Raw genomic sequence first — 115,343 nt, 5'->3', positions numbered from 1 at the left:
ATGCCTGCCGTTATGGCCAAAGTAGGTCGCTTAGGTCGTATTCTGGGCCCGCGTAACCTGATGCCAAACCCGAAGTCTGGTACTGTTACACAGGATGTAGCGAAAGCTGTAAAAGAGGTAAAAGCCGGTAAGATCGACTTTAAAGTTGACAAATTCGGTATCATCCACACCAGCGTTGGCAAAGTATCTTTCTCTGCAGAGCAACTGGCCGCTAACGCAGCGGAAGTAATTCAGACCCTGACTCGTTTGAAGCCTGCTTCTGCAAAAGGAACTTACATCAGGAGCATCACGTTGTCCAGCACCATGAGCCCCGCTGTAACAGTAGACAAGAATTTAGCTATCTAAGAACATGACCAGGGAAGAAAAAGAGATAATCGTACGGGACCTGAGCGAGAAGTTAGCTAACACTAACTACTTCTACATCACTGATGCTTCTACGATGAGTGTTGCAGGCATCAACGCATTCAGGAGATTGGCATTCGATCGTGGCATCGAGTACAAAGTATACAAGAACACACTTATCAAGAAAGCATTAGATACGCTGGATGCTGATACATCAGCCCTTGATGGTGTGTTGAAAGGCGCTTCCGGCATCCTGTTTTCAACTGAGTCAGGAAATGCCCCGGCTAAACTGATCCAGGACTTCAGAAAGAAAGGCAATGCGCTTCCGCTTCTGAAAGGTGCCTTTATCGATGCAGGCATCTATGTAGGCGACGAGCAGCTTGACGCCTTAACGAAGGTGAAATCGAAAGCAGAGGTAATCGCTGATGTGATCGCAATGCTTCAGTCTCCAGCTAAGAACGTTATTTCTGCTCTCCAGAGCAGCGGTGGCAAACTGGCCGGTATTCTGAAGACCTTATCTGAAAAAGAATAATTTAAAAACGTAATCAATAAGTAACTTTTAATTTCAATAAAAATGGCAGATTTGAAAGCATTCGCTGAGCAGTTAGTAAACTTAACTGTTAAAGAGGTTAATGAACTAGCTACTATTCTTAAGGACGAGTATGGCATCGAGCCTGCTGCTGCTGCTCCAGTAATGGTTGCTGGTGGTGGTGGTGCTGAAGGAGGAGCTGCTGCAGAAGAACAAACTTCTTTTGACGTAATCCTTAAGTCAGCAGGTGCCTCTAAACTAGCGGTTGTTAAGCTGGTAAAAGAATTGACTGGTCTTGGTCTGAAAGAGGCTAAAGAATTAGTTGATAGCGCTCCTAAGCCTTTGAAAGAAGGTGTGGCGAAAGACGAAGCAGATTCTTTGAAGAAATCATTGGAAGAAGCTGGTGCTGAAGTAGAGGTTAAATAATCTCACTTACCAACATACCGAGAACAGGTAGACCTGGCAGATTCGTCAGGTCTTTTCCTGTTTGTATATGGATTCAAAATTAATTTGAATTCTTTTTTGCCCACAGTTGTTTTGGACTCTGTGTGCACATAACTGATTTTAAACGTAAAATTCCAAGGCTTTGGCTAAGAATAAGACGACAGAAAGAATCAATTTTGCCTCTATCAATCCTGTTATCGATTACCCTGACTTCCTAGATGTTCAGTTACAATCGTTTCAGGATTTTTTTCAGCTGGAAACCCCCGCTGAAAATAGGGCACAGGAAGGACTGTTCAAAGTATTTGCCGAGAACTTTCCAATCTCCGATTCACGCGAGAACTTCGTACTGGAGTTTATCGATTATCACATTGACCCTCCAAAATACTCTGTTGATGAAAGCATCGACAGGGGCTTAACCTATTCGGTACCCCTAAAGGCAAAACTGCGCCTGATCTGTAACGACGAAGACAACGAAGATTTCGAAACAATAGAGCAGGAGGTATTCTTAGGTAACATCCCATACATGACGGAAAAAGGTTCTTTCGTCATCAATGGTGCTGAACGCGTGATCGTGTCGCAGCTACACCGCTCGCCGGGTGTTTTCTTTGCGCAAAGCAAACACACGAATGGAACAAAGTTATATTCTGCCAGAATTATTCCATTTAAAGGTTCCTGGGTTGAATTCGCTACGGACGTGAACAACGTGATGTATGCTTACATCGACCGTAAGAAGAAGTTCCCTGTTACTACCTTGCTGCGTGCCATCGGGTATGGCACCGATAAAGATATCCTGGATCTGTTTGGTCTTTCGGAAGAGATACCGGCAACAAAGGCTAATTTGAAGAACGCTGTTGGCAGACGTCTGGCTGCACGTGTTTTAAGAACATGGACAGAAGACTTCGTGGATGAAGATACCGGTGAAGTTGTTTCTATTGACAGAAACGAAGTGATCCTGGAGCGTGACTCTGAAATTTCAGCCGACGATATTGACGTGATCACCAACTCCGGCGTGCAGTCTATTATCCTGCACCGCGAGAATGTGAACATTGCCGATTACGCGATTATCTATAACACGCTGCAGAAAGACAACTCCAACTCTGAGCAGGAAGCCGTAGAGCAGATCTACCGCCAATTGCGAAACACAGAGGCACCGGACGTTGAAACAGCCCGTGATATTATTCAGAAGCTATTCTTCTCTGACAAGCGGTATGACCTGGGTGAAGTAGGCCGTTACAGAATCAATAAGAAACTGGGACTGGATACCAACTGGGATGCAAAAGTACTGACCAACGAAGACATCGTGCTGATCGTGAAGTACCTGATCGGCCTGATCAACTCCAGAGCAGTAGTAGATGATATTGACCACTTGAGCAACCGCCGTGTAAGAACGGTAGGCGAGCAGTTGTATGCACAGTTTGGCGTTGGTCTGGCCCGTATGGCCCGTACCATCAAAGAACGTATGAACGTGCGTGACAACGAAGATTTCAAGCCGGTTGACCTGATCAACGCGCGTACCCTGTCTTCTGTGATCAACTCGTTCTTCGGAACAAACCAGCTGTCGCAGTTCATGGACCAGACCAACCCGTTGGCAGAAGTGACGCACAAGCGTCGTGTATCTGCCCTAGGACCAGGCGGTCTGTCAAGAGAGCGTGCCGGTTTCGAAGTACGTGACGTTCACTACACGCACTACGGTCGTCTTTGTACCATCGAAACACCGGAAGGACCGAACATTGGTCTGATCTCTTCGCTGTGCGTACACGCCCGCGTAAACCACATGGGCTTTATCGAAACACCTTACCGCAAAGTGGTGGAAGGTAAAGTAGAAACTGACGGCAGCGTAGAATACCTGACAGCAGAAGAAGAAGATACCCACCACATTGCCCAGGCCAACGCCCTGATTGATGAAGGTGGTAATTTCCTGAGCGAAAGAGTAAAAGGCCGCTTCGAAGGGGACTTCCCGGTAGAAGAGCCGAATACTTATACTTATATGGACGTGGCGCCGAACCAGATCGTATCGGTGGCAGCCTCCATGATTCCGTTCCTGGAGCATGATGATGCTAACCGTGCCCTGATGGGTTCGAACATGCAACGCCAGGCCGTACCATTACTGAAGCCGGAAGCGCCGATTGTGGGTACAGGTCTGGAAAGAAGAGCGGCTATTGACTCCAGAGCACTTGTTGTGGCTGAAGGTGACGGCGTAATTGACTTCGTTGACGCTAACAAGATTGTAGTGAAGTACGACCTGACAGAAGATGAGAAATTAGTCTCTTTTGATGCCGAGTATGTAACCTACAAACTGGTGAAGTTCAGAAGAACCAACCAGGACACCTGCATCAACCTAACGCCGATCGTGAAAACGGGCGAGCGCGTTTACAGGGGGCAGCCGCTTTGCGAAGGCTATGCCACTAACAACGGTGAGCTGGCTATCGGCAGAAACATGCAGGTAGCGTTCATGCCTTGGCAAGGGTATAACTTCGAGGATGCTATTGTTATCTCTGAAAAAGTAGTAAGAGATGACATCTTCACTTCTATCCACATTGAGGAATTCGAGCTGGAAGTTCGGGAGACCAAGCGTGGGGAAGAAGAACTGACGTCGGAGATTCCGAACGTGAGCGAGGAAGCTGTCCGCAACCTCGACGAGAACGGTATCATCCGCATCGGTGCTGAGGTGAAGGAAGGCGATATCCTGATCGGTAAGATCACACCGAAGGGCGAAACGGATCCGACGCCGGAAGAGAAGCTACTGCGTGCCATCTTCGGCGACAAGGCCGGCGATGTGAAGGATGCCTCGCTTAAGGCGCCGCCCTCACTGAATGGCGTGGTTATTGAGACCAAACTGTTCTCGCGTCCTAAAAAGGACAAGAACCTGCGTGCCAAATCCAAGAAAGAGGTTGAAGAACTGAAGGCTAAGTATGGCAAAGAGCTGACTGTCATTAAAAATGTGATGGTAGACAAGCTGGTTGGCCTGCTGGAAGGCAAAACTTCACAAGGCATCAAGCACAAGTTTGGGGATGAAATTCTGACGAAAGGCTCTAAGTTCTCTAAAAAGAACATCATCGAGGCCCTGTTCCCGGAAAAGAACCCTTACAAGGACGAGAGCAACTATGCCGTGCCGGAAGAGGTGAACATGTTCAAAGACCTGATCCTGGAGAACTGGACTGCTGACGAGAAAACCAACACAATGCTGTTGCAGCTGGTGAAGAACTATAACAAGCGACGCAACATCGTTTCGGCTCACTTTAAGCGCGAGCGGTTCACCCTGGAAGTAGGAGATGAGTTACCGGCAGGTATCGTGCAGCTGGCTAAAGTATACATCGCCAAAAAGCGTAAGCTGAAGGTGGGTGATAAGATGGCCGGTCGTCACGGTAACAAAGGTGTGGTAGCCCGTATTGTGCGCGAAGAGGACATGCCGTTCCTGGAAGATGGAACGCCAATGGACATCGTACTGAACCCGCTGGGTGTACCTTCAAGGATGAACATCGGTCAGATCTATGAAACGGTGCTTGGATGGGCTGGTCTGAAATTGGGTAGAACATATGCTACGCCAATCTTTGACGGTGCTACAGAAGAGCAGGTGCAGGCAGAACTGGCAGAGGCAGGCTTGCCAAGCTTCGGTCGTTCATACTTGTATGATGGCCTGAGCGGAGACCGCTTCGACCAACCGATCACGGTAGGTGTTATTTACATGCTGAAACTGGGTCACCTGGTAGATGATAAGATGCACGCGCGTTCTATCGGACCATACTCCCTGATCACGCAGCAGCCATTGGGTGGTAAAGCCCAGTTCGGTGGCCAGCGTTTCGGAGAGATGGAAGTATGGGCGCTGGAAGCCTTCGGTGCCTCCAACGTGCTGCAAGAGATACTGACAGTAAAATCAGATGACGTGATTGGCCGTGCGAAAGCATACGAGGCCATTGTGAAAGGTGATGTGTTGCCAAAACCAAATATCCCGGAATCATTCAACGTATTGATTCACGAGCTAAGAGGTCTGGCACTGGAAATTACACTGGAATAAAAGAAAAGCTAAGTGCGGCGGCTCCGGCCAAGTCACTTAGCTCTCTTCTTTAGGCTGGTTTTGCTGTAGAGCATATTCATTGTATCGACATTATTATAATAATATGGCATTTGCAAAAAATAAAAAATTAACTCAGGACTTTTCCAAAGTAACGATAAGCTTAGCTTCCCCAGAGTCGATTCTGGAGCGTTCCAACGGAGAGGTAACAAAGCCTGAGACAATCAACTATAGAACCTATAAGCCTGAAATGGGCGGATTATTCTGCGAAAGAATATTCGGCCCGGTAAAGGACTGGGAATGCCACTGCGGAAAGTATAAGAGAATCAGATACAAGGGCATTATCTGCGACCGTTGCGGTGTAGAGGTGACCGAGAAAAAAGTGCGTCGCGAGCGCATGGGCCATATCGAACTAGTAGTTCCGGTGGCGCATATCTGGTACTTCAAATCACTTCCGAACAAAATAGGGTATCTGCTGGGCTTGCCAACCAAGAAGCTCGACCAGATTATCTACTACGAACGATATGCCGTTATCCAGCCTGGTATTCTGGCAGAAGACGGGGTGAACACCCTGGACTTCCTGACAGAGGATGAGTACCTGGATATGATCGACAAATTACCGCGCGAAAACCAGGCACTGGACAATAACGACCCGAACAAGTTCATCGCAAAGATGGGCGCCGAGGCGTTGCAGATGCTGTTGGAGCGCATCAACCTGGACGATCTGTCTTACGAGCTTCGTCATGCCGCTGCGCACGAAACATCGCAGCAGCGTAAAGCGGAAGCATTGAAGCGTCTTCGTGTCGTTGAGGCTTTCCGTGATGCTGCTACGCGTATCGAAAACAGACCAGAGTGGATGGTAATCCGCATGGTGCCTGTTATTCCGCCGGAGCTTCGTCCGCTTGTTCCATTGGATGGTGGCCGTTTTGCTACTTCAGACTTGAACGACCTGTACCGCCGCGTGATCATCCGTAACAACCGTCTCAAGCGCCTGATCGAGATCAAAGCGCCGGAAGTTATACTTCGTAACGAGAAGCGTATGCTGCAGGAAGCGGTAGACTCGCTGTTCGACAACTCACGTAAAGTGAACGCTGTTCGTGCAGAAGGTAACCGTGCACTGAAGTCTCTTTCTGATATGCTGAAAGGTAAGCAGGGACGTTTCCGTCAGAACTTACTTGGTAAGCGTGTTGACTACTCCGGCCGTTCGGTAATTGTGGTTGGTCCTGAACTGAAGCTTCATGAGTGTGGTCTGCCTAAGAACATGGCAGCTGAGCTCTTCAAGCCGTTCATCATCCGCAAGCTGATCGAAAGAGGTATAGTTAAGACTGTAAAGTCTGCTAAGAAAATAGTAGATCGTAAGGATCCGGTAGTATGGGATATCCTAGAGAATGTGCTGAAAGGCCACCCGGTACTCCTTAACCGTGCTCCTACGCTCCACAGATTAGGTATCCAGGCTTTCCAGCCAAAACTGATCGAAGGTAAGGCGATCCAGCTGCACCCACTGGTGTGTACGGCATTCAACGCCGACTTTGACGGTGACCAGATGGCGGTGCACGTTCCACTCGGACCTGCTGCTGTACTGGAAGCCTCTATGCTGATGCTGGCTTCGCACAACATCCTGAACCCTGCTAACGGCGCGCCAATTGCGGTACCGTCGCAGGACATGGTACTTGGTTTATACTATGTATCAAAAGGAAAGCGTAGCACCGAAACACAAAAGATCGCTGGCGAAGGTATGAGCTTTTACTCTGCCGAAGAAGTGATCATTGCTATAAACGAAGGCCGCCTGTCTAAGCATGCTTACATTAAAGTAAGAGCTACCGTGAAGAACGAGCAGGGCGAACTGGAGGAGAAGCTGATCGAGACCGTAGCCGGCCGCGTGATCTTCAACCAGTTTGTACCGAAAGAGGTTGGTTATATCGATGAGCTGTTGACGAAGAAGAAACTACAGCAGATCATCTCCCGCGTATTCAAGGAAACAGGTATGGCCCGTACGGCCCACTTCCTGGATGATATCAAAACACTTGGTTTCCAGTCAGCCTACAAAGGTGGTCTGTCCATGGGTCTGGGTGATATCTCTATTCCGGCTGAAAAAGATATCCTGGTAGAGCAGGCGAAGAAAGACGTGGACGGTGTGTGGCAGAACTACTCGATGGGTCTGATCACAGATAACGAACGTTACAACCAGGTAATCGACATCTGGACACGTATCAACAACCAGATCACTGAAACGTTGATGCGTCGCCTGGAGAATGATGACCAAGGCTTCAACGCCATCTTTATGATGATGCACTCGGGCGCCCGTGGTTCCAGAGAGCAGATCCGTCAGTTGGGTGGTATGCGAGGTCTGATGGCCAAGCCGCAGAAGTCCCTGCAAGGTTCCGTAGGAGAGATCATCGAGAACCCAATCCTTTCTAACTTTAAGGAAGGTCTGGACGTGATCGAGTACTTTATCTCGACACATGGTGCCCGTAAAGGTCTTGCCGATACAGCCCTTAAAACAGCGGATGCGGGTTACCTGACCCGTCGTCTGGTAGACGTGTCGCAGGACGTGATCGTGAACGAAGAAGATTGCGGTACGCTGCGTGGCCTGGAAGTAAGCGCCCTGAAAGACAACGAGGATATCGTGGAGTCTCTCTCTGAGCGTATCCTGGGTCGTGTAACAGTGCATGATGTCTATGATCCGATCACAAATGAGCTGATCGTGGAGTCTGGTGCAGAAGTAACAGAAGAAGTAGCGCGTGCGATAGAGAACACCGCCATCGAAACGGTAGAAATCCGTTCCGTGCTGACGTGTGAGTCGAAGCGTGGTATCTGTGCCAAGTGCTATGGCCGTAACCTGGCAACAGGCTTTATGGTGCAGAAAGGTGAGGCTGTTGGTGTAATTGCTGCACAGTCCATTGGTGAGCCAGGTACACAGCTGACACTGCGTACGTTCCACGTAGGTGGTACTGCTTCTAACATTGCGGTAGATGCAACCATCTTTGCCAAGTTCAACGGCCAGATCGAGTTCGAAGATGTTCGTACGATCGAAACGGTGAACAATGAAGGGGAGCCGGTGAAAGTAGTAATGGGTCGTTCAGGAGAACTGAAAATAATTGATCCTGCTTCCGGCAAACTGCTCATCAGCAACCACGTGCCTTACGGCTCTTTCCTGACAGTGAACGAAGGACAAGCAGTAGAAAAAGGCCAGCCACTGTGTAGCTGGGATCCTTACAACGCGGTTATTCTGTCGGAGTTTGATGGCGAGATCACCTATGAGTCTATCATCGAAGGCATCACCTATCGTGAGGAATCAGATGAGCAGACAGGCTATCGTGAGAAAGTAATTATTGATACAAAGGATAAAACGCAGAACCCTGCTATAATCGTGAATCCGAAGAGTGGCGAGCCAAAAGGCTACAACATTCCGGTAGGAGCGCACTTAACTGTAGAAAACGGCGAGAAGATCAAAGCTGGTCAGATCCTGGTAAAGATCCCGCGTGCGATCGGTAAGACCCGCGACATTACGGGTGGTTTGCCACGTGTGACGGAACTCTTCGAAGCGCGTAACCCGTCTAACCCGGCCGTTGTGTCTGAGATCGACGGTGTGGTAACCTATGGTAGCGTGAAGCGTGGTAACCGGGAGATCTTCATTGAGTCGAAAGACGGCGTGAAGAAGAAGTACATGGTGCCGCTTTCCAAGCACATCCTGGTACAGGACAATGACTTTATCCGTGCCGGTATGCCGTTATCAGATGGAGCCATCACGCCAACCGATATCCTGAACATTCAGGGTCCGGGTGCTGTGCAGGAATACCTGGTAAATGAGATACAGGAAGTATACCGTTTGCAGGGTGTGAAGATCAACGACAAGCACATTGAAGTGGTTGTTCGCCAGATGATGCAGAAAGTAGTGGTTGTGGATCCGGGCGACACCAGCTTCCTGGAGCACCAGGTGGTAGACAAAATTACCTTCATGGAAGAAAATGATCGCATCATTGACATGAAAGTAGTGGAGGATGCCGGTGAATCAGCGAACCTGAAGCCGGGCCAGATCGTGACCGCCCGCAGACTGCGGGATGAGAACTCGAGCCTCAAGCGCCGTGACATGCGCCTGGTGACTGTGCGTGATGCACAGCCATCGGTATCTCGTCCAACGTTGCAGGGTATCACACAGGCGTCCCTGGGTACGCAAAGCTTTATCTCTGCTGCCTCGTTCCAGGAAACCACCAAGGTACTGAGCGAAGCGGCTATCAAAGGTAAGGCAGATGAACTGCTGGGCTTGAAAGAGAACGTGATTGTAGGACACCTGATCCCTGCCGGTACTGGTCTGAGAGAATACCAGAGCCTGATTGTAGGAAGCCAGGAAGAGTATGATTCGTTGGTTGAGTCAAAAAAGGCCACGACCAAAAGACAACAGGAATTGCAAAATAAATAAACCGGGCAATGGCAGAAGAATTGCAGAAGCAGAATCAAATAAACATTGAGCTGAGCGAGGAAATAGCAGAAGGCGAGTATGCCAACCTGGCCATGATCGCGCACTCCAGCAGCGAATTTGTAATTGATTTTATTCGGTTGATGCCAGGGCTGCCCAAAGCAAAAGTCAAGTCAAGAATTGTTATCACGCCAGAGCATGCCAAACGATTGTTGGCGGCTCTGGCCGATAACATTACAAAATTCGAGGCTAGTTTTGGCGAAATAAAGCACGCACAGGAAGCCCCTTCTTTCCCCATGAACTTTGGCGGAACAGTAGGCGAAGCCTAAGGTGCTAATAATTAATGAATTAAAATTTTGAAATTGCAAGGGCAATTTTATACCTTTGCATTCCAAAATTTAAAGTGGAAAAATCTTTAATTAACAGATTGTAAATGCCTACTATACAGCAATTAGTAAGAAAGGGTAGAGAGAAACTGACTTCAAAGTCAAAATCTCCTGCGCTAGATTCATGCCCACAGCGCCGTGGTGTATGTACGAGGGTATATACTACTACGCCTAAGAAGCCAAACTCTGCCATGCGTAAAGTTGCCAGAGTTAGACTTACAAATGGTAAAGAAGTAAACGCCTATATCCCTGGTGAAGGTCACAACCTTCAGGAGCACTCGATTGTGCTGATCAGAGGTGGTAGAGTGAAAGATTTACCAGGTGTACGTTACCATATCGTACGTGGTGCCCTTGATACCGCAGGTGTTAGCGGACGTCTTCAGTCACGTTCCAAGTATGGCGCGAAGCGACCGAAACCAGGCCAGCCAGCAGCAGCTGCAGGTAAAGGAAAAAAGAAATAATTAAGAGTTAATACAATGAGAAAAGCAAAGCCTAAAAGTAGAATACTCCTTCCTGATCCAAAATACAAAGAGACATTGGTAACACGTTTCGTTAACTACATGATGGAAGACGGAAAGAAAAGTGTTGCTTATGGTATCTTCTATGATGCTGTAGAATTAGTAGAGTCAAGAACAAAAGAAAACGGACTGGAAACCTGGAAGAAGGCATTGAATAACATCATGCCAAGCGTAGAGGTGAAAAGCCGTAGAGTAGGAGGAGCTACATTCCAAGTGCCGACTGAGGTTCGTCCGGACCGCAGAGTATCTCTGGGTATTAAGTGGATGATTTCTTATGCGCGTAAGCGTGGTGAGAAAACAATGAAAGATAGATTGGCAGGCGAAATTATCGCGGCTGCAAAAGGTGAAGGGGCTGCCGTTAAGAAAAAAGACGACACCCACAGAATGGCAGAAGCAAACAAAGCCTTCTCACACTTTAGATTCTAGTAATGGCAAGAGATTTAAGATTTACAAGAAATATAGGTATAGCGGCTCACATCGATGCGGGTAAAACCACAACGACAGAGCGTATCCTTTACTACACGGGCAAATCCCACAAGCTGGGCGAAGTTCATGATGGTGCAGCTACTACCGACTGGATGGAGCAAGAGCAGGAGAGAGGTATCACCATTACTTCTGCTGCCGTTACAGTAGACTGGAAATACAGAAATCAGGATTACCATATCAACATCATTGATACCCCAGGTCACGTTGACTTTACCGTAGAGGTAAACCGTTCCCTGCGTGTATTAGATGGCCTGGTGTTCTTGTTTAGTGCAGTTGATGGCGTTGAGCCACAGTCTGAGACTAACTGGAGACTAGCTGACAACTACAAAGTTGCCCGTATTGGTTTCGTTAATAAAATGGACCGTTCTGGCGCAGACTTCTTAGCGGTTTGTAAGCAAGTACGAGAGATGCTGGGTAGCAATGCCGTTGCCTTGCAGCTTCCGATTGGCGCAGAAGATAACTTTGAAGGTGTGGTTGACTTAGTAAACTTCAGAGGTATCAAATGGAATGAGCACGATAAAGGCATGACCTTTACCGAAGTTCCAATTCCAGATGATATGTTGGAGGAAGCAGAAGAGTACAGAGAGAAACTTCTGGAAGCTGTGGCAGATTATGACGAAAGATTGATGGAGAAATACTTCGACGATCCTAATTCTATCACAGAAGATGAGATATTAGCTGCTCTTCGTGCTGCAACCATTGACATGGCCATTGTACCGATGGTGTGTGGTTCTTCTTTCAAGAACAAGGGAGTTCAAACTATGTTGGACTATGTGATGGCGCTTATCCCTTCACCAATGGATAAGGAAAGCATCAAAGGTACCAACCCTGATACAGGCGAAGAAATAAGCCGTAAGCCGGACGTAAAAGATCCGTTTGCAGGTCTGGCGTTCAAAATTGCAACAGACCCTTACGTAGGACGTTTGTGCTTCGTACGCGCTTACTCAGGCATTCTGGAGTCCGGTTCGTATGTATACAACACGCGTTCGAACAACAAAGAGCGTATCTCCCGTATCTTCCAGATGCACGCCAACAAGCAGAACCAGATCGAAAGACTGGAAGCTGGCGACATTGGCGCGGTAGTAGGTTTCAAAGACATCAAAACAGGTGACACCCTTTGTGATCAAAACGCGAAAATTGTTTTGGAATCAATGGAGTTCCCTGAGCCAGTAATTGGCTATGCTATTGAGCCGAAGACGCAGGCAGACTCTGATAAAATGGGTATGGCAATTGCTAAACTCATCGAAGAAGATCCAACCCTGCAGGTGAACACAGATGAAGAAACCGGCCAGACGATCCTAAGAGGTATGGGCGAGCTTCACCTGGAGATCATCATCGACCGTATGAAGCGTGAATTCAAGGTTGAATTGAACCAGGGTGCACCACAGGTAGCTTACAAAGAAACGATTACTAAGACAGTTGAACACCGCGAAGTGTTCAAGAAGCAGTCAGGTGGTCGTGGTAAGTTTGCCGACATCGTGTTCAATATGGGACCACGTGAAGATGGCAAGCAAGGGCTGGAGTTCGTGAATGCGATTGTAGGTGGTATTATTCCAAAGGAATTTATCCCGGCTGTTCAGAAAGGTTTCGAAGAAGCCATGAAGAATGGTATCCTGGCAGGCTTCCCGCTCGACTCCATGAAAGTACGCCTGTTCCATGGCTCTTTCCACGACGTTGACTCTGATTCGCTTTCCTTCGAACTTGCTGCACGTCAGGGCTTCAAAGAAGCTGGTAAGCAGTGCGCACCAAAGCTTCTGGAGCCAATCATGTCTGTAGACGTTGTTACGCCGGATGAGTATACCGGACCGGTAACAGGTGACCTGAACAGAAGAAGAGGTATCATGAAAGGTATGGACACCAAAGGAACAGCAACCGTAGTAAAGGCCGATGTGCCACTTTCGGAACTGTTCGGTTACGTAACCGATCTTCGTACCATTACTTCTGGTAGAGCTACTGCTTCGTTAACCTTCTCTCATTATGAGCAGGTGCCTCAAAACCTGGCAGATGCGATCATTGCAAAAATTAAAGGAACTGCAGCTAAATAGTAGTATAAAATGAATCAGAAAATCAGAATAAAATTAAAGTCTTACGACCATAACCTGGTAGACAAGTCTTCTGAGAAGATTGTAAAAGCTGTAAAAGCTACCGGTGCCATCGTAAGTGGACCAATTCCGCTTCCAACTGAGAAAGATAAGTTTACTGTGTTGCGTTCGCCACACGTAAACAAAAAATCGCGTGAGCAGTTCCAGCTTTGCACTTACAAGAGATTGGTAGATATTTACTCTACCAGCTCTAAAACAGTAGACGCCCTGATGAAGCTTGAGCTTCCGAGCGGTGTGGATGTAGAGATCAAAGTTTGATAAGCATCCCGTTTAAGTATAAAAGGAGGACCCGAAACGGTTCTCCTTTTTTATTTAGTACTGCATTGATAATAAATATTTTAGAGAAAGGTTGCAATAAAAATTTAAATTTGATTAACTTTGCACTCCCTTAGCAAAACTGAGGAGAGATAAATTATTGTATCCATCTATTAATTAGAAAGTTGAATGCCTGGAATTATCGGTAAAAAAATCGGAATGACAAGCCTCTTCACAGCAGATGGTAAATACACACCCGTTACGCTTATCCAAGCCGGCCCATGTGTAGTTACTCAGGTGAAGACAGTCGAAACTGATGGCTATGCAGCTGTGCAGATTGGCTATGGCGAGAAAAAGCTTAAGAGAACGACTAAAGCGGAAGCGGGTCACTTTCAGAAAGCAAACACTTCTCCAAAGAAGAAAGTAGCGGAGTTTGATGTTGAAGGAGCTTCTTTCAACCTGGGCGACACAGTAGACGCTACTCTTTTTGAAGAGGGTGAGTTTATTGATGTTGTTGGTACATCAAAAGGTAAAGGTTTTCAGGGTGTAGTAAAGCGTCACAACTTTGCTGGTGTTGGTGGTCAGACCCACGGTCAGCATAACCGCGCAAGACACCCTGGTTCAATTGGTGCCTGCTCCTGGCCTTCCCGCGTGTTCAAAGGTATGCGCATGGCCGGCAGAATGGGTGGCAACAGAGTGAAGGTACAAAACCTGACTGTTCTACGCGTTGTGGCAGACAAAAACCTATTAGTTGTTAGTGGCTCTGTACCAGGTGCCAAGAATTCTTACGTGTTAATTGAGAAATAAAATGGAGCTTTCTGTATTCAATATCAAAGGTGAAGATACAGGTAGAAAGGTGACGCTTTCAGATGCGATCTTTGGTGTAGAGCCGAACGAGCATGCCATGTATCTTGACGTGAAGCAGTATCTGGCTAATCAGAGACAAGGTACGCACAAGTCAAAAGAAAGAAACGAAGTAGCCGGATCTACTAAAAAGATTAAAAAGCAGAAAGGTACAGGCGGCGCCCGTGCTGGCAGCTTAAAATCTCCTGTATTTGTTGGCGGTGGTCGTGTATTTGGTCCTAAGCCAAGAAACTACAGCTTCAAGCTGAACAAAAAACTGAAAGCAGTAGCCCGTTTATCTGCTCTTTCTTTGTTAGCGCGTGATAACAAAGTGGCTCTGCTGGAGTCGTTCTCTTTGGAAACGCCTAAGACAAAAGAGTTCAAAGGCATCCTGAACAACTTGCAGTCAACAGGCAAGACCCTGATGGTATTACCTGCAGTAGATAAGAACATCGTGCTTTCAGGAAGAAACCTTCCGAAGTTAAAAATCACGACTGCTTCTGATGTCAATACTTATGACCTGCTGAACACGCAGAAGCTTCTGCTGGTTGAGGAGTCAGTTAATGTTTTAGAAAACCTCTTAAGCGCTAAATAATGAACGTACTTAGAAAACCACTGGTAACAGAAAAGTATGCTGCCATGAACGAGGTTGGAAAGTATACTTTCGAGGTGGACAGAAAAGCCAACAAAGTAGAAATCAAGAAGGCAGTAGAAAAGTTGTATGGTGTTACAGTTCAGAAAGTAGCTACCATGCGCACAAACGGCAAAGTGAAGACCAAGTATACCAAGTCGGGTGCTGTGTCTGGCCGGACCACTCCAATTAAAAAAGCAATCGTAACCCTGAAAGAGGGCGATGTAATAGACTTTTATAGCGGCATATAATTAATTAAAATGGCTTTAAAAAAGTTAAGACCAATAACACCAGGTCAAAGATTTAGAGTAGCCCCTGCTTTTGATGAAATCACAGCAACTACTCCTGAGAAATCTTTGTTGGCACCCCTATCAAAATCTGGTGGACGTAACAATTCAGGAAAAATGACCATGCGCTATATCGGCGGTGGGCATAAGCAAAAGTACAGAATTGTTGACTTCAAGCGGAACAAGTATGGCGTTCCTGCTACGGTGAAGACAATTGAGTACGATCCGAACAGAACGGCACGTATTGCCCTTGTATTTTATGCCGATGGCGAAAAGAGCTACATCATTGCTCCGTCTGGCTTACAAGTAGGCACTGTGATCGTTTCTGGCCCTGGTATAGCACCAGAGGTAGGTAACTGCTTGCCTTTGTCTGACATTCCTCTAGGTACTATTGTTCACAACATTGAACTGCAGCCAGGAAACGGAGCCGTGCTTGCACGCAGCGCCGGATCTTATGCACAGCTTGTAGCCCGCGAAGGCCGCTATGCTACCATCAAGTTGCCTTCTGGCGAACTGCGCATGGTGCTGGTGAACTGCTATGCTACAGTAGGAACTGTTTCGAACGGAGACCACATGAACGTGAAGCTTGGAAAAGCAGGACGTAGCAGATGGTTAGGTAAGCGTCCAAGAGTACGTGGTGTTGCCATGAACCCTGTCGATCACCCTATGGGTGGTGGTGAAGGTAAGTCTTCTGGTGGTCACCCACGTTCACGCAAAGGCTTATTGTCGAAAGGTCTGAAGACCCGAAACAAGAACAAATATTCTGAACAGCTGATAGTTAATAGAGGAAAGAAAAAATAAATGGCTAGATCATTAAAAAAGGGCCCTTATATTGACTATAGGCTCGAGAAGAAAGTAGGTGCGATGAACGAGTCTAACAAAAAGACTGTTATCAAAACCTGGTCCCGCAGATCCATGATTTCTCCGGATTTTGTAGGACATACATTTGCAGTACACAACGGCAATAAATTTATTCCGGTGTATGTAACGGAGAACATGGTAGGTCATAAGTTAGGCGAATTTGCCCCTACCAGAAACTTCAGAGGTCATATTGCTAAAAAAGATAAAGGCAAGCGTTAAGATGGAAGCAGTAGCAAAACTAAAAAACGTGCCTACCTCTCCTCGTAAGATGAGATTGGTAGCGGGTTTGATACGTGGTAAGAGCGTATCAAGAGCCCTCGGCTTACTTAAGTTTGAGGCTAACTCCGGTGCTGAAAGATTAGAGAAGCTTCTTTTATCAGCTTTGGCAAACTGGCAGCAGGCGAATGAAGAAGGACGCATTGAAGATGCAAACCTTTATATCAAAGAGATCTTTGTAGACGAAGGTAAAATGCTGAAGCGTCTTCGTCCTGCGCCACAAGGCCGTGGATACCGCATCAGAAAGAGATCCAATCATGTTACGCTCGTAATCGATAGCATGACAGAAGATCAGCTTGAGCAGCAATCAAAGAAATCTAAAAAAGCCAATAAGTAAGAACATGGGACAGAAAGTTAATCCAATCGGGTTTAGACTCGGAATTGTAAAGGGTTGGGATTCTAACTGGTATGGCGGCAAAGATTTCGCTGAAAAGCTGATTGAAGACGAGAAAATCAGAAAATATATCCTGGCGCGTATCCCTAAGGGCGGCATTTCTAAAATCATTATTGAAAGAACGCTTAAGCGCATTACCATTACTATAAACACGGCCCGACCAGGTGTGGTTATCGGTAAAGGCGGAGCGGAAGTTGACAAGATCAAAGAAGAGCTTAAGAAGTTGACGAACAAAGATGTTCAGATCAACATCTTCGAGATCAAGCGTCCTGAGTTAGATGCAAAGCTGGTAGGTGAGTCTATTGCTCAGCAGTTGGCCGCGCGTATCTCTTTCCGTCGTGCCATGAAGCAGGCTATTGCTTCTGCCCTGCGTGTAGGTGCTGAAGGTATCAAAGTGCAGGTTTCAGGCCGCCTTGGTGGTGCTGAAATGGCAAGAACCGAGCACTACAAAGAAGGTAGAACACCGCTTCATACACTTCGTGCCGATATCGATTATGCTTTATCTGAAGCACAGACGGTATATGGCAAGTTAGGCATCAAAGTATGGATCTTTAAAGGCGAAGTATACGGCAAAAAAGATCTTACGCCTAACGCAGGTTTAGAGAGCAAAGGACCTGGTGCAACAGGTGGTGGTGGTAATGACAGACGTGGCGGAAACGACCGACGCAGTGGTGGCAACCGAAATAAGAAATCGGATGGCGCAGGTGGTGGTGGTCCGAAGCGTAATGCCAAGCCACGTCAATAATTGTTTGATAACATTATTAGATTTTAGAAAATGTTACAGCCGAAAAGGACAAAATATAGAAAAATGCAAAAAGGCCGCGTGAAAGGTCTGGCTCATAGAGGCAGCACCATTTCATTTGGTTCATTTGCAATAAAATCGCTTGAAGCTTCATGGATTACAAGCCGCCAGATTGAGGCCGCCCGTATTGCCATGACAAGAGCCATGAAACGTGAGGGTCAGGTTTGGATCCGTATCTTCCCTGACAAGCCTATTACCAAGAAGCCTGCTGAAGTGCGTATGGGTAAGGGTAAGGGTTCTCCGGAGTATTGGGTAGCCGTGGTGAAGCCAGGTACCATCATGTTCGAATCTGATGGCGTTACACTGGATGTGGCAAGAGAGTCGCTGCGCCTGGCCGCTCAGAAGCTTCCTATTAAAACAAAGTTTGTAGTACGTAGAGATTACGTTGAGAAATAATCATGAAAAATTCAGAAATTAAAGCTTTGTCTTCAGAAGAACTGGCAGAGAAGCTGAACACTGAGCGCACCAGCATGCAGAACCTGCGGTTTGCACATGCGATATCTCCCCTGGAGAACCCAATGAAAATCCGTGAGTCCAAGCGCCTGATTGCCCGTCTGAATACAGAAGTGCGTCGCCGTGAAATTGAAGCTAACTCTTAATACTTATTGATCATGGAAGAGAGAAATCTAAGAAAAGAAAGAAGTGGTAAGGTTGTTAGCAACAAGATGAACAAATCTATCACGGTGCTTGTGGAGAGCAAAATGAAACACCCGATGTATGGTAAGTTCGTGAGCAAATCCACAAAGTTTATGGCACACGACGAGAAGAATGAGTGCAACATAGGCGACTATGTACGTATTCAGGAAACTCGTCCGCTGAGCAAAAGTAAGAACTGGCGTTTAGTTGAAATTATAGAGAGGGCTAAATAAGATGATACAGCAGGAATCAAGACTAACTGTAGCAGATAACAGCGGCGCAAAGGAAGTACTTTGTATCCGTGTGTTAGGAGGTACGGGAAAGAAATACGCATCCATTGGTGACCGTATTGTAGTGACTGTAAAGTCAGCCCTTTCTTCCGGAAACGTTAAAAAAGGAACAGTTTCGAAGGCTGTTGTTGTTAGAACCAAAAAAGAAATCAGACGCAAAGACGGATCTTACATCCGTTTTGATGATAATGCGGCTGTGCTTCTGAACGCTAACAATGAGCCCCGCGGAACGCGCATTTTTGGTCCAGTTGCCCGTGAGCTTCGTGAGAAGCAATTCATGAAAATTGTATCGTTAGCGCCTGAAGTTCTATAATCCCTAATTCAGATCAAGATGAATAAGAAAAAACTTCATGTAAAAACTGGTGATACAGTCAAAGTAATTGCCGGTGATGAGCGCGGTAAGACAGGCCGCATAACCGCTGTTAATATTGAAAAGCAAAAAGTAACGATCGAAGGCTTAAACCTGGTTACCAAGCACAACAAACCAAGTGCAAAGAATCCACAAGGAGGTATTGCCAAGGTAGAAGCGCCAATCCACGCCAGCAACGTTGCTTTAGTTGATCCTAAGTCAGGTGAAACCGTAAAAGCAGCCCGCAGAACAAACAGCGAAGGTAAATCAGAGCGTTATTCTAAAAAGACAGGAGAGGTAATCTAAGATGGCTACTGCAAGATTTAAAGAAAAATATCAGCAGGAAGTGATTCCTGCTCTGAAAGAGAAGTTCCAGTACAAGAACGTCATGCAGGTGCCTAAAATCACCAAGATCTCTATCAACAAAGGGATAGGTGCTGCTGTGGCTGACAAGAAACTGGTAGATATCGGCGTAGAGGAACTGACAACTATTACAGGTCAGAAAGCTGTTGCTACGATCGCTAAGAAATCCGTTTCTAACTTTAAGCTGCGTGAAGGTATGCCAATCGGCGCCCGCGTAACGCTGCGAGGACAGAAGATGTATGAGTTCCTGGATCGTCTTTTGACTATCGCTCTGCCACGTGTACGTGACTTCAGAGGCGTGAACGACAAAGGATTTGATGGCCGTGGTAACTATACATTAGGTATCAAGGAGCAGATCATTTTCCCTGAAATCAGCATCGATAAAGTGAAAGCTATCACAGGTATGGACATTACCATCGTGACAACGGCTAACACCGACGAAGAAAGTTACGAGCTGTTAAAAGCATTTGGTATGCCTTTCACTAATAAGAAATAATAAAATGGCGAAAGAATCAGTAAAAGCAAGAGAGCTTAAAAGACAAAAGCTCGTAGCAAAATACGCTACTAAAAGAGCTGAACTAAAAGCCAAAGGAGATTACGAGGCACTGGATAAGTTGCCACGTAATGCCTCTCCAGTAAGACTGCACAACAGATGTCAACTATCCGGCAGACCACGTGGTTACATGCGCAAGTTCGGCATCTCCCGCGTAGTTTTCAGAGAACTGGCTGTAATGGGTAAAATTCCGGGCATAACTAAATCGAGCTGGTAATTTTTTCTTAACTAGATTAAGAAAGAAAAAAAGATATTCGTATCTTTGCCGCTCGCTTCGAGTAAGCCTTCATTATTTAAGTGATTCATAATGAACTCAGATCCAATAGCAGATTATTTAACTAGAGTGCGTAATGCTATCAAAGCAAACCACAGGATAGTTGAAATACCGTCTAGCAACATTAAAAAAGAGATTACAAAAGTTTTGTACGAGAAAGGGTATATTCAAAACTATAAGTTTGATGACTCTGCTGTACAAGGCACGATTAAAATTGCGCTGAAGTATAACCCAAGCACGAAGCAATCTGCTATTGTGAAGTTAGAGCGGGTAAGTAAGCCAGGGCTTCGCAAGTATGCCGGAACTGATAACCTGCCAAGAGTTATCAACGGACTGGGCGTAGCTATTTTGTCTACTTCTAAAGGAGTAATGACAGAGAAAGAAGCAAGGTCACTGAATGTAGGTGGCGAGGTTTTATGTTACGTTTATTAATAGGAGGATAGTCAATGTCACGAATAGGAAAATTGCCCATCACCCTTCCAGCATCCATTCAAGTAACTGTTGCCGATAACAATGTAGTGACTGTAAAAGGTCCTAAAGGCTCTTTATCAACTCCGGTTGATAAAGACATTGTTGTGAAGCAGGAGGATGGCCAACTGATCGTTGAGCGCCCGACTGAGCAGAAGCGCCACAAAGCCATGCACGGCCTGTATCGTTCACTTATCAATAACATGGTGATCGGTGTAACAGAAGGTTACAAAGAGCGCCTGGAGCTGGTAGGTGTAGGTTACAAAGCTACAGTTGCAGGTAAAGTGTTAGAGCTTGCTTTAGGTTACTCACACAACATCTTTATGGCTCTTCCGGACGAGGTAGTTGCTACGGCAGTAACTGAGAAAGGTAAAGCGCCAGTGATAACCCTGGAAAGCAACGACAAACAGCTTATTGGCCAGGTGGCAGCAAAAATTAGATCACTCCGCAAAGTTGAACCTTATAAAGGTAAGGGTATTCGATTTGTTGGTGAAGTTGTAAGAAGAAAAGCTGGTAAGACAGCGTCTAAATAATCATCATCATGTCTGCTAATAAGATAAATAGAAGAGTTAGAATAAAGAAAAGTATCCGGAATAAAATTTCCGGTACTTCTGAAAGGCCAAGATTATCTGTGTTTAGAAGCAATCGCTTTATTTACGCACAAATCATCGATGATACCACTGGTGTGACACTAGCGGCTGCCTCTTCAGCAAAGCTTGATGATGCGAAGGCAAATGTTGAGACTTCTGGCAAAGTAGGGAAAGAAATTGCTGAGCAAGCCATTGCAAAAGGTATTACGCAGGTAGTTTTCGATCGCTCAGGTTATCTGTACCACGGCAAAGTTAAATCATTGGCAGAAGGCGCTCGTGAGGCTGGCCTTAAATTCTAAAGATTATGTTGAAGAACAATATTCGTAGTGTAAAGGCTAGCGAGATCGAGCTAAAAGAAAGAGTAGTAGCTATCAATCGTGTAGCCAAAGTTGTAAAAGGTGGTAGAAGATTTTCCTTCGCTGCCATTGTAGTGGTAGGCGACGGAAACGGTGTAGTTGGTTACGGACTTGGCAAAGCCAACGAAGTAACGGATGCTATTGCAAAAGGGATAGATGATGCCAAGAAGAACCTGGTGAAAGTTCCTGTATATCATAATACAGTTCCTCACGCTATGGAAGGCAAATACTCTGGCGGTTTTGTACTGGTAAAACCAGCTGCTGCCGGTACAGGTGTAATTGCAGGCGGTGCGATGCGTGCCGTTCTGGAAAGTGCCGGTATCAAAGACGTACTTTGCAAGTCTAAAGGATCATCAAACCCCCACAACGTAGTGAAAGCGACATTTGATGCCCTGGCTAAAATGCGTGATCCGTTGGCAGTAGCCCAGCAGCGTGGTGTTAATCTTAACAAAGTATTTAACGGTTAATTGAGATGGCTCAGATTACAATAAGACAAATCAAAAGCATTATTGATAAACCAAAATCACAGAAGCTTACAATTCAAGCTTTAGGACTTGGTAAGATCAATAAGTCAGTAACTGTTGAAAATACTCCTCAGATTGCTGGCATGGTAAAAAAGGTTCAACATCTTATAGAAGTAAATAATATCTAACATGTATCTAAACTCATTAAAACCAGCGGAGGGTTCTATCAAGAACCGCAAGAGAATAGGTAGAGGTACTGGTTCAGGTAGAGGTGGTACTTCTACAAGAGGACATAAAGGTGCTAAATCACGCTCAGGCTATTCACAAAAGTCAGGTTTCGAAGGTGGCCAGATGCCATTGCAGAGACGTGTACCTAAGTATGGCTTTAAAAACATTAACAGAGTTGAGTATAAAGGTATTAATTTAGATACCTTAGAGTCGTTGGTAGCATCTACTAACGAGACCGTACTTAACTTTGATTTCTTTAAAGCACACGGTCTGGTGTCTAAAAACGACAAAGTGAAAATATTAGGTAGAGGCGAGTTGAACAAAGCGGTTGAAGTACATGCACACGCTTTCTCTGGTTCTGCTACTACATCAATAGAAAAAGCAGGCGGTAAAACAGTTGCTCTCTAAACAATTGCTCTCTAAGCGGTATGAAGAAGTTTATAACAACGATTAAGAACATTTTTGCTATAGAAGATTTACGTGTTCGGATTCTGAACACGCTTCTTTTTGTAGCTATCTTTAGATTAGGTTCTTATGTTGTTCTTCCAGGTGTGGATCCCAATCAACTCATAGCTAAAACAGGTGGACTGTTTGGCTTGTTAGATACATTCCTAGGTGGAGCATTCAGTCATGCGTCCATCTTTGCATTAGGGATCATGCCTTATATATCCGCTTCGATTGTACTGCAGCTGCTTACCATTGCTGTACCGTATTTTCAGAAGATGCAGAAGGAGGGTGAATCTGGTAGAAAGAAAATCAACCAAATCACCCGAGTTCTTACCATTATTATTACCCTGGCGCAGTCCATCGGATTTGTGGCCACGATCAATGCTGAGGCGATTACGATCAACACCACGTTGTTCACTGTAACCTCCATGATCGTTCTTACTTCGGGCACCATCTTCTGTATGTGGCTTGGCGAGAAGATCACCGATAAAGGCATCGGAAACGGTATTTCCATGCTGATCATGATCGGTATTGTATCCCGTTTTCCGGGTGCGTTGATCAAGGAGATGGCTTCCCGCCAGATGAATGGCGCTTTGCTGTTCCTCTTTGAACTTGTTGTGCTGTTCTTCGTGGTAATGTCGGTTGTAATGCTGACGCAGGCTGTACGCAGAATACCCGTACAGTATGCCAAGCAGGTGGGCGGAAGCTCGCTTTATAGCGGTCAGCGCCAGTTCATCCCGTTAAAAGTGAATGCAGCGGGTGTAATGCCAATCATTTTTGCGCAGTCGCTGATGTTCCTGCCATCTATGATCGCTTCGATCTGGGCAAAGGAAAACGACACGGCTAACTATATCGGTTCGACGTTTTCAGATTTCACGTCATGGCAGTATAACCTAACATTTGGTCTGATGATCCTGATCTTCACTTATTTCTATACTGCGATAAGTGTAAACCCGAACCAGATAGCAGATGATCTGAAAAGAAGCGGTGGTTTTGTACCGGGTGTAAAGCCAGGACGTGCTACTTCTGAGTACATTGATTCTATACTTACCCGCATTACTTTACCAGGTGCCATTTACCTGGCGCTTGTTGCCATCTTCCCATCCATAGCCCTATTGTTCGGTGTTACTCGCGAGTTCTCACAGTTCTTTGGTGGCACCTCGCTCATCATCATGGTAGGTGTTGTGCTGGATACATTGCAACAAGTAGAAAGCTATTTATTAATGAGACATTACGATGGAATGATGAAGACGGGCAAATTAAGAGGCCGTACTGAAAACATTGCCATAGTATCCTGATAAATGATTTATTACAAGACCGAAGAAGAAATTGAGTTAATTCGCCAGAGTGCTTTAATATTAGGTAAAGCACATGGCGAAATTGCTCTTCTTATAAAGGAAGGTGTCACAACTGCTGCCCTCGACAAAAGAGCAGAAGAGTTTATCCGCGATCATGGCGGCGAGCCTTCCTTCAAAGGTTACAATGGCTTCCCTTACAGTTTATGCATCTCCGTTAACGCAACTGTTGTGCATGGCATGCCAGGCAACTACACATTGAACAATGGAGACATAATTTCTGTTGATGGGGGAGTGCTTTACAAAGGCTTTCATAGCGACAGTGCTTATACCCATGCGGTAGGAGAGGTAAGTGAGGAAGTGCAGAAGCTGCTAACCGTTACAAAAGAATCCTTGCAGGAAGGCATTGCCAAAGCAGTGGCCGGAAACAGAATGGGAGATGTAAGCCACGCTATTCAGCATCATGCTGAAAAGAATGGCTTTAGTGTTGTGCGGGAACTGGTAGGCCACGGTGTTGGGCACCACCTGCACGAAGCACCGGAAGTGCCTAATTATGGGAAGCGGGGACAAGGCGTGAAGTTACAGGAAGGGCTGGTAATTGCTATTGAACCGATGATTAACCTGGGCACCAAAAACATTGTGCAGGAAGATGACGGCTGGACTATCCGGACACGTGATAAAAAGCCATCTGCGCATTTTGAACACACAGTGGTGGTGCGAAAGGACAAAACAGAGATTTTAACAACTTTTGAATATATAGAACAAGCTAAGCAACAATAAATGGCGAAACAGTCATCTATCGAACAAGACGGAATAATTATTGAAGCCCTTTCGAATGCCATGTTCCGTGTGGAGCTTGAAAATGGTCATCAGGTGGTAGCACACATTTCCGGGAAAATGCGGATGCATTATATTAAGATCCTGCCCGGAGACAGAGTGAAACTCGAAATGTCGCCCTATGATTTGACTAAAGGCAGAATTGTTTATCGGTATAAATAATAAATACAATGAAAGTTAAAGCATCAGTAAAGAAGAGAAGTGCTGATTGTAAAGTGATCCGCCGCAAGGGGAAGCTTTATGTAATCAACAAAAAAAACCCAAGGTATAAACAAAGACAAGGTTAATTTAGAAGTATGGCTAGAATAGCAGGAGTAGATATTCCGGATAACAAGCGAGGCGAAATCGCCTTAACTTACATCTATGGCATCGGACGTAATCTGTCTGTATCCATTTTGAACAAAGCCGGAGTGGATCTTGACAAAAAGGTGAAAGACTGGACAGAGGATGAAGCCAGTGAGATCAGAAATATTATAGCATCTGACTATAAGACAGAAGGTGTTCTTCGCTCTGAGGTACAGCTCCACATCAAGCGTTTGCTTGACATTGGTTGCTACCGTGGCTTAAGACATCGTAAAGGTTTACCAGTTCGCGGACAGCGCACGAAGAACAACTCGCGCACCAGAAAAGGTAAGCGTAAAACTGTTGCTAACAAGAAGAAGGCTACTAAATAATATTTGATCATGGCTCAGAAAAGAAAAGATAAGGCTAAAAAGCGTGTCGTAGTTGTTGAATCAACTGGTCAAGTACACATTAAAGCTTCTTTCAACAATATCATTATCTCAATAACCAACAATGCAGGTCAGGTAATTTCTTGGGCTTCTGCTGGTAAAATGGGTTTTAAAGGTTCTAAAAAGAACACTCCTTACGCTGCACAGATGGCAGCTTCAGATTGCGCTAAAGTAGCCCATGACCTGGGTATGCGTAAAGCTGAAGTTTTTGTTAAAGGCCCTGGCGCAGGTAGAGAGTCCGCTATCCGTACTGTGCAAAACTCTGGAATCGAAGTAACAACTATTAAAGATGTTACCCCGCTTCCTCACAACGGATGTCGTCCTCCTAAACGCAGAAGAGTTTAATTATTTTATTTGACAGCATAAATTATGGCAAGATATACTGGTCCTAAAAGCAAAATCTCCAGACGTTTTAACGAAGAGATTTTTGGTCCAAGCAAAGCATTAAAAAAGAAGAGCTACCCTCCCGGGATGCATGGTCGTGGCCGTCGTAAGAAGCAGTCCGAATATGCTATCCAGCTTGCGGAGAAGCAAAAAGCAAAGTTCATTTACGGTGTTTTAGAGAAGCAGTTTGCAAACCTGTTCGATAAAGCACATAGAAAAGGCGGTATTACAGGTGAAACGCTGTTGGCTCTGCTCGAGTCGCGGCTTGATAACACTGTTTACAGATTAGGTATTGCTCCAACAAGAAGAGCTGCCCGTCAGTTGGTGCTGCACAAACACATTTTGGTGAACGGTGAGTTGGTAAACATTCCATCTTATAGCCTGAAGCCAGGAGATGTGGTTGGTGTTCGGGAGAAATCAAAATCTCTTGAAGCTATTACTACCAGCCTTACCGTGCGTAATGCACGTCAGTTTGGTTGGTTAGAGTGGAACGCGGCTGAAATGGCCGGTCAGTTTATGGCTGCACCACAGCGCGATCAGATCCCTGAGAAGATCCAGGAGCAGCTCATCGTCGAGCTTTACTCTAAGTAAGCAGCTTAATCAATTTTTAACCTTTAACACTGCAAGTATGTCAATATTAGCATTTCAAATGCCAGAGAAGGTTGTCATGGAAAAAGCCGACGACTTTCATGGTCTATTTGAATTCAAGCCGCTTGAAAAAGGTTACGGCGTAACCATTGGTAATGCGCTGCGCAGAATCCTGCTGTCTTCTCTGGAAGGTTATGCAATTACGAGCGTTCGCATACCTGGTGTACTGCACGAGTTTTCGTCTGTTGAAGGCGTGGTAGAGGATATTTCTGATATTATCCTTAACCTGAAGATGGTTCGCTTTAAGAAGCTGGGCGAAGTGATCGATGACAGAATCACTGTAACGATTTCTGGTCAGGATACTTTTACAGCCGGCGATATCAATAAGTTTACTTCCAGCTTTGAAGTGCTTAACCCGGAACTGGTAATTTGCCACCTGGATAAGAACATGACCCTTGAAGTGGAACTTGTACTTCAGAAAGGACGTGGTTATGTGCCTGCTGACGAGAACAAGCCTGCTGATCAGGTGTTTGGTCTCATTGCGATCGATGCCATCTTCACACCTATCAAGAATGTGAAGTTCAGTGTTGAGAACACGCGTGTAGAGCAGAAAACTGACTATGAGAAGTTGGTTCTTGACATACAGACGGACGGATCTATTCATCCGGAAGATGCCTTGAAAGGCGCTGCCAATATCCTGATCCAGCACTTCATGTTGTTCTCTGATAATACCATGACCTTCGAAACGGCTAAGCCGGAAGAAGAAGAGGTAGTAGACGAAGAACTGCTGCACATGCGCAAAGTTCTGAAAACATCGCTGCAGGACATGGACCTGTCTGTTAGAGCGTACAACTGCCTGAAAGCTGCGGATATCAAAACCCTTGGCGACCTGGTGCAGCTGGATATCTCTGACATGATGAAGTTCAGAAACTTCGGTAAGAAGTCGTTAACAGAGCTGGAGAACTTGGTTCAGGAAAAAGGTTTGACCTTCGGTATGGACCTTTCCAAGTATAAATTAGAAGAAGATTAATTAATCTACGGCATAATTCCCGATCCCTTAACGGGTTGATCGACGGTATGCACGTGCACAATTCGTAACAATGAGACACGGTAAAAAAATAAATCACTTAGGAAGAACTGCTTCACACCGTAAGGCAATGTTGTCCAACCTGGCAGCATCCCTTATCCTGCACAAGCGGGTTTCTACTACAGTAGCAAAAGCTAAAGCCCTGCGCAAGTATGTAGAGCCTCTGCTTACAAAAGCCAAAAACGATACAACGCACTCAAGAAGAACGGTGTTTGCTTACCTGCAAAACAAAGAGTCTTTAAAAGAGCTGTTCGACGAGGTTGCTGCTAAGATCGCTAACAGACCGGGTGGTTATACCCGTATCCTGAAGACTGGTTACAGACTGGGTGACAACGCAGAAATGTGTGTACTTGAGTTAGTAGACTACAACGAGGATATGCTGACAACAACTGGTACAGCTGCTGCTGGTGCCAAGAAGTCACGCCGTCGTGGTGGTAAGAAAACTTCAGCTGAAACAGCTGCTCCAGCCGCTGCAGCTCCTGCTGCGCCAGCTCCGGAAGCACCTGCTGCTACTGAAACTTCTAAAGACGAGACAAACGATGCGCAATAAGCTCTTTTGTTAAATATTTTAAAGGGACATGACGTAAGTCGTGTCCCTTTTTTATTTTTGTTAAAATTACTGTTTATGAAAAAGCATACATCAACAGACGCGATCCTGTTATTAAACGACGGCACCGTATTTACGGGCAAAAGCCTGGGGCGAATTGGTACCACAGGAGGAGAGCTCTGTTTTAATACAGGTATGACCGGTTACCAGGAGATTTTTACCGATCCTTCTTATTACGGTCAGCTGGTGGTTACTACCTTTTCCCATATCGGCAACTATGGTGTACAGGCCGATGAAGTGGAATCAGACAGGATACAGATCAATGGCCTTGTTTGTAAGGAGTTTTCCCACCATTTTTCACGCCATACTGCCAAAGGCTCCCTGCAGGAATACTTCGATAAGGCAGGCATAGTAGGCATCTGTGAGATCGATACACGTGCCTTGGTGCGTCATATCCGTGATAAAGGGGCCATGAACGCCATAATTTCTTCTGAGATTACCGATATTGAGGAGCTGCGCCGTAAATTAGAGGAAGTTCCCTCAATGGAAGGCCTGGAGCTATCGTCGCATGTGAGTACACAGGCCGAATATGACATGCAGCCGGAAGAGGTGAAGTATAGGGTGGCCGTATTGGATTTGGGCGTAAAGCGCAACAGCCTCAACAACCTGGTGCAGCGCGGTTGTGCCGTAAAGGTATTCCCGTATCATACGCCTTTTGAAGAAATGGAGAAGTGGAACCCGGATGGCTATTTTATTTCGAACGGACCCGGTGATCCGGCGGCTACCACGGTTGCCATTAACAGCGTAAAGCAAATTCTGGAGAAAAGTAAGCCGATGTTCGGCATTTGTATGGGGCACCAGATGCTGGCCCAGGCCAATGGCATTGCCACTTACAAAATGCACAACGGCCACCGGGGGCTGAACCATCCGGTAAAGAACCTGATCACCGGCCGGAGCGAGATCACATCGCAGAACCATGGGTTTGTGGTGGATGCCCAACAACTGCAGCAGCACCCGCAGGTAGAGGTTACCCATATCAACCTGAACGATAATACCATCGAAGGTATCCGCATGAAAGGCAAACCGGCTTTCTCGGTGCAATACCATCCGGAGTCATCACCGGGGCCGCACGATTCCACGTACCTCTTTGATGACTTTGTGGCCCTGCTGGAACAAAACAAATAAAACTAATATAAACTAACTATGAGCTTAATAACTGATATTAAAGCCCGCCAGATCTTCGATTCAAGAGGAAATCCGACGATAGAAGTAGATGTTGTAACTGAAACAGGTGTCCTGGGCCGCGCTGCGGTACCGTCCGGTGCTTCCACGGGTGTGCACGAAGCCGTAGAGCTGCGTGACAACGACAAGAGCAAGTACATGGGCAAAGGTGTACTGCAAGCTGTCAAGAACGTGAATGATAAGATTGCCGAAGAGATAGTAGGCTTTCCGGTATATGAGCAAAACCTGATCGACAAGATCATGATCGAGCTCGATGGCACGGAGAATAAAAGCAACCTGGGCGCAAACGCCATACTTGGTGTGTCGCTGGCAGTAGCCCGCGCAGCCGCACAGGAACTGAACATGCCTATCTACCGCTATGTAGGTGGTGTGAGCGCCAATACCCTGCCGGTGCCGATGATGAACATCCTCAACGGCGGCAGCCATGCCGATAACTCCATCGACTTCCAGGAATTCATGATTATGCCGGTTGGCGCTGCTTCTTTCTCCGATGCATTGCGAATGGGCACGGAGGTTTTCCACCACCTGAAGAACGTGCTGAAGAAAAAAGGCCTTTCTACCAACGTGGGAGATGAAGGTGGTTTTGCTCCTAACATCGCTTCCAACGAAGAAGCCATTCAGGTAGTGCTGCAGGCCATCGAAACAGCCGGCTACAAACCAGGCGACGACTTTATGATCGCCATGGATGCGGCCAGCTCCGAGTTCTACGATGCGGCTACCGGCCATTATCATTTCAAGAAATCAACAGGCGATAAGCTGACGTCTTCTGAAATGGTGAGCTTCTGGGCTGACTGGGTGCGCAAGTATCCGATCATCTCTATTGAAGATGGTATGGCTGAAGACGACTGGGATGGCTGGAAGCAGCAGACCACAGCGATTGGTGATAAAGTACAGTTGGTAGGCGACGACCTGTTCGTAACGAATGTGAACCGTTTGCAGCGTGGTATAGATGAGAAAATCGCTAACGCGATCCTGATCAAAGTGAACCAGATTGGTACGCTTACTGAAACCATTAGCGCCATTAACCTGGGCCGCCGCCATGGGTATAAAAGCGTGATGAGCCACCGTTCCGGCGAGACAGAGGACAGCACGATTGCAGACCTGGCTGTTGCCTTGAACACCGGCCAGATCAAAACCGGTTCGGCTTCCCGTTCAGACCGCATGGCCAAGTATAACCAGTTGCTCCGCATCGAAGAGGAACTGGGCGAAGTGGCTTATTTCCCGGGCAAGAAGTTCTAAGAACTTCTGCTCAAAAATATTTATGGGTAAGGCTGTGGGTTATATGACTCACAGCCTTATTTTTGTATAAGTACCTTAATCCCTTTGCCATGCTGAAGCGCGTTCCTAAAATATTCCGCAATTTCTATCTGATCACGTCGGTGTTGTTTTTGGTGTGGATGCTCTTTTTTGACTCCAATGATTTTATCACGCAGTACCAGATGAGCAAAAAACTGGCAGACCTGGAAGAGGACAAGCAACATTACCTCGAAAAGATGGAGGAAGTGCAGAAGGACCGCAAAGAGCTGCTGGGTAACCCGGAACTGCTTGAGAAGTTTGCCCGCGAAAAATACCTGATGAAGCGCCCCAACGAGGACGTGTTTATTATTGTGCCCAAAGAGGAAGAATAAGACTATAGTTCCGAGTCACGAGTTCTGAGTTCCGAGCTTAAAGTATAAATCACTGGCGCAAGCGTCCGCTTGTTCCGGGATTTCAAAGGCTGCCACTTCTGTGCTTAAACCCCCTATTTTATACTTCAGGTATAAACATCGCTAACCTCAGCCGCCGCAAACCCATTCCCTCCCTAAATTATTTGTAAATTGCGCCATCGTGCTGCTGCTGTATAGCGGCGGCCTTACGTAAGTATTTATACTATGGCAAAAGTTGCAATAAACCTTTCTACTGGCGCTCTTCAGCAAGAAGAGGTCATTGTAGGTATAGATTTGGGCACTACCAACAGTTTGGTGGCCTATATTCATCCTGAAGACCGTACCCCCATTGCTATAAATGACCAGGGTCAGGGCACTATTGTGCCATCGGTAGTACATTTTACGCAAACTGGCGAAACCATTGTGGGCACAGCCGCCAAAGACTACCTCACCACCGATCCAGCCAATACCATTTATTCTGTAAAGCGCCTGCTGGGAAAATCGTACAACGACCTGGGCGGCCACCAGGACTACTTTGGCTACAAAGTAATTGACGACAACAGCGAAGGACTGGTGAAGGTGCGTGTGCAGGACAAATTCTATTCGCCCATCGAGCTCTCGGCCGAGATACTGAAGGAGCTGCGCGAGCGGGCAGAACACGCCCTCAAAACACCGGTGAACCGCGCCGTGATCACCGTGCCTGCTTATTTCAACGATTCGCAGCGGCAGGCTACCCGTGATGCCGGCAAGCTGGCCGGGCTGGAGGTGCTGCGCATTGTAAATGAACCCACGGCGGCAGCGCTGGCCTATGGTATTGGCCTGGACCCGGAAGAAGAAAAGACCGTAGCCGTGTATGACCTGGGCGGCGGCACCTTCGATATTTCCATCCTGAGCATTCACCAGGGCATTTTTGAAGTGCTATCTACTAATGGCGATACTTACCTGGGAGGCGATGATTTTGACCGCGCCATCATTAACCATTGGATACAAAATAACGAGCTGATCGCAGATACGGTGAACCAGGACAAGCACCTGTCGCAGGAGCTGCGCCTGAAAGCCGAAGAGGCCAAGAAAACCCTGAGCAGTCAGCAAGTATACGCCGGCACCATCGACGGCAAGATAGACTGCCACCTGGAGCGCCATACCTTTGAGACGCTGATTGCCCCCATCGTAGCCCGCACCATCGAGAGTTGCCGCATGGCCATGGCAGATGCCAAGCTGCAGCCCGAGCAGATTGCTGCGGTGATCATGGTGGGAGGTTCTACGCGGGTGCCGATGGTGTATGAGGCCGTATCGACGTTCTTTGGCAAGCAGGCTAACAACAGCCTGAACCCGGATGAGGTAGTAGCGCTGGGCGCCGCCATTCAGGCCGATATCCTGGCCGGTAACCGCAAAGATATCCTGCTGCTGGACGTAACACCCCTTACGCTGGGCATCGAAACCATGGGCGGCCTGATGGATTCCATCATACCCCGCAATTCCAAAGTGCCGACCAAGGCTGGCCGTCAGTATACCACCTCCATCGACGGGCAGGTGAACATGAAAATATCCGTTTACCAGGGCGAACGCGACCTTGTAAAAGAAAACCGCAAGCTGGCCGAGTTCGATCTGAAAGGAATTCCGGCCATGCCGGCAGGCTTCCCGAAGGTGGACGTGAACTTTATACTTAATGCCGACGGTATTCTGAAGGTAGAAGCCATTGAGTTGCGCTCCGGTACCCGGCAGGAAGTAGAGGTGAAACCCCAGTACGGCCTGACAGATGCCCAGGTAGAGCAAATGCTGCTGGATTCCATTACGCATGCCCGCGAAGATGTATCTACCCGGATGGTAATCGAGGCCCGCACCACAGCAGAGCAGATGATCTACCAGGTTGAGCGCTTTGTGGAGAAAAATCGCGAACACCTCACACCGGACGAGATTGCGCTTACCACCGCCAATGTGCAGCGTCTGAAAGAAGTGCTGGGCACCGGTGATAAAGACACCATTCTGAAGGCAGTAGACATTCTGGAAGAACAGACCAGCCCGTTTGCCGAGCGTATCATGCAGATCTCCATCAAGCAGGCCATGGCCGGCAAAAAGATTGAATAAGCAAGTATAAACACAAAACAAAAGCGCCGGCAGAAACTCTGCCGGCGCTTTTGTTTTAAAGGAAATCTAAAATTTAAGTCTGCTGGCGCAAGCGTCCGCTTGTGCCAAGGTTACAGCTTGCGGCAGGGTGACTGAGGTGAGCTATACTTATAGCTTGATCTCAAACTTTTTGCCCAGCGCCTCCAGGTCGCGTTCTACCGGCGCCAGCAGCGGAATACCTTCTTTCAGGCGTTTTTCAGTCATTTCCCGCTCCGGATCACCCGGTATGAGCACCGCTTTCTCGCCTTTCTTCACGTTGGCGTTCCGGAAGGTTTCGATCCATTTGTCCATGTGCTCCTTAAATTCATCGGCTGGCCGGAAAGCATCTACCCGCATGGCACCCAGGAAATGGCCAATGCCTTCGCCCACCGGGTTATCAGAAACGGGCAGGAAACTCACGAAGGGCGGCACCCACGGGCCATAGTTGGCACCCGAAAGCACAGCTGATAAAATATCCACAATAGCGCCCAGCGCATATCCTTTGTGGCTGCCGTGTACTTTGTCGCTCCCCAGGGGCAGCAGCGCGCCGCCGTCTTTCAGCTCATTGGCATTGGTCGAGCGCTCGCCGTTGGCCGTCTGAATCCAGCCGACGGGCGCCTTTTTATTTTTACGCTGCAAGATCTCCAGCTTGCCGTTGGCGGCAGAGGCAGTAGCAAAGTCGGCTACAAAAGGGGGCTGTTTCATGGTGGGCACGGCCACCGCGATCGGGTTGGTGCCCAGCATGCGGTCGATAGAGTGCGTAGGCGCCACCAGCGGCGAGGCGTTGGTCATGGCAATGCCGATCATATCTGAGGAGAGGGCTTCCATGGCGTGGTAGCCGGCAATACCGAAATGGTTCGAGTTCCTGACAGATACCCAACCGGTACCTACCTGGTTTGCTTTGTCGATGGCGATGTCCATGGCGCGTGGGGCCACCACCAACCCTAAACCACCGTCGCCATCTACGGTGGCGGTGCTTGGGGTTTCGTGCACAATGCGCAGCTTCGGGGCTACATTAATACGGCCGGCCTCCCACAGGCGCACGTAGCCGCTCAGGCGGGCCACGCCGTGCGAGTCTACGCCCCGCAGGTCAGCCTCCAGCAATACTTCGGCGGCCAGTTTGGCATCTTTTGGCGGGCAGCCCATCCGCAGAAAAACTTCCTGCGTGAAGTCAAAGAGTTGGGTATAAGAGTACATAAGTATCAGCGTGATTAGAAACGGCAAATTAGCAAATTCAGGAACCAATGCCTCGGCTTAACCGGAGTAATACCCGATGCCTTTCGGATCAGCCTACTACCCTGTAGCTTATAATATGGTAAATATTCTATATTTTTAGCAGCGGCATTGGTTTGTGGAACAGATTTTGTCATGAGCTGCCCAAGAGGTAATCCCTGTCTGTTATGAGAAAAGCTATACTTATCCTATGGTGTTTTGTGCTGATACAAGCGGCGCAGGCGCAAACCAAACTGGTTTTTGATGAAGCAACACCCACTTCCTTTTTAATGAAGAAAGGAAATGGCACCGGTAGCCAGGCCACTATAAACAGCATTGTCGGGTTGTTGGATACGGAAGGAGCACAGCCGCAGCAAGGCGGCAGGCCCAACCGCAGCCCCGAATTTGTGGTGCGCCTGGAGCAGCAGGCCCGCATCACCGACCTGGGCGACCAGTTGCAGCTAAAAGTGCTGCTGGGCAAGCCCGCCGTAAGTGGCGATGTAAACTACAAAGGCTTTGATCTGGGCGAGGTGTTGCTGCCTGAGAAGTATAACGCTACCGTAAAGCTGCTCAATAGCCGCAACCAGCTTGTCAGGACATTTACCCCAAGTATAAGCATTTCAGCTAACGGCGGTACGTTGCTGGAAACCACCATACCGGATACGGCAGTTGCCCAGGGTTATAAACTAAAGCTGGAAGCGCCCGACGTGGTGTATACCGCAACAACGCTAGCCCGGCTGCAGGAGCGCGTGGAGCTGGTGCGCGCGTATTATGCCGCCGATGCCGCGCTCAATGCCGCCCAACTCAGTATAACCCGTATCCTGCCGGATGATGTGGACCGCTTGCCGCAGCACGACCGCAACCTGCGCCAGGTGGAGGAAATGCTGGCCGGCCTGCGCAAAGCCGCCTTTCACGACAAGCTGAATCTCCGCCAGAACGACCCGCAACGCCTGAGCGCCCGCATGCAGCAGTTTGGCCAGCAGGTGCAGGAGCGCCGCCGGGCCATCGACCATACGATGGCGACGCTCGACGAGCAGTTTTATAACCGGGGCGTGGCCCTGCTGCACGCCGGAAACCAGAAAGGAGCCCAGGCATACTTTGTGAAAGCAACAGAAGCGAACCCCAAATTTGCTCCGGCCCATGCCCAACTGGCCCGGCTGGATTATGTGAACGGCTACATCCGCGAGGCTACTGCCCGCACCCGCGACATCCTGACCCATATGCGCGTTGATCCGGAAACAGAAGCCGCCACGCTGGGTTTGGCCAACGACATTTACAGCACCTACATCCGCCAGGGCAACGACCTGACCAGCCGGGGCAGCTACCGCGAAGCACTGGCTGCTTACGCCGATGCCCGTGATCTGTGCAGCACGGTTGGTGGGCTGCGCTGCAACCTGCCTGCCCTGCACGATGGAATTGGCCGCGCATCGTATGGCGTGTACCGCGGGATGGTAGAAGAGGGCAGGCAATTGCTGGCCCGGCATGAACTGGCCGGTGCCGGCAAAGCCGCCCAAAATGCCCTGGCTTTTCAGCGGGAGTATGATGAGGTATTGCACGAAGCGCCCGAAGCGGCACAGCTGCAGCACCAGGTAACGTTTCAGGTATACCTGCAGCACATCAACCAGGGCAAACGCTTGCTCAGCCAGAAGAACTATGAGGGGGCATTAAGCCAGTTTGATGCCGCGCTGGACCTGGAGCAACGCAATAATTTAAAGCCGGTGCAGGAGCTGGACCAACTGGTGCGGCAGGCCGCCAAACCTGTATTGCTGCGCCAGCTGGGCAACGGCTACGAGCAGGCCCTGAACAACCGCCTGAGCGAAGCTCGCGAAGTGGCCGCCACTGCTACGGCTATGCAAAGCCGCTATGCCCTGGAAAATGACCCGGACGTACAGAGCAAGTATAACCTGCTCCGCAGTCGCATTTTTACGCAGGAGTGTTTTAACGCGCAGGCTACCTACGACAAGCATTTCAAAAACGGAAGCACGCTGGCTAATCAAAAACAGTTTATTGCGGCCGACCAGGCCTTTAAAGCAGCGGTGGATGTGATCGCGGCCAATGCCAGCTGTGGTATAGCCACCTTTACAGCCCGGCAGGCCCGTGAAACAATTGCGCCAGCCGTGGCCTACCAGCAACTGCTCAGCGAAGCAGACCGCTATGTAGCCAGCAGCCGCTACACCGAAGCCATACAGACTTATAATGAGGCGGATCAATACTACGTAGCGCACAGCATCAACAACTTCGGGCTGGACCATATCTCCCTTTATAACTATGCGCGGACGAGTACCAAACAGCCGTTTACAGCCAGTGTGGTAAACTATTTAGCCGGCGTGGGGCAGGAAGAAGCAGCTGTGCAGCTACTCGCCATACTATTGGAGAACGGCTACCGCCGGGGCAAAACCAATAGGGTGCAAGAGCAACTGGGCCGGCAGCTGGCTGTAAAAGATGCCCGGCGCAGCCTGAACGATGCGGCCGATGTGCTGGCCGCCAGGTATACGGGCAACAAAAAAGATCTCAAAAAGCTGGGCAAAGCCTATGAAAAGGAAATGAAAACCCAGCGAAAAAACAGCTGAGAACCCATTACACAAGTATAAGGCACAAAATATCGTATTCCGGAACGGGAGCTACTTCTTACAGATAATACATAGAAAAGGCAGCGTAAAACCGCTGCCTTTTCTGGTTACAGGTAAAGGATTTTTGGCCTGCTGCGGTATACTTCTCCGGCAGCGACCGTTATACTTATAGGGTATCTTCAGCCAGCATTTGCTGCAACACCCCTTCCTTCAGGGCGTATGCCGACACGCGGATTTCCTGCAGATCATACTTCTCCAACACAAAATCTACCGCTATACTTGCCAGCACGATCATGTCCACGCGCATGGCCAGCATGCCGGGGATGGCAAGCCGCTCCTGGTGATTTTTGGTGAGCAGCTCGTGGTGGATCTGGTAATAATCCGCTATACTTAGGGTAGTGGCCAGCGGTATACTTTGCTGCCGCGAGGTGTCGCCTTTGCGCAGCGCATGGATGTCGCAAATGGTGTCGAACGTGCCGGAGGAGCCTACTAGTATGGTGGGTTTATACATTGCTACGGCTTCCGTCAGGGGTTGTAGTTTCCCGGCTAAATAGGCTTTTTCGGCGGCTATACTGGCGGCGGGTATCGGGTCGGCGGTAAAGAACTGGTCCATCAGGCGCTGGGCTCCGATCTCGAAGCTGCGTTTCCAGAAGATCTCCCGGTTGTTGCAAAGTATAAACTCCACGCTGCCGCCCCCAATATCCATCACCAGGGCCGTTTGCTCGTTTAGCACCCCGGCAAAGCGCACGCCATAGTAGATCAGCTCGGCTTCGCGAGCGCCGTCTATTACCTCCACGCGTATGTCGGTTTGCTTGTAGATATCCTTCACAAAATCTTCGCCGTTGGCAGCGTTGCGCACCATGCTGGTCGCCATGGCCCGTACAGTCTCAGCACCAAGTTCATCAATCACCTTCCGGAAATCGTTCAGCGTTTTCAGAGCGCGTTCGTAGGCCTCGGGGGCAATGTTGCCGTTGCTGATGCCGCCCTGCCCTAAACGTACCGGTACCTGGGTTTTATACAGGTCGCGCAGCTGCCCCTGCTCGTTTACCTCGGTAACCAGCAGGTGAAACGTATTGGTGCCCATGTCGATGAGTGCAAGGCGGTTGGTCATAAGGTGTCAGAATTTAAAATGTAAACGTATACTTTGAAAACATAATGTGGGTTAAACGGGGGCTACCGGCTAAGTCACCTGTTAATTAAACCTGCCTTTTCCATGTTTCGCAATTTGCAGCACCTGTTTTTTCTTGCGCTTTGGCTGTTGCCCTGGCATTTGTCAGGTTGTGTATAACCACACTACTTCCGTACTGCCGGGCAAGTGGATCGGCTTGCTAAAGGTAAGCCCAATTTTTTCTATTAGCCGAATGGAGCGGGCATTTTCGGAAACAGTTATAGCTGCTATTTTCGGAAGATGCAGGGTGTCTTTTGCATACACCATGGTGGCGCTGGCTATTTCAAAAGCGTAGCCTTTTCCGTTAAAATCAGGCAAAAAAGCAAAACCGATGTCGGGGCTGTCCAGGTAGTTCCGGTTTATGATCCCGCACATGCCAATGGCGCAGTTATCGGCCTTCTGTTCTACCAGGTATAACCCATACCCGTTCTCCCGATAGCTTTTAAGCGGGCCATTTTCAAGGTAGTGAGCAGCCTGTTCGTCGGTTTTTACATTCCTATCCCCTATAAACTGCAGCCAACCGGGGCTGTTCAACAGGGCGATGACAAATTCCTTGTCGCCGAGGTTAAATTCCCTGAGCCAGAGTCTTTCTGTTTCTAAAATGTGCTTCATGCTTCTGCGGTCTTTTTTTTAATGCTGCGGATGGGTAATAATGCAAAGTATAAATCAAAATGCCTGCATTGTTATTATTCCGCGGTCGTACCCGGAATAAATATACATTCATGTATATATTTATTGATGAATATTACTTATTTTAAGGCATAAATACCAAGTGTGTCAGCAGCTTTGCCTACGATCTATGAAAACAAGCAAGGTGCGCACTTACCTCACCCTAATCTCTTAACGTATGTGTAAACCTTTACAAACCGGCAGCTATTTCAGACAGCTGCTTCTATCGCTGCTTGTTGCTTTCTTAACTCCCTTACTCGCCGTGGCGCAAACCAATGCCGGGCTGGAAGCCGCCTGGAAACGCTTTTTTGCAAACGACCGGCAGCAGGCGCGCGAGCTTTTCAGCAAGGCAACCGCTGATGCCGCTACAAAAGCCGAAGCGCACCTGGGGCTTTCGTTACTGGCTACCATCGATAAAACGGAAACAGACGCATTTGCCGAGTATGCCCGTTTTGCGGCGGCCAGCCCCGACCATTATCCCTATGCATTTGCCCTTTGGAGTACGGAATCTGTAACAGCCGGGAGTGGTAAAAAATCGCCTGCCCAGCTTACTTACCTGCAAAGCCTGTCGAAAGATACCCGTGCCAATGGCACGCTGCGGGCAATGGCGCACAGCATAATCGGAAGCCATTACGAAGCTACAAATAATACGAAGCAGGCAGAAACCGCCTACAGCCAGATAGGTGCCCTTACCGACTGGCAGATTGTGGGCGAATTCGAAAACATCTCGGCCAGCGGATTTAACAAAGCGTATGGCCCTGTTAAGAATGGTGCAAGCGATGCCACGTTCACCAATAAGGCTGGGGCGCAGGTACAATGGTTTAACCTGCCGGCTTACCGGGCAGACCGCTGGATCGATTTTACCTACCACTTTTACGCACATAATTCCGTGCTCTATGCCCAGACCTACGTGAACAGCCCGGCAGAGCAGGAAGTACAGTTGCGCCTGGGTGTATCGGGCTCGTTAAAAGCCTGGATGAACGATAAGCTGGTGCTGGCTGAGCAGGAAGAACGCAACAATGACCTGGATACTTACCTGGCCACGGTAAAACTTAAAAAAGGCTACAACCGCCTATTAATACAGGTGGCGGAAAGTTATGCCGACAGGTCGGACTTTATGGCCCGCCTGACCGACGAAACCGGCCAGCCTATCAGCGGCCTTACCTTCTCGAAGGAGTTTCAGCCCTATACTGCCGAAACGACCTATGCCGCAAAGCCAGTGCCTGTGTTTGCCGAAACATACTTTGAAAACCTTGTAAAAAAGGAGCCGGGAAAAGCGCTCAACCATATTTTGCTCGGCCATACATACCTGCGCAGCCAGAAGAACTACGAGGCACGCAAAGCCTTTATGGCCGCTCAGAAGCTTGCGCCCGAGTCCAGCTATATCATGAGCCTGCTTATACAGGTATACCGCCAGGAGCAGAACAGAACGCAGCTTGCCACGGCATTAGAGTGGCTCAAAGACAAAGACCCCGAAAACCTGTACTCGCTGAACCTGTTGTTTAGCGATGAGATGGAAAAAGAGAACTATACCAACGCGGCGACTATCCTAAGCAAGATCGAGCAGACATCTGGCAAAGATGAGAACGTGTATATGAAAAAGCTGCAACTGGCAACCTCAGAAAAGAATGAGGTAGAGATTGTGAAGCTGGCTGACGAGGCATATAAAAAGTTTCCGGAAAACCCTGATTTCGTGAAACTGGAATACCTGATTGAGAAATCAGTGCGGAAGAACAGCAAAACTTCCCTCAACATCCTCCGGGACTTTCTGAAGGCAAACTACCACTACCCACATGCTGAGTTGCTGGCCGAAGACTACTTTCAGAAAGGAGCTGTAACCGACGGCCTTAAGATCTACCAGTCAGCCATAGCCAGAAGACCGGAGGCGGTAGGATACCAGTATAAGATGGGTACGATCTACTCCGGCTTGCAGGATTACAAAAAGGCCGAAGAAGCGTACCGCAAAACGCTCACCACCTCACCCTACATTGGCGATTACTGGGCAGCGCTTGCCAAAACACAAAATACGATCGGCAACAAAGCAGAGGCTGTCAGCTCATACAAAAAAGCCATTTCTTACGAGCCAACCGACTTCAGCAGTATAAAAGAGCTGCGTAAACTGGAGAACAAAAAAGATGTATTCGAGTACTTCCCGGCCGTAGATGTGTATGCGTTAACCAAAGCGGCGCCTGGTGCCGAGGCCTATCCCGAAGACAGAACACTGATCGTTTACGATGAAGTGCAGCGGGTGGTATACAAGAGCGGTGCTTCGGAAGAAAGACGGATATTTGTTATAAAAATGCTGGATGAACAGGGGGTGGACAACTGGAAAGAGTATAGCATTGGCTACAACAGCGACCAGCGCCTGGTAGTAGAGAAAGCGGAAGTGATCAAGAAGAACGGCACCAAAGTGCCGGCCGAGACGAATGGCAACCAGCTTGTTTTCACAAACCTTGAAACCGGTGATGCGATCCATTATACCTATAAACTGGAGAACTATAACAAAGGGCGGCTGGCCTCTCATTTCTGGGACAAATATTACTTTACGCATTTCCTGCCCTACCTCACAACCAAGTATAGCCTGCTGATCTCGCCGGAGGTGAAGTTCCAGTACAAAGTAAGCCAGCAGCCGCTCGAGCCGGTTGTTTCTAAGCCGGATGCAGACTTTAACCTGTATGTATGGGCAAAGGAAAAGCAGGCAGCGCTTAATTCTGAAGACAAAATGCCGGCCCTGGCCGATGTGGGGCAAACGCTTCACCTGACGTCAATCCCGGACTGGAACTATGTGAGCAACTGGTACTCTGACCTGGCTTCTGAGAAAGCGAAAGGAGACTTTGAGGTGAAGGAAGTAGTGGCGGACCTGTTTAAGAATAAAGCCAATCTGACGGAAGAGGCTAAGGTAAAGCTCATCTACGATTACATTATCGAGAACATCAAGTATAGCTCGGTTTCTTTCCGCCAGAGCGGGCTTATACCTCAGAAAGCGTCTACGGTGTTAAATACCCGCATTGGCGACTGCAAAGATGTGTCCACACTTTTTGTGGCCATGTGTAAAGAAGTAGGCATAGAGGCGAGTCTGGTGCTTGTAAACACCCGCGATAACGGCTTGTATGAAATGGACCTGCCTTCTATTGACTTTAACCATTGCATTGCAAAGGTAGAGATGCAGGGCAAGCCATACTACGTGGAGCTGACCTCTAACTACCTGCCTTTCGGTAGCTTGTACAGCGGTATGCTAAACTCCCGCACCCTGGAAATAACAGGAGAGAAAAACACGCAACCTTTATCGCTGGGCTATCTCAACCCGGCTGTCCGGAAGCCAAACAACGTGGTGCGTCAGACCAGGATCAATGTAAAAGACAGAAGCCTGGAGATAAGCGAAACCAACTATAACACGGCTTCGCTGGCCGCTTCCAACAAATCGCGGTATCGCAACATGAGCAGCAAAGAGCGCGAGAAGCAGATACTGGACGGGCTTAAAGCATACTATGCCAATGCCAGCATTTCGAAAGTGGCGTTTACCGGCCTGGAGGGAACCGCCGATACGGTCCGAAGCAGCATCGATTATACCCTGCAGGATGTTATTACGCAGGTAGGCGGCATGTCGCTGTTTGCGTTGCCCTGGAGCAGCAAAGCCACCGCCAGTGATTTTGTGGTGAATGCAGAACGGGTTTTCCCGATCGATCTTTCCAATGTAAAGTATGCTGATACGGACAAGGAGACCATTACAATCAACATACCGGCAAACAAAGCCCTGGTAGAAGTGCCCAAGACAGTAACCTACGCCTGCGCGTATGCCGAGTATACCTTGTCCTGCAAGCTGGTAAATAAGTCTTTGCAGTTTACCCGTGAGCTGAAGTATAAAGGCGACATCATACCGGCAGCCAAGGTGCAGGAGTTTAGCAACTTCTATAAGAAAGTGATCGAAGCAGATGCCCTCCAGATCGCTTTGAAATAAACCAAGCCGATACTAAAAAAGGGGAGCCGCAAGCTCCCTTTTTTTATTTTAAACGGCATAGCAACTGAGCAGCAAGAGCAACTTGTTGCCTTTTAACTCTTCGAGCGCTTGGTAAAAAGCAGCGGCTTGGTGTATCGTTGTGCTAAGTATAAGCCTGCGGGTGCAGCAAGCAGGAGCCCGGCGCCAGCACAAACTGCCCATTGGTTTTATAAGTAAGAGCCGGTTGAACTATATCCGGGTTAATTTTTTTAAGCAATTATCTTGTACCTTTAGGCCAATATTTTATAAAATAAATTTAAATATCTGCCTAGCCCTAAACGGAGTGGTTTGGCAGTAATGCCGTTTACAGTTCCCCAGATGATAGATAGTCAGGACGAGTTATTTAATGATTTAAAAGCGGTAAGGCAAATTCCGATTGTGCCTACCATGCTGGAGGTTATCTGCCAAACAACCGGAATGGGGTTTGCAGCTGTTGCCCGGGTAACACAAGACAGGTGGCTGGCCTGCAGAGTGCGCGATGAAGTGCAGTTTGGCCTGGCAGAAGGAGAGGAGCTGAAAGTTGAAACTACGCTTTGCAATGAGATAAGAGACCACCGCCAGCCTATCGTTATTGATCATGTAGCCAACGACCCCGCCTACAAGAATCATCACACGCCCCAGATCTATGGGCTTCAAAGCTATATTTCTGTGCCCATTATCCTCAAAGATGGCACCTTTTTCGGAACCCTTTGCGCCATCGATGCCAACCCTGCAAAAGTAAAGAATCCTAAAGTGATCGGCACCTTAACCATGTTTGCCGACCTGTTATCGTTTCATTTACAAAGCCTGGACTTACTGGATCGCAGCTACGAGGCTAACATTGCGTTGCACCATGAAAACCAGAAGCTGGCCAATGTTAACTTCGACCTCGATAGCTTTGTTTACACTGCTTCTCACGACCTGAAGTCGCCCATCGCGAATATCGAAGCGTTACTGGGGATTTTGTCGGATGCTGTTGCCAGAGAAGCGTTGGATAAAGACGAGATCAGACAGATCATAAAGCTGATGTCGGCTTCGCTCAAGCGCTTTGCAGTAACCATCAAAGACCTTACTGCAATTGTAGCGGTGGATAAGAACAGCCACGATGAAATAGTGGAAAAGATAAATGTCTTTGAGATAGTAGAACAGGTAAAGCAAGACCTGCAGAGCCAGATAACAGCGTCTGATGCCACCATTGAGGTGATTTGTGCAGATGAGCCGGTACTTGCGTTTTCAAGAAAGAATTTCAAAAGCATCATCTATAATCTGCTGAGTAACGCGCTCAAGTACCGTTCTCCGGACAGGGTGCCGGCTGTAGTTATAAAGCTGGAGAAGGTTGGCGGGGAAACACGTCTTTCCGTTTCAGATAACGGCCTGGGAATTACGGCAGGAAAAGAAGAGAAGGTTTTCACCATGTTCAAACGCTTTCACGACCATATCGAAGGAAGTGGCCTTGGCTTATACATCGTGAAAAGAATGATAGACAATGTGAAAGGCCGCATTGAAGTGAACAGTACCGTTAACCAAGGCACTACGTTTACCATGATCTTTGCCGATGCCGGGCAAACAGTTTCGGAGAGGGGCTAATGGAATTGGCTAAGAAAAGGCGGGTTTTTAAGGCCTTATTCATTGGCCACCAGTGCTAAAATGAAGTAAAAGGGCAGTATTAAAAACGGGAAAGTTCTTTTTACGATTTAAGGCACAGAGAACGGATTGTATCGGGCAAGGCCAGGATGTATAGTTCTAAAGTTTATACAAACACAGAAGTTGAACCTTGCACAAAGGTTTCTACGAAGGACATTATCCTGCCTTTTGCCTGGAAGCAGTTAGGGGCTGCTTTATTCATTTTTATTGAGTTCTTCTGCAAGCCCGATAAGAAGCCCTTCGGTTCCGCGAATGTAACATAGCCGATAAGCATCCTTATACTGCACCACTTCACCGACCAGCTGGGCACCGTGCTTGCTTAGCCTGGTTACCATTTCATCAATATCTTCAACAGTGAACATGACACGCAGGTAGCCAAGAGAGTTTACAGGGGCGCTGCGGTGATCTGAGATAGCAGGAGGAGTGAGAAATTGTGAAAGCTCAAGACGGCTATGACCATCAGGCGTAACCATCATCGCAATCTCTACGCATTGAGATCCCAGCCCGGTAACACGACCGGCCCATTCTCCTTCGACTGTGCCTCTCCCCTCAAGCTTCAAACCTATCTCGGTGAAAAAGGTGATGGCATTATCAAGGGATTCTACCACAATGCCGACATTGTCCATTCTTTTTAAGTTGTTATATGTCATAGCTTTAAATTCTATATATGATAATTTTATTATCTCTATTCAAAGCTTTCCTCAATAACCTTTACTCTCCTAGAGTCTCTGTCATCGAGTTGGCATAACGTTTCATACTTAAGGTGAGCGCAGCGTTGCTTGTATGCGGGTTGGCAGGCGTATTTCTTTCTAATAGGTGAGTAACGCTAAGTTATCACCTGTGAGGTTATGTACATTCGCTGTTATTTTCTCGATGTCCCAATTCCACCATTGTAGCTCCAAAAGCTTCTGAACCTGTTCATCGGTAAAGCGTTTTCGTATTTCTTTTGCCGGATTCCCACCTACAATAGTATAAGGCTCCACGTCTTTTGTGACAATCGAATGGGCCGCTATTATTGCCCCATCACCTATTTTCACTCCTGCCATGATAGTTGCCTTATGTCCAATCCAGACATCGTTACCAACTTCTGTGTCTCCCTTGCTTGGGTAAGACTTCCCTTGCATTGCATCTCTCCAGTCATTGCCAAAGATGGCAAAAGGATAAGAAGAGATAGCCCCGGTTAAATGGTTTGCCCCATTCATGATGAATGTAACACCTGAAGCAATCATGCAAAACTTGCCAATTACAAGCTTATCACCAATGAAATCAAAATGATACTTGACGTTTTTCTCAAAGTTGTAGACGTCTTCAAAATCATCATAATAGGTATAATCGCCGACAATTATGTTTGGCCTAGTTATGATATTCTTCAAAAAACAAAGCCTGTTATAATGCTCCAATGGAAAACGAGTATCCTTATCCGGGCCTGGCATCACTTCCTTATAAATTTATTTTTATGTCAACGGGCTCATGAAAACGGCGGCCAAGACTGCCGTTTTCACAATGTTGGTAGTAGTTTTAATTACGCTGTAAATTAAAATAGTCCCAGGCTGCTTTAGAAATATCAGCAATGATTCTTTCGTTCGTGTCTGAATCTTCCTTCGAGTTGGATACAAAAACGCTGATAAAGAAGTGTTCTCCATTGGGTAAAAAGACAATGCCAATATCATTGACGGCAGCTGTTATCCCGGTTGTTTTATTTTTTCCGGACGAACCGGTCTTATGAGCCACAACAGTGCCCTCTGGCAAACGCCCTTTTAATCTATTTTTACCTGTTTCGTTTTCTCTCATCTCTTTCCAAACAAAGTCATAGCTTTTGGAGGAAAGTAGTTTTTTCTTATTGAAATAAAAGGCTTCTAAAACGTTATTGGCAGCTTTTGGGGTTGTCCAGTTTTGGAATTGCAGGTCCCAGTTATTCTGCATCACTTCTTCATTTATTTTTATTGAAATATCTTTGAAGTTGTTTCTTGCAAAGTACTTTTCAACTGCCTGAGGTCCGCCAAGAAGCCTTAACAGCGCATCACACCCCACATTATCGCTGTTGGAAACAGTATAGCTTATAATTTCAGCGAGTGGCAGCGTGGCTCCATTCGGGTACTTTTCTCGGAGGGGGCTATGAAGGCCAGGCAACAAGTCTTTCTTCTCAATTTTGATTTTTTGGTCAAGCGACAACCTTCCTTTATCGACTTGGGATAAGACGGCTAAGGCGATATGAAATTTGAACACACTTTGCATGGGAAAGTGCCTTTCGCCATTTATTGATAAAGTGTCTTTACCATTACTGCCAATAATTGAAACACCAACAGTTGCATCCTTTTTCGAAATGATTTGGTGAATTTTCTCTCGCAAAGAATCTGACGTTTGGGCCGATGTCTGAGACACGAGAAATACTAGTAGCGCAGTTGCTAAGGCAAATACTCGAAGCATGTTTTGGGTATGTGAATGTTGTTAAATGTCTGCAAAAATTACCACCAACGTACTTGGCTAAACGTTTGTGGAGCTAACGTTTAGGTGTGGTTAGCGCTTAGCTTTTTAACTACTATATAAACGGAACTGTACTTCCACTATCCTCCCAAATCAGGCAGCTATACGGAACTGAATTACCGAATATACCATGTAGTGCTGTTTAGCAGCACCCTATTTTCCCACCGAAGTAAACCGGAAAAAAGTCCCTAGCGGTAATTTCCGCTCACCGCGATCGTGCAGGTATAGCTCACCCAGTTCTTCGTTCTGCACCATGTCGCCAAATGTGCCGCGCAGCAGGTTGTCGAGCACCATGGCCGAGAAGCCCATCGAATAAAGGTTGATCAAAAGGAAATAATCGGTGCCGTCCAGCATCTCGCGACACAGCTTGATCATCTCGTTCAGTTCGTCTTCCAGTTGCCATTTCTCACCGTTCGGGCCGCGGCCGTAGCTGGGCGGGTCCAGGATGATGCCATTATAGGTGTTGCCCCGTTTCACTTCGCGGCGCGCATACTTCATAGCATCTTCCACAATCCAGCGCACATTGTCCAGGTTACTGGCTTCCATGTTGTCGCGGGCCCAGAAGTTCACCTGCTTTATCGAGTCGAGGTGGGTTACGTCGGCGCCTGCAGCTTTGGCGGCCAGCGTGGCAGCACCGGTGTAGGCAAACATGTTCAGCACTTTGGGCTGCGGCGTTTTCAGCTGGCGGGTGGTATCGTAAATAAATTTCCAGTTGCTGTCCTGCTCCGGAAACAGGCCCACATGCTTAAACGAGGAAAGGCCCAGCCGGAAGCGCAGTTTCAGGTCGTTATACTTGTAATCGATGTACCATTGCTCGGGCATTCCTTTCTTCAGGTTCCACTGGCCTTTTTCCTGGCTGCCTTTGTCGCGGGTAAACGTAGCATTGGCCAGGCGCTGCCACTCCTGCTCGGGCAGGTGCTTGTCCCAAATGGCCTGCGGCTCCGGGCGCGCTATGTAATGAGGGCCAAAGCGTTCCAGCTTCTCAAAGTTTCCAGAATCCACCAATTCATAGTCTGCCCAGTTTTCTGTTGTAAGAAAGGAATACATATCTTTGTGTTTTATTTAAGGCGGCGTGCCATGCAAAGCAAAAGTACGACTTATCCGCCGAATCAGAAAAAGGCACGTTGCAGCCGTTTTAATTGTTACACCTACTATGGCCATAACCTTTTATAAATACCAGGGCACCGGCAACGACTTTGTGATGGTGGATAACCGCAAAGGCCAGTTTCCGGCTGATGACGAACAATTTGTAAAGTACCTCTGCGATCGCCGCACTGGCATTGGTGCCGACGGGCTTATACTTCTGCAGGACCACCCCGACTACGATTTTGAGATGGTCTACTATAATGCCGACGGGCGGGTGGGCTCTATGTGCGGCAACGGCGCGCGCTGTGCTGTCCGGTTCGCCCGGCATGTAGGAGTGATCGAGGATGTGGCCTGCTTTCTGGCGGCCGACGGCGAGCACCAGGCCAGCGTAGAGCGGGACCTGATCCAGCTGAAGATGAACGATGTGCAGCAGGTGGAGCGCATCGGCGAGGATTATTACCTGAATACCGGCTCCCCGCACTACGTGCGCTTTGTAGACGATGTGCAGGCACTGGATGTGTACAAAGAAGGACGCGCCATCCGCTACAACGACCGGTTTGCTGCAGTAGGCACCAACGTAAACTTTGTGCAGCAGATAGGCGAGAACGAGATATTTGTGCGCACCTATGAACGCGGCGTAGAAGATGAAACGCTTTCCTGCGGAACCGGCGTAACCGCTGCGGCGCTTGTGGCCAGCCTCAGGGGCATGCAGAGCCCGGTAAAGGTACAGGTGCTGGGCGGCGAGCTGCAAGTAGCCTTTGAGCAGGCGGCTAACGGCAGTTTTAAGTATATATACCTTAACGGTCCGGCCAAGCAGGTGTTTACCGGTGTGGTGCCCCTGGAGGTAAAAGTAGTATAACCCGCGTGTTTCTCAGCTCCCAAAAAACATACCTGCGCGCCCTGGAGCCCGATGACCTGGATTTCCTGTATGCCCTGGAAAATGATACGGCTGTCTGGCACATTGGCAATACGGTGGCGCCCTACGCCAAGTATGTACTGGCGCAATACCTTCAGAACGCAGGCCAGGATATTTATACGGCCCGGCAGCTGCGCTTCGTTATCTGCAGCAAAAGCCACCAGGCCGTCGGCGCTATCGATATTTTTGATTTTGAGCCGTTGCATCAACGGGCGGGCATCGGCATTGTGATAGACGGCCCGCATCGGGGCAACGGGCATGCCGCTGAAGCCCTGGACCTGCTGCTGCACTACTGCCGCCATACCTTGCAACTGCACCAGGTATACTGCACCGTTACGGCCGGCAACACGGCAAGTATAAAGCTCTTTCAAAAGTGCGGCTTTGCCGAGGTGGGTGTGCGCCGCGACTGGCTCAAAACACCCGAGGGCTGGGAAGATGCCCATGAGTTCCAGCGCTTGTTATAGCCGGCAGTTTGCTGAACTTCTGCGCTGTTTCTGTAGTTTTAATCTATTGGGTGCCTGCCACAATGCCACCGGCTGCCCTTTATGACATAGCTTTTTAAACCCTGGAAGTATAGATAGCAGATTAACTATATGTTTCCGGTAATTTTGGCAGGTACAAGTACGGCCTGTTTTTATGGTATTGTTTTAGTAAGAATATTCGAATCTCAGAAAAACAACTTATTTTTGACGGGATCGCAAACGAAGCCTTTCATTTTAGAACAACATACAGATGTTTGATTTTTTCGGTAAAACCGTTGCCAAAATATTCGGTACAAAATCCGACAGAGACATTAAGGAAGTATTGCCTTATGTTTCTAAAATAAACGAAGAATACGCCAAGCTCTCCGGCTTGACCGATGATCAGCTGCGCCAGAAAACGCAGGAGATCAAGCAGGTCATTGACGAGCGCTTAAAGCCGATCGACGACCGGATTGCCGGCCTGCACAAGCGTATTGCCGAGGAAACAGAGCTGAACATCGTGCAGAAGGAGAGCCTTTTTTCGGAAATTGATGAGCTGGAAAAGCAGCGCAACAAAGACCTGGAAGGCGTGCTGATGGAAGTGCTGCCCGTAGCGTTTGCCATTGTAAAAGAAACAGCCCGCCGCTGGAAAGAGAACGGTCAGATGGTGGTAACCGCCACGGAGCTGGACAGGTCTTTTGCAGCCAAAAAGCCTAACGTGCAGATTGACGGTGACAAGGCTGTCTGGCTGAACAAGTGGCTGGCTGCCGGTGCCGAGATTACCTGGGATATGTTGCACTACGATGTGCAGCTGATTGGCGGCATTGTGCTGCACCAGGGTAAAATTGCCGAGATGGCCACAGGTGAAGGTAAAACACTGGTTGCTACGCTCCCGGCTTTCCTTAATGCCCTGGCCAAGCGCGGCGTGCACGTGGTAACTGTGAACGATTACCTGGCCAAGCGTGACTCGGAGTGGGTAGGCCCGCTGTTCGAGTTCCATGGACTCACCATCGATTGTATCGACAAGCACCAGCCAAACTCCGAAGCCCGCCGCAATGCATACCGTGCCGATATCACCTACGGTACCAACAACGAGTTCGGCTTCGATTACCTGCGCGACAACATGAGCCGCGACCCGCAGGACCTCGTGCAGCGCAAGCACCACTATGCCATGGTCGATGAGGTGGACTCCGTTCTGATCGACGATGCCCGTACGCCGCTGATTATTTCAGGCCCAGTGCCGCGTGGCGATGAGCACGAGTTTTACCAGCTCAAGCCGCGAATTTCCATGCTGGTAGATGCCCAGCGCAAAGTAGTAAACAACTTTTTGACCGAGGCCAAGCGCCTGATCAAAGAAGGCGATACCAAAGAAGGGGGCGTGTCTTTGTTCCGGGCCTACCGTGGCCTGCCTAAGAGCAAGCCGCTGATCAAGTTCCTGAGCGAGCAGGGAAACCGTGCCATCCTGCAGAAAACAGAGAACTTTTACCTGCAGGACAACTCCCGCCAGATGCCGGAAGCCGATGAGCCGCTCTACTTCACCATCGACGAAAAGCACAACCAGATCGAGCTGACCGAAAAAGGCATTGACCTGATCACGGGTCAGGGCGAAGATCCGAACTTCTTCATCATGCCTGATATTGGCACCGAGATCGCCAATATTGAAAACAACAAGACGCTTTCGCACGAAGAGCAGGTGCACGCCAAAGAGCAGCTGATCTCTGATTTCCAGGAGAAGTCAAAGCGTATCCATACGATTAACCAGCTGCTGAAGGCGTATACGCTGTTCGAGAAGGACACCGAGTATATCGTAACGCCGGACCAGAAGGTAAAGATCGTGGACGAGCAGACGGGCCGCGTAATGGAAGGCCGCCGCTACTCCGACGGACTGCACCAGGCCATTGAGGCAAAAGAGAACGTGAAGGTAGAGGATGCTACGCAGACCTACGCCACCGTTACCCTGCAGAACTACTTCCGCATGTACCACAAGCTTTCGGGTATGACGGGTACGGCCGAAACAGAAGCCGGTGAGTTCTGGGAGATCTATAAACTGGACGTGGTGGTAATCCCGACCAACCGTTCTATCCAGCGAAACGACGAGCACGACAAGGTATTTAAAACCGTGCGCGAGAAGTATAACGCCGTAGTGGACGAGATTGTGGAGCTGACCGAGAAAGGCCGTCCGGTGCTGGTAGGTACCACGTCAGTAGAGATATCGGAACTGCTGAGCCGCATGCTTAAGCTGCGCAACATCAAGCACCAGGTCCTCAACGCCAAAATGCACCAGAAAGAGGCCGAGATCGTGGCCGAAGCCGGTAAGCCCAGCACCGTGACCATTGCCACCAACATGGCCGGCCGTGGTACCGATATCAAGCTGACGCCGGAATCCAAAGCGGCCGGTGGTCTGGCCATTGTGGGTACCGAGCGCCACGAATCCCGCCGCGTAGACCGCCAGCTGCGTGGCCGTGCCGGCCGCCAGGGCGACCCGGGCTCTTCGCAGTTCTTCGTATCCTTGGAAGATAACCTGATGCGCCTCTTCGGCTCTGACCGTATTGCCCGCCTCATGGACCGTATGGGCCTGGAGGAAGGCGAAGTGATCCAGCACTCGATGATCACCAACTCTATTGAGCGTGCGCAGAAGAAAGTGGAAGAAAACAACTTCGGGCAGCGCAAGCGCCTGCTGGAGTATGACGACGTGATGAACGCCCAGCGCGAGGTAGTATACAAGCGCCGCCGCAACGCCCTGTATGGCGAACGTCTGGAGCTTGATATCTGGAACATGATCTACGATATCAGCGAAGACGTGGTGGCCAGCTACAAGAACATCAACGATTACGAGAACTTCCAGCTGCACCTGATCCGCGTGTTCGGCTTTGAGCCAACCATTACTGACGAGGAGTTCCGCAATGGCCAGGCAAACCAGCTGTCCGAGCGCCTTTACAACGAGGCCCTGAATTTCTACCTGAACCGGAATAAGCAAACTGCTGCCCAGGCCTATCCGATTATTGCCGACATTCACCAGAACCGTGGGCCGATGATCGAGAACGTGGCCGTGCCGTTTACCGATGGCAAGCGCCAGCTGGCGGCTGTCGCCAACCTGACCAAAGCCTACGAAACGCATGGCATGGAGCTGCTCCGTTCAATGGAGAAGATGATCACGCTGGGCACCATCGACCAGGCCTGGACAGACCACCTGCGCCAGATGGACGACCTGAAGCAAAGTGTGCAGAACGCGGTATACGAGCAGAAAGACCCGCTGTTGATCTATAAGTTCGAATCGTTTGAGCTGTTTAAGCGCATGATCGGCAAAGTGAACGAAGAGACCATCAACTTCCTGTTCCATGCTTTTATTCCGATCCAGGCACCCGAGCAGGTACAGGTACCGCGTCCGCAGCCTGCGCCAAAAGCACCCGTGCTGAAAGAGCAGAAAGCCGCCGTGCATTCGTCGCTCGAAGACGAAAGCGGCCATACTTCAGCGCCTGCCGCCGAACCGGAGCGCATCCTGCCGGCACATTCGCAGAAAGTAGCCGGCCGCAACGACCGCGTGAGCGTACAGTACCTGGACGGCCGCGTAGTGAAGGACGTGAAGTATAAAACAGTGGAAGAGGACCTGCTCCACAACCGCTGCGTATTAATAGACGAGGAATAAAAACAGGGGCAGCCACTACCCGGATTACGGCGCAGTGGCTGCTTTCCATTTATCAAACAGAGAAGGATGTAAGAGAAAGAAAGCCTTTCCGCTTATGTCCTTTCTCTTTTTAGCAACGATGATGGCCGGAGACGAACTTGCCCTGCACATAGATCATACCCTGTTACGGGCCGATGCGACAGCCGACCAGATTGCGCAGCTTTGCGACGAAGCCCGCAGCTATGGCTTTGCGGCCGTTTGCGTGCCGCCCTGCTACGTGCAGTTGGTCAAAGAGCGGCTGGGCCCGGGCACACTGGTGAAAATTGCCACCGTGGTAGGGTTTCCGCTGGGCTATCAGCATGCCAAGGTAAAGCTCCTGGAAGCACACCAGGCTGTGGCCGATGGCGCTACTGAAGTAGACGTGGTGATGAATATCGCAGCGTTTAAATCCGGCAAATACGAGGAGGTGAGAACCGAACTGGCGGATCTGGCAGATTTCTGCCATCTGCAGAACGCAGAGCTGAAAGTGATTATCGAAACAGCCCTGCTGAACCAGGAGGAGATCGTGCAGGCCTGCGAACTCTGTGCGGCAGCAGGCGCCGATTATGTAAAGACCTCTACAGGCTTTGCCTCGAAAGGAGCCACAGTAGAAGATGTGAAGCTGATGCGCCGCGTGTTGCCCGCTCAGGTTAAAATAAAGGCTGCCGGTGGCATCAAAACATTTGCTGCTGCCGAGGCGTTAATCAATGCTGGTGCCGACAGAATAGGATGTTCGGCCAGCATTCAGATCGTTACCCATGAACAGAATAGCTAGTATTTTACTCCCGCTTGTTTTAGTATTCACCATGTCCTGCGCCTCTTCGGCAGGCAGGGCAGGCAGCGAAACAGGGACAGGCAAAGGCAACAGCACCGAAAAGGTAAAAGAAGACCTGAGCCAGTACCGCCCCAAATACCCGTTGCCTGCAGAAGGCGCCGCTGCAAAGCTGGCTCCCACGCACCAGGTAAACGACCAGGTAGCCGTGCTGATGGACACCGTAGCCGCCGTAAACAGGAATATCAAGTATGCCCAAGGCTATCGCATACTGGCTTATAATGGCTCTGAGCGCCAGGCCGTAATGAACCTGCGCAAAGCCATTATCGGGCGGGTGCCGGACGAAAAAGATTACCTGACCTACCAGCAGCCTAACTTTCGCCTCAAGTTCGGCGATTTTTTCAGCCGCGTAGAGGCCCAGCAGATACTCAACCAGATACAGGACCTGATTCCCAACGCCCAGATCGTGCCCGACCAGATCAACATCAACAAAAGGCACTAAGAGCTAAAAATAACAGTCTTGAAGAACGTTGCAGCCAGCCAGGTTCGCAACGTTTTTTATTTTTGCTACCTTTAGTCGGGTGTTGTTCCGAAACTGCGCAGCGGTTTATACTGAGCAGCAGGCCTGCATCGACACCAGCTTACCACACCCCTCTATCAGCCTTTTAGAAATGAGTAGTATAACTAAAATAAAACAGCTCGCCCATACTTACGCCACGGACACCGTACAGGTGCGCCGCCATCTGCATGCCAACCCCGAGCTCTCGTTTGAAGAGCACAACACAGCTGCCTATGTGGAGCAGGTATTAACGGGCTACGGCCTGCAGCCCCAACGCATGGCTGGCACAGGCGTGGTAGCCATGCTGGAGGGCCGGAACCCCGGAAAGAAAACCATTGCACTTCGGGCTGACCTGGATGCGCTGCCTATAGTTGAAGCGAATGAAGTAAACTATAGATCGAAAAACAAGGGGGTGATGCACGCCTGCGGGCATGATGTGCACACGGCGTCGCTGCTGGGCGCAGCGCGTATCCTGCAGGAATTGCGGAACGATTTTGAAGGAACTGTGAAGCTGGTGTTTCAACCCGGTGAGGAAAAGTTTCCGGGAGGCGCTTCGCTTATGATCCGGGAAGGGGTGCTGCAGAATCCGGCGCCGGCCGGCATTATCGGGCAGCATGTTTTTCCGCTGTTGCCGGCGGGCAAGGTCGGGTTCCGGTCGGGCATGTACATGGCCAGTGCCGATGAAATATATATTACCGTAAAAGGCAAAGGGGGCCATGCTGCCATGCCCGAAATGAACGTGGACCCGGTGCTCATCGCTTCGCACCTTATCGTTGCCTTGCAGCAGATCGTGAGCCGCCATGCCAGCCCCAAGGTGCCCACGGTATTGTCGTTTGGCAAAGTAGAGGCCAAGGGAGCTACCAACGTCATCCCCAATGAGGTAAAACTGGAAGGCACGTTCCGGACCATGAACGAAGTATGGCGCAAAGAAGCCCACCAGCGCATCCGTAAACTGGCCGAAGGCCTCTGCGAAAGTATGGGTGGCAGCTGCGATATCGATATAAAGAACGGGTATCCCTTCCTCCAAAACGATCCGGAGCTTACCGCCATTGCACGTGCCGCGGCCGTGGCTTACCTGGGCGAGGAGAACGTGACCGACCTGGATCTATGGATGGGCGCCGAAGATTTTGCATATTACTCGCAGCAGGTGCCGGCCTGCTTCTACCGGCTGGGCACCCGCAACGAGGCGCGCGGCATCGTTGCGGGCGTGCATACCCCCACCTTCGATATCGACGAAACAGCCCTGGAAACCAGCATTGGCCTGATGGCTTTTGTGGCACTGCAGGAACTGGAAGCATGCTAACAAGTATTAGCGGCCTTTGAGGGAAGACTGGAAGGAAGATGCTTTTATAGGGAGGCAGCAAGTATAGCCGCTAACCACTTACTAAACACATAACATTGGGCGTAGTATGGCTGCAAATCTGCCTTCTTTTGCTGTTCTGAAACAAACCTGCGCGCTGCTGCTGCTGGCGCTGTTGCCGCTGCTGGGCCGGGCACAAAGCAAGCGCACGGCGCCTGCCGCCCTTTGGCCCGAGCTGCAGCTGAGTTATGGCGTGGGCAGCAGCGGCCATTTTTTCCTCTGGAACCAGTACCGCATCAACACCGACGAAGCCTACAACGACCTGACCCGGAGAGGCCCCCTGAGCCACTTTGAGCGGATAGAGCTGACCCTGGGCTACGAACATACGTTCTCGGCGCACTGGCGGGGTGGCGCCCTGGTGCGGTATGCCGCAGAGAATTATCCTAAAACGGGTTTTTACACCTTGTTCCTGCGTCATAACGGCCAGATCGGCAATGTATACTTTAACAAGCAGGCCCTGTTTGCCTATGCCCACCGTGAGGCGCAGCAGGCCGTGGGGCAGTTTCTGCTGAAGGCAGAAGCCGGCAGGCGCTTTCCGGTGGGGCAGCAATTTTTAACACCTGTTGTAAGTTATGAAGTGATGTTGCTGCAGGAGTTTAACCAAGACAAAACAGCCCCACGCGACGAGCGCATCGTGGACCGCACCCGGTTGCAGCTGGGCCTTACGTATGAGCTGACAGAAAAGCTACGCCTCACGCCCTACGTGCTGCGGCAAACGGATTACTATTATGTGTTGATTCCGCCTGTGTATGACGAACTGGGGCAGCTGCAGAAAGACGGCTATACTTCCGCGCGCAACCGTATTACGCCGGTAGTGGGCCTGGAGCTGAAGTATAGTTTACACACAGCGCCAAACACCGCCAGTATTACCTACTAAACAACATAACACGGTAAGAACGTCAGGGTAGGAGCGTATATAGTATAAGTATAATGACATTTTTTCAGTAAAAACAGTCAGAAATGCGCTTGGTATAGTTTTTACGATAGCAAAGGTGTAATTGAATTTCAAACAAAAAGAAAGGAGATAACCATGGCACTAAGTAAATACAATGGCATGCAGGACACCATGCCAAACACATTCAGCGCAATGCTCGACAGGTTCTTTAACGAGTCTGTTAACTCCCGCAACTTCTCGGACTTTACGCCGCATGTAGATGCCTGCGAAACCGACAAGAGTTTTGAAATAGAACTGGCTTTGCCAGGCGTGAAACGAGACGATATCAACATTGATTTCCAGGAAGGAAAGCTCACCATTACCGGCGAGCGCAGGCTGGAAAAGAAAGAAGACGGAAGACGCTACCACATGCTCGAAACACAGTATGGCGCGTTTAGCAGAACCTTTTATCTGCCCGACAACGTGAATCCGGATAAGATCAAAGCCAGGCTGGAGGATGGTGTGCTGCAGGTGAGCGTGCCCAAAGATGAGCATAAGACCATGAAGCGGCAGATCAGCATTGCTGCGCCGGAGGAGAACAAAGAAAAGAACGTTACTAAAAAAGTATCCGCCGAGGCAGACGGAAAAGCCAAAGCTTAAAAAAATAAAAGGAAATCAGAAAGAGGCCGATACTTGGCCTCTTTTTTGTTATTTACAACCTAGTATGCTGACAATAATCGGTTTACACCATACTACCGTATACTTGATTAGCGTTAACTTATAGTATATAGGCAGTCCTTAATATTCATAAATCAGTTCACATAATTTCATGAAGACGAAACAATTTATTGCTGGCATCACACTGTCTGCTATACTGGGCGGCGGCGTGGCCGTTGGTAGCTATAAGCTGCTGGAAGATGAAGTGGTTACAACCCAGGTACCCGGAGAGCAGTACCCAACCGTGCGCTATACCAGCGACATGCGCAGCAGCAACACCATCGTGCCGGAAGGCCTTAATTTTGTAAAAGCAGCACAGGTATCAACCCCGGCCGTGGTGCACGTGATGACCGAATACTCGGCCCAGGCTACAGCAGATAGCGGTACGCCCATGGACCCATTCCTGCGCGAGTTCTTTGGCGACGGGTTTGGCGAACGGGTGCCCCGCGGGCCCCAGATGGCATCCGGTTCGGGTGTGATCATTGCCTCTAACGGCTATATTGTTACCAACAACCACGTGATCGACAAAGCCGACAAGATCAAGGTGGTGATGGACGATAAGCGCACCTACGAAGCCACGCTGGTAGGCGCAGACCCTACTACCGATATTGCGCTTATCAAAGTAAACGCCGACAAGCTGCCGGTGATCCGTTACGGAAACTCAGATGACCTGCAGGTAGGCGAATGGGTGCTGGCCGTGGGCAACCCGCTGAACCTGAACTCTACTGTAACAGCGGGTATAGTGAGTGCCAAAGCCCGTAATATCAACATCCTGCGAACCAGTGCCAACCGCGATATGAGCATTGAGTCTTTTATTCAGACGGATGCGGCCGTGAACCCTGGCAACAGTGGCGGTGCCCTGGTGAACCTGAACGGCGACCTGGTAGGCATTAACACCGCTATAGCTTCACAGACTGGTTCATTTGCCGGTTATTCATTTGCGGTGCCTTCTTCTATTGTCAGCAAGGTAGTAGACGACCTGCTGAAGTATGGCGAAGTGCAGCGGGCGTTGCTGGGCGCTACAATTCAGGAGGTGGATGCTACCCTGGCCAAGGATAAAGATCTGAAAACCCTGAACGGCGTGTACATTGCCGGTGTGGAAGAGAAGAGCGGCGCCAAAGAAGCAGGCCTGAAAACAGGCGATGTGGTGACCGGAATCAATGGCGTGGCAATTACGCACTCTTCGCAGTTGCTGGAGCAGGTAGCCCGCTACCGCCCTGGCGACAAGGTAAAAGTAACTTACCTGCGCGATGGCAAAGAGCGTACAGCCAACGTAACGCTCAAGAACCTGAACAACAGCACCGAACTGGTAAAGCGCAGCAATGCCAAAGCCATTGCGTTCGATGGGGCTACCTTTGATCCGGTGAGCAAGCAGGAAATGAACAAGCTGGGCATCGATGGCGGTGCCCGCATTGCCGGTGTAAAGAACAGCAAGTTCCGCGATACCGGTATGAAAGATGGCTTCATCATTACCCGCATTGATAAGTATGAGGTGAACCAGCCGGCCGATGTGCAGAAATACCTCGAAGGCTTTGATAACGGTGTGGTATACATCGAGGGCGTGTATCCTGATGGGCTGAAGGCCTATTACCCGATCGGAAAGTAATAACAAATCAACCCTTTACAAGTGAGAAAGCTTCTGCTAAGTAGCAGAAGCTTTTTTATTTTTTTAGCTTTGTAACAGACCCCTAACCGTAAACGATAGAATCATGAAGCAAACCATAGACCAGCTCCCGCTTACAAAAGAGATTGCCGACGTGCTGCAGCAACTTGGCATTAAGGATGTGAACCCTGCCTACAGCACCGGCCTTGCCTGGGGCGGGCAGGAGGGCCGCGCTACCCGCCAGATTTATTCTCCCGCGGACGGCAACCTGATTGCAACGGTAAGCATGGCTTCCGAAGAAGATTACGAGCACATGGTGGAAACCGCACAGCAGGCTTTTAAAGTATGGCGCACGGTGCCTGCGCCCAAGCGCGGCGAAATAGTACGGCAGATAGGCCAGAAACTCCGCGAGCACAAAGAGGCGCTGGGCAAGTTGGTAAGCTATGAAATGGGCAAGATCCTGCAGGAAGGCCTGGGCGAAGTGCAGGAAATGATCGATATTTGCGACTTTGCCGTTGGCCTGTCGCGGCAGCTGCACGGCTACACTATGCACTCCGAGCGCCCGCAGCACCGCATGTATGAGCAGTACCACCCGCTGGGCGTGGTAGGAGTTATTTCGGCCTTTAACTTTCCGGTGGCTGTCTGGAGCTGGAACACGATGCTGGGCGTGGTGTGCGGCGACGTGATTGTTTGGAAACCATCCGAAAAAACACCGCTTTCCGCTATTGCCTGCCAGCACATTATCCGCGATGTATTGGCAGACAACGAACTGCCCGAAGGCATCTTTAACCTGGTAGTGGGCGATGCCACGATCGGCAGCCTGATGAGCCACGACAGCCGCCTGCCGCTCGTGTCAGCGACCGGCTCTACGCGCATGGGCAAAAAAGTAGGCGAAGCCGTGGGTGCCCGCCTGGGCAAATCGCTGCTGGAGCTGGGTGGTAACAACGCCATCATTATGACGGAACATGCCGACATCGAAATGGCCCTGGGTGCTGTGGTGTTCGGTGCCGTAGGTACCTGCGGCCAGCGCTGCACCTCTACCCGCCGCCTTATTATCCACGAAAACATATACGAGCAGGTGAAAGAGCGCCTGGCCCGTATTTATCCTAAACTGCCCATCGGCCACCCCCTGGACAGCACCACGCTGGTAGGCCCGCTCATCGACAAGGATGCGGTGGCGTCATTCCTGAATGCGCTGGAACATGTGCAACAGGAGGGCGGCAAGCTGGTAGTAGGCGGCCAGGTGCTGGAAGGCGAGAGCTATGAAACCGGCACTTATGTAACGCCGGCCATTGTAGAGGCCGAAAACGCATTTGAGATGGTGCAGGAAGAAACATTTGCCCCCATCCTGTACCTGATCAAGTATAGCGGCGAGGTAGAAAATGCCATTGCACTGCAGAACGGCGTGCGCCAGGGCTTATCGTCTTCCATTTTCTCGACCAATCTGCTGGAAACGGAAGCATTCCTGAGCCACCTGGGCTCCGACTGTGGCATTGCCAACGTGAACATCGGTACGTCCGGTGCCGAGATCGGCGGTGCTTTTGGCGGAGAGAAAGAAACAGGCGGCGGTCGTGAGTCTGGCTCCGATGCCTGGCGCGTATACATGCGCCGCCAGACCAACACCCTCAACTACAGCCGCCAGATGCCGCTGGCCCAGGGTATCAAATTTGATATTATGGACTAAGCAGCCGCTTGCCCGGGCGCATGATAGGTGCTGCCCTGAAGTATAACAAAAACGCCGGCCCCGAACAGGGCTGGCGTTTTTTTTATACAGCTGTTTATACTTCCGGCATGGTTCGGACCAGTACTTTTTGCGGACTGTTCGTCCATACTTTGGCCCCCTGGCGGGCGGGTTGATCTGGTAAAAATGGCTATTAACGTCTGCTTTCGGGCTGAAAGTATAAATAAGCAACACTAAAAAATAATTTTTCGCAACTTCATGCAACCTCCCGCAAACCCTTTTGTCTTTAGCTTGAATTTGGATGAAAGGGGGATGAAATGATAGAAAAGAAAAAGCCATGAGCACACGGCAAGTATAAGCAAGCAAACGGAATCAAACCTTGGAGACACTCAGCTATCAGGATGTTAACCATCACGTAATTAACCGTTGTAAAAGCGGGGATAACCGTGCGCAGTATGAGCTGTATAAACTCTACTCCAAGGCCATGTTTAACGTGAGCATGCGTATTACCAACGACTATGCCGAAGCCGAAGACGTGCTGCAGGAGGCTTTTATCAGTGCTTTTAAAAACCTGCATTCCTACAAAGCCGAAGCCTCGTTCGGGAGCTGGCTCAAAAAGATCGTGGTAAATGCGGCCATCAATGCTGTGCGCAAACGGCGCGCAGAACTCGTGCCCATGGATGAGCGCACCGCAGGAGAAATTGCCGACGAGGTGTATGACGACGATACCGACTGGCAGGTGGAAAAGGTCCGGCGGGGCATCCAGAAATTGCCGGATGGCTACCGTGTGGTGCTGAGCTTATACTTGCTGGAGGGTTACGACCATGCCGAGATCGGGGAGATTTTGGGCATAAGCGAATCGACCTCCAAATCGCAGTATAGCCGCGCTAAAAAGAAACTGATAGAAATAATGCAGGAACCCATGCTGGTTGCCTAGCAAATTATAAGCAAGTATACCCATGAAGGATAAGTTAAAAGAGTTTGTGCAGGAGCACCGGGATGAATTCGACAGGTTCGAGCCCCGGGCAGAGCTGTGGCAGGAGATCTGCCCGGAGCTGCCGGCTGCAGGAAAAGAGGCCAAGGTTATCAACATCAAATTTGGTGAAAGAGCCAGCTTTAGTGCCGACTTCCTGTTCATGCGCATTGCGGCTGCCATCCTGCTGCTGTTTGCCTGCGGCCTTACCCTGTTTTTGACAAAGCACAATACGCCGCAAGCCACTCAGACCATTGCCTTTACCAGTCAGAACAAGCTGCAGAAGATTGCCCCGGAGATAGTAGAGGTAGAAGCATATTACGCCAGCCAGATACAGGAGAAAAAGAGTGAGCTGAGCGAATACGATCTCAAAGTGCTGGGCATGAGCAGCGATGCCGGCATCGACAAAGAACTGGCCCGCCTGGACAGCAGCTACACCCAGCTCAAAAAAGAGCTTTATACGACCCCCAATACCGACCGTGTGGTAGAGGCCATGATCCAGAACCTGCAGATCCGGATCGAGGTGCTGAACCGCCAGTTAGAAGTGCTTCAGAAGATTGAAGACAAGCAAAAACAACCCACCACTGAACCCGCTAAAGATGAAACCACTCATGCATAAACTTCTACAAGTAGTAGCGGTGCTGCTGGCCCTTGCTGCCCCGCAGCTGGCCCAGGCCCAGGAGGCCCCCAGTGTGCCTGCTGCCCACGAAGACCCTTACTGTAACCTGCTGGCCCTGGCCGGCGAGCTGCCGGAGCTGGCGCTGCTCACCTATACCACCCCCGGGCAGCCCGACACGAAAGCCTATGATGCTGAAAAGCACAAATCCGTAGATAAGAGTTACACCGTGACCAGTGCCGACCAGCTGATGATCGATAATAAGTTTGGCAACGTGCAGGTAAACACCTGGAACAAGAACGAAATGCAGGTAAAGGTAAACGTAACGGCCCGGGCCGGCACCGATGCCAAAGCGCAGGAAATCCTGGATAACATCAAGATCATTGAGCTGCGCGAGAACAACCTGGTTTCCTTTAAAACAGAAATGTCGCCGATGAAGATCACGGGCAATACCAAAAAGAGCTTTGAGATAAATTACACGGTTTACATGCCGGTTAACAACCCGCTAACGGTGAGCAATACCTATGGCGACGTGTACGTGGCTGACCTGAAAGGCAAGGCGGCGATCACCGTGAAGTATGGCGCCCTGAAAACCGACCGCCTGAGCAGCAGCGGCAATACCGTGAAGCTTGCGTATGGTTCGGGCAATTGTGCCTTTATTAACGGGTGCAACCTGCAGGTGTCTTATTCGGATTTTAACCTGGGGGCGGTAAACGACCTGCAGGGGAGCTCCAAGTTCAGCGATTTCAGGCTTGGCGACCTGGGGCAGGTATTAAACCTGGACGTAAAGTATGGTACGCTGAAAGTAACCAATGTGAGTCGCAATATCCGCAACATCTCGCTGGAAAGCGGCTTTAGCCCCATCGCCCTGAATTTTGAGGATAATACCTCGTTCAACTTTAATGTGAATGTGCAGTTTGCCGACTTCGAAGTAGATAAATCGCTGGTGAATATAACCTCGCTGCAAAAAGACTATACGTCTGCCGAATACAAAGGCAATTTTGGCGCATCGTCTGCGAAAGGAACGGTAACCGTTACCTCAAAGTATGGCGACGTGAAGTTCACCAAGTAAAAACTGTGTTTGTGATAATTGTTTGTTTGAGAAGAGCAGGGAGCCGGCAATAGCTGGCTCTTTTGTTTTAGCGGCGGCAAAGCGATAATCCCCGGATTGTTTATCTTTGAAGTATGGCAACAGAAAACGAACCTCTTCATTCGGCTAACGCCCCGGAGCCGGTTGGCTTGTATCCGCATGCGCGGCGGGTGGGCAATTTGCTTTTTCTGTCGGGCGTAGGGCCGCGGGAGCGTGGCACCAAAACCATTCCGGGCGTGGAACTCGACAGCCAGGGGCAAATCCTCTCTTATGACATCGCCGCGCAATGCCATTCCGTTTTCCGCAACGTACGCCATATTCTGGAAGATGCCGGCTCGGGTTGGCAGAACCTAGTGGACGTAACCGTGTTCCTGACAAACATGAAGGATGACTTTGCCACTTACAACCGCCTCTACGCCGAATATTTTAAAGACAACCAGCCCTGCCGCACCACGGTAGAAGTAAACAGGCTGCCCACGCCTATTGCCATCGAGCTGAAGTGCATTGCCACCATTGATGCGCCCGGGCAAGTATAAAAGCCCTTAAACCTATACTTTGTGAACGAAACAAGAGAGCTGCTTTACCAGCAACGCGCCGATGCCTTGGCAGCGCAGGAGAAAAGTGCCGGCACCCGCTCAAGCGTTGTGTCCTGGCTGCGCGTAGGGGTGTTTCTGACCGGCGCCTGGCTGGCGTATTATTTCTTTAACGCGGGTAGCTATACCTGGGGCACCGCCGCCATCGGTATTTTTTACCTGCTTTTCCTGGTGGTGATGCGCTGGCACAGCCGCCTGGATTTCGACTACCAGCAGCTGGTGCTGCTGCGCCAATATAACCTGCAGGAGCGCGAGCGGCTGGAGGGCCGCCTGCAGGCCTTTGATGGCGGCAGCGAGTTCAGCAACCCGGCGCATCCTTATACCTCCGACCTGGATATTTTTGGTACCAGCTCGCTTTTCCAGCTGGTAAACAGGGCCGTAACAAGTATAGGCAAACAGCGGCTAGCGCAGTGGCTGCAGCAGGCAGCCAGCCCCGCTGCCGTGTTGCAGCGGCAGGAGGCGGCGCAGGAGCTTACGCAGCAACTGGACTGGGTGCAGGCCTTTATGGTGCTGCCGCGCCATTACAAGCAGGCAGCAGCCCCGGCAACCGCCTTTACTGCCTGGATGCGAGAGCATCCTGATTTCTACCGGCAGCATCCGTTCATGAAAGTGCTCGTGTGGGGGTTGCCCGTGCTCACGCTGGCGGCTATAGCGGCGTGGTTTTATGGCGTGAGCGGCTACGTGCCATCCCTCTTCCTGCTGGCACAGTACTTAATAGGGTATAAATACCGCGCAGAGCGCGAGGTGTATTACGAGAAGAGCATGGAGATGTATGAAGCCGTGCGGGGCTACACGCGGCAGCTAACGCACCTGGAAAAGCATGCCCCCTTCCAGGCGGTGTTGCTACAGCAGTTGCAGGCCGGCCTCCTGACGGGCAAAGGCCCTGTTTCCGCTTCCGTCAGCAAGCTTTCCACTATTATCGATTATTTCTCCTGGCGCCTGAGCACGCTCATGAGCTTCTTTCTGAACTCAGTGCTGCTATGGGATTTTATCTGGATGCACCGCCTGGAGCAATGGAAGCACAAGCACCTGGCGCAACTCGACCAAGCCATTGAAGTGCTTGCCGAAGCCGAGGCCCTGGCAAGTATCGCCTGTTACCAGCACGCCCACCCGGCGTATGTTGTTCCGAAATTAAGCCAGCAACCGTTTGAGCTGCGGGCCGAGGCGCTGGCGCATCCACTTATCTTTTCGGTGTCGCCGGTTTCCAACAGCTTCGAAATGGCTGGGCGGGGGCAAACGATTGTGGTGACGGGCTCCAATATGTCGGGCAAGACGACGTTTCTGCGAACCATCGGCATTAACATGGTGCTGGCGCTGGCCGGTGCACCCGTGTATGCCCGCGAATTTATACTTGCCCCGGCACAGGTTTACACGGCCATGCGCACGGTGGATAACCTGGCCGAGAACACTTCTTCCTTCTATGCCGAACTGAAACGCCTGCGCGTTTTGCTGGAGCTCACCGAGCAGGGCACGCCGGTCTTTTACCTGCTGGATGAGATCCTGAAAGGAACTAACTCCCGCGACCGCCACCAAGGCGCCATGGCCCTGATCCGGCAGCTGCACAAGCGCAACGCCTCCGGCCTGATCTCTACCCACGACCTGGAACTGGGCGCAATGGAGCAGGAGCTGCCCGGCAGCGTGCACAACTACAGCTTTAACAGCACCATCACCGGCGACAGGATCGACTTTGATTATAAACTACAGCGCGGTATTTGCCGTAGCTTTAACGCCAGCAAGCTCATGCAGCTCATGGGCATCGATATGGAAGCAAGCAGTTAGCGGATTATACTTCGGCCTTTATACTTTACCAATTATACTTTCTTGACAAAGGAATTTTAGACGAAGGACAAAAGATGTTTTATGCAGGCTCCTTTTTTATCATTCTGAAAGAATCTTGTGGGCACACCGCAGAAGTGTAAGTATCCCTAGATACGGACCCTTTAACCAGGATTTTCCGCAACAAGTGCGGAATCTGCGACTTCCAGAAAGCCAAAGCGGAAGTATAATTTTATACTTCCGCTTTGGCTAATTAATCAGCACAATAACAACTTAGCGCATTATACCTATGAGAGTAGTAGCAGACATCCCCAACCCGAACATGAAAGTGACGCTGCTGGCCTGGAATGGCAAGTACCTGCTGAAACTGGAGAAGGGAGATTTTGAACAGACCTACAAGATCAGTGAAATGGACGTAACCGGCGACGAAGGGGCCAAAGCCCTGCTCGACGAAGATTTCCTGGAGGCCGCCATGAACAGGTTTGTTGACATGCGGGATGCCTTTATAAGTACAGTGCGGCGGAACGGGTAAGGACGGTGCTGCTGAAATGAAGTTTTTACGATTGTCTTTTGTAAGGACGGGTCATGGCCTGACCGCGCAATAGCTAATCAATGCCACTGTGGGATAAAGACGTAATTTCCTGCTAATCCTAAAATCCTGTACATCCTGGTTCAGACAAATTTTCAGGGATAATTGGATAGGTCGCGATCTGACCCTACTGGAGATGTTCTGCGCATACTTTGCTCCCAGGTATCGATGCTATTAAATTTAACAGCATAGGTATAAAACAAAAAAGGCCCGCAGTAATGCGGGCCTTTTTTATACTTATAATAACGCTTAGCCGATCGCTACACGCTTGAACTCGCTTACAGTTAAGCCTTTGCTTGTTTTGTCAAGCAGTTGGGCAATAGAAAGCGAAGAGTCTTTTACAAACTCTTGGTTCAGCAGGGTGTTGTCTTTGTAGAACTTGTTCAGTTTACCCTGTGCAATTTTCTCCAGCATAGCCTCTGGCTTGCCTTCCTGGCGTGCCTGCTCTTTGCCGATCTCGATCTCACGCTCGATAGTAGCGGCATCCACACCTTCTTTGTCAAGGGCGATTGGCTTCATCGCAGCAATCTGCATCGCTACGTCTTTGCCTACTTCAGTAACGTCTGTACCGTTGGTGTTCTTCAGGCCTACCAGTACACCCAGTTTGCCGTTAGAGTGGTTGTAAGCTACAACTTTCTCTGCGTTTACTGTTTCGTAAGAAACTACGTCGATCTTCTCACCAATTTTACCCATCAGGTCGGTGATGTGGTCCTGCAGCGAACGGCCATCAGCCTGAGGCGTAGCAAGCAGTTCTTCTTTAGTAGCAGCGTTTGTAGTAACAGCAGCATTTAATACGGCCTGTGCCAGGTTTCTGAAGTCTTCAACCTTCGATACGGGCTCCGTTTCGCAGGCAATAGCAACAACTTTACCAGAAGTGCCATCAGCAGTAACCTGCGTTAATACAATACCTTCAGAAGTTTCGTTGTCAGCGCGTTTGCTGGCAATTTTCTGTCCCTGCTTACGCAGAATATCTTTAGCTGCTTCAAAGTCGCCGTTTGCTTCTGTAAGCGCTTTTTTGCAGTCCATCATACCAGCACCAGTTTCCTGGCGAAGTCTGTTAACGTCTTGTGCTGTAATAGCCATCTTTCTATAATTAAGAATTATCAATTAAGAATTAAGAATTTTATTCCGGGATTTAAAAGAACGTCTAAAATCTAACGTCTCTCAACTGCCCTAAAACAAACTGAACATTGAAGCAGCCTGGCCCAATGTTCAGTTTGATAGAATGCAATATGAACAAGGTCTTATTGCTCGTCAGCTTCCTGCTTAGCCTTGATGCCTTCTTCTTCAGAACGCTTGCGCTCTGTTTCTTCTTTGTCCACTTTACGCTCAGACAGTCCTTCTTCAATGGCCTTACCAATAACAGACATGATAAGCGCTACTGATTTGGAAGCATCGTCGTTTGCCGGGATTGGGAAGTCTACCAACTCTGGGTTAGAGTTCGTATCGCAGATAGCGAAAACAGGCAGGTTCAGCTTTTGTGCTTCTTTTACAGCAATGTGCTCGCGCTTTACGTCCACTACAAACAGAGCGGCTGGCAGGCGAGACAGGTCGGCAATACCGCCCAGTACACGCTCCAGTTTCTCGCGCTCACGAGATAGCATCAGTTTTTCGCGCTTTGCAATGGCTGCATAAGCCGTGTTGTCTTTCACCATCTTGTCGATAGTAGACATTTTCTTAAGTGACTTACGCACGGTAGCGAAGTTAGTCAGCATGCCGCCTAACCAACGATCCGTTACATAAGGCATTTTCAGACGCTTGGCCTCTTCCGTTACAATTTCCTGTGCCTGCTTTTTAGTAGCCACAAACAGGATTTTACGACCAGATTTAGCGATGTTCTTGATAGCCGAAGAAGCTTCGTCAAGTGCCACCAGCGTTTTGTTTAAGTCAATGATATGGATACCGTTCTTCTCCATGAAGATGTACGGAGCCATTTTGGGGTCCCACTTGCGGGTAAGGTGGCCAAAGTGAACACCTGCCTCCAATAATTCTTTATAATTAGTGCTTGCCATGTTGTTGATACACCTTTAATATTAACGTTTGCTGAACTGGAATGAACGACGTGCTTTACGCTTACCGAACTTCTTACGCTCCACCATGCGTGGGTCACGCGTAATAAATCCTTCCTTGCGGAGAACGGATTTTGTCTCGGCGTTTTCTACTACCAGTGCTTTAGAGATAGCAAGTCTAAGTGCTTCAGCCTGGCCGCTTACACCACCCCCTTTAAGATTGGCAACTACGTCGTATTTGCCAATAGCTTCTAAGGTTTGAAACGGCTGATTCACAATAGTCTGCAATACTTCGTTAGGGAAGTATGCCTTGATATCTTTACCGTTAATAGTGATATTCCCTTGCCCGGACGTCATGTAGATGCGTGCCACCGAGGTTTTTCTTCTACCAGATGTATTGATAACTTCCATTAAATTAGATGTTGAAGGTTAATTCTTTAGGCTGCTGAGCTGCAAATGGATGCTCGCTTCCTGCAAAAACATGAAGATTTCTGAATAGCTCACGGCCTAAGCTGTTTTTAGGCAACATACCGCGAACGGCGCGCTCAACGAGCAGCGTAGATGATTTGGCCTTTAACTCACGGGGAGACGTTCTTTTCTGACCGCCTGGGTATCCAGTGTGTGTCAGGTAGTACTTCTGGTCCCACTTGCGACCGGTGAAACGGGTGTCATCAGCATTGATGATGATCACGTTGTCGCCGCAGTCAGCGTTTGGAGTATACGAAGGCTTGTGCTTGCCTTTCAGGATCTTGGCAACTTCCGATGCCACACGACCCAAGCTTCCTTGCCCGGCATCCACAATCACCCAACCTTTGTTGGCTGACTTCTTGTTGACGTACTGGGTTTTATAACTTAAATGATCCATTATTGGTGGTTGTAAGCGATTTATTTATTTAATTATTGATTCTTCGGTCTTTGGAAAATGGACACAAAGATAGAAGTTAATTATATGATATGCAACAGCCCATGCGAAATAACCTGTGTAACAGCGAAATAGTGGGGTAGCGGAAGAGGAATGGTAGGTTTATGAGGGGGAAGATCCGCTACTACACCGGTTTATACTTTCCTGTTTCGGGCTTACCGCAACTTGGGCTATACTTAGTAGCTATCATTCACTAAGTAAGATATTCCGGCTATACTTGAGAGCTAGTCGTATTCTTCTGTTTTACACTTTGGCTATACTTGTTAGCTAGCTGTATTCCTGAGCCTTATACTTGCCTTGTTTCATTTCCTACTTTGGAGCGCTCCAAGCCCGCGGGGGCTCGTCCTCGGGCATCGCGCTGCTTTCGTTTCCTGCCCTCGTACCTCGGGCTACCTCGCTAAAGCTCGTCACCGGAAACTCTCGAGGCGCTCAACCCAAGGACTGGGATCAGTTCGATAGCGGCAGTGTATACTTCAGCCTAAGTATAAACCCTTGCCATCCCTCTTCCCTTTTTGTCATCCTGAAAGGATCCTGGTGGAAGGGAGGTTAAGCTGTTACGACTAGAGAGTAAGTATAAACTACTCGGAGCAGAAAGTCCCCCTTTGAAGGGGGTAGGGGGATGTTACCACCAAAACCACAGTGCTTATACTTCAGCCCAAGTATACTTGCGTTATTGCGTTCTCACCAGCAAAACCATTTGCAAACTGTCATTTCGAACAACCTGAGAAATCTGAAGCTCAAAGATCTCAATCCAGATCTCTCCTGTCGTAGAGATGACAGCAGGGCGGGAGTGAATCTTTACGCAACAGCCCGAACTTACAACGTTTGTACTTCATCAGCAGCAGTTGCAGGCTCCCCCTTTAAACAAATCGCTATTCCCGGTCCTATTTAGGTCTGGGCCCTTCTACTCCGATAGGTCTTTTCAAGTGTATCACAGCAAGTTATACGAGCACAAAAAAGCCGCCCGGCTGTATAAACGGGGCGGCTTTTTTATATTGGGCTAATTTAATTCCCGGAGCTTCTTACCGGAGGCGGGGGCGCAGGCAACTGCGGCAGTTCGCCATATTTGGCTTCCGCGGCCGGAACCCGGTGGTTCTGATCGAAGTCAAATGCTTCGGTCTTGCCAGACTTCAGGAAGATTACCAGCGACTCTAAGGTATAATCCTTTCTGTTGTTAAACTTCCAGCCAACCTGCTTTACCGTTGGGTTGCGCTTCAGAAACGCCTTGTAATCTTCGGGCAGGTTGTTCTGGTAATATCCTTCATTCGCTGGCGAAAAGATAAAGGGTTCGTTTGGGTCCTGGCTCACTGGGGGTGGCGGTGGCGGCAGTTCGGCGGTTACTGAAACTGCCTGCCGCGCAGGGGCTGTTTCGGGTGCAGGCGGTGGTGGTGGCGGTACAGGCAATAACCTGTTAAACTTTAGCACCTGCGCAGATTCCTTGTTCTTTTTAGTGGTGATAGCGATAATGCTTTTGCCCGCTTTATCAGGGAATGCCTCTTTCACGCTTTCGCCTTTCAGCACATTCACACTGTGTATTTCCTGGGGGTCTAATTTTTTGTAGGCATCGTTGGGCGCTTCCACTCCATCGATATAGTAAACGACCGAGTCGGCTATACTTGCCTGTATGCTGACATGGCTTTGCACAGCCTCCGGCGCGGCGGCTTCGGGCTCTTCGCTGCAGGCGGTCATCACCAGCACAGGTACCGTCATTAGGGGCAGCAGCACGGCATACCGCGCGATTTGCCGCAACTGCGATTGTTTTTTGTTCATCATGGCAATTCTTCGTTTAAGTGAGGGAAAATTAAACTGATTGGCAATCTGAGGTTGTGAGGCGCCTACAACTTTCAGTAAAAGGTATTGGTAATCTTTTAGAGCAATGCCCGCTTGTACCACCTGCTGGTCGGCAATAAACTCCAGGTTTTCTTTCACAGCTTTTTTCAGGAGCCACACGGTCGGGTTGAACCAGTAAAATACGGTGCTCAGCTCGGCCAGCAGCACATCCAGCGTATGCCAGCCGGTTGTGTGTATCACCTCATGCTGCAGGATGGATTCGAGTTCTTCGGGCGTATGCCGGCTAGGATCAAGGTAAATGGTCTGCCAGAAAGAAAAGGCCTGACTTATACTTGCAACTTCCCTGAAACTGGTGTTTTTATACTTGGCCAGCACGGAGCTGTTGTGGATTTTATAAAGCGAAACAAACTGAAGTATAAACCGGGCAAGCATCACCAGGAGCCCGGCCCAGAACAGGTATACCGGCAGCTGCCAGTAATCGAAAGCCGTTGCCTGCGTAACCCGGGAAGTTGGAATAGCCCAGGCAGGTAACGTGCCGATGTATGTACCGGCAATTTGCTCGTGTTCTGCCATCAGCTCCGACAGATCTATAAAGGGATAGACACTGGAGAACAAAATACCCAACACCAGAAACAGGCGGTTGAGGTGGTAGAAGGTAAGCCGGCGAAGTATAAAATGATAGGCCAGGTAAAACAGCGCCAGGGCCACGTTCACCTGGAGCAGGTATAGGAGCAGGGCTGGCATCTTATTCTGGTTTTTTGTTTTCGATCATGGCAATAATCTCTTTCAGCTCTTCGGCCGTTATTTTCTCATCTTTGGCAAAAAAAGCCACCAGCTCTTTGTAGGAACTCTTAAAGTAATCGCCCACAAAGCTTTTCATAAACCGCTTCTTGTAATCTTCCGCTTTTATCAGGGGCGTATAGCGGTAGGTGTTGCCTAGCTTCTCGCTTTGCAGATAGCTTTTCTTCTCCAGGTTCTTCACCGTAGAGGCCAGGGTCGTATAAGGAGGTTTCGGCTCGGGCAGGCTTTCCAGAAAATCCTTGATAAAGCCACCCCCGGTTTGCCAGATCACCAGCATAGCTTCCTCTTCTTGTTGCGTGAGCTTTTCCATTATTCTACGATGTTTTCGTATAATTACGAAAGATTCGTAATAAGGACAAGCATTCTGTAATAAATCTTTTAAATAATTTAAAGGGATGCGGCAGGGAGCGCAGGAAAGGCAATTTTGATAGCGGATCAGGTTAAAGGAAATGCTTGTATATAAATCACTATATTTATACTACATACCTACTTGCTCTGATGCTCAAAAAACTGCTGATTTCTTTTTCACTGGCGCTTCAAAACATCCAATCGCGGCTGTTCCATACATTGCTGTCTATCCTGGGCATTGTTATTGGCGTGGCGGCGCTGGTAACGGTGCTGGCGCTGATCGATGGCATGGAGCAGTATGCGCAGGAGCAGATCACGAACACCACGTCGCTCAAGGCCATCATGGTCGAAACCGATATGTATAAAAAGGAGAACGGCCTGCGCCTGAAGAAAGAAAACTATGATTACCTGATGTATAAAGACATTCAGGCCCTTTCTGCATCGCTGAGCCACCCGGCAAAAGGCTATTTTGAGGTTCGGCGCACGGGCGAAGTGCTGCTGCCCGATACCACAAAGCGCATTGCCGCCCTGGTAACAGGTATAAGCGCCTATCATCCGTCAGGAGCAGGCGTGGCAAGCGGCAGGATTCTGACGAAGGCAGATGTGGAAGCGCAGCGTAAGGTGGCTTTTGTAAGCCGCTCCTTTGCAGAACAGGCAGCAGGCAAAGATTCTGCAGCGTTGCTGCTGGGGAAAACTATCGTGTTCAGGGGCAAAGCACTGCAAGTGGCAGGCATCCTGAAAGCTGATGGGGCGGAAGCACCCCGGTTATACTTCCCCATTACCTTGTTCTCGGATGCGGAGTTAAAGGAAGAACCGCCACGTGGCTTTTTTGAAGCCGAAAACGTGGAGCATGTTCCGGCGCTTAAAGCAGAAATAGAGGCCTGGCTGAAACAGCGCTTTAATAAAACGCCTTCAGACTTTGTAGTGATCACCAACGAGGTGCGGGTGGCGCAGGCAGCACAGGGTTTCCTGCTTTTCAGAGTGGTGATGGGCCTGATTGTGGGCATCTCGGTACTGGTGGGCGGCATTGGGGTGATGAACGTGTTGCTGATTTCGGTGACGGAGCGCACCGTAGAAATAGGTGTGCGTAAAGCAATGGGTGCCAAACGGCGCGACATCCTGCTGCAGTTTCTGGCCGAGTCCATAACAGTATCGCTGCTGGGAAGTATGCTGGGGCTGGTACTGGGTATGCTGGCCTCGTTGGGCCTTGTGCCGCTCATCAAAGCTTTTGCCAAGGTGCCCTTTCAGGCCGCTTACACCGCCGATACGTTTCTGCTGATCGGGAGCATTGCCATCCTGGTCGGCGTGGTATTCGGCACGTATCCCGCCCTGCGCGCTGCCCGCCTCGACCCGGTGGAGGCCATCCGGCGGGAGTAGCAGATCTGGGAGCCTGGCAAGCAGCGCTCCTGCTTGCTCGTTTCTCCCGCTACAAACGCTGGTTGCCGATTTGATATAAGTATAAATGCAGTTTGCTGAACTACGGCCGGAAACGCAACGCAAGCCTAGCTGCCGGAGTAGGTATATACAGGGGTGAAAAGTTCAGTTTAAAGTATAAGCCAAGTTATGCTATACACACAAGTATGAAACTGCTGATGCGCTATACTTTAAAAGTCATCTATCTCAACTTCTTTTGTCCGGATACTTATTAAACCAAAACCATGAAAGCCATCCTTGTAAAACAACCCGGCGGGCCAGAACAACTGATACTGGGCGAGTACGAGCAACCGTTGCCCGGCCCCTACGAGTTGCTGGTGCGGGTGCACGCCACGGCCCTGAATCGTGCCGATACTTTGCAGCGGCAGGGAAAGTACCCGCCGCCAAAAGGCGCAAGCCCGCTGCTGGGTCTGGAGATGGCCGGTGTGGTGGAAGAAGCAGGTATCAGCTGCACAAAGTATAAAAAGGGCGACAAGGTATTTGGTTTGCTGCCGGGCGGCGGCTACGCCGAATACGCCATCATCCACGAAGACATGGCGCTGCCGGTACCCGCTAATTTAAGTATGGCAGAAGCCGCCGCCATACCCGAGGTCTTCCTGACCGCTTACCAGGCGCTGGTATGGCTGGGCAAGCTGCAGGCAGGAGAGCGGGTGCTCATCCATGCGGGTGCCAGTGGCGTGGGTACGGCGGCCATTCAGCTGGCCCGGGCCCTAAAGGCGGAAGTGTTGGTGACGGCATCGGAGCAAAAGCTGGCGGCTTGCCTGGTGCTGGGAGCCCATAAAGCGATCAACTACAAAGAAGTCCCTTTTGAGGACGAGGTGCTGGCCTACACCAACTCCGAAGGGGTGAATGTGCTCGTGGATTTTATTGGCGGGCCATACTTTAACCAGAACATTGATTGCCTGCGCGCGGACGGGCGAATGGTGCTGCTGGCTACCTTGGGCGGCGGCAAAGTAGACGCCTTTGATTTGCGCAAGATGCTGGCCAAGCGCCTGCAGGTAACCGGCTCCACACTCCGTTCCCGCTCCCGCGATTACCAGATAAAACTAACGCAGGAAATGAGCGCTTTTGCCCTGCCGCTGTTCCGCAACGGAAGTATAAAGCCCGTAATAGACAGTGTTTTTAACTGGCAACAGGCAGCCGAAGCACACCGGTATATGGAAGAGAACCGGAACATTGGCAAGATCGTGCTGGAAGTAAGTTAGACAAAAGACGGCCTGACAAAAGACAAAGGGCAAAAACAGGTTGTTGGCTAAGCGGTTACGTGCTGGCGCAAGCGTCCGCTTGTGCCTTGCCGCTATGGAGTTTTGCCTGAAGAGCACAAGCGGACGCTTGCGCTATAATGGGCTCTTTCGCATGTTCTCAGCTGCAAGCACCACGGCTACTAAAGTATGCAAAGACGAGCCGGGAATACCTGCTTATACTTGTGAGGGTATAGGCGAAGTATAAACTGTACCTGCAAAAAAGACAAAGGACAAAAGAAGTAGCATTAGCCATTTCTTTTGTCCTTTGTCTTTTATCCTTTGTCCAATTAATGTGTCCGGAGCTGCTTTACCAGTACGGCAAAATCCTTGGGGTATGGCGCTTCTATCTTTATGGGCTCGTCGTTTAGCAGCGTAAAGCCAATATTGAACGAGTGCAGGGCAAAGCGCTTGATCAGCGGCTGCTCTTCGGTTTCCTGCTTCAGGTTAAAGTTACGCTTTAGCTGGCTTAGAAATACATTCTCGCCGCCGTACAACTCGTCTGCCACAATGGGCGCACCCAGGAATGCGGCATGGATCCGGATCTGGTGCAGGCGCCCCGTTACCGGGTTGCACTCGAGCAAAGTATGGCGGTTATAATTTTCCAGCGTGGTAAAGTAGGTCTCGGCAGGTTTGCCCTTCGGCGTTAGCTTGGCCACTCCCTTGGCGCTGGTCAGGATAGAGCGGTTCACCAGTTCATCCTCAAACTTGTGCTGGCCCCATACCACGGCATGGTATATTTTGTACACCTGGCGGTGCTCGAACTGCATGGCCAGGTGGCGGTAAGCTTCGGGGTTTTTGGCAAATACCAGGCAGCCCGAGGTGTCCTTGTCCAGGCGGTGGCAGGCCTGCATGTCCGGGCTATACTGCCGGGCAAGCTTGAGCAGGTTAGTTGAGTTGGGGGTGCGGTCCTCCAGCGTGGCCAGGAACGGCGGCTTGTTTACCACTACATAGTCCTCATTCTCAAATATAATCAGGTCTTTAAAAACCGGGTACTTCATCGTAATTTATACTTTGTTTGGGCGCAGCTACACTTTGGCCGAGCATCCTGCAAAGATACTTAATATAATTGTTTGGTTGATTACTTGTTAAATTGTTAGGGGTGATCTTTGATAAGCCGGCAGCGCTTTTCTGGCTGCAATCTATCTAGAACAATAGTACAAAGGAAGAATAATGCGGGTGAGAAAGCACGGCGCACAGAATAGCTTTCTGTAAAGTATAGCCATACAACCATTCAGCCATACAACCATTCAACAATCCAACTTACTTCGCCTTTGATAGCTTAAAGCGCAGGGTGGTGCCTTTGCCCAGCTCACTTTTTACAGCAATGAACGAGCGGTGCGCCTCCACGATGTGCTTGCAGATGGCCAGCCCCAGGCCTGTGCTGGTGGTATCGCGCGAGCGGCTTTTATCGACGCGGTAGAAGCGCTCAAAAATGCGGTTGATGTGCTCTTCTGCTATGCCCTTGCCATCATCTTTTACAGCAATGGTGTATTTCTTTTTGCCCTCGCTAAAAGACACCCAAACATTGCCCTTTTTATGGCTATACTTAATGGCATTATCCACTAGGTTCACAAACACCTGGCGCAGGCGGTTTGGGTCGGCATATAGCATGATCTTTTGGCCGGGCTCTACCTGCAGGTGCAGCTTTATGCCCCGCTCGGTCGCTTTCTGCTCCATTTCCTCAAATACCTCCCGCACCAGCTGTGCCGTGTCAAAGTTGCGCTTCTGCATCTTAACCACGCCTTTTTCAAACTGCGAGATACTGATCAGGTCCTGGACTAGCACGTCCAGGGCATCGAGGCTTTTACCGGCTTTCTGCAGGAACTTGTCGCGCACGGTGGGGTCGTCTATGGCGCCATCTAGCAAGGTATGGATGAAGCCCTGGGCAGCAAAGATGGGGGTTTTCAACTCATGCGACACATCGGCCAGAAACTCGCGGCGCATGTTTTGCAGGTGCTTCAGCTCATCGATCTCCTGCTGCTTTTGTGCGGCAATCAGAAATATCTCATCTTTTATCTTTTTGAGCGGATCGGCATTAAAGGTGGACTTGCTTTCTACCTTTTTGAAATCCTGTTTCTTCAGGCTCTCCAGATTCGAGTACACGTTCTTTACCTCCCGGAAAACCAGCGCTTCGTAGGAGAAGTGCACCAGGATGAAGCAGCTGATAAACACCACAACCAGCGCCACCACCAAGCCATTGGAAGAAAGGTACGTGGCTAACGCCAGAAAGGCCGTCAGCACCAGGGCCACGGCCAGCGATGTTAAAAGTGCAAGGGTGCGCGCGTTCAGATTCATGTATAAAGCCGGGTATCAGGACCAGGATAGCAGTAGCATGACACAAGACTTGTCACGCTGGTGTCATCAGGCAAAGCAAGGGTTATACTTTAAGTATAAAAGCAATGCTGCTACCTGATGCGTGATAGCCGTGTCGTAATACGAAGTATAGTTCCTTCAATCAGTCGGTGTTAAATTTATAGCCCACTCCTTTGATGGTTTTGATGTTGTCCTCTCCAATTTTTTCGCGCACTTTGCGGATGTGCACATCCACGGTACGGGCAATAACATACACATCGCTGCCCCATACGTTGTTGAGCAGCTCTTCGCGGCTGAACACTTTATTGGGCGTAGCTGCCAGGAAAGACAGTAGCTCAAATTCTTTTTTGGGCAGCGTAATTTTGTTTTCGCCTTTGTACACGGCAAAGCTGGTGCGGTCGATGCGCAGGCCACCGATCTCGATCACCTGGTCCTGCTCTTCCTGCAGGGCGTCGCGGCGCGCGTAAGCGCCCAGGCGGCTGAGCAGGGCCCGCGGTTTGATGGGCTTGGTCAGGAAATCATCGGCGCCGGCCTCAAAAGCCGCCACTTCCGAAAATTCCTCTGCCCGCGCCGTAAGAAAGATGATGTGGGTGTTGCGGAATTCGCTCATTTCGCGCAACTGGCGGCAGGCGGCAATGCCGTCCAGCACCGGCATCATCACATCCAGCAGAATAATGTCGGGCTTAAAAGCCAGCGCTGCCGCAATTGCCTTTTTGCCATTTTCGGCTTCAGCCACCTGGTAGCCTTCGCGGGTAAGGTTATACTGTAGCATTTCAACGATGTCCGGATCGTCGTCTACTACCAAAATCCTGTAGTTTGATGCCATTGGATCGAGATAAAAGATTTGGTTTGGTAATGGCCTGCTTCTGCCTGCACTCCGGTTTTTTAAAAAAGTCCGGTGCATTTAGTGGCAAAAGCCTGTAAACTCCTGCTGCAATGCTTAAAATCCTATGTAAAGATAAGCGAGTTTAGAGTACATTGTTTTAGGGTAACCAAATCATAATAGTTTCTTAACACACCGGGGCAGGCAGGTATAGCAAAAAAGCCAACCGCTCGTGGTTGGCTTTCCGTTACCGGTGGGCAAGAAGCAGCTTGTGCTTCAGATTTTTGTACTCATACAGGTTCACTTTCAGGGAGCCGACAAACATCTCGGCCTCGATCATAAGCGGGATCTTGTTCTTATCGTCCGAGAGGTAAACCGTAATGGCGTTCTCGCCTTTAAACATGTCGTTGCGGGGCATTTTAGGCACCAGTTTGATCGCTTTGAAATCGCCGGCTTTGGTGCTTACCGTCTCGCGTCCTTTGTAAACCACCTGCATGTCAAAATTCTCTTCGTCAAAAAAGCCTTGTACATTTATCTTGTCGCCCGGGCGCAGCTTGTCGTAGTTGATGGTGCGCAGGTAGTAAAAACCGCTTACAATGTCCTGCACGTTATCAGGCGTTTTATAGTTACCGGTTTCCTTGGGCTTCGACTTTTTCTTTTTCTCTACAAAGGCCGTGTTAGTGTAGTGGTTAAAATCCACGGTTTCGCGCTTTCTGTAATTGCCTTCTTCGATGTTGCGGAAAGAGCGGTGCGGTACAATGGCAGCCGTATCGATGTAGGATTGCCAAGTGTCACGTATTTTAATAAAAAGGTCGAAGGAGCTGTTGGTTTTACCGGTTACTGTGGCACGGTAGCAGGCCCGGTCGTTGATGCGGTGAATGTTGGGCGACACATCAATAACGGCTTCGGCAGCGGTAATAGGACCATAATGCACTTTATACTTGAGCACCTCGCCGGTAGAGAAGCTCTCGTTCGGGATGCTGCGCATCCGCTCCTTCTCTGCAAAACCAAACGCGACAAGTAAAATTAAAAGTACAACAGGGAATAATTTCTTCATAAGTAATCTGCATTTAGAACAGTATGGCTAAATAGCGATAAACAATTTCTATACCAACTGAGCCTTTATGGCCTAATATAAACAACTTACACCAGCGAATCAATTCCTTCTTAAACGAAAAAAGGTGCTACCCAGCGATAGCACCTTTCTATTATTTATAAGTCGGGAACAGCGTTCACTCGCCGGCAGCGTCGTCCAGGATAGCGGCCACTTTCTCAGGCTCGCCTTTTACTATGGCTCTGATCTTCTGCTCGATCTCGTCCATCAGCTCCGGATTGTCCAGCAGGATCTGCTTCACGCCGTCACGTCCCTGGCCCAGTTTATCGCCGTTGTAAGAGAACCATGAGCCAGACTTCTGTACGATGTTCAGCTCCACACCCAGGTCCAGGATCTCACCTACTTTAGAGATACCCTCGCCATACATGATGTCGAATTCCACTACTTTAAACGGAGGTGCTACCTTGTTCTTTACCACTTTTACGCGGGTACGGTTACCGGTAATGTTATCAGCGCTCTCTTTAATCTGGCCAATGCGGCGGATATCGAGGCGAACAGAAGCGTAGAACTTCAGGGCGTTACCACCGGTCGTTGTCTCCGGGTTACCAAACATTACCCCGATCTTCTCGCGCAGCTGGTTGATGAAGATACAGCAGCAGCCGGTCTTATTGATCGTACCTGTCAGCTTACGCAGTGCCTGCGACATCAAACGTGCCTGCAGACCCATCTTGCTGTCGCCCATGTCGCCTTCCAGCTCACCTTTCGGTACCAGGGCCGCCACAGAGTCAATCACGATAATATCGATCGCGCCGGAGCGGATCAGGTGGTCGGCAATCTCCAGGGCCTGCTCGCCGTTGTCGGGCTGAGAGATAAGCAGGTTCTCTGTATCAATTCCAAGTTTCTTTGCGTATCCTTTGTCAAATGCATGTTCGGCATCGATAAAAGCGGCCAGTCCGCCTGCTTTCTGAGCTTCAGCAATAGCATGCATGGTGAGTGTGGTTTTACCGGAAGATTCCGGTCCGTATATTTCAATAACACGGCCACGGGGCAAACCGCCAACGCCCAACGCAATATCCAGCCCAAGAGAGCCTGTAGAGATAGCCGGAACATCCTCCACATGGTTATCGCTCAACTTCATCACGGTTCCTTTGCCGTATGTTTTGTCAAGCTTGTCTATGGTCAGCTGCAGGGCCTTAAGTTTTTCGTTGCTTACACTCATGTGTCTTTGATTAATTAGCTTTATATTAAAGGTGAAATTACGAAATCGGAGCCAATATGCAAAATAGAAACCAAGTATTTTGCTAATTATTTTAGCCTATCAGCGCCGTTTGATTACAACAAACATCCCGGTCTTTTTGTCCCATATTTTACGCTTTTTTATGCGCTTTTTTAAGCTGGTAATGTTTGTTTTTATTTTGTTTAACAGCGGGTTAGCCACTGCGCAATTAAACAACACCGTGCTGGAGCAGCAGCTGCCGGTAAAATCTGAAAATGCTAATGAGCTTAGGTTTGGCCTCTATGCTTTCGGCTTTACTAAGAACAACGAGTACTTCAATAAAATTGCCGACGGCTATACTTTATTTGGCTATCACCTGAACCCCAGGCTCATTTATTTTCCTTCCGGAAATGTACGCGTAGAAGCGGGTGCTTTGTTGTGGAAAGATTTTGGTAGCAACGGCTACCACGACGTGGTGCCCACCTTTACTATCAAGGTGCAGGGCGAGAAAGGTACGCTGCTGTTTGGTACGCTGGAGGGAAACCTGGCCCACGGCTATATAGAGCCCTTGTATGATTTTGAACGGGTGATGACCAACCGCCTCGAAAACGGGGTGCAGTATAAGCTAGCCTCCGACGCCGTAAAATTGGATACCTGGATCGATTGGGTGCACATGCTTTACCGCGGCGAAGATGACCAGGAGCAGCTACATGGCGGGGCTGTAGCGGCTTTTACGCTGCTATCGCGGGAAAGTGCGCAAAACGCAGGAGACAGCCTGCGCCTGACTTTGCCCGTGCAGTTTACGGCCCAGCACAAAGGCGGCCAGTTTGATGCCTCGGAGCTGCCCCTGGTAACGCTGGCCAATGCGGCAGTAGGCGTGGAGCTGGAGAAAAGGTATATTAACAAGGTGCTGCACCGCCTGTATACCAAAAACTACCTGGTCGGCTTCAAAGACTTTTCCAACACGCGCCTGAAGCCCTATGAGCAGGGCCATGGCCTGTACCTCAATATTGGTGTCGATACAAAGTACCAGGATGTGATGCTGAGCTACTGGCAGGGCGATGGGTATATCTCCGAACTGGGCGGGCAGCTTTACCAGTCCGCTTCCACCACCTTTAAAAACCCGGATTACCTGCAGCCTGAACGGCGCCTCTTGATCCTGCGCCTGATGAAAGACTTCGAGCTGTTCGATAACCTTTACCTCTCACTGCGGCTCGAACCGGTCATAGACCTGGACGATCCGCAACTGGAATTCTCCAATGCCCTGTACCTGACCTTTGATACCGATTTCTTTTTAGCCCATCCTAAAAGGTAAGCAACCCCTGCGCTAAAAGCGTCAGCCATACTATAAAGTCCTTCGTCATTTGTCGTGCTTCTTTTATGCCAGGGCTTCCGAACTGGCGCTGCTCTTTTGCTGTGTCTTCTCAAAGTCTTTGCGGGTAATGCCGTAATAGCACAGGTCCAGCAGTTCGTCGGAGTCGGCGCCCCGGTAATCACTGCGCAGCAGTCCTTCTTTCGCAAAGCCGCAGGTCTGGGCCAGTTCGCCATAAAAGTTGTTGCTGTTGGTGCAGCGCAGGTATACTTTGTTCATGCCCAGCTGGTCAAAAGCAAATTCCATTACCGCGTGCAGGGCTTCCTGTGCCAGATCGTGCGTATTGGGCCAGTCGCTGAAGTATAGCCCCAGTTCGGCTTTGGGTATACTACGGTCCAGGTTCTTCAAGGCCACATCGCCAATGTAGCGTTCGCTTTCTTTCAGCCAAACGCCAAAGTCAAAGGTGCGGCGTGTGTCCCAATCGGAGCGCAGTTGTTGTACCTGCAGGCGGGCATCTTCCAGCGCATGTACGCGGGCCCGCCGGCCGCCAAAAGCCGGGCTTAGCGCCGTGGGGTTCTCTTGCAGCAGGCGCATAAAATCGCCGGCATCTTTTTCCTCGTACGGGCGCAGCAACAGATGCGGTGTTTCCAGTTGCTCTGCTACTTTGTCGGCCTGCGTGTTGTATAAAAAGCTCATAAATTCCGTGCTGTTGTTAAGTTGATTTTTTTGGGTGCGCAGGTGCTTTACTTTGGCATACGCTAAATAACTAAAAACGTGTGGCCCTTCACCATTTTCCCGACACCTTTAGCCGCTATACCTGTTTATCGTTACTAATGGAATAAAAAGGAGTACGAACTTAAACGAAAACAACATGGGAAACAGACTGGAAGGAAAAGTGGCTATCGTAACCGGCGGCGGCTCGGGTATTGGCGAAGCCATATGTAAGAAGTTTGCACAGGAAGGTGCCAAGGTGATTGTGGCCGGTTTTTCAGAAGACCCGGTAGAAGAAGTGGCCCGGGAAATACAGGAGGAGGGCGGCACGGCCATCCATTACACCGGCGATCTGTCAGTACTGTCCAATGCTGAGAGCTGTGTACAGCTGGCCGTAAAGCAGTATGGCAAACTGGATATCCTCATCAACAACGCAGGCACCTTTCCGGAAACAAACATGCTCACCGACTTTACGGAAGAAGCTTTCGACTACCTGCTGAAAAACAACATCCGGACGGCTTTTGCCATGAGCAAGGCGGCGCTGCCGGAGCTGCAGAAAACCAGGGGCAACATTGTAAGCGCCGGATCCGAGTCAGGGGCGTTGGGGCTGGCCCAAAATGCGCCCTACGGCGGCACAAAAGGCTTTATACATGCCTTTGCCAAAGGCCTGGCAGCAGAGCAGGCCCAGAAAGGGGTTCGGAGCAATATTGTGGCGCCAGGGCCGATCGATACAGGTTGGACGCACAAGGAGACCGGACCAATGGATAGCCAGATGGAGCAGATGGTAACGAAAGGCACGCTGATGGGCCGCCGCGGCACCCCGGAAGAAGTGGCCAACGTTTACCTGTTCCTCGCGTCTGATGAGGCATCTTACGTTACCGGAGCCATTTTCCCGGTAGATGGCGGCACGCTGATAGCCAAAGGCCCTGCCGGCGACCAGGCCGCAGAAAGTATGAAAGCGCAGCCGGACGGCAAGCTAAAGCTGAAGCACTCCCGGGAGAGCCATACTTCTATCCGGAGCCAAGATGCATAGAATGGCCTACCTCTTATAAAAGCGAAAGCCACTCCGTAAGTATGGAGTGGCTTTCGCTTTTATAAAGTATACTTCTTAGGCATTCAGGAACGGGTAGTTGTGGTGCTTGGGGCTGCCCAGTTGCTGCTGCTCCAGCATCACGCTGAGCGTATGCGCTGTTTCGTTGATGAATTCCAAGCGACGCATCAGCATTTCTTTTTGCAGGACCACGCCGGTGGTTGTTCGCATATAGGCTTTTTTGTCTTCCAGCACCCGGTGCAGGACGCTACTTACCTGCTCTTCCTGTTGCAGAAACCAACGTTGGAAATCATCCAGGCGCAACGCTCCGGGCGTGGAAGAACTAAACTCCAGGCCGTGCAGCCGCAGCACATCGGCCAGCAGGTCTACCTCCAGCGGAATAGTGGTTTCGAAAGGCATGGTACGTCTTTCCAGCTTGCTATGCAGGGCACCAACAATGGTGGCCAGGTTCTCTTTAAAGCGCAGGTATAAGGCAGCCGCTTCCATAAGTATAAAGGGTGATTAGAGTAAATAAAATATCAACGCAAAATTACACCAATTTGAGTGGATTGCAATGAACGGGATTTTGAATGATGGGATGAACGAAGGATAGAATCTTCTTCATGTCATCCTGAAAGGATCTTGTTGGCGAGTAGCTACTGCTTCTATACAGCGCAACCAAGATCTTTACAAGATGACAGAACTGGGAGAGCATACCCATTCGCTCATTCGAAACTCATTCATTCAGAATTGGCTTACAGCAACTCCCGAATGATCTGGCTGACGGTGATGCCTTCGGCTTCGGCTTTGAAGTTGCGTACGATGCGGTGGCGCAGGATCGGAAGGGCTACCGCCTGCACGTCCTCAATGTCGGGGCTATACTTGCCGTTGAGCAGGGCGTTGCATTTGGCACCCACAATCAGGTGCTGCGAGGCGCGGGGGCCGGCACCCCATTCCAGGTACTGGCTGGCCTGCTGCGAGCCCATGGGTTCATTTGGCCGGGTGCTGTGCACCAGTTTTACGGCATACTCCACCACGTTATCAACCACCGGCACGCGGCGCACCAGTTGCTGAAAAGCCAGGATATCGTCGGCATGCAGAATCTTGTTGAGGTTATACTTCAGGGCACCCGTGGTATTCTTTACGATCTGCAGCTCCGACTCATAACTAGGGTAATCGAGCCAGATATTGAACATGAAGCGGTCGAGTTGCGCTTCGGGCAGGGGGTAGGTGCCTTCCTGCTCAATGGGGTTCTGCGTGGCCAGTACGAAAAAGGGCTGCGGCAGGTCATAGCGGCGGCCGGCTACCGTTACGGCGTGTTCCTGCATGGCTTCCAGCAAGGCGGCCTGCGTTTTGGGGGGCGTGCGGTTTATCTCATCGGCCAGCACAATGTTGGCAAAGATAGGGCCGGTCACAAAATTAAAGTTGCGGTCTTTATCCAGCGTCTCCGCGCCCACAATATCCGAGGGCATCAGGTCGGGGGTGAACTGCACTCGGTTAAACGACATATCCAGCGACGAGGCAATGGTCTGGATAAGCAACGTTTTGGCCAGGCCGGGTACGCCAACAAGCAGGCAGTGCCCCTGACAAAACACAGCGGTCAGCACCAGGCGCACCACCTCTTCCTGCCCCACAATTACTTTGGATATCTCTGTGGTAAGGTCGCGGTAAGACTGGTACAGCGCGTCGGCTGCTTCTTTGTCGGAGGTAAAGCGCGTCATGGCAAGTTGCTTATTGGTTTAGCTGCAGCACCTGGCAATTCTGGAATTCCGGGTCTATCTCGATGAACACCGTGTCGATGTTCTTTCTAAACCAATCATCTACGGCTTTGCCTTTCTTCTGGTTCAGCGCAGCCGTGGCTATCTTCTGATAGTCGTCGCGCAGGTTGGCCAGGTGGGGCTTCGACTTTGTTTTCAGGTAAATGATGCGGACAGCTTCTTTGCCATCCTCGGTCGTATATGCAATAGGCTTGGAGATCTCGCCTACCTGCATGGTATCGATCACAAAGAAAATAGAAGGGTCTACCTGGTCCATGGGGATGTAGGTAGTACCTGTGGCCCGGCTGGTAAGCATGCCCCCGTTATCTTTCGTGTTTTTATCATCCGAGAAGTCCTTGGCTGCTTTGGCAAAGGTCAAACTGTCGTTCTGGATCAGGGTGCGGATGCTATCGAGTGCGGCGGTGGCTTCCTGGATGTCTACAGTGGCTGTGGCAGGCTTAATAAGGATGTGGCGGGTGTTAAATTCCTGGCCTCTGCGCTCGATCATCTGGATCAGGTGAAAACCGAACTGCGACTCAACGACATTGGAGATCTGACCCGGCTCCAGTTTCAGGGCAGCGGCCTCGTACTCGGGTACAAGTTCTTTCTTTTTAAAGAAGCCCAGCTCACCGCCGGCAGCGGCCGAACCCGGGTCCTGGGAATATTGCTTGGCCAGGGTAGCAAAATCCTCACCGGCAAGTATGCGCTTACGCAGGTCCTCCAGTAACTGGCGGGCCTCCTGTTTTTGCTGCTTGCTTACCTGGGCATACTTCACGATCTGGCCCAGTTCCACTTCAGCGGAGAAGTAGGGTAAGCTGTCGCGGGGGATGGTGCTGAAATAGCGCTGGATCTCTTTGGGCGTTACGGTTACTTTGCCACTGATTTCCTGCTGCATTTTTTCCATCAGCATCTGCTCTTTTACCGTGCGGCGCAGGTCGTCTTTCAGCTGCTTGAGGCTTTTGTTGTAGTACTGCTCCAGGCGCTCCACGCCTCCTACCTGTGCGGTCAGGTACTCCACGCGGCGGTTCAGCTCGCTGGTTACCTGGGCGTCTTCCACTGTTATGGAGTCGATCTCGGCGCGGGCCAGTAACAGTTTGTCCTGCACCAGCGATTTAAGGATCTGGCATTTGAGGTCCTCGCGTGGCTGTTGCTTGGTTTGGGCCAGGTACTGCAGGTAGCCGAACTCCAGGTCGGAGCGCAGGATCACATGATTGTCTACTTTGGCAATAATGCCGTCTACTTTACGCTGTACGGGCGCCTGTGCAAAGGCATGGGTCGTGATCAGGAGGCCAAGGGCCACCCAGATCAGGTGGGAGAATAGGTTTCTCTTCTTCAATCTTATTAACATATAGGTGTTGCGCTGCTAAACCAACGCACAAGTTACGGCTTTATTCTAACATTATCCTCTCAAAAGGCAAGAGCAATAACCAGGCCGGTCAAAACTGCGGCTATTGCTTCAACAGTTTGGCGACTTCTTCCTCTTTTACCTCCACCGGGTACTGTTTGCGCAGTTCGCTCACCCATTGTTGTTCCAGGTAATTCTGGTAATCCGAAATAGCCAGGCCCCGTACTTCATCCAGCTCCTTATAGCCAGGAGCCAGCACATCCTGAATGATGATCAGGTACTCGCGGCCGTTCAGCTGGGTATGGTACGTGCCTTTTTCCCATGCTACGGCATCCAGGGCTTTGTTGTCGCCTTTCTGGAACTTCTTCTCTGTTATCTGTACAGCCAGCGGGTTGGAGGTATTCAGGTTGTCTGCCAGGGCGCTCAGGTCAGAAGAGTATAACACGAACGATACCCGGCGGTTGCGGCGGCGGCCGGTCTCCGTATTATCCGGACCTGCCTGCTTTGTTTTGCCCAGGGCCTGCTGGTGCAATTGCCCGGCAGGTACGCCCTGCTGCACCAGGTAAGCCACGGCTTTGCCGGCACGCTCTGCGGCCACGCCTGGTTTGGCAGCAGCTTCGCGGGCATCCACATGGCCATTCACATCCAGCGACAGCTCAGGGTTGCTCTTGAGCAGTTCGGCCAGGTTCTTCAGCCGGGCTTCCGCATCTTCATTCAAGGTTGCTTTGTTGGCCTCAAATACCACATCAGGCAGGTTGGCCGTTTTTACCGGGTAGTGGCGGTCTTTTAATTGGCTCTGGGCTTTTTGCAGCAGCTCTTTGCTGGCCGCGCTCACCACAATGGCCTGCGCGCGCTGTCCCCATTTATACTTGTCACGGTTCTGGTTAAAGTAAGCCTGCAGTCCTACAGTGTCTTCCACCGCTTTGGACCATACTTTCTCATCCATCAGTTGGAACAACAGGATGCCGTCGTGGTACTCTTTTACCAGCATCCGGTAATCCGGGTACTTGTTCTCCAGGTTGGCCTTCTCATACGCTACCAGGCTCTTGTTCACAAACGCATCATAAAGCAGGGTCATAGCGTGTTGCGCGGTGCCGGTAGGGCGGGGCTGCTGCTCTGCCTTTACATAAGTATAAAAATCCCCAATGGTATAAGGCTTGCCCTGGATCGTGAAAAGCGGTTGTTTCAGGGTCTTGTCGTTTTCGTTATAGGTCCAGGCGCCTTTCAGCAGCTCATCGGTAGCTTTGGCGAGGGCGGCAGCTTTGCTTTCCGCATTTTCCGTAAAGTTGTCTTCTGCTTTGATGCGCTTCAGGAAAGCGGCTTTGTTGAGCTCCGAGCGCGAATCTTTGGCGATTTTGTTGCGCAGGTTCTGCTCCAGTTCTTCGAAAGGCGGCAGGCCGCGTTTTTCCAGGAGCTTGATGATGTGCCAGCCATAAGGGGTTAGCACGGGTTTGGCAATGTCGCCTTCTTTCTGCAGTGCATAGGCTGCTTCCTCAAAAGAGGGGATCATGCGGCCGGTGCTGAACCAGGGCAGTTCGCCGCCGTTGGTCGCGGAATTGGCATCTTCCGAGAACTCGGCCGTCAGCTTTTCCCAGCTTTCGCCTTTCTTTACGCGCTTGTAAATGGCATCTATCCGTTGTTTGGCCGCCAGCGAATCGGCTTTAGGCATGCCCGGTGTGGCGCGTACCATGATATGAGCCACTCGTACCTCGCCGCGGGCGTCGCGCACATCGTTCACTTTTATCAGGTGATAGCCAAAGCGGGTACGCACCGGCATCGAGATCTGCCCGACAGGCGTTTTATAAGCCGCATCCTCGAAGGGGTACACCATTTGCATGGCTGTAAAATAACCCAGGCTTCCTTTGTTATCGGCCGCCGAAGGGTCCTGCGAGTACTGCTGGGCCAGCTTGCCAAAGTCCTCGCCGGCCAGTGCGCGCTTGCGCAGGTCCAGCATGCGGTTATAAGCGGCCAGCGTATCTTCCGGGGCAGCATCGGGCGGAAGGGTAAGGAGGATGTGCGCAGCGTTCACTTCCTTCTGCATGCGGGCATAGGCCTCTTTCACCAGCTGGTCCGTCACACTCTTCTCAGTGAGGTAGGGCTGGGCGAGTTGCTCTTTATAGCCTTCCAGTTCGCGTTTAAAGGCGGTGGTGGTATCCAGTCCGCGGCTTTCAGCTTCCTTTACCTTTAGCTTGAAATTGGTGTAGAGGTCCAGGTAATCGGTTACGCTCTTGCTGGTGTAGGCATCGGCGTTGCCGCCGTTGTTTTTTTCGTAAACATAGCGGAACTCAGCTGTGGAAATTGGCTCAGAGCCCAGCGTAGCGATAACAGGTTCTTTTGTTTTGCTATTCTTTGAAGCAGTACATCCGGCTAGTAATACGAACGAGGCTGCCACAAACAGGTGATTGCTGCGCATAAGTGGATTAAAACAAAATTTAGTTTTGCTGATCAGATCAGATGATGCAATTTTAATTAATTTTTCCGACAGAATGGTCAAAAAGTATACCTATAATACTATTGCGGCTGGCTTTGTTCCGGAAAACGGGGATTGGCTGGTTTAAGTATGTAAAAGCACGCTATTTTATTTTTTTATACAGCAGGCAGGTATTTTTATTTCCGTTGCTGCTGAACTCCACCTTGTCCATGATCCGGTTGACAAGGGCGATGCCCACACCGCCTTTTTTACCCACTTTCACATGTTCCTCAATGTCAGGCTCCCGGTATTCTGATCGGTTAAATGCCTCGCCGTTGTCCGATATCTCAAACCGGATCATGTCTTTGGGCAGGTTGATGGTAAGAGAAATGAATTTATTCGGGTCCTCATGGTTGGCGTGGATGATGAGGTTCGCACATATCTCATCCACGGCCAGCACAATCTGGTTCATCAGAATATCCGACAGGCAAAGGGCATGCAGGTACTCCGTGACAAAATCACGTATAGGTTTCAGGTTTTTTTTAGTACAATTTACCCGAATGGAATTATTCATTGGAGACGGTAATAGCTTCCTCGTAATTAGACACAATGGTCATGAGCAGATCGAGGCCAAGAATTTCAAAAACGTTCCGCACTTTGTCCTGCATGTTAAAAAAGATCAGTTTGATCTGCGCATCCTCGAAGCGCTGCAGGTGCGAAATAAATACGCCTAGTCCGGCGGACGAAATGTAGTGCAGGTTTTTACAATCTACAAGCACTTTACTATATTTCATGATCGCCGGGTCCGAAAGTTCCTCGTCCAGCACCACAGAAGAGCTGGCATCCAACTCTCCATCCAGGGTCATAATGATAGTAGATTCTTTAACTTCGTTGGTGATTTTCATCGGCATTGTTACGTCGTGTTTAGCTGTTTTGTTGAATTGCTTTAAATTTAATAACAAGCAACGTTTGGTCGTCATATAAGTTGTCAGGACCGGTAAACTCCTGCAAATCGTTAATGATGGCGCACTTGATATCCTCGGCTTCCAGGTGGTATGTTTGCGAGAGCATGAACAGGAGGCGGTCCTCGCCATACTCCTCATTCAGCGGGCTGCGGGCCTCCACAATTCCATCGGTATAGATCACCATCACGTCGCCCGGGTTGTAGTCGTAGTACATTTCCCGCACGTGGTTATTATAGCTCTTATCACGAATGATGCCAAGCCCCAGACCATCGGTCTGGAAGTAGAACACATCGTCCATCATGGCATTGTAGTAGAGCGTGTGGCAGTGGCCGGCACGCGCAAATACAAACCCTTTCATGCGGTAGTCGATGATGTAGAGGGCTGAGGTGATAAAAGAGGTTTTCTCCAGGCAGCGGCTCAGGGCACTGTTGGCCTGCTTCATAAACTCGCTGGGCGGCATGTCCTGCTGCATCAGGCCATGAAAAATGCCTTTCATCTGTGCCATATGGAAGGCGGCCGAAATACCCTTGCCCGACACATCGCCGATGATGATGGCAATGCGCGACTCGCTTAGCTGGAGGAAGTCGTAAAAGTCGCCTCCCACTTCTTTGGCAGCCAGGGCATGCGTACTGATTTCAAACCAGCTGTCTACCGGAAATGTTTTTGGGATGAGACTTTCTTGTACCTGGGTGGCAATCTTCAGCTCTTCTTTATAGCGCTCGTTCTGAAGCGATTCTGTTACCAGGCGCAGGTTTTCGATGGTCAGGATGGTCTGGCTGGTAAAGGTGCGCAACACATTAACTGTTTCCCGGTCAAAGCCCTGTTCAATGTCCTTAAGCAGGTATAGCACGCCGAAAAGGTGCTGCTTTAATTTGATTGGAAGGATGATCAGCGATTTCCAGGGCAGGCTCAGGTCCCGGAAGCCGGGATTGCGGTCCAGGTTGTTGTTGATATAGTCGATGTTCTGGATGTTATAAGCCAGCAGCAAATGGCGGATGCGCTTGATCTGTTCGCCTTCTATGTTCAGCAGGTGGGTAACCTGTGGCTCGCCGTTGCGCACCAGCTCAAACCAGGCACTCCCCGCATCCGATGCTTTAATGGTTGAGTCGAACATCATGTCGTAAACCTGCGCTTCGCTCTGGCCCTGCTGGATGGACTGGCTCAGGCGCTGGAAATTCAGCAGGTCCTCGCTCTTTTGCTCAAATACGCTGGAAGTAGGTAAACTGAAAAGCGATACCAGGAAGGCGCCCAAAGTATAAAGCCCCACAAAGAGCATGGCCAGCGGCAGAAAGCCCACATCGGTAAAGTCCACGACCAGCTCGGGGCTGTCGGCCAGTTGATGAAAAAAGCGTGCAAAAATATAGCAGCTCAGCAGGATGGCGCCCAATAATATAAGCGAGCGGCTCTTGTTGTTAAACGTGAGGTAGGCAACCCATTTGAGGTTGGTGCACAGAAACAGGATATAAAAGCCCAGCAGCGCCAGCAGCGGCAGAAAAATGTAGCTGGTATAATCGAAGTTAAGCAAGGTGAGCAGCAGCGTGCCAAACAGCAGCACCTCAAACCAGTCCCAGGCAATCTGCAGGAATTTGTTTTTGTGATACAGCAGCAACTGGCGCCAGATATAAAAGGCCTTGGCCAGAAAAACCACCAGCAAGCCAAAATTTACCACATACACCAGGTGCAGCAGCAGGATTGATTGCTGGCCGGCATACGCTGTGATAAGCCGGTAAGCCAGGTAAAGGGCCACACTCAGGTAGGCGGCAATGCCAGCCTTGGAGAACAGGTTCCACAGATACCCGATAAAGTCGATGCCCTTGAGCCGCTCGGCACTAAGGCGCTGGTGCAGGAATACGGCAAGTATAAAGACGATGGTGAGCAGGTTATTGATGTAAGGCATCGAAAACTGCACGGCACCCGCGCGCGAGGCGCTTTCTGCAGCCAACAGGATATTGGCTAACAGCAGCGCCCAGCTAACTATTGCGGTAGTTACCAGCAAAGATTTTGCGTTTGTTTTGTATAACATAAAACGGAAAACCGTGGATAGTTTTTGCAGTGACGGCGTTAGGCCTCTCTTTGACTTATCTGACGTGAAAGGTAAGAAAATTTTTTGCTCTTTGGCCAAGGTGTCAGGTTGTGTTTGCAAAACCCCTTGCATAACGTAAAAAGAAAGGAGTAGGTTAAGCCTGCCTGCTAACCTACTCCTTTCAAATTAAATGGAAGTATACTAGCGGCTGTAGTTCGGTGCTTCGCGCACAATCTGCACGTCGTGCGGGTGGCTTTCGCGCAGGCCGGCGCCGGTAATTTTTACCATTTTGGCTTTCTGCAGGTCCTCGATGGTGGCTGTGCCGCAATAGCCCATGCCAGCCCTTAGGCCACCTACCAACTGGTAGATCACTTCCGATACAAGGCCTTTATAAGGCACCCGGCCTACGATGCCTTCAGGAACCAGCTTGCGGGCGTCCGTTTCGTTGCCCTGGAAGTAGCGGTCTTTGGAGCCTTCTTCCATCGCCTCTACCGAACCCATACCCCGGTAGGTTTTATACTTGCGGCCTTCGTAAATGATCACATCGCCGGGAGCCTCTTCGGTGCCGGCCAGCAACGAACCGATCATCACGGTGCTGGCACCGCCAGCCAGTGCTTTGACCATATCGCCGGAAAACTTAATGCCGCCATCGGCAATGACCGGAACGCCGGTGCCTTCCAGGCCGCGGGCCGCTTCCATAACCGCCGTTAGCTGCGGCACCCCGATACCAGCAATAATACGGGTGGTGCAAATACTACCCGGGCCTACGCCCACTTTTACGGCATCAGCTCCGGCGTCGGCCAGGGCTTTGGCGCCCTCTGCAGTCGCCACGTTGCCGGCAATAAGTTCTATGCCGGGGAACTGTGCTTTAATTTCGCGCACCGCATCCAGCACGCCTCTCGAGTGGCCATGGGCCGTATCAACGCTCACCACATCCACGCCAGCTTCTACCAGCGCTTTTACGCGGAGCATCACATCGGGCGTTACGCCCACGGCAGCACCCACCCGCAGGCGGCCAAACTCATCTTTGCAGGCAAAGGGGCGGTCTTTTTTCTTCAGGATATCTTTGTAGGTGATCAGGCCCACCAGCTTTCCGTCGCCGTCTACTACGGGCAGCTTCTCAATTTTATATTGCTGCAGAATATCTTCGGCTTTGGCCAGGTCGGTGCCTTTTTCGGCGGTAATCAGGTTCTTGTGGGTCATAAGGGCCGATACCGGCTGCGTCAGATCTTTCTCGAAGCGCAGGTCACGGTTGGTAATGATGCCTTTGAGCTTGCCCTCGTCGTCGGTGATCGGAATGCCGCCGATCTTATGTTCCGTCATGATCAGCACGGCATCGCCCATGGTGGCTTTGGCATTCAGGGTAATAGGGTCCAGGATCATGCCGCTTTCAGAGCGCTTTACTTTGCGCACCTGCGCGGCCTGTTTCTTGATCGACATGTTTTTGTGGATGATCCCAATGCCGCCTTCCTGCGCCATGGCAATCGCCAGATCAGCTTCGGAAACAGTATCCATCGCTGCCGAAACCAGGGGCGTATTGATCCGGATGTTGCGCGTTAGCTGGGAAGAAGTATCGGTTTTATGGGGGAGCACCTCGGAATAGGCCGGGAGCAGAAGCACGTCATCGTATGTGAGCGCTTCGAATAGTATCTTAGACTGATCGGAGACCATGGCAAATAATTTACGGGTTGTTATTTGCCGCGTAAAATTACAAAAAATCAGCAATAATAGGAGTAAATCACCGGAAATATTTCAGTTAGGATGAAAACGGTGGCAATCAGAAGACCGGAATGCGCAGTCTCCTGGAAACGAAAGCAAGTATAAACGTAACCAATCGTCTTTTTCAGGCTGTCAGGAGCTCATGTGCTTCAGAACCTGGCCTGTAAACGCCGGCAGCGCACCTGCCATTTTCCGCATGTTAATACTGCGCCATGGTGGGATCAATTTCGGTGGCCCAGGCGTGGATGCCGCCTTTCAGGTTGAGCAGGTTCTCGTGCCCCAGGCGTTGCGAGAGGTAATGGATGGCCTGCGCGCTGCGGAAACCATGGTGGCAGAGCACAACCACCGGAATATCATGCCGCACCCGGTTGGCCTGCCTCGGAAGCTCACCCAGCGGAATGAGCTCGCCCCCCAGGTTGCAAAGCTCAAATTCGGCGGGCTCGCGCACATCCACCAACTGCAACTTACTGCTGTGTGCCAGCCGTTCTTTTAGTTCCTGTACTGTAATCTCGTTCATCATCTCTGCTTTCAGCTTCCCGGCCAGGGCATATAGTATGCGTTGTTTTTGGCCGTTTGGTTTCAAATCACAAACTTAGCAAACAATTAAAATGGAGCAGCCTGCAGGGCGCATGTTTTAAACCATGAATATAGTTGAGAATATAGCCGATGCCTGGCAAGCCATGAGCCTGCTGGAACTGATCGGCGTTTTAACCGGCATTGTGAACGTATGGCTGGCTGCCAAGCAAAACATCTGGACGTGGCCCATGGGCCTGATCAGTGTGGCCATGTATGTGCTGGTATTTTACGAAGCCCGTCTCTACGCCGACATGGGCCTGAATGTGTTTTACTTTATAACAAGCGTGTATGGCTGGTATCTGTGGTTGTATGGCGGCCAGAACCATACCGAGCGCCAGGTAGGCCGCGTAGGCCGGCGGGAACTATCGCTGCTGTTGGGGCTGGCGGTCCTGTTCACAGTTGGGCTGGGATATTTTTTGCACAATTTTACAAATGCTTCGCTGCCTTATATGGATGCAGCCACCACAGCCGTTAGCCTGGTAGGGTATTGGATGATGGCCAAAAAACAACTGGAAAATTGGGTGGTATGGCTGTTGGTAGATATTGTATATGTGGGTGTGTATACCTACAAAGAGCTGTATTTAACCAGTTTTTTATACCTTGTTTTTATGCTGCTCTGCGTAAAAGGCTACCGCGAGTGGAAGAAAGAACTGCACCGGCCTGCCGCGCGTAACGTGGTGGCGGGCGCAAAATAATTTATTGCATCGGGCAGGTGTTACCATCCAAAACCAGGCAGACTACGTACATCTCTATACTTCTAATCTAATGCGCCTCTACATCAGAGGAAAATTGTTCAACCGGAAACCGTGCAGCATGATGAAACAGCGAAAGATTGAATTGCCTGAAGAACTGAAGTACGCCAACCGCTTAAAGTGGGGATACGAATCGCCTGATGAGAGCCCCAAACGCGTCCACTTCCGGCAGTTTGGCGACAAACGACCGAAAGAGGTAGAAGTTTATAACTTCTTTGGTTACAGTTTCACGGAGAATTAAGCTTGTTGAATTTACAGGAGAGCATAAAATTAAAGGTCATACTTTAGTTTTATGCTTTTTTCATGTTCGCCTCTTACCAGATAAGCCCTTTGGGGTGGCCTGGCAAATTGTGCTGTTTACCCTTCTTTTGATACTTTGTACTAAGTATAGTTACAAAATAAATTAAAATATTTATTTATATCCTATCTTCCTCCAGCATTTAAATCAGCATGCTAACCTGCGGAGCTTCTGCTCCAAAGTTCAATAATGAGCTGATTTAGCTGTATTGCCCAAAAGTCGTTAAGCCAAAAGCTTACAGACTGCATATCTCCAGACACTTATTTCCATCTTTTGTATGCTACCCGGCTAAAGCATAGTCGGGCAGGCGTACTTTAACGCAGCTTTGCGCATGATAAAATTGTACATTTTAGTTTATTCCCGGCGCATTTACTTGTTCTGGCACTGCCTCGTGCGGCCAGGCCCGCCCTTGTATTGGAAAGAATAGGTTGCGTTGCCGCTATTACTCCTTTGCGGGCGGGCGGTGAACTTGCAACCTGGTGCTGCTGATGCGCTTACGCCATGAGCCCCGCCCGCAGGTGCCTGATAATTTTAAATTCCTTAAACTATAATTTATGACTAAGTATACTCGCTATCCCCTGTTTGTTTTGTTAATATGCCTGTTCTTCGCCTGTTCTAAGGAGGATACGGATGATCTGAAAACAACAGCAGTAGGCAACGCAAAAGTTGCCGCAAAACCCGCCGCTAAATTAGATGCCCCAACGCTGAGTTGTGTAAGTGCTACGGGCGCTTCTATTACGCTTAATGTTACGGCCGGTGCAACCGGGGCGCCAGCCGGCTTTTCAATCCAATGGATGTTAAAATCAGAGTATGAGGCAAATGGAGGCTGGCCTTCTTCCAGCGATGTGGTTGAAAGCTCCTCTTTCTGCAAAGCGTCCTTTTCAGGTGTGCCCGGGGCGTCTTATTATAACCTGAAAGCCGGTAAATCGGTGGAGGTGACGATAGGCGATGTGATCTATGACCAGGTGGGCGCTTCCTCTCCCTGCGAAAGCATACCCCTGGTATGTGGCCAGGAATACGTATTCCGGGCTTTTGCCCACAACGACCCGAAAGGCATTGCAAAGAGCGACTTTTCAGTGGATCAGACCTGCGCTACACTGCCTTGCAGTACAGGTGAAGAAGGCTGTACCTATACCCAGGGCTACTGGAAAACGCATGGACCAACTCCGACAGGAAATAACCTGAACGTATGGAACGTAACCTCCCTGACTGTTGGCGCTGTAACCTACACCGATCTGGAGCTGCAGGCTATTTTCAATACGCCTGCCCAGGGCAACGGCCTGGTTTCGTTAGCACACCAGCTGATCGCGGCAAAGTTAAATGTGGTGAATGGCGCAAATGATTCAGCTATAGCAGCTACTATTGCGCAGGCAGATGCCCTGATCGGAAGCCTAAAAATTCCTCCGGTTGGAAGCGGCTACTTAGCGCCTGCTGTTACCAGCAGTTTAAACGAGCTGCTTGCTGACTATAATGAAGGGGCAACCGGCCCAGGACATTGCGGAAATTAGAACATCAAATTTGTACAGTACAAAAAGGATAGTCTGACAGCTATCCTTTTTGCATTTATTTAACCGGGCTTTTTACACAGTATGCAGTCGGGGATTCGCAGAAAGCCGATGGCAGCAAGGCAGGCACTTTTTCACTACCTTTGCCCTATGCTCAAAGTAGCCATCACAGGCCCGGAGTCTACGGGTAAATCCACCATTTCTGAAAAGCTGGCCAGCCACTACAACACGGTATGGGTGCCCGAGTATGCCCGCACCTATATCGGTAACCTGGGCCAGCCTTATACCCTGGCCGACATTGAGGCAATTGCCCGCGGGCAGCTGGCCCTGGAGCAGGAAATAGCGCAACAGGCGCGCACCATTCTTTTTTCGGATACCGACCTGCTGGTGCTCAAGATCTGGAGCGAGCATGCCTTTGGCCGCTGCCCGGCCTGGATCCGGGAAAAACTGGCCCGCCAGGACTATAACCTTTGCCTGCTGATGGGCGTTGATTTGCCTTGGGAGCCGGACCCGCAGCGCGAGCATCCGCACCTGCGCCAGTATTTTTACGACTGGTACAAACGGGAGCTGGAGCAACTGGGCGTGCCTTTTGTAGAAGTAAGCGGCCAGGGCGAGCACCGCTTTGAACAGGCACGCGGGCAGGTGGACCACCTGCTCCGGCAACACAATCTTTTATAAAAACGACCGATGCTATACTTTCTTCAGAACGAGAATTACGAAGTGGGCGTGAACAGCCTGGGAGCCGAGCTGCAGCATTTCATCCTGATGGATGAGAAACTGGAACTTATCTGGCAGGGCGACCCTGCCGTGTGGGCCGGCCATGCACCCAACCTTTTCCCGATTGTGGGGGAGCTGCAGGGGCAGCACTATACTTACAACGGCCATACCTATACTATGCTGCGCCATGGCTTTGCCCGCCGGCAGGAGTTTAAGCTGGTAGAGGAGCATCACAACAAGCTGGTGTTTGAGCTGCAGCACAACACCGAAACCCTGCAGCAGTATCCTTTTAAGTTCCGGCTGCTGATCGCCTACAAACTGGAAGCCAACCAGCTCTCGGTCACTTACCTGGTTACCAATACCGATGATCATTCTTTGTACTTCTCGATTGGAGCGCACCCCGGCTTTAACGTGCCGCTCTACGCCGGCGAGCAGTATTCGGACTATTACCTGGAGTTTGAGGAAGAAGAAACGCTGAGCCGGCTGCTGCTAACCCCGCAGGGGCTGCTGAGCGGCGAAGCCGAGCGGGTGATGGACCGGCAGCGCGTACTACCCCTGCGGCATACGTATTTCGAGAAAGATGCCCTGGTTTTTTCAGAGATGAAGTCAGAGAAAGTTACGCTGGCCAGCCGTACAAACCCGCACCGTATTGAGGTAGGCTTTAAGGGCTTCCCTTACCTGGGTATCTGGGCCAAGCAGGGCGGGGCGCCGTATGTGTGCATCGAGCCCTGGTGCGGCATTGCCAGCCGCGAGGGAGCCAGCCTGGAGTTGAAGGAGAAAGAAGGCATAAACGAGCTGCGCCCCGGCGCAAACTTTGAGCGTACCATGACCATCACCGTCGATTAACCACTGGGAATTGCTATATGAAAAAGCCCCGGCTATACGTACGTATAGCCGGGGCTTTTTCATGCCTGCGGAATTTACTGCAGGGATGGCTCCGGGAATTTTGGTAGCTTAATTCTGCGGAAGTCATACTCGGGCTCGTAATCATTTATAGGTAATGATATGCCCGGCGGCAGGTCCAGATCCGGCAGATCGTCTCCGAGTGGCTCCCCGCCATCGTCGTCGTTATCGGTAGAAGGAGGCCTTCTGAAATGCTTCCGTGGCGCGAACGCGTAGTACGCCAGTATGGTAAGCAGGGCCAAAGTATACAATATGCTGATCATCATCACGGTTCTACTTAAAAATTAATCATCTGCTCTAACATCTTCCGGCAAAACCAGCACAAGGCCTAAGCAGCAGGTAAGGTGCCATTGTATGTTCTAAGAACGTACAATCTGGCTATCAGGTTATTCACCCTGCTTAAAAAAAATATACCCTTAGTCTGCCTTATGTTATCTGTTGGCCCGGTATAGCTTCCAGCCCCTTTGTTTTAATGCCAAAGGCCCCTATCTTTGCCTCAGTTTAGGGGTGCCTTATAACAACGGGCTGAGATTATACCCATTGAACCTGATCCGGGTAATGCCGGCGAAGGGAAAAACACGGGAAACAAAAGTAGCGGGATGCCGGCCCCTGGCATGCCTGTATGTTTTACCCAATCTCATTTTATCATTTTCATGAAAAATTTATTTTTAGCGCTAGCCATTGCGTTGCTGCCGCTGCACCTGTTTGCCCAGGCCACCCTGCGCGGACGCGTAACGGATGCTGCTACCGGCAAAGCGCTGGCGGGTGCCAATGTGGTACTGCAAAACCTGCAGGCAGGCACCACAACCAACTCCGATGGTGCTTATGCGCTGCAGAACCTGCCTTCGGGCGAGTATACCGTGCATGTGAGCTACCTGGGCTACAGGGCCGAACGCCTGCCAGTAAGTATAACCCAGGATAAGCAGCTAAACATTGCCCTGGCCCCGCAGACGCTGCAAACCAACGAAGTAGTGATATCGGCTACGCGGGCAAACGAGAAAACCGGCACCACCTTTACCAACGTGAGCAAAGAAGAGCTGGCGGTACAGAATTTCGGGCAGGACCTGCCTTATTTGCTTAATCAGACGCCTTCTGTGGTGGTAAACTCAGATGCCGGCGCGGGCGTGGGCTATACCGGTATTCGCATCCGGGGCTCCGATATTACGCGCATCAACGTAACGGTAAACGGCATCCCGATCAATGATTCCGAGAGCCACGGGGTGTTTTTTGTGAACATGCCCGACTTCGCTTCTTCGGTGCAGGATGTGCAGGTGCAGCGCGGCGTGGGCACCTCCACGAACGGCGCCGGCGCTTTCGGGGCAAGTATAAACGTCCAGACGCAGCAACTGCGCAGCCAGCCCTACGCCGAGACCAGCAACAGCTATGGCTCGTTCGATACATGGAAACATACCGTGTCGTTTGGCTCGGGCCTGCTCAAAGACAAGTTTACCTTTGATGGCCGCCTCTCCAAGATCGCCTCGGATGGCTACATCGATTATGCCTCTTCGGACCTGAAATCCTACTACTTTGCGGCAGGCTATCATGGCAAAACCGGCATGCTCAAGTTTATCACTTTTTCAGGCATCGAGAACACGCACCAGGCCTGGGACGGCGTGCCGGAAGATAAGCTGGAAACCAACCGCACCTACAATGGCCTCTCCTACGAAAACGAGATCGACCATTACCAGCAGGACCACTACCAGCTGCACTATTCCAAAGACCTGCTGCCGCGCCTGAACCTGGGCGGCGCGTTCCACCTGACCCGCGGCCGCGGCTATTACGAGCAGTATAAAGCCGACCAGAAGCTGGCCAAGTATAACATCCTGCCGGTGGTGCTGGGCGATACCACGATCAGCCGCTCCGACCTGATCCGCCGTAAATGGCTCGATAATTACTTTTACGGTGCTACTTACGCCCTCAACTATTTCACCCAAAACGGCAAGCTGAACGCTACGCTGGGCGGCGCCTGGAACAAGTATGACGGCGACCACTACGGCGAAGTGATCTGGGCTCGCTACGCGTCCAATAGCGAGATCCGCCAGCGCTACTACTTCAACAATGCCCTCAAAACCGACTTCAACATCTTTGGCAAGGTAAATTACCAGCTTACCGAGAAGCTGGGTGCGTTTGGCGATGTGCAGTACCGAAGTATAAACTATCAAATTGATGGCGTAGACGATAACAAGCGTGAGGTAACGCAGCAGGCCAATTTCCGGTTCTTCAACCCCAAAGCAGGCCTTACCTACCAGCTCAACGAAGCCAACAGCCTGTACGCCTCCTACGCCGTGGGCCATCGCGAGCCCACTCGTTCCGACTTTACCGACCAGTCGGTGGCAGACCAGCAAAGCGGCGTAAGGCCGAAAGCCGAAACACTCTATAACCTGGAGGCGGGCTACCGGCTGCGCGGCAGCAGTCCCGCTATACTTGGCCAGCATGCCCGCTATACCCTGGACGCCAGCTACTACTACATGGATTACGACAACCAACTGGTGCTGACCGGGCAGCTGAACGACGTGGGCACGCCGCTGCGCACCAACATCAAAAACAGCTACCGCACCGGCGTGGAGCTGGCGGGCCTGCTGAACCTGAACGATTTTGTGGAGCTGCGCAGCACCCTGGCGCTGAGCCGCAACAAGATCCGGGATTACCAGGAAACAGTGTATATTTTCGATGCCGACTACAACGTGGAAAATTCGGTGGTGAACAACTACAGCGAGACGGATATTTCGTTCTCGCCGGCCGTGGTTTCGGCGCACAGCCTGGAAGTGCAGCCCCTGAAAGGCTTTAAAGCCGCCTTCCTTTACAAAACCGTGAGCCGGCAGTACCTCGATAACACCGCTTCGGATGCGCGCAAAATAGACCCTTACCAGGTGGCCGACCTGCGCCTGCGCTATACCGTGCACCCCCGTTTTATGAGAGAACTGGAGCTTGGTTTGCTGGTCAACAACCTGTTTAACCAGAAGTATGAAGCCAACGGCTATACGTTCAGCGAGGAATATTCCGGCGACCCAACCCGCTACGACTATAACTACTATTATCCGCAGGCCACCCGCAATTATCTGCTGTCGGTGGGGCTTATGTTTTAGGTTCGTGCTGGAAGTATAAATGCGATAGAACAAGTATAAATCAGGAAGCCCTGCCAGCTGGCGGGGCTTTTTGTTTCTATATTTGGTGTTGCAAGGGTGCCTGCTTGAGCAGTGGCAAGCAGGCACCCCGCGAAAGAAGAGAAGTATAAACGCATCACCCCCAGATGAAGGATCAAATGCCAGACCGCGCAGTTGCCGGTCCCAAATCCAGCCTGTCGGAAGTAGCTTGGCTGTTCTTTAAGCTTGGCTGCATTGCCTTTGGCGGCCCGGCGGCCCACATTGCCATGATGGAAGACGAGGTGGTAAAAAAACGCAGGTGGATGAGCCACGATCATTTCCTGGATCTGGTGGGCGCCACCAACCTGATACCGGGCCCTAACTCCACCGAAATGACCATGCACTGCGGCCACGAGCGGGCAGGCTGGCCGGGATTGGTTGTGGCCGGCGTTTGCTTTATTTTTCCGGCCGTGGTCATTACCTCGGTCTTTGCCTGGGCCTACCAGCAGTATGGGCAATTGCCCGATGTCGCGGCTTTTATCTATGGCATCAAGCCGGCTGTTATTGCTATCATCATTTCGGCTGTGATCGCGTTGGGGAAAAAAGCACTGAAATCGGTGGAGCTTGCCATACTTGGGGCAGCGACGGCTGTTGCCTGCCTGGCAGGCGTAAACGAGATTGCCGCTTTGTTTGGCTGTGGCCTGGCGGGCGTGCTGCTCTACCTGATCCGGCATCGGAAAACCACCTTAAACAGCGTTGTACCATTGGCTGTAATGCAGCTGGCAGCTCTTACGCCGCAACTAACGAACGGCCGGGTGTTCTGGTCATTCCTCAAAGTAGGGGCCCTGTTGTACGGCAGCGGCTATGTGCTTTTTGCTTTTCTGGATGCTGAGCTGGTAAGCAAAGGCCTGCTGAGCCGGCAGCAACTCATCGATGCCATTGCGGTGGGGCAGTTTACGCCCGGGCCGGTGCTGAGCACTGCTACCTTCGTGGGCTGGCAGCTGCACGGCGCCTGGGGTGCCTTGGCTGCTACGGTGGGTATTTTCCTGCCTTCGTTTTTGTTTACAGCCCTGCTCAACCCGCTGATTCCTAAAATGCGAAGATCGAAGCTGATGGGCGCGTTCCTGGATGCGGTCAATGTGGCTGCCGTAGCCGTGATTGTAGCGGTTTGCGTCGAAATGGCCCAAGCGACCCTCACCGACTGGCGCACGGTGCTGATAGCTATACTTAGCCTGCTGGTAACGTTTGTTTTCAAGAAGCTGAACAGCGCCTTTCTTGTGCTGGGCGGCGCTGTGCTGGGTTACCTGCTGCTGCTTGTGTAGGCGGCGTACTTTTGCCCGATTCATCTGAAAGCATACCTGCGTTCTGCTACGTTATACTTGTGTGATTATCCGCGGCACCTGCTGTAGGATGTATAACGGGGCGTTTTTATGGAAAAGCGTAAGGACCGGCGCTTTATCTTGTGCGGATGTGCGGGTATTTTGCTTAAAATTTTATCTTTGCGTATCACCATTCTCAACTCTTTACGGCAAAACAATGGCTTACGAACCTGCAGGAGCTCCTGACTACTTTAATATCGACGAACTGCTGACCGATGAGCACAAGCTCATCCGCCAGACCATGCGCGATTTTGTGAAACGCGAGATATCTCCCAACATTGAGCGGTGGGCACAGGAGGGCCATTTCCCTTCTGAAATAGTGAAGAAGTTTGGCGAGGTAGGCGCTTTTGGCCCAACCATACCCGAGGAATATGGCGGTGGCGGCCTCGATTATATTTCCTACGGCATCATTATGCAGGAAATCGAGCGCGGCGATTCCGGCATGCGTTCCACGGCTTCGGTGCAGGGCTCGCTGGTGATGTACCCCATCTACAAGTATGGCTCCGAGGAGCAGCGTAAAAAATACCTTCCCAAACTGGCCAGTGGCGAGTGGCTGGGCTGTTTCGGCCTGACCGAGCCGGATTTCGGCTCCAACCCGGGTGGCATGGTGACCAACATCAAAGACATGGGCGATCATTATTTGCTCAATGGCGCTAAAATGTGGATATCCAACTCGCCCGAGTGCCAGGTAGCCGTAGTATGGGCCAAGAATGAGGAAGGCCGCATCAAAGGCCTGATCGTGGAGCGCGGCATGGAAGGCTTTTCTACCCCTGAAATCCATAACAAATGGAGCCTGCGCGCCAGCTGTACCGGCGAGCTGGTGTTCGACAACGTGAAAGTGCCCAAAGAAAACCTGCTGCCTAACATCGATGGCCTGAAAGGGCCACTGGGCTGCCTCGACTCGGCCCGTTACGGCATTTCGTGGGGCGCGATTGGTGCCGCCATCGATTGTTACGAGTCGGCATTAAAGTATAGCAAGGAGCGCATCCAGTTCGATAAACCGATCGGCGGCTTCCAGCTCACGCAGAAAAAACTGGCCGAAATGCTGACCGAGATAACCAAAGCGCAGCTGCTGGCCTGGCGCCTGGGCACGCTCATGAACGAGGGCAAAGCCACCACCCAGCAGATCTCCATGGCCAAGCGCAACAACGTGGACATGGCCCTGCACATTGCCCGCGAGGCACGCCAGATCCACGGCGGCATGGGCATTACGGGCGAGTACCCGATCATGCGCCACATGATGAACCTGGAATCAGTGATCACCTACGAAGGCACTCACGACATCCACCTGCTTATTACGGGCGCGGATATTACCGGCATACAGGCGTTCAAATAGGTCGTTAATCGTTGATCGTTGCTCGTTATGCGGGTGGCGATGAAGTATAAAGTATAAAAAGGCAGCTGCGTGAAGTAGCTGCCTTTTTATACTTTATAGCTGCGGTTATCCAAACACTCCTGCCTCTCATAGGCGCAAGGGTTCATTTTAGCGTCTAAGGTGGGGAATCGGTTGTTACCTCGGAGTAAGTATAAGCGTTGTCGCTTTGGCTTACTTAGCTTGTGCACAAGTTCCCCCGCAACGAGTGCGGGATCTGTGACTTTCAGAATGACAAAAGGGAAGAGGCTGCTTTAACAGGAAGTATAGGTGGAGAAAGTAGCACATCCCGTCCTGCTGTCATCACGACGCTAGGAGAGATCTGGGTGAAATACTTTCAGGAACCTACTGCAGATTTCTCCCAGCGTCGAAATGACAGTTTGCTGAAGTATAAGCAGCTTAGGTTAGGTGATAACATCCCCCTACCCCCTTCAAAGGGGGACTTTCTGCCGATGGAGTAAGAACAGCAGGCTTGCGTAGGAAAGGCTTAACCTCCCTTCCACCAAGATCCTTTCAGGATGACAAAAGAAAGAAGTAAGGAGAGCAGGTTTATACTTATACTTCAGCTAAAGTTTCATAGCTGGCACCATAGTGCGGACAGGTCGCGACCTGTCCCTACAGGAGTGTCGAGTTGCATAGTGAAAGACAGGAGCAATCGAAAGATTCCCAGTCCTTGGGTTGAGCGCCTCGAGAATTGCCGGTGACGAGCTCCAGCGAGGCAGCCCGAGGCACGAGGGCAGGAAATGAAAGCAGCGCGATGCCCGAGGACGAGCCCTCGCGGGCTTGGAGCGCTCCAAAGTAAAAGTTGAAACAAGGCAAGTATAAAACTGAGGAAGAAAGGCTACTACATAGAATAGCCAAGTAAAGGAGTTTCAAACAGTAGTTACCAAGTATAGTGGAAAGTATAAACCAGAGCATCAACCAGCTACTGACAAGCATAGCAAGGAAGCTTAGCTGAGCACATCAGGAAATCCATTCTTTTACGGACTACTTACACCCTATCTTATAGAACGTTGCTAATCATATTAGATTTAGGGCGAACAACTATAAAATAATTAGCAAAAATCCGTAACTTCGTAGAGCAAAATGGAGCAAAAAAGCAGCCGAAAGTGTTACCTTCAGGTATAACTCACGCTGATTTTAAAGTATAAAATTATACCATGAGAGAAGATTATCTCACCGGCGAAAAAGAACAGATGTCGCCTGCCGAGCGCGATATCGACAAGGCCCTCCGGCCTCTCAGCTTCCTTGATTTTACAGGGCAAGCCAAGATCGTGGAGAACCTGAAGATATTTGTGCAGGCCGCCAAACGAAGAGGCGAAGCGCTGGACCACGTGCTGCTGCATGGCCCTCCGGGACTAGGTAAAACCACGCTGTCGCATATTATTGCTTCCGAGCTGGACGCGGGTATTAAAATGACCTCCGGCCCGGTGCTCGACAAGCCCAGCGATCTGGCCGGTTTGCTCACCAACCTGGAAGCAAACGACGTGTTGTTTATCGACGAGATCCACCGCCTCAATCCCATTGTGGAAGAGTACCTCTACTCGGCCATGGAGGATTACAAGATCGACATTATGCTGGATTCGGGGCCGAATGCGCGTTCCGTGCAGATCAGCCTGAATCCCTTTACCCTGATTGGCGCTACCACGCGTTCGGGTTTGCTTACCGCGCCCTTACGTGCCCGCTTCAGCATTAACTCGCGCCTGGAGTATTATGATGCGGAGCTGCTGACTTCCATCGTGAAGCGGTCGTCTTACCTGCTGGGTGCGCCCATACATGAGGATGCGGCTTTCGAGATTGCCCGCCGCAGCCGGGGCACGCCGCGTATTGCCAACAACCTGCTGCGCCGTACCCGCGATTTTGCCCAGGTAAAAGGCGATGGCACAATTACGGTAGAGATTGCGAAGTTTGCCCTGAATGCGCTGGACGTGGACCAGAACGGTCTGGACGAAATGGATAACCGCATCCTTTCCACCATCATCGACAAGTTTAAAGGCGGCCCGGTCGGGATCACCACCATTGCCACAGCGTGCGGCGAAGAATCGGAAACAATCGAGGAAGTATACGAGCCATTCCTGATCCAGGAAGGTTACATCAAGCGTACCGCCCGCGGCCGCGAAGCTACTGAAATGGCGTACCGCCACTTAGGTAAAATTCCACCGCAGGAAATAGCCTCCGGCGGCTTGTTCAGCCAACCGGAAGTATAGAAGTGAGTTTTGTTGTTTGTGATAAGTATAAAGAGCAGGCCTTATAGTCTGCTCTTTTTGTTTTACCAGAATTTTGAAGCAGTTCCTCTACTCAAAGATGTATTGGAATGGCAGGTGAACAGTATATGTCGGATCTGGCGCGGGTATTAACCCGTGCCTTTTTATAAGGTGAAGTCTCTGACTTCATTGAGGCATAAGGCCTCAAAACATTACTCGTGTAAAGCAACTCACGTGAGTCTGGAGACACAAAGGATTCGGCGGCACGGGTTAATACCCGCGCCAGTAGCGAAATCTAGGCCAAGCTTCCTAATAGTTTAGCGCGGTCATTTTTGTTCTTTAATAGGGAAATTGTCTTTTTCTGAGCCAAACTTTTGAAGTCTATTAAAATGTCATTGTCATTATATATTTCAGGCTTTAGTTCTATAGCAATTGTTTCCATAAAGTTGCCCATATTCTTTGCGTAAATAGTTGATTTACCCATTGCTATGAACAAATCTATTGTAGCTTGACGAATGAGCTCATGTTTTTTTAAATGTAGTAAAGCCTGCCGCTCCGAAGAATACTTCTTACCAATTGCCTGCATCATGACTTGAAGCTGCTGTTTAGAGTATCCAAAAAGTTTTGCCCGGTAATCCCACCAATTTTTTGGTCTTTTCATAAATTCATAATGCTCATTCTGAAGCATCTTCTGTATAGAGAAGAAACCCATAACCTTACAAAGATCAAATAATGCTGATATCTGTAGGTGATTTAGTCTGGCTCCTTCATTAACCTCGCTATCAAGACGCAGCAGATAATGTCGCAATGCTTTGCCTTTGTCTGTTAACTGGCTCATGGCTATGTGCTTAGCCATATCTAATTGTATAGCCCAATCTTTCTTCTCACAGTGGCTTCCGTTCGGTAATCCTACTTGTTTAGGGTGGTAGCTATAGTCTTTATTTAGTACAAACCCATACCCTAATATGTATGAGAACCACCCATCTAAGGGAGAGTCAATCTCTAAATGAGTATGTAAATCACTTGCCCATACATAAGGGGTTCCTTTTAGGGAATAATAAACGTTTACCATTATTGGAAGATTATGATTTAACTATACAAAAGGATTCTTGTTAATTACTAACCTTTAATGTTGTTGAAGAAGTTTTAGGTTAGACTGTGTATGAAATGAATATCCAATTTCTATATCGTGAATCTTGATTGGTTCTTAAAAGGTAATCAGTTAAATGTGAAGATAATAAATAATTATATCCTATATATAGCCTGTGTTAGGATTGTGGATAAATAGGTTGTTTTGTGGAAAAATTGTATTGGATAAGGTTATTGAGGTACAGACTTGAGGAGCATTTACCAGTTATATAGCTAGTTAAGAATATTTATGTGCTAAATTAATTGGTAAAATATCATGTATGATTCAATCCGGACCTTTTTCTCCCTAACTTTGTTCTTCTGGAAGTATAGCCGCCAAGTATAAACACCGGCTACGAAGTATAACTTGAACAAATCCGACCACACATACCTCATCAAGCAGAAAGCCACTGAGCTGGGCTTTATGTACTGCGGCATTTCCAAAGCTGATTTTCTGGAGGAGGAAGCGCCCCGGCTGGAGCGTTGGCTTAACCGGAATATGCACGGGCAGATGCACTACATGGAGAACCACTTCGACATGCGCCTGGACCCGCGCCTGCTCGTGGACGGTGCTAAATCGGTGGTGTCGCTGCTGCTCAACTATTACCCTGAAAAGGAAAACCAGCAACCCGACCAAGACACCTACAAGATCTCGAAGTACGCTTACGGCACCGATTACCATTTCGTCATCAAAGACAAGCTTAAAACACTGCTCCAGTTCATCAACGAAAGTATAGGTGAGGTTGGCGGCCGCTGCTTTGTAGATTCAGCGCCGGTGCTCGACAAGGCCTGGGCAAAGAAAAGCGGGTTAGGCTGGGTAGGCAAAAACTCCAACCTCATCACGCCGCAGGCAGGCAGCTTTTACTTCATTGCCGAGCTCATCATCGACCTGGAACTCGACTACGACGGCCCTATAAAGGATTACTGCGGCTCCTGCACGCGCTGCCTCGACGCCTGCCCGACAGGCGCTATTACAGAGCCTTACGTGGTGGACGGCAGCAAATGCATTTCCTACTTTACCATTGAGCTGAAGGACCAGTTGCCGCCTGAAATGAACGGCAAATTTGGTAACTGGGTGTTTGGCTGTGACATCTGCCAGGACGTTTGCCCCTGGAACCGGTTCAGCAAACCGCACCAGGAGCCTGCCTTTGCCCCGCATCCGCAGCTCAAAGAGTTGAAAAAAAGCGATTGGCAGGAGTTAACGCACGAAGTGTTTGCGCAGCTGTTTAAAAAGTCGGCTGTAAAACGCACCGGCTATAGTGGCCTGTTGCGCAACATTCAGTTTGTGCAGAATAAGGATGAAAAGAAGGGGTAGCGCAGTTATACCTGCGCTTTTGTAAATACTTTATTCAGGATGAGCGGATACATGCCCGAAAACTGGTCGTAACACCACTGCTTTAGTTGCGGGAGCTCTTCTTTTGCTAAAACTTTAAATGCCTTCCGAAGCTCTTTTTCAAACAGCATCGTATCGAAACTCACCTTCACTAAAATCGTCTTTACGTATTCTAACATTGTTGTAACAGGTATATGTAATCGTATTGCTCAGAAATACGCAGGAAGCTTAAAAAAGTGGCAGGTATTTAGTGAAATTATGCAAAATATTAGGCTAACATCTTTAGAGATAATCAGATAAGTATAAAAGGGCAGCCGGCGTACACCAGCTGCCCTTTTATACTTGGCAAAGCGTTTAAAGCTTTATGATTTGATAAATAATTTAGCGATAGCAAGTACCGCGTCTTTCGACAAGGGCTCATCAAAGGCTTCGGTTACGTTTGCGACAGATACTTTGGATACAGCCGGAACATCTACGCCCCCTTGTTCTACTTCATCTTCGCCCTTGTACACGGCCTGCGTAGCCTCTGGCATACCTGCGCCGCGCTCATCTCCTGTAATCCAGCCATTCAGGCCCCGTATTCTTCTAACAATAGAGGCATGGCGTGCTTCTACGGAATGGATTTGCAAGGCAGCTGTCAGCACGTCGCTATTACTCACCAGATTGGCGGCCTGGCCTTTGTAAGCGCGAACGCCTGTGTCCTCAAACGCCTGAGAAAGCGCTAGGAAAGTCTGCAGGTTAGAATCCCAGTCCGCAAAAGCGCCGCCAGCCGAAAAGTCGAAGGTAGGTTTGTCCACCGGTTTGCCTTTCAGCGCTTTGATGGTAGTTTCCAGGAATTTTACGTGGGCCGTTTCGTTTTTGCTTACGTCCCTAAAGAAGTCCCTGTACTCGCCCAGGTGAAGGCTGGAGGAAGCAAGGCCCCTGCTGTAAAATTCCGACTCCAGGTATTCGAGCGTTAAAGCAAAGTTAAGCACATCCACTACACGGCCGCTATCCTTGCCATACGCTTTCTGGAACATGGTACCCATTGCCAGGGGCACAGCTGCAAGCGCTACTTTTTTGCCAAAGCTACCGAAGCTGTTCATAGCGCCGCGGCGTGAGGAAAGTCTGTCGTATACTTCACCGTCAGCTTTCTCAATATCTTGTATAATATTAAATATATTCATTTTACTGTTCCTCCTCTTGCTTATTTAGTTGGTAAGTTGCTGAAGTTGATCTTCGTTTTAATGTAGGGGCCAGCCGCCTGCAATACCTTTTCGGGCATAAAGGCTCTGTCCAGACCATTTCTGTCAATCAGTTCTTCTCCAAACTTTCTGTTGTTACCGCTAATCAGGTCATGTATGGCGGCGGCGTGGCGGGCTTCTACAGATACAATTTTACCAGCCAGCAGGAGGTAGGTCAGGCCGTTTCCCGAGTCTGAAAAGAGTTTGCCAGCGCCATTATAGGCTGCTACGCCTAAATCTTCAAAGGTTTGCGCCGTGGTGAGCACACTGTCTTTGTCGGAGAAATTGATTTTGCTGAAATCTACTTCCAGATCCGCAATCGCTTTGCCGCCCAAAGCCGCTTTAAAGAATTCGCGGTGGGCTACTTCGTGCGCTTTGATATCCTTCATCACCTTCATTTCGTCTGAAGAAAGTGCGCTGCCCGACTTTTTAACTACTTCGGTATAAAACGCCGCTTCCAGTTGTTCCAGGGCATAGGCATAGTTCAGGATGCCGATGTCGCCGGAGCCCAGGTCAACGCCTTCCAGGGGCGGCATCGGAAAGAAGTCGTCATCGTTACAGGCGGTAAGTAGCAGAGCAGCGGCCGCAGCCGTGCCACCGGCATACCGAAAGAAGGCGCGTCTTTGCATCGGGCTTTGGAGCGCTTTGCCAAGGCTGCCCTGATTGTTCTCCTCAAGCTTTTTCAGTTTACTCATAATGGTATTATTAAGTTTGTTAAATATAACTGCCTCTGCAAGAGGTTATAACAACACAGTGCCCCAGCAAAGTATTTAGAACATACGGTACTATTTTGTTGCCGGATTGCACGTTGCTTGCAAAAGGAAAGGCACTGCCAGCGGAAGCCATAGCGGTAAGCGCTACCACCTGTAAATGTATATATCATAATTTAAGGCTTGTTTACAGGCAATGGCGTTGTTCAACCAACATCCTGCTTTGTGCTGTGCAGGGAAAGCAGCGAAAAAGCCAGCATTTCAGTTATATAATTTTATCTTAAAAAAATTTAATAATATTTTTAATTGCTTCCTTGAATATAGGCCGGTACCCCGGGTGGTTTTTACCCGGCAGTTGTAAAGGCCGGGTTATCAGCGCCTGAGATGCAGGGATGAACCTATAATTTTGTAAATTGCTCCTTGTACCCGATATTACAGCCGCAGCAGCGTGCCCTTGTTATATGCGCCTATATGTTCTGTTTCTTTTGCTATGCCTTACAATAGCTGCTCCCGCCCGGGCACAGCAGGTAAGTATACAGCTTGGCAAAAGCCCGGTGCCTATCAACCAGTATTTCACTATTTCCATTAAGCTCCAGAATCAGGGGCTAAAAGATTATACTCCTTTCCCCGAAATAGAAGGGTTTAAGAAAAGCAATAAGTTTTCGGCTACCAAAACCATCATCACCGGCGGCACTACCACCACAGTGCTGACCGTTACCCAGAACTACGCGGCCCTGGAAGAGGGCGAGTATGAACTGCTGCCTTTTACAATGAAGGTGAACGGGCAAACGATCCGTTCGCAGGGGCTCAAACTGAAGGTAACGCCCATGGCGGCAACCCCGCTCCCGGGCAGCAACCTGCCCAACCTGGTTACGCCGGAAGTAGCAGACCCGGTGGCCGAAGGGCAGGCAGAGTTTATCGACAAAGAAGACAATGCCTTTCTGACCCTTTATACCAGCAAGAAAGAGGTGTTTGTGGGCGAAGGCGTGACGGCAACGCTCTATTTTTACCTGGCCGAGCAGGACCAGCGCCTGCTCGATTTCTATGATTTTGCAAACCAGATGGCCGGTATTCTGAAGCAACTCAAACAGCCGGATGCCTGGGAGGAAACCTTTGATTTTGCCGAGATCACGCCGGAGAATGTCAGTATAAAAGGCGTCCCTTACCTGCGTTTCAAGCTTTACGAGGCCGTGTTGTATCCCATCAACCAGTCGCCGCTCCGTTTCCCGGCGCTGTCGCTCAAGATGCTCAAGTATAAAGTGGCCAAAACACCTAACCTGTTAGCGCAGGAGCGGCAGGAGGGCTATAAAACATACTTCTCGCGCGAGCAGGTGGTAAAGGTAAAACAACTGCCGCCCCACCCGTTGCGCGATGTGGTGCCTGTGGGCAATTACCGCCTGCAGGAGCAATTATCGCGTAGGAGCGTGCCGGTAAACAAAAGCTTTACCTATCTTTTCCAGGTAGAGGGCGAGGGCAACCTGTCGGCCATCATGGCGCCGGTACCAACCCCGCCGCCCGGCATCGATTTTTATCCGCCCGACGTGCGGCAGGATATTACCCGGCGCAATGGCCTGGTAGAAGGTGCCAAAGCCTTCAGCTATACGGTGCTGCCTCATCAGCCTGGCACCTATAACCTCAAAAAAGCGCTGCAGTGGGTCTACTTTAATCCTGTCACGGCCCGCTACGATACCCTGCAGCCCCAACTATCGGTGCGCATTACGGGCCTGCAGGACGACGATGCGCTGGTATTGTCGCGCGACCTGGGACCTTTTTATAATATCATCGAGAACGAAGACGCGACACTGGTTAGCCTGCACCTGGCTGACCAGATCAAGCAGTACACCAACATCATATTGCTGGTGCTGCTGGCCCTGTCGGCCTTCGTTTTCCTAAAAAAATAGAAATATGAGCAACTCTTACGGAAAGATCTTCCGCATCACAACTTTTGGCGAGTCGCATGGCCCGGCCGTAGGCGTAATAGTAGACGGGTGCCCGGCAGGGCTCGAAATTAGCCCCGAGGAAATACAGCATGCCCTGGATCGCCGCCGCCCCGGCCAGTCCAACATCACCACCCCGCGGCAGGAGGAAGACCGGGTTACGATCCTTTCGGGCATCTTCGAAGGTAAAACCCAGGGTGTGCCCATTGCGCTGGTGGTCAACAACAAGGACCAGGCCAGCAAGGATTATGCCCATATCGAGCACGCTTTCCGGCCCTCGCATGCCGATTATACTTACACGGCCAAGTATGGCACGCGCGATTACCGCGGGGGCGGCCGCAGCTCAGCCCGCGAAACGGTGGCGCGTGTGGCTGCCGGTGCGCTGGCGGCCAAATTGCTGCAACAGCAGGGCATTACGGTGCAGGCCTACGTGTCGCAGGTGGGCAGTATAAAGTTGCATAAGCCCTACGATGAACTGGACCTGAGCCAGATAGACAGCAACAAAGTGCGCTGCCCCGACGTCGAAACGGCCGCCAGTATGATCAGCCTGATCGAAGACGCGCGCGACAGCCTCGATACCATTGGCGGCGTGGTGAGCTGCGTGGTGAAAGGCGTGCCGGCCGGCCTGGGAGAGCCCGTGTTCGATAAGCTGCACGCCGAGCTCGGCAAGGCGATGCTAAGTATAAATGCTGTGAAAGGCTTTGAATATGGCAGTGGCTTTGAAGGCGTAAAGATGCGCGGCTCCGAGCACAACGACCAGTTTTATACCGACGAGGCCGGTAACGTGCGCACCCGCACCAATTACTCCGGCGGCATTCAGGGCGGCATCAGCAACGGTCAGGATATCTACTTTAACGTGGCCTTTAAGCCTGTGGCTACTATCCTGCAGCCGCAGCAAACGATTAACGACGCCGGCGAAGAGATCACGCTGCAGGGCAAAGGCCGCCATGACCCATGTGTGCTGCCCCGGGCCGTACCCATTGTGGATGCCATGGCTGCGCTGGTGCTGGCCGACTTCCTGCTGCGCCAGCAGGTTAACCGCATTTAAGCTGCACGTATACTTGCGGGCGCTGCTCCCGGTAAAGCCGCTGCAGGCTTATCAAGTATAAACAAGTATAAAACAGAAGGCCGCCCTGCTAAGCAGAAGCGGCCTTCTTCATCAATAAGTATTTGTAATTCGTTAGAACAGCTCCAGGTGCACAACCAGGTACCAGATAATGATCAGGGCAGGCAGCAGGAACGGAATGGAATAACGGATAACATAGGCAAAGAACGACGGCATTTTGATGCCTGCGCTCTCGGCAATGGCTTTTACCATAAAGTTAGGACCGTTGCCGATGTAAGTAAAGGCGCCAAACAGCACCGATGACAATGAGATCGCCTCCAGCAGCACCGTTGTATGGCCGCCCGGCCCGGTGCCGGTGGCAAACTGCCGCACGTCTATAATGCTGTTCTGGGCCATATCAAACTTGGCCATGCCCAGCGAGAGGAAGTTGGCATAGGTTGGGGCGTTGTCCAGGAAGCCGGACAAGGAGCCTGTAGCCCAATACAGGAAATTGGGAGTGATGTAGCGGGCATATTCCGGCGAAGAAGCAATAGCGGCAGACAGTTGCAAAGCCGGCATCATGGTAAAGAAAATGCCGAAGAACAGAAACACCACTTCCAGAATAGGATCGAAGCTAAATTGGTTGCCCGCCAGCGCCGTTTTGCTGGAGAAGCGGAAGCAGAAAAAAGCTGCTCCCAACTGAATGATCTCGCGCAGGAAAGAGAACTTGTTGCCGTCATACGAAATATGCGGGAGCCCTTCCATTACGTTCGGGTCCAGGAAAATGGCACCGATGATCACGGCCAGCCAAAGCAGGTTGCGCTTGCCGCTGATGTAAAACTCGGTCTTCGCGTTATTTTTGGCCACAACAGCCGGGTCAGGGACATAGCCTGTTTCTTTGTTGCGGCTATCGATGATATAGAAGAACAGGCTCAGCAAACCAATAGCGAACACCCATGGGAAAAACAGGTGCTGCAGCGTCCAGAAAAAGGGTACGCCTTTCAGAAAGCCAATGAACAGGGGCGGGTCTCCCAGGGGAGTCAGCAGGCCACCGGCATTGCTCACGATAAAGATGAAAAAGATAATCTGGTAGGGTTTAATGCGGTGTATGTTGAGGCGGATAAAAGGCCGGATCAGCAACAGCGAAGCGCCTGTAGTACCCACTATGTTGGCCATTACGGCTCCCAGAATCACGATCCCCACGTTCATGAGCGGCGTGGCGTTGGCATTGATGTTGATGTAAATGCCCCCGGCGGCAATGTAGAGCGAGCTCAACAGCACCGCAAAAGAGATATACTCAAACAAAGTATGGATGGGCATATGGTGATTTTGCAGGGCAAACAGGTAATAGCCTAGCACAGTAAGGCCCAGCGTAACGGCTATTTTTCGGTAGTTGTGCTCCCAGAAGTGGCCGAAAAGCACGGGGCCGCTTGCAATTAAGCCAATCAGTAGCAGGAAGGGAATGATCAGGAATGCCGGCACATCATGTTCTGTTTGCGCCAGCAGGAGGATGGTGTTTAGCATAATGTAAAAGGGGTGTTACGGTAGGGCTAAAATCGAACTGCAGGGCAAAGTTACAGTTTCTGGGCTAAATTGCTATGCGTGAATCCAGTTTGTGGGTGCCGGGGCGGCAGCCGCAGGGCTTGCTGCACTGGCCAAACGCTTTACTTATCAGAAATATTAGCTAATTTTGGAAACTTTAAGACACAGCTAAAAGTTTTAACTTAAACAGAGATAACTCATGATAGAAAATAAAGAAAAGCTGGTTTCGGTGTATGCTGAAGCCAACCCGAACCCCGAGTCAATGAAGTTCGTGCTGAATGTAACCTTGC

113 protein-coding genes and 1 riboswitch (2 of these 114 running past the window's edge) are annotated in these 115,343 nt (G+C 50.1%); of the genes, 79 read left to right on the top strand and 34 right to left on the bottom strand.

The window, feature by feature from the left end:
• From rplA to hscA, 43 genes are all read left to right on the top strand, one after another.
• Positions 1 to 345, top strand: partial view of a 50S ribosomal protein L1 gene (rplA, locus tag LWL52_RS19675; protein ID WP_242923666.1) — the 3' portion only. 348 nt of this gene lie to the left of the window's left edge; only the last 345 of its 693 coding nucleotides appear in the window; the start codon falls outside the window, past its left edge; its stop codon occupies positions 343 to 345.
• A gap of 4 nt (positions 346 to 349) precedes the next feature.
• The gene (rplJ, locus tag LWL52_RS19670) at positions 350 to 874 is read left to right on the top strand and encodes a 50S ribosomal protein L10 (protein WP_242923665.1); all 525 of its coding nucleotides are present in this window, start codon (positions 350 to 352) and stop codon (positions 872 to 874) included.
• A gap of 42 nt (positions 875 to 916) precedes the next feature.
• The gene (rplL, locus tag LWL52_RS19665) at positions 917 to 1,297 is read left to right on the top strand and encodes a 50S ribosomal protein L7/L12 (protein ID WP_242923664.1); all 381 of its coding nucleotides are present in this window, start codon (positions 917 to 919) and stop codon (positions 1,295 to 1,297) included.
• A 160-nt stretch (positions 1,298 to 1,457) separates the two neighbouring features.
• Positions 1,458 to 5,330: a DNA-directed RNA polymerase subunit beta gene (rpoB, locus tag LWL52_RS19660; RefSeq protein WP_242923663.1), complete on the top strand. Its 3,873-nt coding sequence runs from the start codon at positions 1,458 to 1,460 to the stop codon at positions 5,328 to 5,330.
• 103 nt (positions 5,331 to 5,433) lie between these two features.
• Positions 5,434 to 9,747: a DNA-directed RNA polymerase subunit beta' gene (gene rpoC, locus LWL52_RS19655; RefSeq protein ID WP_242923662.1), complete on the top strand. Its 4,314-nt coding sequence runs from the start codon at positions 5,434 to 5,436 to the stop codon at positions 9,745 to 9,747.
• Positions 9,748 to 9,755: 8 nt separating this feature from the next.
• A complete protein-coding gene (locus LWL52_RS19650; RefSeq protein ID WP_242923661.1) occupies positions 9,756 to 10,073 on the top strand; it encodes a DUF3467 domain-containing protein in 318 nt (105 codons plus the stop codon).
• A 104-nt stretch (positions 10,074 to 10,177) separates the two neighbouring features.
• Complete coding sequence (rpsL, locus tag LWL52_RS19645; RefSeq protein ID WP_242923660.1) at positions 10,178 to 10,591, top strand: 30S ribosomal protein S12; 414 nt, start codon at positions 10,178 to 10,180, stop codon at positions 10,589 to 10,591.
• A gap of 15 nt (positions 10,592 to 10,606) precedes the next feature.
• Entirely contained in the window at positions 10,607 to 11,074 is a 468-nt protein-coding gene (gene rpsG / locus LWL52_RS19640; protein ID WP_242923659.1) for a 30S ribosomal protein S7, read from the top strand.
• A 2-nt stretch (positions 11,075 to 11,076) separates the two neighbouring features.
• Complete coding sequence (gene fusA / locus LWL52_RS19635) at positions 11,077 to 13,179, top strand: elongation factor G (protein WP_242923658.1); 2,103 nt, start codon at positions 11,077 to 11,079, stop codon at positions 13,177 to 13,179.
• Positions 13,180 to 13,188: 9 nt separating this feature from the next.
• The gene (gene rpsJ / locus LWL52_RS19630) at positions 13,189 to 13,494 is read left to right on the top strand and encodes a 30S ribosomal protein S10 (protein ID WP_007654312.1); all 306 of its coding nucleotides are present in this window, start codon (positions 13,189 to 13,191) and stop codon (positions 13,492 to 13,494) included.
• Between the two features lie 186 nt (positions 13,495 to 13,680).
• Positions 13,681 to 14,298 carry a 50S ribosomal protein L3 gene (gene rplC, locus LWL52_RS19625; RefSeq protein ID WP_242923657.1) on the top strand — a complete coding sequence of 206 codons (618 nt, stop codon included), beginning with the start codon at positions 13,681 to 13,683 and terminating at the stop codon, positions 14,296 to 14,298.
• A gap of 1 nt (position 14,299) precedes the next feature.
• Positions 14,300 to 14,929, top strand: coding sequence for a 50S ribosomal protein L4 (gene rplD / locus LWL52_RS19620; protein ID WP_242923656.1), 630 nt, complete (start codon positions 14,300 to 14,302; stop codon positions 14,927 to 14,929).
• Positions 14,929 to 15,216: a 50S ribosomal protein L23 gene (rplW, locus tag LWL52_RS19615; protein ID WP_242923655.1), complete on the top strand. Its 288-nt coding sequence runs from the start codon at positions 14,929 to 14,931 to the stop codon at positions 15,214 to 15,216. The genes rplD and rplW overlap by 1 nt, the downstream gene beginning before the upstream one ends.
• A gap of 9 nt (positions 15,217 to 15,225) precedes the next feature.
• Complete coding sequence (gene rplB, locus LWL52_RS19610; protein ID WP_242923654.1) at positions 15,226 to 16,053, top strand: 50S ribosomal protein L2; 828 nt, start codon at positions 15,226 to 15,228, stop codon at positions 16,051 to 16,053.
• Positions 16,054 to 16,332 carry a 30S ribosomal protein S19 gene (rpsS, locus tag LWL52_RS19605; RefSeq protein WP_242923653.1) on the top strand — a complete coding sequence of 93 codons (279 nt, stop codon included), beginning with the start codon at positions 16,054 to 16,056 and terminating at the stop codon, positions 16,330 to 16,332. It begins immediately after the preceding gene.
• Position 16,333: 1 nt separating this feature from the next.
• Entirely contained in the window at positions 16,334 to 16,726 is a 393-nt protein-coding gene (rplV, locus tag LWL52_RS19600; RefSeq protein ID WP_242923652.1) for a 50S ribosomal protein L22, read from the top strand.
• Positions 16,727 to 16,730: 4 nt separating this feature from the next.
• On the top strand, positions 16,731 to 17,528 hold the full coding sequence (rpsC, locus tag LWL52_RS19595) for a 30S ribosomal protein S3 (protein WP_242923651.1): 798 nt from the start codon (positions 16,731 to 16,733) through the stop codon (positions 17,526 to 17,528).
• Between the two features lie 30 nt (positions 17,529 to 17,558).
• Complete coding sequence (gene rplP, locus LWL52_RS19590) at positions 17,559 to 17,981, top strand: 50S ribosomal protein L16 (RefSeq protein ID WP_242923650.1); 423 nt, start codon at positions 17,559 to 17,561, stop codon at positions 17,979 to 17,981.
• Between the two features lie 2 nt (positions 17,982 to 17,983).
• Complete coding sequence (gene rpmC / locus LWL52_RS19585; protein ID WP_242923649.1) at positions 17,984 to 18,184, top strand: 50S ribosomal protein L29; 201 nt, start codon at positions 17,984 to 17,986, stop codon at positions 18,182 to 18,184.
• Positions 18,185 to 18,196: 12 nt separating this feature from the next.
• A complete protein-coding gene (rpsQ, locus tag LWL52_RS19580) occupies positions 18,197 to 18,454 on the top strand; it encodes a 30S ribosomal protein S17 (protein ID WP_242923648.1) in 258 nt (85 codons plus the stop codon).
• A 1-nt stretch (position 18,455) separates the two neighbouring features.
• The gene (gene rplN / locus LWL52_RS19575) at positions 18,456 to 18,824 is read left to right on the top strand and encodes a 50S ribosomal protein L14 (RefSeq protein WP_242923647.1); all 369 of its coding nucleotides are present in this window, start codon (positions 18,456 to 18,458) and stop codon (positions 18,822 to 18,824) included.
• An 18-nt stretch (positions 18,825 to 18,842) separates the two neighbouring features.
• Positions 18,843 to 19,166: a 50S ribosomal protein L24 gene (gene rplX, locus LWL52_RS19570; RefSeq protein WP_242923646.1), complete on the top strand. Its 324-nt coding sequence runs from the start codon at positions 18,843 to 18,845 to the stop codon at positions 19,164 to 19,166.
• 1 nt (position 19,167) lies between these two features.
• A complete protein-coding gene (gene rplE, locus LWL52_RS19565) occupies positions 19,168 to 19,719 on the top strand; it encodes a 50S ribosomal protein L5 (RefSeq protein ID WP_242923645.1) in 552 nt (183 codons plus the stop codon).
• A 4-nt stretch (positions 19,720 to 19,723) separates the two neighbouring features.
• Positions 19,724 to 19,993: a 30S ribosomal protein S14 gene (rpsN, locus tag LWL52_RS19560; protein WP_242923644.1), complete on the top strand. Its 270-nt coding sequence runs from the start codon at positions 19,724 to 19,726 to the stop codon at positions 19,991 to 19,993.
• Between the two features lie 90 nt (positions 19,994 to 20,083).
• Positions 20,084 to 20,482: a 30S ribosomal protein S8 gene (rpsH, locus tag LWL52_RS19555; protein WP_242923642.1), complete on the top strand. Its 399-nt coding sequence runs from the start codon at positions 20,084 to 20,086 to the stop codon at positions 20,480 to 20,482.
• Between the two features lie 14 nt (positions 20,483 to 20,496).
• Positions 20,497 to 21,051, top strand: a complete 555-nt coding sequence (gene rplF, locus LWL52_RS19550) for a 50S ribosomal protein L6 (RefSeq protein WP_242923640.1) — start codon at positions 20,497 to 20,499, stop codon at positions 21,049 to 21,051.
• Between the two features lie 8 nt (positions 21,052 to 21,059).
• Positions 21,060 to 21,407 (top strand): 50S ribosomal protein L18, encoded by a 348-nt coding sequence (gene rplR / locus LWL52_RS19545; protein ID WP_242923638.1) that lies wholly within the window; start codon positions 21,060 to 21,062, stop codon positions 21,405 to 21,407.
• Positions 21,408 to 21,412: 5 nt separating this feature from the next.
• Positions 21,413 to 21,931, top strand: a complete 519-nt coding sequence (rpsE, locus tag LWL52_RS19540) for a 30S ribosomal protein S5 (protein WP_242923636.1) — start codon at positions 21,413 to 21,415, stop codon at positions 21,929 to 21,931.
• Between the two features lie 5 nt (positions 21,932 to 21,936).
• A complete protein-coding gene (gene rpmD / locus LWL52_RS19535) occupies positions 21,937 to 22,116 on the top strand; it encodes a 50S ribosomal protein L30 (protein ID WP_242923627.1) in 180 nt (59 codons plus the stop codon).
• A gap of 1 nt (position 22,117) precedes the next feature.
• The gene (rplO, locus tag LWL52_RS19530) at positions 22,118 to 22,564 is read left to right on the top strand and encodes a 50S ribosomal protein L15 (protein ID WP_242923612.1); all 447 of its coding nucleotides are present in this window, start codon (positions 22,118 to 22,120) and stop codon (positions 22,562 to 22,564) included.
• Positions 22,565 to 22,584: 20 nt separating this feature from the next.
• Entirely contained in the window at positions 22,585 to 23,901 is a 1,317-nt protein-coding gene (gene secY / locus LWL52_RS19525) for a preprotein translocase subunit SecY (RefSeq protein ID WP_242923609.1), read from the top strand.
• Positions 23,902 to 23,904: 3 nt separating this feature from the next.
• On the top strand, positions 23,905 to 24,678 hold the full coding sequence (map, locus tag LWL52_RS19520) for a type I methionyl aminopeptidase (RefSeq protein ID WP_242923606.1): 774 nt from the start codon (positions 23,905 to 23,907) through the stop codon (positions 24,676 to 24,678).
• On the top strand, positions 24,679 to 24,897 hold the full coding sequence (gene infA, locus LWL52_RS19515) for a translation initiation factor IF-1 (RefSeq protein WP_242923596.1): 219 nt from the start codon (positions 24,679 to 24,681) through the stop codon (positions 24,895 to 24,897).
• Positions 24,898 to 24,905: 8 nt separating this feature from the next.
• Positions 24,906 to 25,022: a type B 50S ribosomal protein L36 gene (ykgO, locus tag LWL52_RS19510; RefSeq protein WP_034256541.1), complete on the top strand. Its 117-nt coding sequence runs from the start codon at positions 24,906 to 24,908 to the stop codon at positions 25,020 to 25,022.
• A 9-nt stretch (positions 25,023 to 25,031) separates the two neighbouring features.
• On the top strand, positions 25,032 to 25,409 hold the full coding sequence (rpsM, locus tag LWL52_RS19505; protein ID WP_242923595.1) for a 30S ribosomal protein S13: 378 nt from the start codon (positions 25,032 to 25,034) through the stop codon (positions 25,407 to 25,409).
• Between the two features lie 9 nt (positions 25,410 to 25,418).
• Complete coding sequence (gene rpsK, locus LWL52_RS19500) at positions 25,419 to 25,811, top strand: 30S ribosomal protein S11 (protein WP_114778264.1); 393 nt, start codon at positions 25,419 to 25,421, stop codon at positions 25,809 to 25,811.
• Positions 25,812 to 25,835: 24 nt separating this feature from the next.
• The gene (gene rpsD, locus LWL52_RS19495) at positions 25,836 to 26,441 is read left to right on the top strand and encodes a 30S ribosomal protein S4 (protein WP_242923594.1); all 606 of its coding nucleotides are present in this window, start codon (positions 25,836 to 25,838) and stop codon (positions 26,439 to 26,441) included.
• Between the two features lie 37 nt (positions 26,442 to 26,478).
• Positions 26,479 to 27,468 carry a DNA-directed RNA polymerase subunit alpha gene (locus tag LWL52_RS19490; RefSeq protein ID WP_242923593.1) on the top strand — a complete coding sequence of 330 codons (990 nt, stop codon included), beginning with the start codon at positions 26,479 to 26,481 and terminating at the stop codon, positions 27,466 to 27,468.
• Positions 27,469 to 27,538: 70 nt separating this feature from the next.
• Positions 27,539 to 28,075, top strand: a complete 537-nt coding sequence (gene rplQ, locus LWL52_RS19485) for a 50S ribosomal protein L17 (protein WP_242923588.1) — start codon at positions 27,539 to 27,541, stop codon at positions 28,073 to 28,075.
• 75 nt (positions 28,076 to 28,150) lie between these two features.
• Positions 28,151 to 29,257: a glutamine-hydrolyzing carbamoyl-phosphate synthase small subunit gene (gene carA / locus LWL52_RS19480; RefSeq protein WP_242923586.1), complete on the top strand. Its 1,107-nt coding sequence runs from the start codon at positions 28,151 to 28,153 to the stop codon at positions 29,255 to 29,257.
• Positions 29,258 to 29,275: 18 nt separating this feature from the next.
• Positions 29,276 to 30,553: a phosphopyruvate hydratase gene (gene eno / locus LWL52_RS19475; RefSeq protein WP_242923577.1), complete on the top strand. Its 1,278-nt coding sequence runs from the start codon at positions 29,276 to 29,278 to the stop codon at positions 30,551 to 30,553.
• A gap of 89 nt (positions 30,554 to 30,642) precedes the next feature.
• A complete protein-coding gene (locus LWL52_RS19470) occupies positions 30,643 to 30,942 on the top strand; it encodes an FtsB family cell division protein (protein WP_242923575.1) in 300 nt (99 codons plus the stop codon).
• Positions 30,943 to 31,185: 243 nt separating this feature from the next.
• Positions 31,186 to 33,048, top strand: a complete 1,863-nt coding sequence (gene hscA / locus LWL52_RS19465; protein ID WP_242923572.1) for a Fe-S protein assembly chaperone HscA — start codon at positions 31,186 to 31,188, stop codon at positions 33,046 to 33,048.
• Between the two features lie 147 nt (positions 33,049 to 33,195).
• On the opposite strand, the gene LWL52_RS19460 is transcribed toward hscA, so the two are convergent.
• On the bottom strand, positions 33,196 to 34,263 hold the full coding sequence (locus LWL52_RS19460) for an Ldh family oxidoreductase (RefSeq protein WP_242923570.1): 1,068 nt from the start codon (positions 34,261 to 34,263) through the stop codon (positions 33,196 to 33,198).
• A 203-nt stretch (positions 34,264 to 34,466) separates the two neighbouring features.
• Between LWL52_RS19460 and LWL52_RS19455 the strand changes: the two genes are divergently transcribed.
• Positions 34,467 to 36,848, top strand: coding sequence for a hypothetical protein (locus LWL52_RS19455; RefSeq protein WP_242923568.1), 2,382 nt, complete (start codon positions 34,467 to 34,469; stop codon positions 36,846 to 36,848).
• 166 nt (positions 36,849 to 37,014) lie between these two features.
• On the opposite strand, the gene LWL52_RS19450 is transcribed toward LWL52_RS19455, so the two are convergent.
• Together LWL52_RS19450 and LWL52_RS19445 are read right to left on the bottom strand one after the other, a co-directional pair.
• A complete protein-coding gene (locus tag LWL52_RS19450; protein ID WP_242923566.1) occupies positions 37,015 to 37,959 on the bottom strand; it encodes a Ppx/GppA phosphatase family protein in 945 nt (314 codons plus the stop codon).
• Positions 37,960 to 38,121: 162 nt separating this feature from the next.
• The gene (locus LWL52_RS19445) at positions 38,122 to 38,628 is read right to left on the bottom strand and encodes a GNAT family N-acetyltransferase (RefSeq protein ID WP_242923565.1); all 507 of its coding nucleotides are present in this window, start codon (positions 38,626 to 38,628) and stop codon (positions 38,122 to 38,124) included.
• A gap of 235 nt (positions 38,629 to 38,863) precedes the next feature.
• Here LWL52_RS19445 and LWL52_RS19440 point away from each other — a divergent pair, with 235 nt between their 5' ends.
• Together LWL52_RS19440 and LWL52_RS19435 are read left to right on the top strand one after the other, a co-directional pair.
• On the top strand, positions 38,864 to 42,643 hold the full coding sequence (locus LWL52_RS19440) for a DUF3857 domain-containing protein (protein ID WP_242923563.1): 3,780 nt from the start codon (positions 38,864 to 38,866) through the stop codon (positions 42,641 to 42,643).
• 357 nt (positions 42,644 to 43,000) lie between these two features.
• Positions 43,001 to 44,248, top strand: coding sequence for a sensor histidine kinase (locus LWL52_RS19435; RefSeq protein ID WP_242923561.1), 1,248 nt, complete (start codon positions 43,001 to 43,003; stop codon positions 44,246 to 44,248).
• A gap of 251 nt (positions 44,249 to 44,499) precedes the next feature.
• Here the strand turns inward: LWL52_RS19435 and LWL52_RS19430 are convergent, their stop codons facing one another.
• From LWL52_RS19430 to LWL52_RS19415, 4 genes are all read right to left on the bottom strand, one after another.
• On the bottom strand, positions 44,500 to 44,955 hold the full coding sequence (locus LWL52_RS19430; RefSeq protein ID WP_242923559.1) for a VOC family protein: 456 nt from the start codon (positions 44,953 to 44,955) through the stop codon (positions 44,500 to 44,502).
• Between the two features lie 159 nt (positions 44,956 to 45,114).
• Positions 45,115 to 45,738 (bottom strand): CatB-related O-acetyltransferase, encoded by a 624-nt coding sequence (locus tag LWL52_RS19425; protein ID WP_242923558.1) that lies wholly within the window; start codon positions 45,736 to 45,738, stop codon positions 45,115 to 45,117.
• Positions 45,739 to 45,823: 85 nt separating this feature from the next.
• Positions 45,824 to 46,732, bottom strand: a complete 909-nt coding sequence (gene bla, locus LWL52_RS19420) for a class A beta-lactamase, subclass A2 (RefSeq protein ID WP_242923556.1) — start codon at positions 46,730 to 46,732, stop codon at positions 45,824 to 45,826.
• A gap of 210 nt (positions 46,733 to 46,942) precedes the next feature.
• Entirely contained in the window at positions 46,943 to 47,836 is an 894-nt protein-coding gene (locus tag LWL52_RS19415) for a class I SAM-dependent methyltransferase (RefSeq protein WP_242923553.1), read from the bottom strand.
• A 106-nt stretch (positions 47,837 to 47,942) separates the two neighbouring features.
• On the opposite strand from LWL52_RS19415, the gene dapF reads away from it, so the two are divergent.
• From dapF to LWL52_RS19335, 16 genes are all read left to right on the top strand, one after another.
• Entirely contained in the window at positions 47,943 to 48,734 is a 792-nt protein-coding gene (gene dapF, locus LWL52_RS19410) for a diaminopimelate epimerase (protein ID WP_242923551.1), read from the top strand.
• 5 nt (positions 48,735 to 48,739) lie between these two features.
• Positions 48,740 to 49,255, top strand: coding sequence for a GNAT family N-acetyltransferase (locus LWL52_RS19405; protein WP_242923549.1), 516 nt, complete (start codon positions 48,740 to 48,742; stop codon positions 49,253 to 49,255).
• 268 nt (positions 49,256 to 49,523) lie between these two features.
• Positions 49,524 to 52,898: a preprotein translocase subunit SecA gene (secA, locus tag LWL52_RS19400; RefSeq protein WP_242923547.1), complete on the top strand. Its 3,375-nt coding sequence runs from the start codon at positions 49,524 to 49,526 to the stop codon at positions 52,896 to 52,898.
• 94 nt (positions 52,899 to 52,992) lie between these two features.
• The gene (gene deoC / locus LWL52_RS19395) at positions 52,993 to 53,691 is read left to right on the top strand and encodes a deoxyribose-phosphate aldolase (RefSeq protein WP_242923545.1); all 699 of its coding nucleotides are present in this window, start codon (positions 52,993 to 52,995) and stop codon (positions 53,689 to 53,691) included.
• On the top strand, positions 53,675 to 54,190 hold the full coding sequence (locus tag LWL52_RS19390) for a sporulation protein (protein WP_242923543.1): 516 nt from the start codon (positions 53,675 to 53,677) through the stop codon (positions 54,188 to 54,190). The genes deoC and LWL52_RS19390 overlap by 17 nt, the downstream gene beginning before the upstream one ends.
• Positions 54,191 to 54,359: 169 nt before the next feature.
• The gene (locus LWL52_RS19385; protein ID WP_242923541.1) at positions 54,360 to 55,550 is read left to right on the top strand and encodes a M20 metallopeptidase family protein; all 1,191 of its coding nucleotides are present in this window, start codon (positions 54,360 to 54,362) and stop codon (positions 55,548 to 55,550) included.
• A 106-nt stretch (positions 55,551 to 55,656) separates the two neighbouring features.
• Positions 55,657 to 56,484: a hypothetical protein gene (locus LWL52_RS19380; protein WP_242923540.1), complete on the top strand. Its 828-nt coding sequence runs from the start codon at positions 55,657 to 55,659 to the stop codon at positions 56,482 to 56,484.
• Between the two features lie 153 nt (positions 56,485 to 56,637).
• Complete coding sequence (locus tag LWL52_RS19375) at positions 56,638 to 57,141, top strand: Hsp20/alpha crystallin family protein (RefSeq protein ID WP_242923538.1); 504 nt, start codon at positions 56,638 to 56,640, stop codon at positions 57,139 to 57,141.
• A 169-nt stretch (positions 57,142 to 57,310) separates the two neighbouring features.
• On the top strand, positions 57,311 to 58,804 hold the full coding sequence (locus LWL52_RS19370) for a Do family serine endopeptidase (protein WP_242923536.1): 1,494 nt from the start codon (positions 57,311 to 57,313) through the stop codon (positions 58,802 to 58,804).
• Positions 58,805 to 58,907: 103 nt separating this feature from the next.
• Complete coding sequence (amaB, locus tag LWL52_RS19365) at positions 58,908 to 60,485, top strand: L-piperidine-6-carboxylate dehydrogenase (protein WP_242923527.1); 1,578 nt, start codon at positions 58,908 to 58,910, stop codon at positions 60,483 to 60,485.
• Between the two features lie 376 nt (positions 60,486 to 60,861).
• On the top strand, positions 60,862 to 61,419 hold the full coding sequence (locus LWL52_RS19360) for an RNA polymerase sigma factor (RefSeq protein ID WP_242923524.1): 558 nt from the start codon (positions 60,862 to 60,864) through the stop codon (positions 61,417 to 61,419).
• Between the two features lie 22 nt (positions 61,420 to 61,441).
• Positions 61,442 to 62,074: a hypothetical protein gene (locus LWL52_RS19355; RefSeq protein WP_242923522.1), complete on the top strand. Its 633-nt coding sequence runs from the start codon at positions 61,442 to 61,444 to the stop codon at positions 62,072 to 62,074.
• Positions 62,067 to 63,143, top strand: a complete 1,077-nt coding sequence (locus LWL52_RS19350) for a hypothetical protein (RefSeq protein WP_242923520.1) — start codon at positions 62,067 to 62,069, stop codon at positions 63,141 to 63,143. Before LWL52_RS19355 ends, LWL52_RS19350 begins: the two co-directional genes overlap by 8 nt.
• Before the next feature lie 113 nt (positions 63,144 to 63,256).
• Entirely contained in the window at positions 63,257 to 63,697 is a 441-nt protein-coding gene (locus tag LWL52_RS19345) for a RidA family protein (protein WP_242923518.1), read from the top strand.
• Positions 63,698 to 63,718: 21 nt separating this feature from the next.
• Entirely contained in the window at positions 63,719 to 65,533 is a 1,815-nt protein-coding gene (locus tag LWL52_RS19340) for a MutS-related protein (RefSeq protein ID WP_242923509.1), read from the top strand.
• A gap of 286 nt (positions 65,534 to 65,819) precedes the next feature.
• On the top strand, positions 65,820 to 66,062 hold the full coding sequence (locus tag LWL52_RS19335) for a hypothetical protein (RefSeq protein ID WP_242923507.1): 243 nt from the start codon (positions 65,820 to 65,822) through the stop codon (positions 66,060 to 66,062).
• Between the two features lie 306 nt (positions 66,063 to 66,368).
• Here LWL52_RS19335 and tsf read toward each other — a convergent pair whose 3' ends face one another.
• From tsf to LWL52_RS19305, 6 genes are all read right to left on the bottom strand, one after another.
• Entirely contained in the window at positions 66,369 to 67,202 is an 834-nt protein-coding gene (gene tsf, locus LWL52_RS19330; protein ID WP_242923505.1) for a translation elongation factor Ts, read from the bottom strand.
• A 161-nt stretch (positions 67,203 to 67,363) separates the two neighbouring features.
• Positions 67,364 to 68,131: a 30S ribosomal protein S2 gene (gene rpsB / locus LWL52_RS19325; RefSeq protein ID WP_242923503.1), complete on the bottom strand. Its 768-nt coding sequence runs from the start codon at positions 68,129 to 68,131 to the stop codon at positions 67,364 to 67,366.
• A gap of 21 nt (positions 68,132 to 68,152) precedes the next feature.
• Positions 68,153 to 68,539 (bottom strand): 30S ribosomal protein S9, encoded by a 387-nt coding sequence (rpsI, locus tag LWL52_RS19320; protein ID WP_242923501.1) that lies wholly within the window; start codon positions 68,537 to 68,539, stop codon positions 68,153 to 68,155.
• A 4-nt stretch (positions 68,540 to 68,543) separates the two neighbouring features.
• On the bottom strand, positions 68,544 to 68,993 hold the full coding sequence (rplM, locus tag LWL52_RS19315; protein WP_242923499.1) for a 50S ribosomal protein L13: 450 nt from the start codon (positions 68,991 to 68,993) through the stop codon (positions 68,544 to 68,546).
• A gap of 1,062 nt (positions 68,994 to 70,055) precedes the next feature.
• Positions 70,056 to 71,585 (bottom strand): M56 family metallopeptidase, encoded by a 1,530-nt coding sequence (locus tag LWL52_RS19310; RefSeq protein ID WP_242923497.1) that lies wholly within the window; start codon positions 71,583 to 71,585, stop codon positions 70,056 to 70,058.
• A 1-nt stretch (position 71,586) separates the two neighbouring features.
• Entirely contained in the window at positions 71,587 to 71,952 is a 366-nt protein-coding gene (locus LWL52_RS19305) for a BlaI/MecI/CopY family transcriptional regulator (RefSeq protein WP_242923495.1), read from the bottom strand.
• 188 nt (positions 71,953 to 72,140) lie between these two features.
• Here LWL52_RS19305 and LWL52_RS19300 point away from each other — a divergent pair, with 188 nt between their 5' ends.
• Positions 72,141 to 73,367, top strand: a complete 1,227-nt coding sequence (locus tag LWL52_RS19300; protein WP_242923493.1) for an ABC transporter permease — start codon at positions 72,141 to 72,143, stop codon at positions 73,365 to 73,367.
• Between the two features lie 281 nt (positions 73,368 to 73,648).
• Positions 73,649 to 74,629, top strand: a complete 981-nt coding sequence (locus LWL52_RS19295) for an NAD(P)H-quinone oxidoreductase (protein WP_242923490.1) — start codon at positions 73,649 to 73,651, stop codon at positions 74,627 to 74,629.
• A gap of 326 nt (positions 74,630 to 74,955) precedes the next feature.
• Here the strand turns inward: LWL52_RS19295 and LWL52_RS19290 are convergent, their stop codons facing one another.
• The 5 genes from LWL52_RS19290 to recA form a co-directional block, all read right to left on the bottom strand.
• On the bottom strand, positions 74,956 to 75,666 hold the full coding sequence (locus LWL52_RS19290; RefSeq protein WP_242923488.1) for an RluA family pseudouridine synthase: 711 nt from the start codon (positions 75,664 to 75,666) through the stop codon (positions 74,956 to 74,958).
• Positions 75,667 to 75,928: 262 nt separating this feature from the next.
• Positions 75,929 to 76,963 (bottom strand): sensor histidine kinase, encoded by a 1,035-nt coding sequence (locus LWL52_RS19285; RefSeq protein WP_242923486.1) that lies wholly within the window; start codon positions 76,961 to 76,963, stop codon positions 75,929 to 75,931.
• Positions 76,964 to 77,123: 160 nt separating this feature from the next.
• Positions 77,124 to 77,807, bottom strand: coding sequence for a response regulator transcription factor (locus LWL52_RS19280; protein WP_242923484.1), 684 nt, complete (start codon positions 77,805 to 77,807; stop codon positions 77,124 to 77,126).
• 244 nt (positions 77,808 to 78,051) lie between these two features.
• The gene (locus LWL52_RS19275; protein WP_242923482.1) at positions 78,052 to 78,861 is read right to left on the bottom strand and encodes a DUF3108 domain-containing protein; all 810 of its coding nucleotides are present in this window, start codon (positions 78,859 to 78,861) and stop codon (positions 78,052 to 78,054) included.
• A gap of 175 nt (positions 78,862 to 79,036) precedes the next feature.
• Complete coding sequence (gene recA / locus LWL52_RS19270) at positions 79,037 to 80,077, bottom strand: recombinase RecA (protein ID WP_242923479.1); 1,041 nt, start codon at positions 80,075 to 80,077, stop codon at positions 79,037 to 79,039.
• A 160-nt stretch (positions 80,078 to 80,237) separates the two neighbouring features.
• Between recA and LWL52_RS19265 the strand changes: the two genes are divergently transcribed.
• Positions 80,238 to 81,389, top strand: a complete 1,152-nt coding sequence (locus tag LWL52_RS19265) for a lipid A deacylase (protein WP_242923471.1) — start codon at positions 80,238 to 80,240, stop codon at positions 81,387 to 81,389.
• Between the two features lie 63 nt (positions 81,390 to 81,452).
• On the opposite strand, the gene LWL52_RS19260 is transcribed toward LWL52_RS19265, so the two are convergent.
• Positions 81,453 to 82,082 (bottom strand): GNAT family N-acetyltransferase, encoded by a 630-nt coding sequence (locus LWL52_RS19260; RefSeq protein WP_242923469.1) that lies wholly within the window; start codon positions 82,080 to 82,082, stop codon positions 81,453 to 81,455.
• A gap of 175 nt (positions 82,083 to 82,257) precedes the next feature.
• On the opposite strand from LWL52_RS19260, the gene LWL52_RS19255 reads away from it, so the two are divergent.
• Positions 82,258 to 83,130 carry an SDR family NAD(P)-dependent oxidoreductase gene (locus tag LWL52_RS19255; RefSeq protein ID WP_242923466.1) on the top strand — a complete coding sequence of 291 codons (873 nt, stop codon included), beginning with the start codon at positions 82,258 to 82,260 and terminating at the stop codon, positions 83,128 to 83,130.
• A gap of 75 nt (positions 83,131 to 83,205) precedes the next feature.
• Here the strand turns inward: LWL52_RS19255 and LWL52_RS19250 are convergent, their stop codons facing one another.
• From LWL52_RS19250 to LWL52_RS19210, 9 genes are all read right to left on the bottom strand, one after another.
• Positions 83,206 to 83,634 carry a hypothetical protein gene (locus tag LWL52_RS19250; protein ID WP_242923458.1) on the bottom strand — a complete coding sequence of 143 codons (429 nt, stop codon included), beginning with the start codon at positions 83,632 to 83,634 and terminating at the stop codon, positions 83,206 to 83,208.
• A 248-nt stretch (positions 83,635 to 83,882) separates the two neighbouring features.
• Positions 83,883 to 84,848: an AAA family ATPase gene (locus LWL52_RS19245; protein WP_242923455.1), complete on the bottom strand. Its 966-nt coding sequence runs from the start codon at positions 84,846 to 84,848 to the stop codon at positions 83,883 to 83,885.
• 10 nt (positions 84,849 to 84,858) lie between these two features.
• Positions 84,859 to 86,220 (bottom strand): peptidylprolyl isomerase, encoded by a 1,362-nt coding sequence (locus LWL52_RS19240; RefSeq protein WP_242923447.1) that lies wholly within the window; start codon positions 86,218 to 86,220, stop codon positions 84,859 to 84,861.
• Between the two features lie 112 nt (positions 86,221 to 86,332).
• Positions 86,333 to 88,642: a peptidylprolyl isomerase gene (locus LWL52_RS19235; RefSeq protein ID WP_242923445.1), complete on the bottom strand. Its 2,310-nt coding sequence runs from the start codon at positions 88,640 to 88,642 to the stop codon at positions 86,333 to 86,335.
• A 160-nt stretch (positions 88,643 to 88,802) separates the two neighbouring features.
• A complete protein-coding gene (locus LWL52_RS19230; protein WP_242923443.1) occupies positions 88,803 to 89,213 on the bottom strand; it encodes an ATP-binding protein in 411 nt (136 codons plus the stop codon).
• Positions 89,206 to 89,550 carry an STAS domain-containing protein gene (locus LWL52_RS19225; protein ID WP_242923440.1) on the bottom strand — a complete coding sequence of 115 codons (345 nt, stop codon included), beginning with the start codon at positions 89,548 to 89,550 and terminating at the stop codon, positions 89,206 to 89,208. Before LWL52_RS19225 ends, LWL52_RS19230 begins: the two co-directional genes overlap by 8 nt.
• A gap of 13 nt (positions 89,551 to 89,563) precedes the next feature.
• On the bottom strand, positions 89,564 to 91,600 hold the full coding sequence (locus tag LWL52_RS19220; RefSeq protein ID WP_242923438.1) for a GAF domain-containing SpoIIE family protein phosphatase: 2,037 nt from the start codon (positions 91,598 to 91,600) through the stop codon (positions 89,564 to 89,566).
• A gap of 228 nt (positions 91,601 to 91,828) precedes the next feature.
• Positions 91,829 to 93,298 carry an IMP dehydrogenase gene (guaB, locus tag LWL52_RS19215; protein ID WP_242923436.1) on the bottom strand — a complete coding sequence of 490 codons (1,470 nt, stop codon included), beginning with the start codon at positions 93,296 to 93,298 and terminating at the stop codon, positions 91,829 to 91,831.
• Between the two features lie 247 nt (positions 93,299 to 93,545).
• Positions 93,546 to 93,929 (bottom strand): rhodanese-like domain-containing protein, encoded by a 384-nt coding sequence (locus LWL52_RS19210; protein ID WP_242923425.1) that lies wholly within the window; start codon positions 93,927 to 93,929, stop codon positions 93,546 to 93,548.
• Positions 93,930 to 93,987: 58 nt separating this feature from the next.
• On the opposite strand from LWL52_RS19210, the gene pnuC reads away from it, so the two are divergent.
• The 5 genes from pnuC to LWL52_RS19185 all read left to right on the top strand — a co-directional run bounded on the left by pnuC (position 93,988) and on the right by LWL52_RS19185 (position 98,040).
• A complete protein-coding gene (gene pnuC, locus LWL52_RS19205; RefSeq protein WP_242923423.1) occupies positions 93,988 to 94,617 on the top strand; it encodes a nicotinamide riboside transporter PnuC in 630 nt (209 codons plus the stop codon).
• Positions 94,618 to 94,735: 118 nt separating this feature from the next.
• Entirely contained in the window at positions 94,736 to 94,915 is a 180-nt protein-coding gene (locus LWL52_RS19200) for a hypothetical protein (protein ID WP_242923421.1), read from the top strand.
• Positions 94,916 to 95,526: 611 nt separating this feature from the next.
• Positions 95,527 to 96,480: a hypothetical protein gene (locus tag LWL52_RS19195; protein WP_242923419.1), complete on the top strand. Its 954-nt coding sequence runs from the start codon at positions 95,527 to 95,529 to the stop codon at positions 96,478 to 96,480.
• Between the two features lie 147 nt (positions 96,481 to 96,627).
• Positions 96,628 to 97,155 (top strand): AAA family ATPase, encoded by a 528-nt coding sequence (locus LWL52_RS19190; RefSeq protein WP_242923417.1) that lies wholly within the window; start codon positions 96,628 to 96,630, stop codon positions 97,153 to 97,155.
• Between the two features lie 9 nt (positions 97,156 to 97,164).
• Positions 97,165 to 98,040: an aldose 1-epimerase family protein gene (locus LWL52_RS19185; RefSeq protein WP_242923416.1), complete on the top strand. Its 876-nt coding sequence runs from the start codon at positions 97,165 to 97,167 to the stop codon at positions 98,038 to 98,040.
• A 74-nt stretch (positions 98,041 to 98,114) separates the two neighbouring features.
• On the opposite strand, the gene LWL52_RS19180 is transcribed toward LWL52_RS19185, so the two are convergent.
• Entirely contained in the window at positions 98,115 to 98,363 is a 249-nt protein-coding gene (locus LWL52_RS19180) for a hypothetical protein (protein ID WP_242923414.1), read from the bottom strand.
• Positions 98,364 to 98,590: 227 nt separating this feature from the next.
• A riboswitch (TPP riboswitch) is annotated at positions 98,591 to 98,688 on the top strand.
• A 62-nt stretch (positions 98,689 to 98,750) separates the two neighbouring features.
• Here LWL52_RS19180 and LWL52_RS19175 point away from each other — a divergent pair.
• From LWL52_RS19175 to ruvB, 4 genes are all read left to right on the top strand, one after another.
• Positions 98,751 to 101,183 carry a TonB-dependent receptor gene (locus tag LWL52_RS19175; protein ID WP_242923412.1) on the top strand — a complete coding sequence of 811 codons (2,433 nt, stop codon included), beginning with the start codon at positions 98,751 to 98,753 and terminating at the stop codon, positions 101,181 to 101,183.
• 164 nt (positions 101,184 to 101,347) lie between these two features.
• Complete coding sequence (gene chrA, locus LWL52_RS19170) at positions 101,348 to 102,502, top strand: chromate efflux transporter (protein ID WP_242923410.1); 1,155 nt, start codon at positions 101,348 to 101,350, stop codon at positions 102,500 to 102,502.
• A 214-nt stretch (positions 102,503 to 102,716) separates the two neighbouring features.
• A complete protein-coding gene (locus LWL52_RS19165) occupies positions 102,717 to 103,895 on the top strand; it encodes an acyl-CoA dehydrogenase family protein (protein WP_242923408.1) in 1,179 nt (392 codons plus the stop codon).
• A 1,196-nt stretch (positions 103,896 to 105,091) separates the two neighbouring features.
• Positions 105,092 to 106,138: a Holliday junction branch migration DNA helicase RuvB gene (ruvB, locus tag LWL52_RS19160; RefSeq protein ID WP_242923405.1), complete on the top strand. Its 1,047-nt coding sequence runs from the start codon at positions 105,092 to 105,094 to the stop codon at positions 106,136 to 106,138.
• Between the two features lie 292 nt (positions 106,139 to 106,430).
• Here the strand turns inward: ruvB and LWL52_RS19155 are convergent, their stop codons facing one another.
• On the bottom strand, positions 106,431 to 107,207 hold the full coding sequence (locus LWL52_RS19155) for an antA/AntB antirepressor family protein (RefSeq protein WP_242923395.1): 777 nt from the start codon (positions 107,205 to 107,207) through the stop codon (positions 106,431 to 106,433).
• Positions 107,208 to 107,630: 423 nt separating this feature from the next.
• Here LWL52_RS19155 and queG point away from each other — a divergent pair, with 423 nt between their 5' ends.
• Positions 107,631 to 108,578, top strand: a complete 948-nt coding sequence (queG, locus tag LWL52_RS19150) for a tRNA epoxyqueuosine(34) reductase QueG (protein WP_242923386.1) — start codon at positions 107,631 to 107,633, stop codon at positions 108,576 to 108,578.
• A 5-nt stretch (positions 108,579 to 108,583) separates the two neighbouring features.
• On the opposite strand, the gene LWL52_RS19145 is transcribed toward queG, so the two are convergent.
• The 3 genes from LWL52_RS19145 to LWL52_RS19135 all read right to left on the bottom strand — a co-directional run bounded on the left by LWL52_RS19145 (position 108,584) and on the right by LWL52_RS19135 (position 110,514).
• Positions 108,584 to 108,775, bottom strand: a complete 192-nt coding sequence (locus LWL52_RS19145) for a hypothetical protein (RefSeq protein WP_242923384.1) — start codon at positions 108,773 to 108,775, stop codon at positions 108,584 to 108,586.
• A gap of 183 nt (positions 108,776 to 108,958) precedes the next feature.
• Entirely contained in the window at positions 108,959 to 109,762 is an 804-nt protein-coding gene (locus tag LWL52_RS19140) for a ferritin-like domain-containing protein (RefSeq protein ID WP_242923382.1), read from the bottom strand.
• Positions 109,763 to 109,782: 20 nt separating this feature from the next.
• A complete protein-coding gene (locus LWL52_RS19135; RefSeq protein ID WP_242923380.1) occupies positions 109,783 to 110,514 on the bottom strand; it encodes a ferritin-like domain-containing protein in 732 nt (243 codons plus the stop codon).
• A 476-nt stretch (positions 110,515 to 110,990) separates the two neighbouring features.
• Here LWL52_RS19135 and LWL52_RS19130 point away from each other — a divergent pair, with 476 nt between their 5' ends.
• Positions 110,991 to 112,430, top strand: coding sequence for a BatD family protein (locus LWL52_RS19130; protein ID WP_242923372.1), 1,440 nt, complete (start codon positions 110,991 to 110,993; stop codon positions 112,428 to 112,430).
• Positions 112,431 to 112,434: 4 nt separating this feature from the next.
• Positions 112,435 to 113,514: a chorismate synthase gene (aroC, locus tag LWL52_RS19125; protein WP_242923370.1), complete on the top strand. Its 1,080-nt coding sequence runs from the start codon at positions 112,435 to 112,437 to the stop codon at positions 113,512 to 113,514.
• Positions 113,515 to 113,646: 132 nt separating this feature from the next.
• Here aroC and LWL52_RS19120 read toward each other — a convergent pair whose 3' ends face one another.
• Complete coding sequence (locus tag LWL52_RS19120; RefSeq protein ID WP_242923368.1) at positions 113,647 to 115,035, bottom strand: sodium:proton antiporter; 1,389 nt, start codon at positions 115,033 to 115,035, stop codon at positions 113,647 to 113,649.
• Positions 115,036 to 115,252: 217 nt separating this feature from the next.
• Between LWL52_RS19120 and LWL52_RS19115 the strand changes: the two genes are divergently transcribed.
• A protein-coding gene (locus LWL52_RS19115; protein ID WP_242923366.1) for a NifU family protein crosses the window boundary here: on the top strand, positions 115,253 to 115,343 show its start. Its footprint extends 518 nt past the window's final position; 91 of the gene's 609 nt are visible here — the first part of the coding sequence; it begins with the start codon at positions 115,253 to 115,255; its stop codon lies off the right edge, out of view.

Source organism: Pontibacter liquoris (assembly GCF_022758235.1).
In the GTDB taxonomy this organism is placed as follows: domain Bacteria; phylum Bacteroidota; class Bacteroidia; order Cytophagales; family Hymenobacteraceae; genus Pontibacter; species Pontibacter liquoris.
This window is presented reverse-complemented; position numbering and strand designations above follow the sequence as displayed.

Coding starts and splice junctions, on each gene's coding strand:
- rplJ (WP_242923665.1), top strand. CDS start 350: ATGACCAGGGAAGAAAAAGAGATAATCGTACGGGACCTGAGCGAGAAG.
- rplL (WP_242923664.1), top strand. CDS start 917: ATGGCAGATTTGAAAGCATTCGCTGAGCAGTTAGTAAACTTAACTGTT.
- rpoC (WP_242923662.1), top strand. CDS start 5,434: ATGGCATTTGCAAAAAATAAAAAATTAACTCAGGACTTTTCCAAAGTA.
- LWL52_RS19650 (WP_242923661.1), top strand. CDS start 9,756: ATGGCAGAAGAATTGCAGAAGCAGAATCAAATAAACATTGAGCTGAGC.
- rpsL (WP_242923660.1), top strand. CDS start 10,178: ATGCCTACTATACAGCAATTAGTAAGAAAGGGTAGAGAGAAACTGACT.
- rpsG (WP_242923659.1), top strand. CDS start 10,607: ATGAGAAAAGCAAAGCCTAAAAGTAGAATACTCCTTCCTGATCCAAAA.
- fusA (WP_242923658.1), top strand. CDS start 11,077: ATGGCAAGAGATTTAAGATTTACAAGAAATATAGGTATAGCGGCTCAC.
- rpsJ (WP_007654312.1), top strand. CDS start 13,189: ATGAATCAGAAAATCAGAATAAAATTAAAGTCTTACGACCATAACCTG.
- rplC (WP_242923657.1), top strand. CDS start 13,681: ATGCCTGGAATTATCGGTAAAAAAATCGGAATGACAAGCCTCTTCACA.
- rplD (WP_242923656.1), top strand. CDS start 14,300: ATGGAGCTTTCTGTATTCAATATCAAAGGTGAAGATACAGGTAGAAAG.
- rplW (WP_242923655.1), top strand. CDS start 14,929: ATGAACGTACTTAGAAAACCACTGGTAACAGAAAAGTATGCTGCCATG.
- rplB (WP_242923654.1), top strand. CDS start 15,226: ATGGCTTTAAAAAAGTTAAGACCAATAACACCAGGTCAAAGATTTAGA.
- rpsS (WP_242923653.1), top strand. CDS start 16,054: ATGGCTAGATCATTAAAAAAGGGCCCTTATATTGACTATAGGCTCGAG.
- rplV (WP_242923652.1), top strand. CDS start 16,334: ATGGAAGCAGTAGCAAAACTAAAAAACGTGCCTACCTCTCCTCGTAAG.
- rpsC (WP_242923651.1), top strand. CDS start 16,731: ATGGGACAGAAAGTTAATCCAATCGGGTTTAGACTCGGAATTGTAAAG.
- rplP (WP_242923650.1), top strand. CDS start 17,559: ATGTTACAGCCGAAAAGGACAAAATATAGAAAAATGCAAAAAGGCCGC.
- rpmC (WP_242923649.1), top strand. CDS start 17,984: ATGAAAAATTCAGAAATTAAAGCTTTGTCTTCAGAAGAACTGGCAGAG.
- rpsQ (WP_242923648.1), top strand. CDS start 18,197: ATGGAAGAGAGAAATCTAAGAAAAGAAAGAAGTGGTAAGGTTGTTAGC.
- rplN (WP_242923647.1), top strand. CDS start 18,456: ATGATACAGCAGGAATCAAGACTAACTGTAGCAGATAACAGCGGCGCA.
- rplX (WP_242923646.1), top strand. CDS start 18,843: ATGAATAAGAAAAAACTTCATGTAAAAACTGGTGATACAGTCAAAGTA.
- rplE (WP_242923645.1), top strand. CDS start 19,168: ATGGCTACTGCAAGATTTAAAGAAAAATATCAGCAGGAAGTGATTCCT.
- rpsN (WP_242923644.1), top strand. CDS start 19,724: ATGGCGAAAGAATCAGTAAAAGCAAGAGAGCTTAAAAGACAAAAGCTC.
- rpsH (WP_242923642.1), top strand. CDS start 20,084: ATGAACTCAGATCCAATAGCAGATTATTTAACTAGAGTGCGTAATGCT.
- rplF (WP_242923640.1), top strand. CDS start 20,497: ATGTCACGAATAGGAAAATTGCCCATCACCCTTCCAGCATCCATTCAA.
- rplR (WP_242923638.1), top strand. CDS start 21,060: ATGTCTGCTAATAAGATAAATAGAAGAGTTAGAATAAAGAAAAGTATC.
- rpsE (WP_242923636.1), top strand. CDS start 21,413: ATGTTGAAGAACAATATTCGTAGTGTAAAGGCTAGCGAGATCGAGCTA.
- rpmD (WP_242923627.1), top strand. CDS start 21,937: ATGGCTCAGATTACAATAAGACAAATCAAAAGCATTATTGATAAACCA.
- rplO (WP_242923612.1), top strand. CDS start 22,118: ATGTATCTAAACTCATTAAAACCAGCGGAGGGTTCTATCAAGAACCGC.
- secY (WP_242923609.1), top strand. CDS start 22,585: ATGAAGAAGTTTATAACAACGATTAAGAACATTTTTGCTATAGAAGAT.
- map (WP_242923606.1), top strand. CDS start 23,905: ATGATTTATTACAAGACCGAAGAAGAAATTGAGTTAATTCGCCAGAGT.
- infA (WP_242923596.1), top strand. CDS start 24,679: ATGGCGAAACAGTCATCTATCGAACAAGACGGAATAATTATTGAAGCC.
- ykgO (WP_034256541.1), top strand. CDS start 24,906: ATGAAAGTTAAAGCATCAGTAAAGAAGAGAAGTGCTGATTGTAAAGTG.
- rpsM (WP_242923595.1), top strand. CDS start 25,032: ATGGCTAGAATAGCAGGAGTAGATATTCCGGATAACAAGCGAGGCGAA.
- rpsK (WP_114778264.1), top strand. CDS start 25,419: ATGGCTCAGAAAAGAAAAGATAAGGCTAAAAAGCGTGTCGTAGTTGTT.
- rpsD (WP_242923594.1), top strand. CDS start 25,836: ATGGCAAGATATACTGGTCCTAAAAGCAAAATCTCCAGACGTTTTAAC.
- LWL52_RS19490 (WP_242923593.1), top strand. CDS start 26,479: ATGTCAATATTAGCATTTCAAATGCCAGAGAAGGTTGTCATGGAAAAA.
- rplQ (WP_242923588.1), top strand. CDS start 27,539: ATGAGACACGGTAAAAAAATAAATCACTTAGGAAGAACTGCTTCACAC.
- carA (WP_242923586.1), top strand. CDS start 28,151: ATGAAAAAGCATACATCAACAGACGCGATCCTGTTATTAAACGACGGC.
- eno (WP_242923577.1), top strand. CDS start 29,276: ATGAGCTTAATAACTGATATTAAAGCCCGCCAGATCTTCGATTCAAGA.
- LWL52_RS19470 (WP_242923575.1), top strand. CDS start 30,643: ATGCTGAAGCGCGTTCCTAAAATATTCCGCAATTTCTATCTGATCACG.
- hscA (WP_242923572.1), top strand. CDS start 31,186: ATGGCAAAAGTTGCAATAAACCTTTCTACTGGCGCTCTTCAGCAAGAA.
- LWL52_RS19460 (WP_242923570.1), bottom strand. CDS start 34,263: ATGTACTCTTATACCCAACTCTTTGACTTCACGCAGGAAGTTTTTCTG.
- LWL52_RS19455 (WP_242923568.1), top strand. CDS start 34,467: ATGAGAAAAGCTATACTTATCCTATGGTGTTTTGTGCTGATACAAGCG.
- LWL52_RS19450 (WP_242923566.1), bottom strand. CDS start 37,959: ATGACCAACCGCCTTGCACTCATCGACATGGGCACCAATACGTTTCAC.
- LWL52_RS19445 (WP_242923565.1), bottom strand. CDS start 38,628: ATGAAGCACATTTTAGAAACAGAAAGACTCTGGCTCAGGGAATTTAAC.
- LWL52_RS19440 (WP_242923563.1), top strand. CDS start 38,864: ATGTGTAAACCTTTACAAACCGGCAGCTATTTCAGACAGCTGCTTCTA.
- LWL52_RS19435 (WP_242923561.1), top strand. CDS start 43,001: ATGATAGATAGTCAGGACGAGTTATTTAATGATTTAAAAGCGGTAAGG.
- LWL52_RS19430 (WP_242923559.1), bottom strand. CDS start 44,955: ATGACATATAACAACTTAAAAAGAATGGACAATGTCGGCATTGTGGTA.
- LWL52_RS19425 (WP_242923558.1), bottom strand. CDS start 45,738: ATGCCAGGCCCGGATAAGGATACTCGTTTTCCATTGGAGCATTATAAC.
- bla (WP_242923556.1), bottom strand. CDS start 46,732: ATGCTTCGAGTATTTGCCTTAGCAACTGCGCTACTAGTATTTCTCGTG.
- LWL52_RS19415 (WP_242923553.1), bottom strand. CDS start 47,836: ATGTATTCCTTTCTTACAACAGAAAACTGGGCAGACTATGAATTGGTG.
- dapF (WP_242923551.1), top strand. CDS start 47,943: ATGGCCATAACCTTTTATAAATACCAGGGCACCGGCAACGACTTTGTG.
- secA (WP_242923547.1), top strand. CDS start 49,524: ATGTTTGATTTTTTCGGTAAAACCGTTGCCAAAATATTCGGTACAAAA.
- deoC (WP_242923545.1), top strand. CDS start 52,993: ATGTCCTTTCTCTTTTTAGCAACGATGATGGCCGGAGACGAACTTGCC.
- LWL52_RS19390 (WP_242923543.1), top strand. CDS start 53,675: ATGAACAGAATAGCTAGTATTTTACTCCCGCTTGTTTTAGTATTCACC.
- LWL52_RS19385 (WP_242923541.1), top strand. CDS start 54,360: ATGAGTAGTATAACTAAAATAAAACAGCTCGCCCATACTTACGCCACG.
- LWL52_RS19380 (WP_242923540.1), top strand. CDS start 55,657: ATGGCTGCAAATCTGCCTTCTTTTGCTGTTCTGAAACAAACCTGCGCG.
- LWL52_RS19375 (WP_242923538.1), top strand. CDS start 56,638: ATGGCACTAAGTAAATACAATGGCATGCAGGACACCATGCCAAACACA.
- LWL52_RS19370 (WP_242923536.1), top strand. CDS start 57,311: ATGAAGACGAAACAATTTATTGCTGGCATCACACTGTCTGCTATACTG.
- amaB (WP_242923527.1), top strand. CDS start 58,908: ATGAAGCAAACCATAGACCAGCTCCCGCTTACAAAAGAGATTGCCGAC.
- LWL52_RS19355 (WP_242923522.1), top strand. CDS start 61,442: ATGAAGGATAAGTTAAAAGAGTTTGTGCAGGAGCACCGGGATGAATTC.
- LWL52_RS19350 (WP_242923520.1), top strand. CDS start 62,067: ATGCATAAACTTCTACAAGTAGTAGCGGTGCTGCTGGCCCTTGCTGCC.
- LWL52_RS19345 (WP_242923518.1), top strand. CDS start 63,257: ATGGCAACAGAAAACGAACCTCTTCATTCGGCTAACGCCCCGGAGCCG.
- LWL52_RS19335 (WP_242923507.1), top strand. CDS start 65,820: ATGAGAGTAGTAGCAGACATCCCCAACCCGAACATGAAAGTGACGCTG.
- tsf (WP_242923505.1), bottom strand. CDS start 67,202: ATGGCTATTACAGCACAAGACGTTAACAGACTTCGCCAGGAAACTGGT.
- rpsB (WP_242923503.1), bottom strand. CDS start 68,131: ATGGCAAGCACTAATTATAAAGAATTATTGGAGGCAGGTGTTCACTTT.
- rpsI (WP_242923501.1), bottom strand. CDS start 68,539: ATGGAAGTTATCAATACATCTGGTAGAAGAAAAACCTCGGTGGCACGC.
- rplM (WP_242923499.1), bottom strand. CDS start 68,993: ATGGATCATTTAAGTTATAAAACCCAGTACGTCAACAAGAAGTCAGCC.
- LWL52_RS19310 (WP_242923497.1), bottom strand. CDS start 71,585: ATGCCAGCCCTGCTCCTATACCTGCTCCAGGTGAACGTGGCCCTGGCG.
- LWL52_RS19305 (WP_242923495.1), bottom strand. CDS start 71,952: ATGGAAAAGCTCACGCAACAAGAAGAGGAAGCTATGCTGGTGATCTGG.
- LWL52_RS19300 (WP_242923493.1), top strand. CDS start 72,141: ATGCTCAAAAAACTGCTGATTTCTTTTTCACTGGCGCTTCAAAACATC.
- LWL52_RS19295 (WP_242923490.1), top strand. CDS start 73,649: ATGAAAGCCATCCTTGTAAAACAACCCGGCGGGCCAGAACAACTGATA.
- LWL52_RS19290 (WP_242923488.1), bottom strand. CDS start 75,666: ATGAAGTACCCGGTTTTTAAAGACCTGATTATATTTGAGAATGAGGAC.
- LWL52_RS19285 (WP_242923486.1), bottom strand. CDS start 76,963: ATGAATCTGAACGCGCGCACCCTTGCACTTTTAACATCGCTGGCCGTG.
- LWL52_RS19280 (WP_242923484.1), bottom strand. CDS start 77,807: ATGGCATCAAACTACAGGATTTTGGTAGTAGACGACGATCCGGACATC.
- LWL52_RS19275 (WP_242923482.1), bottom strand. CDS start 78,861: ATGAAGAAATTATTCCCTGTTGTACTTTTAATTTTACTTGTCGCGTTT.
- recA (WP_242923479.1), bottom strand. CDS start 80,077: ATGAGTGTAAGCAACGAAAAACTTAAGGCCCTGCAGCTGACCATAGAC.
- LWL52_RS19265 (WP_242923471.1), top strand. CDS start 80,238: ATGCGCTTTTTTAAGCTGGTAATGTTTGTTTTTATTTTGTTTAACAGC.
- LWL52_RS19260 (WP_242923469.1), bottom strand. CDS start 82,082: ATGAGCTTTTTATACAACACGCAGGCCGACAAAGTAGCAGAGCAACTG.
- LWL52_RS19255 (WP_242923466.1), top strand. CDS start 82,258: ATGGGAAACAGACTGGAAGGAAAAGTGGCTATCGTAACCGGCGGCGGC.
- LWL52_RS19250 (WP_242923458.1), bottom strand. CDS start 83,634: ATGGAAGCGGCTGCCTTATACCTGCGCTTTAAAGAGAACCTGGCCACC.
- LWL52_RS19245 (WP_242923455.1), bottom strand. CDS start 84,848: ATGACGCGCTTTACCTCCGACAAAGAAGCAGCCGACGCGCTGTACCAG.
- LWL52_RS19235 (WP_242923445.1), bottom strand. CDS start 88,642: ATGCGCAGCAATCACCTGTTTGTGGCAGCCTCGTTCGTATTACTAGCC.
- LWL52_RS19230 (WP_242923443.1), bottom strand. CDS start 89,213: ATGAATAATTCCATTCGGGTAAATTGTACTAAAAAAAACCTGAAACCT.
- LWL52_RS19225 (WP_242923440.1), bottom strand. CDS start 89,550: ATGCCGATGAAAATCACCAACGAAGTTAAAGAATCTACTATCATTATG.
- guaB (WP_242923436.1), bottom strand. CDS start 93,298: ATGGTCTCCGATCAGTCTAAGATACTATTCGAAGCGCTCACATACGAT.
- pnuC (WP_242923423.1), top strand. CDS start 93,988: ATGAATATAGTTGAGAATATAGCCGATGCCTGGCAAGCCATGAGCCTG.
- LWL52_RS19200 (WP_242923421.1), top strand. CDS start 94,736: ATGATGAAACAGCGAAAGATTGAATTGCCTGAAGAACTGAAGTACGCC.
- LWL52_RS19195 (WP_242923419.1), top strand. CDS start 95,527: ATGACTAAGTATACTCGCTATCCCCTGTTTGTTTTGTTAATATGCCTG.
- LWL52_RS19190 (WP_242923417.1), top strand. CDS start 96,628: ATGCTCAAAGTAGCCATCACAGGCCCGGAGTCTACGGGTAAATCCACC.
- LWL52_RS19185 (WP_242923416.1), top strand. CDS start 97,165: ATGCTATACTTTCTTCAGAACGAGAATTACGAAGTGGGCGTGAACAGC.
- LWL52_RS19180 (WP_242923414.1), bottom strand. CDS start 98,363: ATGATGATCAGCATATTGTATACTTTGGCCCTGCTTACCATACTGGCG.
- LWL52_RS19175 (WP_242923412.1), top strand. CDS start 98,751: ATGAAAAATTTATTTTTAGCGCTAGCCATTGCGTTGCTGCCGCTGCAC.
- chrA (WP_242923410.1), top strand. CDS start 101,348: ATGAAGGATCAAATGCCAGACCGCGCAGTTGCCGGTCCCAAATCCAGC.
- LWL52_RS19165 (WP_242923408.1), top strand. CDS start 102,717: ATGGCTTACGAACCTGCAGGAGCTCCTGACTACTTTAATATCGACGAA.
- ruvB (WP_242923405.1), top strand. CDS start 105,092: ATGAGAGAAGATTATCTCACCGGCGAAAAAGAACAGATGTCGCCTGCC.
- LWL52_RS19155 (WP_242923395.1), bottom strand. CDS start 107,207: ATGGTAAACGTTTATTATTCCCTAAAAGGAACCCCTTATGTATGGGCA.
- LWL52_RS19145 (WP_242923384.1), bottom strand. CDS start 108,775: ATGTTAGAATACGTAAAGACGATTTTAGTGAAGGTGAGTTTCGATACG.
- LWL52_RS19140 (WP_242923382.1), bottom strand. CDS start 109,762: ATGAATATATTTAATATTATACAAGATATTGAGAAAGCTGACGGTGAA.
- LWL52_RS19135 (WP_242923380.1), bottom strand. CDS start 110,514: ATGAGTAAACTGAAAAAGCTTGAGGAGAACAATCAGGGCAGCCTTGGC.
- LWL52_RS19130 (WP_242923372.1), top strand. CDS start 110,991: ATGCGCCTATATGTTCTGTTTCTTTTGCTATGCCTTACAATAGCTGCT.
- aroC (WP_242923370.1), top strand. CDS start 112,435: ATGAGCAACTCTTACGGAAAGATCTTCCGCATCACAACTTTTGGCGAG.
- LWL52_RS19120 (WP_242923368.1), bottom strand. CDS start 115,035: ATGCTAAACACCATCCTCCTGCTGGCGCAAACAGAACATGATGTGCCG.